This window comes from Kitasatospora sp. NPDC098663 (assembly GCF_044760075.1).
Taxonomy (GTDB): domain Bacteria; phylum Actinomycetota; class Actinomycetes; order Streptomycetales; family Streptomycetaceae; genus Kitasatospora.
Genome location: NZ_JBIWAP010000002.1, coordinates 1 through 114,306 on the forward strand (window position 1 = coordinate 1; position 114,306 = coordinate 114,306).

The 114,306-nt window shown below is 73.0% G+C and carries 96 protein-coding genes, 6 tRNA genes, 1 other RNA gene, 1 pseudogene and 1 riboswitch (1 of these 105 only partly in view); of the genes and pseudogenes, 47 read left to right on the plus strand and 57 right to left on the minus strand.

All coding sequences use genetic code 11. The features are described from left to right. The first annotated feature begins 205 nt into the window (after window positions 1-205). Together ACIQVZ_RS02075 and ACIQVZ_RS02080 are read left to right on the plus strand one after the other, a co-directional pair. On the plus strand, window positions 206-2,131 hold the full coding sequence (locus ACIQVZ_RS02075) for a S9 family peptidase (protein ID WP_402446395.1): 1,926 nt from the start codon (window positions 206-208) through the stop codon (window positions 2,129-2,131). Further along, a complete protein-coding gene (locus ACIQVZ_RS02080) occupies window positions 2,128-2,700 on the plus strand; it encodes a hypothetical protein (protein ID WP_402446398.1) in 573 nt (190 codons plus the stop codon). The genes ACIQVZ_RS02075 and ACIQVZ_RS02080 overlap by 4 nt, the downstream gene beginning before the upstream one ends. 71 nt (window positions 2,701-2,771) lie before the next feature. Here the strand turns inward: ACIQVZ_RS02080 and ACIQVZ_RS02085 are convergent, their stop codons facing one another. From ACIQVZ_RS02085 to ffs, 10 genes are all read right to left on the minus strand, one after another. Further along, entirely contained in the window at window positions 2,772-3,563 is a 792-nt protein-coding gene (locus ACIQVZ_RS02085; RefSeq protein WP_350876354.1) for an SURF1 family protein, read from the minus strand. A gap of 175 nt (window positions 3,564-3,738) precedes the next feature. Further along, window positions 3,739-4,926 (minus strand): hypothetical protein, encoded by a 1,188-nt coding sequence (locus ACIQVZ_RS02090; protein WP_402446402.1) that lies wholly within the window; start codon window positions 4,924-4,926, stop codon window positions 3,739-3,741. Then, window positions 4,919-5,557, minus strand: a complete 639-nt coding sequence (locus ACIQVZ_RS02095; RefSeq protein ID WP_371518046.1) for a SigE family RNA polymerase sigma factor — start codon at window positions 5,555-5,557, stop codon at window positions 4,919-4,921. Before ACIQVZ_RS02095 ends, ACIQVZ_RS02090 begins: the two co-directional genes overlap by 8 nt. Window positions 5,558-5,846: 289 nt before the next feature. Beyond that, complete coding sequence (locus tag ACIQVZ_RS02100; RefSeq protein ID WP_402446405.1) at window positions 5,847-6,926, minus strand: aspartate-semialdehyde dehydrogenase; 1,080 nt, start codon at window positions 6,924-6,926, stop codon at window positions 5,847-5,849. Continuing rightward, complete coding sequence (locus ACIQVZ_RS02105; protein ID WP_063348651.1) at window positions 6,923-8,203, minus strand: aspartate kinase; 1,281 nt, start codon at window positions 8,201-8,203, stop codon at window positions 6,923-6,925. Before ACIQVZ_RS02105 ends, ACIQVZ_RS02100 begins: the two co-directional genes overlap by 4 nt. A 453-nt stretch (window positions 8,204-8,656) precedes the next feature. Next, complete coding sequence (locus ACIQVZ_RS02110; RefSeq protein WP_350876363.1) at window positions 8,657-9,406, minus strand: DUF5063 domain-containing protein; 750 nt, start codon at window positions 9,404-9,406, stop codon at window positions 8,657-8,659. Further along, a complete protein-coding gene (gene recR / locus ACIQVZ_RS02115; protein ID WP_350876365.1) occupies window positions 9,399-9,998 on the minus strand; it encodes a recombination mediator RecR in 600 nt (199 codons plus the stop codon). The genes ACIQVZ_RS02110 and recR overlap by 8 nt, the downstream gene beginning before the upstream one ends. Window positions 9,999-10,179: 181 nt before the next feature. Further along, window positions 10,180-10,518 (minus strand): YbaB/EbfC family nucleoid-associated protein, encoded by a 339-nt coding sequence (locus tag ACIQVZ_RS02120; protein ID WP_063348649.1) that lies wholly within the window; start codon window positions 10,516-10,518, stop codon window positions 10,180-10,182. A 121-nt stretch (window positions 10,519-10,639) separates the two neighbouring features. Next, window positions 10,640-12,832, minus strand: a complete 2,193-nt coding sequence (locus ACIQVZ_RS02125; RefSeq protein WP_402446410.1) for a DNA polymerase III subunit gamma and tau — start codon at window positions 12,830-12,832, stop codon at window positions 10,640-10,642. A 90-nt stretch (window positions 12,833-12,922) separates the two neighbouring features. Continuing rightward, window positions 12,923-13,013: signal recognition particle sRNA small type (gene ffs / locus ACIQVZ_RS02130), an RNA gene on the minus strand. 110 nt (window positions 13,014-13,123) lie between these two features. On the opposite strand from ffs, the gene ACIQVZ_RS02135 reads away from it, so the two are divergent. The 3 genes from ACIQVZ_RS02135 to ACIQVZ_RS02145 all read left to right on the plus strand — a co-directional run bounded on the left by ACIQVZ_RS02135 (window position 13,124) and on the right by ACIQVZ_RS02145 (window position 14,445). Further along, window positions 13,124-13,208 (plus strand) — tRNA-Ser (locus ACIQVZ_RS02135). A gap of 110 nt (window positions 13,209-13,318) precedes the next feature. After that, window positions 13,319-13,786: a hypothetical protein gene (locus ACIQVZ_RS02140; RefSeq protein WP_402446413.1), complete on the plus strand. Its 468-nt coding sequence runs from the start codon at window positions 13,319-13,321 to the stop codon at window positions 13,784-13,786. Beyond that, entirely contained in the window at window positions 13,783-14,445 is a 663-nt protein-coding gene (locus tag ACIQVZ_RS02145; RefSeq protein ID WP_402446416.1) for a hypothetical protein, read from the plus strand. The genes ACIQVZ_RS02140 and ACIQVZ_RS02145 overlap by 4 nt, the downstream gene beginning before the upstream one ends. Window positions 14,446-14,946: 501 nt before the next feature. Here the strand turns inward: ACIQVZ_RS02145 and ACIQVZ_RS02150 are convergent. Beyond that, on the minus strand, window positions 14,947-15,843 hold the full coding sequence (locus ACIQVZ_RS02150; protein ID WP_402446419.1) for a hypothetical protein: 897 nt from the start codon (window positions 15,841-15,843) through the stop codon (window positions 14,947-14,949). 784 nt (window positions 15,844-16,627) lie between these two features. Further along, on the minus strand, window positions 16,628-16,786 hold the full coding sequence (locus ACIQVZ_RS02155; RefSeq protein WP_402446421.1) for a hypothetical protein: 159 nt from the start codon (window positions 16,784-16,786) through the stop codon (window positions 16,628-16,630). Between the two features lie 118 nt (window positions 16,787-16,904). Between ACIQVZ_RS02155 and ACIQVZ_RS02160 the strand changes: the two genes are divergently transcribed. Next, complete coding sequence (locus ACIQVZ_RS02160; RefSeq protein WP_402446424.1) at window positions 16,905-18,569, plus strand: IS1182 family transposase; 1,665 nt, start codon at window positions 16,905-16,907, stop codon at window positions 18,567-18,569. Here the strand turns inward: ACIQVZ_RS02160 and ACIQVZ_RS02165 are convergent. From ACIQVZ_RS02165 to ACIQVZ_RS02185, 5 genes are all read right to left on the minus strand, one after another. Then, window positions 18,537-18,929 (minus strand): transposase, encoded by a 393-nt coding sequence (locus ACIQVZ_RS02165; protein ID WP_402446866.1) that lies wholly within the window; start codon window positions 18,927-18,929, stop codon window positions 18,537-18,539. The two genes, ACIQVZ_RS02160 and ACIQVZ_RS02165, sit on opposite strands and share 33 nt — an antisense overlap. Window positions 18,930-18,941: 12 nt before the next feature. Further along, window positions 18,942-19,253, minus strand: a complete 312-nt coding sequence (locus ACIQVZ_RS02170; RefSeq protein WP_402446869.1) for an IS3 family transposase — start codon at window positions 19,251-19,253, stop codon at window positions 18,942-18,944. Next, entirely contained in the window at window positions 19,237-19,554 is a 318-nt protein-coding gene (locus ACIQVZ_RS02175; RefSeq protein ID WP_402446426.1) for a hypothetical protein, read from the minus strand. The genes ACIQVZ_RS02170 and ACIQVZ_RS02175 overlap by 17 nt, the downstream gene beginning before the upstream one ends. Next, window positions 19,551-20,756: a Shedu anti-phage system protein SduA domain-containing protein gene (locus tag ACIQVZ_RS02180; RefSeq protein ID WP_402446429.1), complete on the minus strand. Its 1,206-nt coding sequence runs from the start codon at window positions 20,754-20,756 to the stop codon at window positions 19,551-19,553. The genes ACIQVZ_RS02175 and ACIQVZ_RS02180 overlap by 4 nt, the downstream gene beginning before the upstream one ends. Window positions 20,757-21,502: 746 nt before the next feature. Next, entirely contained in the window at window positions 21,503-22,495 is a 993-nt protein-coding gene (locus ACIQVZ_RS02185; RefSeq protein ID WP_402446432.1) for an Lrp/AsnC family transcriptional regulator, read from the minus strand. 207 nt (window positions 22,496-22,702) lie between these two features. Here ACIQVZ_RS02185 and ACIQVZ_RS02190 point away from each other — a divergent pair, with 207 nt between their 5' ends. Further along, complete coding sequence (locus ACIQVZ_RS02190; protein WP_402446872.1) at window positions 22,703-24,247, plus strand: MFS transporter; 1,545 nt, start codon at window positions 22,703-22,705, stop codon at window positions 24,245-24,247. A gap of 404 nt (window positions 24,248-24,651) precedes the next feature. Continuing rightward, on the plus strand, window positions 24,652-25,068 hold the full coding sequence (locus tag ACIQVZ_RS02195) for a VOC family protein (RefSeq protein ID WP_350876385.1): 417 nt from the start codon (window positions 24,652-24,654) through the stop codon (window positions 25,066-25,068). Between the two features lie 14 nt (window positions 25,069-25,082). Here the strand turns inward: ACIQVZ_RS02195 and ACIQVZ_RS02200 are convergent, their stop codons facing one another. Together ACIQVZ_RS02200 and ACIQVZ_RS02205 are read right to left on the minus strand one after the other, a co-directional pair. Further along, complete coding sequence (locus tag ACIQVZ_RS02200; protein ID WP_402446435.1) at window positions 25,083-25,790, minus strand: helix-turn-helix domain-containing protein; 708 nt, start codon at window positions 25,788-25,790, stop codon at window positions 25,083-25,085. 160 nt (window positions 25,791-25,950) lie between these two features. After that, window positions 25,951-27,477, minus strand: a complete 1,527-nt coding sequence (locus ACIQVZ_RS02205) for an MFS transporter (protein ID WP_402446438.1) — start codon at window positions 27,475-27,477, stop codon at window positions 25,951-25,953. Between the two features lie 232 nt (window positions 27,478-27,709). On the opposite strand from ACIQVZ_RS02205, the gene ACIQVZ_RS02210 reads away from it, so the two are divergent. Then, window positions 27,710-28,462, plus strand: a complete 753-nt coding sequence (locus ACIQVZ_RS02210) for a TetR/AcrR family transcriptional regulator (RefSeq protein WP_402446440.1) — start codon at window positions 27,710-27,712, stop codon at window positions 28,460-28,462. Window positions 28,463-28,602: 140 nt separating this feature from the next. Then, a complete protein-coding gene (locus ACIQVZ_RS02215) occupies window positions 28,603-29,289 on the plus strand; it encodes an ArsR/SmtB family transcription factor (protein ID WP_402446443.1) in 687 nt (228 codons plus the stop codon). A gap of 64 nt (window positions 29,290-29,353) precedes the next feature. On the opposite strand, the gene ACIQVZ_RS02220 is transcribed toward ACIQVZ_RS02215, so the two are convergent. Then, on the minus strand, window positions 29,354-31,759 hold the full coding sequence (locus ACIQVZ_RS02220; protein WP_402446446.1) for a germacradienol/geosmin synthase: 2,406 nt from the start codon (window positions 31,757-31,759) through the stop codon (window positions 29,354-29,356). A gap of 345 nt (window positions 31,760-32,104) precedes the next feature. Here ACIQVZ_RS02220 and ACIQVZ_RS02225 point away from each other — a divergent pair, with 345 nt between their 5' ends. Continuing rightward, entirely contained in the window at window positions 32,105-32,740 is a 636-nt protein-coding gene (locus tag ACIQVZ_RS02225; protein ID WP_350876398.1) for an HhH-GPD-type base excision DNA repair protein, read from the plus strand. 161 nt (window positions 32,741-32,901) lie between these two features. Here ACIQVZ_RS02225 and ACIQVZ_RS02230 read toward each other — a convergent pair whose 3' ends face one another. Beyond that, complete coding sequence (locus ACIQVZ_RS02230) at window positions 32,902-34,422, minus strand: MFS transporter (RefSeq protein WP_402446449.1); 1,521 nt, start codon at window positions 34,420-34,422, stop codon at window positions 32,902-32,904. A gap of 141 nt (window positions 34,423-34,563) precedes the next feature. Here ACIQVZ_RS02230 and ACIQVZ_RS02235 point away from each other — a divergent pair, with 141 nt between their 5' ends. Beyond that, complete coding sequence (locus ACIQVZ_RS02235; protein ID WP_350876927.1) at window positions 34,564-35,529, plus strand: YafY family protein; 966 nt, start codon at window positions 34,564-34,566, stop codon at window positions 35,527-35,529. Here the strand turns inward: ACIQVZ_RS02235 and ACIQVZ_RS02240 are convergent. Both ACIQVZ_RS02240 and ACIQVZ_RS02245 read right to left on the minus strand, forming a co-directional pair. Further along, entirely contained in the window at window positions 35,526-36,407 is an 882-nt protein-coding gene (locus tag ACIQVZ_RS02240; protein WP_402446452.1) for a hypothetical protein, read from the minus strand. The two genes, ACIQVZ_RS02235 and ACIQVZ_RS02240, sit on opposite strands and share 4 nt — an antisense overlap. Window positions 36,408-36,412: 5 nt before the next feature. After that, the gene (locus ACIQVZ_RS02245) at window positions 36,413-36,931 is read right to left on the minus strand and encodes a YbhB/YbcL family Raf kinase inhibitor-like protein (RefSeq protein ID WP_402446455.1); all 519 of its coding nucleotides are present in this window, start codon (window positions 36,929-36,931) and stop codon (window positions 36,413-36,415) included. Window positions 36,932-37,130: 199 nt separating this feature from the next. Here ACIQVZ_RS02245 and ACIQVZ_RS02250 point away from each other — a divergent pair, with 199 nt between their 5' ends. Then, window positions 37,131-38,297: a hypothetical protein gene (locus tag ACIQVZ_RS02250; RefSeq protein ID WP_402446457.1), complete on the plus strand. Its 1,167-nt coding sequence runs from the start codon at window positions 37,131-37,133 to the stop codon at window positions 38,295-38,297. Between the two features lie 24 nt (window positions 38,298-38,321). Here ACIQVZ_RS02250 and ACIQVZ_RS02255 read toward each other — a convergent pair whose 3' ends face one another. Then, window positions 38,322-39,896, minus strand: coding sequence for a helicase HerA-like domain-containing protein (locus ACIQVZ_RS02255; protein ID WP_402446460.1), 1,575 nt, complete (start codon window positions 39,894-39,896; stop codon window positions 38,322-38,324). A 202-nt stretch (window positions 39,897-40,098) separates the two neighbouring features. On the opposite strand from ACIQVZ_RS02255, the gene ACIQVZ_RS02260 reads away from it, so the two are divergent. Together ACIQVZ_RS02260 and ACIQVZ_RS02265 are read left to right on the plus strand one after the other, a co-directional pair. Further along, window positions 40,099-40,395, plus strand: a complete 297-nt coding sequence (locus ACIQVZ_RS02260; protein WP_063348635.1) for a type II toxin-antitoxin system VapB family antitoxin — start codon at window positions 40,099-40,101, stop codon at window positions 40,393-40,395. A gap of 253 nt (window positions 40,396-40,648) precedes the next feature. Next, window positions 40,649-41,329: a LytR C-terminal domain-containing protein gene (locus ACIQVZ_RS02265; protein ID WP_402446874.1), complete on the plus strand. Its 681-nt coding sequence runs from the start codon at window positions 40,649-40,651 to the stop codon at window positions 41,327-41,329. 74 nt (window positions 41,330-41,403) lie between these two features. Here ACIQVZ_RS02265 and upp read toward each other — a convergent pair whose 3' ends face one another. Further along, a complete protein-coding gene (gene upp / locus ACIQVZ_RS02270; protein ID WP_350876411.1) occupies window positions 41,404-42,039 on the minus strand; it encodes a uracil phosphoribosyltransferase in 636 nt (211 codons plus the stop codon). A 154-nt stretch (window positions 42,040-42,193) separates the two neighbouring features. On the opposite strand from upp, the gene ACIQVZ_RS02275 reads away from it, so the two are divergent. From ACIQVZ_RS02275 to ACIQVZ_RS02350, 16 genes and pseudogenes are all read left to right on the plus strand, one after another. Further along, the gene (locus ACIQVZ_RS02275; RefSeq protein ID WP_063348632.1) at window positions 42,194-42,430 is read left to right on the plus strand and encodes a hypothetical protein; all 237 of its coding nucleotides are present in this window, start codon (window positions 42,194-42,196) and stop codon (window positions 42,428-42,430) included. A 303-nt stretch (window positions 42,431-42,733) separates the two neighbouring features. Further along, window positions 42,734-43,270 (plus strand): tRNA adenosine deaminase-associated protein, encoded by a 537-nt coding sequence (locus ACIQVZ_RS02280; protein WP_350876414.1) that lies wholly within the window; start codon window positions 42,734-42,736, stop codon window positions 43,268-43,270. 51 nt (window positions 43,271-43,321) lie between these two features. Beyond that, entirely contained in the window at window positions 43,322-43,849 is a 528-nt protein-coding gene (gene tadA, locus ACIQVZ_RS02285) for a tRNA adenosine(34) deaminase TadA (RefSeq protein WP_350876416.1), read from the plus strand. A gap of 93 nt (window positions 43,850-43,942) precedes the next feature. Beyond that, a tRNA-Ser gene (locus tag ACIQVZ_RS02290) sits at window positions 43,943-44,029 on the plus strand. A gap of 452 nt (window positions 44,030-44,481) precedes the next feature. After that, the gene (locus ACIQVZ_RS02295) at window positions 44,482-44,646 is read left to right on the plus strand and encodes a hypothetical protein (RefSeq protein ID WP_167745863.1); all 165 of its coding nucleotides are present in this window, start codon (window positions 44,482-44,484) and stop codon (window positions 44,644-44,646) included. 91 nt (window positions 44,647-44,737) lie between these two features. After that, entirely contained in the window at window positions 44,738-45,031 is a 294-nt protein-coding gene (locus tag ACIQVZ_RS02300; protein WP_350876419.1) for a Dabb family protein, read from the plus strand. A gap of 338 nt (window positions 45,032-45,369) precedes the next feature. Further along, on the plus strand, window positions 45,370-46,152 hold the full coding sequence (locus tag ACIQVZ_RS02305; protein ID WP_244293642.1) for an RNA polymerase sigma factor SigF: 783 nt from the start codon (window positions 45,370-45,372) through the stop codon (window positions 46,150-46,152). 144 nt (window positions 46,153-46,296) lie between these two features. Then, window positions 46,297-47,190 (plus strand): RNA polymerase sigma factor SigF, encoded by an 894-nt coding sequence (locus tag ACIQVZ_RS02310; RefSeq protein WP_350876421.1) that lies wholly within the window; start codon window positions 46,297-46,299, stop codon window positions 47,188-47,190. Between the two features lie 738 nt (window positions 47,191-47,928). Continuing rightward, window positions 47,929-50,280, plus strand: a complete 2,352-nt coding sequence (locus ACIQVZ_RS02315; RefSeq protein ID WP_402446467.1) for a hypothetical protein — start codon at window positions 47,929-47,931, stop codon at window positions 50,278-50,280. Between the two features lie 114 nt (window positions 50,281-50,394). Continuing rightward, on the plus strand, window positions 50,395-51,909 hold the full coding sequence (gene pelF, locus ACIQVZ_RS02320) for a GT4 family glycosyltransferase PelF (RefSeq protein ID WP_350876425.1): 1,515 nt from the start codon (window positions 50,395-50,397) through the stop codon (window positions 51,907-51,909). 73 nt (window positions 51,910-51,982) lie between these two features. After that, window positions 51,983-53,500: a hypothetical protein gene (locus tag ACIQVZ_RS02325; protein ID WP_350876427.1), complete on the plus strand. Its 1,518-nt coding sequence runs from the start codon at window positions 51,983-51,985 to the stop codon at window positions 53,498-53,500. A gap of 181 nt (window positions 53,501-53,681) precedes the next feature. Next, window positions 53,682-54,674, plus strand: a complete 993-nt coding sequence (locus ACIQVZ_RS02330) for a GDP-mannose 4,6-dehydratase (protein ID WP_350876429.1) — start codon at window positions 53,682-53,684, stop codon at window positions 54,672-54,674. 74 nt (window positions 54,675-54,748) lie between these two features. Next, window positions 54,749-55,450, plus strand: a pseudogene (locus tag ACIQVZ_RS02335) (NDP-sugar synthase); the annotation flags it as partial. 125 nt (window positions 55,451-55,575) lie between these two features. Beyond that, window positions 55,576-56,493 (plus strand): NAD-dependent epimerase/dehydratase family protein, encoded by a 918-nt coding sequence (locus ACIQVZ_RS02340; RefSeq protein WP_402446471.1) that lies wholly within the window; start codon window positions 55,576-55,578, stop codon window positions 56,491-56,493. Then, window positions 56,490-57,185, plus strand: a complete 696-nt coding sequence (locus ACIQVZ_RS02345; RefSeq protein WP_350876433.1) for a spherulation-specific family 4 protein — start codon at window positions 56,490-56,492, stop codon at window positions 57,183-57,185. Before ACIQVZ_RS02340 ends, ACIQVZ_RS02345 begins: the two co-directional genes overlap by 4 nt. Before the next feature lie 22 nt (window positions 57,186-57,207). After that, on the plus strand, window positions 57,208-58,248 hold the full coding sequence (locus ACIQVZ_RS02350) for an endo alpha-1,4 polygalactosaminidase (protein WP_402446475.1): 1,041 nt from the start codon (window positions 57,208-57,210) through the stop codon (window positions 58,246-58,248). Window positions 58,249-58,323: 75 nt separating this feature from the next. Here ACIQVZ_RS02350 and ACIQVZ_RS02355 read toward each other — a convergent pair whose 3' ends face one another. After that, window positions 58,324-58,533, minus strand: coding sequence for a hypothetical protein (locus tag ACIQVZ_RS02355; protein WP_350876437.1), 210 nt, complete (start codon window positions 58,531-58,533; stop codon window positions 58,324-58,326). A gap of 154 nt (window positions 58,534-58,687) precedes the next feature. Here ACIQVZ_RS02355 and ACIQVZ_RS02360 point away from each other — a divergent pair, with 154 nt between their 5' ends. Next, window positions 58,688-59,653, plus strand: coding sequence for an aldo/keto reductase (locus ACIQVZ_RS02360; RefSeq protein WP_402446478.1), 966 nt, complete (start codon window positions 58,688-58,690; stop codon window positions 59,651-59,653). 526 nt (window positions 59,654-60,179) lie between these two features. Here ACIQVZ_RS02360 and ACIQVZ_RS02365 read toward each other — a convergent pair. The 6 genes from ACIQVZ_RS02365 to ACIQVZ_RS02390 all read right to left on the minus strand — a co-directional run bounded on the left by ACIQVZ_RS02365 (window position 60,180) and on the right by ACIQVZ_RS02390 (window position 66,636). Beyond that, window positions 60,180-61,196, minus strand: a complete 1,017-nt coding sequence (locus ACIQVZ_RS02365; RefSeq protein WP_402446481.1) for a C40 family peptidase — start codon at window positions 61,194-61,196, stop codon at window positions 60,180-60,182. Then, entirely contained in the window at window positions 61,193-62,467 is a 1,275-nt protein-coding gene (locus ACIQVZ_RS02370; protein ID WP_402446484.1) for an SPFH domain-containing protein, read from the minus strand. Before ACIQVZ_RS02370 ends, ACIQVZ_RS02365 begins: the two co-directional genes overlap by 4 nt. 194 nt (window positions 62,468-62,661) lie before the next feature. Then, the gene (locus tag ACIQVZ_RS02375) at window positions 62,662-65,823 is read right to left on the minus strand and encodes an Ig-like domain-containing protein (protein ID WP_402446487.1); all 3,162 of its coding nucleotides are present in this window, start codon (window positions 65,821-65,823) and stop codon (window positions 62,662-62,664) included. Window positions 65,824-66,102: 279 nt separating this feature from the next. After that, window positions 66,103-66,178: transfer RNA gene (locus ACIQVZ_RS02380), tRNA-Arg, on the minus strand. A gap of 31 nt (window positions 66,179-66,209) precedes the next feature. Then, window positions 66,210-66,285, minus strand: a tRNA-Arg gene (locus tag ACIQVZ_RS02385). A 260-nt stretch (window positions 66,286-66,545) separates the two neighbouring features. Further along, window positions 66,546-66,636 (minus strand) — tRNA-Ser (locus ACIQVZ_RS02390). A gap of 178 nt (window positions 66,637-66,814) precedes the next feature. On the opposite strand from ACIQVZ_RS02390, the gene ACIQVZ_RS02395 reads away from it, so the two are divergent. Next, window positions 66,815-70,324 carry a PAS domain-containing protein gene (locus ACIQVZ_RS02395; RefSeq protein WP_402446489.1) on the plus strand — a complete coding sequence of 1,170 codons (3,510 nt, stop codon included), beginning with the start codon at window positions 66,815-66,817 and terminating at the stop codon, window positions 70,322-70,324. 103 nt (window positions 70,325-70,427) lie between these two features. Here ACIQVZ_RS02395 and ACIQVZ_RS02400 read toward each other — a convergent pair whose 3' ends face one another. Both ACIQVZ_RS02400 and ACIQVZ_RS02405 read right to left on the minus strand, forming a co-directional pair. Further along, window positions 70,428-72,089: a long-chain fatty acid--CoA ligase gene (locus ACIQVZ_RS02400; RefSeq protein ID WP_350876450.1), complete on the minus strand. Its 1,662-nt coding sequence runs from the start codon at window positions 72,087-72,089 to the stop codon at window positions 70,428-70,430. Between the two features lie 147 nt (window positions 72,090-72,236). Then, entirely contained in the window at window positions 72,237-73,094 is an 858-nt protein-coding gene (locus ACIQVZ_RS02405) for a DUF1906 domain-containing protein (protein WP_402446492.1), read from the minus strand. A 152-nt stretch (window positions 73,095-73,246) separates the two neighbouring features. Here ACIQVZ_RS02405 and ACIQVZ_RS02410 point away from each other — a divergent pair, with 152 nt between their 5' ends. Next, a complete protein-coding gene (locus ACIQVZ_RS02410; protein WP_350876454.1) occupies window positions 73,247-74,311 on the plus strand; it encodes an EamA family transporter in 1,065 nt (354 codons plus the stop codon). Between the two features lie 63 nt (window positions 74,312-74,374). Here ACIQVZ_RS02410 and ACIQVZ_RS02415 read toward each other — a convergent pair whose 3' ends face one another. The 6 genes from ACIQVZ_RS02415 to ACIQVZ_RS02440 all read right to left on the minus strand — a co-directional run bounded on the left by ACIQVZ_RS02415 (window position 74,375) and on the right by ACIQVZ_RS02440 (window position 80,813). After that, on the minus strand, window positions 74,375-75,160 hold the full coding sequence (locus ACIQVZ_RS02415) for a pyridoxal 5'-phosphate synthase (protein WP_350876456.1): 786 nt from the start codon (window positions 75,158-75,160) through the stop codon (window positions 74,375-74,377). Between the two features lie 448 nt (window positions 75,161-75,608). After that, on the minus strand, window positions 75,609-75,938 hold the full coding sequence (locus tag ACIQVZ_RS02420; protein WP_363579777.1) for a hypothetical protein: 330 nt from the start codon (window positions 75,936-75,938) through the stop codon (window positions 75,609-75,611). A 427-nt stretch (window positions 75,939-76,365) separates the two neighbouring features. Beyond that, window positions 76,366-77,730, minus strand: a complete 1,365-nt coding sequence (locus ACIQVZ_RS02425) for an FAD-binding oxidoreductase (protein ID WP_402446496.1) — start codon at window positions 77,728-77,730, stop codon at window positions 76,366-76,368. A 111-nt stretch (window positions 77,731-77,841) separates the two neighbouring features. Next, entirely contained in the window at window positions 77,842-78,669 is an 828-nt protein-coding gene (locus ACIQVZ_RS02430; protein WP_402446499.1) for a MerR family transcriptional regulator, read from the minus strand. A 118-nt stretch (window positions 78,670-78,787) separates the two neighbouring features. Beyond that, window positions 78,788-78,875, minus strand: a tRNA-Ser gene (locus tag ACIQVZ_RS02435). Between the two features lie 63 nt (window positions 78,876-78,938). Then, a complete protein-coding gene (locus ACIQVZ_RS02440) occupies window positions 78,939-80,813 on the minus strand; it encodes a S1C family serine protease (protein WP_402446502.1) in 1,875 nt (624 codons plus the stop codon). 243 nt (window positions 80,814-81,056) lie between these two features. After that, window positions 81,057-81,204: riboswitch (TPP riboswitch) on the plus strand. Here ACIQVZ_RS02440 and ACIQVZ_RS02445 point away from each other — a divergent pair. From ACIQVZ_RS02445 to ACIQVZ_RS02460, 4 genes are all read left to right on the plus strand, one after another. Beyond that, the gene (locus ACIQVZ_RS02445; protein WP_402446505.1) at window positions 81,197-82,654 is read left to right on the plus strand and encodes a purine-cytosine permease family protein; all 1,458 of its coding nucleotides are present in this window, start codon (window positions 81,197-81,199) and stop codon (window positions 82,652-82,654) included. Its footprint overlaps the riboswitch before it by 8 nt. A 79-nt stretch (window positions 82,655-82,733) precedes the next feature. Then, window positions 82,734-83,558: a glycerophosphodiester phosphodiesterase family protein gene (locus ACIQVZ_RS02450; RefSeq protein WP_350876514.1), complete on the plus strand. Its 825-nt coding sequence runs from the start codon at window positions 82,734-82,736 to the stop codon at window positions 83,556-83,558. A 305-nt stretch (window positions 83,559-83,863) separates the two neighbouring features. Further along, complete coding sequence (locus ACIQVZ_RS02455) at window positions 83,864-84,406, plus strand: ATP-binding protein (protein ID WP_350876516.1); 543 nt, start codon at window positions 83,864-83,866, stop codon at window positions 84,404-84,406. 106 nt (window positions 84,407-84,512) lie between these two features. Continuing rightward, window positions 84,513-85,496: a DUF5926 family protein gene (locus ACIQVZ_RS02460; protein ID WP_350876519.1), complete on the plus strand. Its 984-nt coding sequence runs from the start codon at window positions 84,513-84,515 to the stop codon at window positions 85,494-85,496. Window positions 85,497-85,702: 206 nt separating this feature from the next. Here ACIQVZ_RS02460 and ACIQVZ_RS02465 read toward each other — a convergent pair whose 3' ends face one another. After that, complete coding sequence (locus tag ACIQVZ_RS02465; protein WP_350876521.1) at window positions 85,703-86,380, minus strand: bifunctional DNA primase/polymerase; 678 nt, start codon at window positions 86,378-86,380, stop codon at window positions 85,703-85,705. Between the two features lie 613 nt (window positions 86,381-86,993). Between ACIQVZ_RS02465 and ACIQVZ_RS02470 the strand changes: the two genes are divergently transcribed. Together ACIQVZ_RS02470 and ACIQVZ_RS02475 are read left to right on the plus strand one after the other, a co-directional pair. Next, the gene (locus ACIQVZ_RS02470; RefSeq protein WP_350876524.1) at window positions 86,994-88,430 is read left to right on the plus strand and encodes a PP2C family protein-serine/threonine phosphatase; all 1,437 of its coding nucleotides are present in this window, start codon (window positions 86,994-86,996) and stop codon (window positions 88,428-88,430) included. A gap of 136 nt (window positions 88,431-88,566) precedes the next feature. Next, complete coding sequence (locus tag ACIQVZ_RS02475; protein ID WP_402446511.1) at window positions 88,567-90,066, plus strand: aminopeptidase P family protein; 1,500 nt, start codon at window positions 88,567-88,569, stop codon at window positions 90,064-90,066. Window positions 90,067-90,118: 52 nt separating this feature from the next. Here ACIQVZ_RS02475 and ACIQVZ_RS02480 read toward each other — a convergent pair whose 3' ends face one another. After that, on the minus strand, window positions 90,119-91,573 hold the full coding sequence (locus ACIQVZ_RS02480; protein ID WP_402446514.1) for a hypothetical protein: 1,455 nt from the start codon (window positions 91,571-91,573) through the stop codon (window positions 90,119-90,121). Further along, window positions 91,570-92,244 carry an RNA polymerase sigma factor gene (locus tag ACIQVZ_RS02485; RefSeq protein WP_402446516.1) on the minus strand — a complete coding sequence of 225 codons (675 nt, stop codon included), beginning with the start codon at window positions 92,242-92,244 and terminating at the stop codon, window positions 91,570-91,572. Before ACIQVZ_RS02485 ends, ACIQVZ_RS02480 begins: the two co-directional genes overlap by 4 nt. A gap of 234 nt (window positions 92,245-92,478) precedes the next feature. On the opposite strand from ACIQVZ_RS02485, the gene ACIQVZ_RS02490 reads away from it, so the two are divergent. Further along, a complete protein-coding gene (locus tag ACIQVZ_RS02490; RefSeq protein ID WP_402446518.1) occupies window positions 92,479-93,537 on the plus strand; it encodes a helix-turn-helix domain-containing protein in 1,059 nt (352 codons plus the stop codon). Window positions 93,538-93,572: 35 nt separating this feature from the next. Here ACIQVZ_RS02490 and ACIQVZ_RS02495 read toward each other — a convergent pair whose 3' ends face one another. From ACIQVZ_RS02495 to ACIQVZ_RS02530, 8 genes are all read right to left on the minus strand, one after another. Then, window positions 93,573-94,346 (minus strand): MerR family transcriptional regulator, encoded by a 774-nt coding sequence (locus tag ACIQVZ_RS02495; protein WP_402446520.1) that lies wholly within the window; start codon window positions 94,344-94,346, stop codon window positions 93,573-93,575. A gap of 192 nt (window positions 94,347-94,538) precedes the next feature. After that, window positions 94,539-95,765: a hypothetical protein gene (locus ACIQVZ_RS02500; RefSeq protein WP_402446522.1), complete on the minus strand. Its 1,227-nt coding sequence runs from the start codon at window positions 95,763-95,765 to the stop codon at window positions 94,539-94,541. 170 nt (window positions 95,766-95,935) lie between these two features. Further along, window positions 95,936-97,135 (minus strand): LPXTG cell wall anchor domain-containing protein, encoded by a 1,200-nt coding sequence (locus ACIQVZ_RS02505; RefSeq protein ID WP_402446524.1) that lies wholly within the window; start codon window positions 97,133-97,135, stop codon window positions 95,936-95,938. A gap of 430 nt (window positions 97,136-97,565) precedes the next feature. Further along, window positions 97,566-98,144, minus strand: a complete 579-nt coding sequence (locus ACIQVZ_RS02510; protein ID WP_402446527.1) for a flavodoxin family protein — start codon at window positions 98,142-98,144, stop codon at window positions 97,566-97,568. An 82-nt stretch (window positions 98,145-98,226) separates the two neighbouring features. Beyond that, the gene (locus tag ACIQVZ_RS02515) at window positions 98,227-99,111 is read right to left on the minus strand and encodes an NAD(P)-dependent oxidoreductase (protein WP_402446529.1); all 885 of its coding nucleotides are present in this window, start codon (window positions 99,109-99,111) and stop codon (window positions 98,227-98,229) included. An 84-nt stretch (window positions 99,112-99,195) separates the two neighbouring features. Further along, window positions 99,196-99,609: a hypothetical protein gene (locus ACIQVZ_RS02520; protein WP_063348559.1), complete on the minus strand. Its 414-nt coding sequence runs from the start codon at window positions 99,607-99,609 to the stop codon at window positions 99,196-99,198. A 43-nt stretch (window positions 99,610-99,652) separates the two neighbouring features. Continuing rightward, window positions 99,653-100,069 carry a PPOX class F420-dependent oxidoreductase gene (locus tag ACIQVZ_RS02525; RefSeq protein ID WP_350876934.1) on the minus strand — a complete coding sequence of 139 codons (417 nt, stop codon included), beginning with the start codon at window positions 100,067-100,069 and terminating at the stop codon, window positions 99,653-99,655. Between the two features lie 70 nt (window positions 100,070-100,139). Further along, the gene (locus tag ACIQVZ_RS02530; RefSeq protein ID WP_350876542.1) at window positions 100,140-100,697 is read right to left on the minus strand and encodes a heme-binding protein; all 558 of its coding nucleotides are present in this window, start codon (window positions 100,695-100,697) and stop codon (window positions 100,140-100,142) included. Between the two features lie 352 nt (window positions 100,698-101,049). On the opposite strand from ACIQVZ_RS02530, the gene ACIQVZ_RS02535 reads away from it, so the two are divergent. Together ACIQVZ_RS02535 and ACIQVZ_RS02540 are read left to right on the plus strand one after the other, a co-directional pair. Next, on the plus strand, window positions 101,050-102,321 hold the full coding sequence (locus tag ACIQVZ_RS02535) for a sensor histidine kinase (protein WP_402446533.1): 1,272 nt from the start codon (window positions 101,050-101,052) through the stop codon (window positions 102,319-102,321). Further along, entirely contained in the window at window positions 102,318-102,962 is a 645-nt protein-coding gene (locus ACIQVZ_RS02540; protein ID WP_402446535.1) for a response regulator, read from the plus strand. Before ACIQVZ_RS02535 ends, ACIQVZ_RS02540 begins: the two co-directional genes overlap by 4 nt. 593 nt (window positions 102,963-103,555) lie before the next feature. On the opposite strand, the gene ACIQVZ_RS02545 is transcribed toward ACIQVZ_RS02540, so the two are convergent. After that, window positions 103,556-104,074 (minus strand): hypothetical protein, encoded by a 519-nt coding sequence (locus ACIQVZ_RS02545; protein ID WP_402446538.1) that lies wholly within the window; start codon window positions 104,072-104,074, stop codon window positions 103,556-103,558. Window positions 104,075-104,656: 582 nt separating this feature from the next. On the opposite strand from ACIQVZ_RS02545, the gene ACIQVZ_RS02550 reads away from it, so the two are divergent. After that, entirely contained in the window at window positions 104,657-105,742 is a 1,086-nt protein-coding gene (locus ACIQVZ_RS02550) for a sensor histidine kinase (RefSeq protein WP_402446878.1), read from the plus strand. Window positions 105,743-105,800: 58 nt separating this feature from the next. Here ACIQVZ_RS02550 and ACIQVZ_RS02555 read toward each other — a convergent pair whose 3' ends face one another. The 4 genes from ACIQVZ_RS02555 to ACIQVZ_RS02570 all read right to left on the minus strand — a co-directional run bounded on the left by ACIQVZ_RS02555 (window position 105,801) and on the right by ACIQVZ_RS02570 (window position 111,196). Beyond that, entirely contained in the window at window positions 105,801-108,338 is a 2,538-nt protein-coding gene (locus ACIQVZ_RS02555) for an ABC transporter permease (RefSeq protein ID WP_402446541.1), read from the minus strand. Window positions 108,339-108,343: 5 nt separating this feature from the next. Next, window positions 108,344-109,066, minus strand: coding sequence for an ABC transporter ATP-binding protein (locus tag ACIQVZ_RS02560; RefSeq protein ID WP_350876936.1), 723 nt, complete (start codon window positions 109,064-109,066; stop codon window positions 108,344-108,346). 470 nt (window positions 109,067-109,536) lie between these two features. Continuing rightward, window positions 109,537-110,160, minus strand: coding sequence for a response regulator (locus ACIQVZ_RS02565; protein WP_402446544.1), 624 nt, complete (start codon window positions 110,158-110,160; stop codon window positions 109,537-109,539). Window positions 110,161-110,320: 160 nt separating this feature from the next. Beyond that, the gene (locus ACIQVZ_RS02570; protein ID WP_402446546.1) at window positions 110,321-111,196 is read right to left on the minus strand and encodes a polysaccharide deacetylase family protein; all 876 of its coding nucleotides are present in this window, start codon (window positions 111,194-111,196) and stop codon (window positions 110,321-110,323) included. 174 nt (window positions 111,197-111,370) lie between these two features. On the opposite strand from ACIQVZ_RS02570, the gene ACIQVZ_RS02575 reads away from it, so the two are divergent. The 3 genes from ACIQVZ_RS02575 to ACIQVZ_RS02585 are packed head-to-tail and all read left to right on the plus strand — an operon-like array spanning window position 111,371 to window position 113,987. Beyond that, a complete protein-coding gene (locus ACIQVZ_RS02575; RefSeq protein ID WP_402446549.1) occupies window positions 111,371-112,051 on the plus strand; it encodes a response regulator in 681 nt (226 codons plus the stop codon). Then, on the plus strand, window positions 112,048-113,505 hold the full coding sequence (locus tag ACIQVZ_RS02580; RefSeq protein ID WP_402446550.1) for an ATP-binding protein: 1,458 nt from the start codon (window positions 112,048-112,050) through the stop codon (window positions 113,503-113,505). Before ACIQVZ_RS02575 ends, ACIQVZ_RS02580 begins: the two co-directional genes overlap by 4 nt. Beyond that, window positions 113,502-113,987, plus strand: coding sequence for a GerMN domain-containing protein (locus ACIQVZ_RS02585; protein ID WP_402446553.1), 486 nt, complete (start codon window positions 113,502-113,504; stop codon window positions 113,985-113,987). Before ACIQVZ_RS02580 ends, ACIQVZ_RS02585 begins: the two co-directional genes overlap by 4 nt. 64 nt (window positions 113,988-114,051) lie before the next feature. On the opposite strand, the gene ACIQVZ_RS02590 is transcribed toward ACIQVZ_RS02585, so the two are convergent. After that, window positions 114,052-114,306 carry the final stretch of a DUF418 domain-containing protein gene (locus ACIQVZ_RS02590; protein ID WP_402446554.1) on the minus strand. It continues 1,008 nt past the right edge of the window, so the window shows 255 of its 1,263 coding nt (coding positions 1,009-1,263); the start codon falls outside the window, past its right edge; its stop codon occupies window positions 114,052-114,054.

Sequence of the window (114,306 nt, forward strand, 5' to 3'; positions counted from 1 at the left end):
GCCGGGCCCCCTTGGGGCGGGGGGGGGGGGGGCGGGGGGGGGGGCCCCCCCCCCCGCCCCCCCGCCCCCCCCCCCCCCCCCGGCGGGGGGGGGGGGGGGGGGGGGGGGGGGGGGGGGGGGGGGGGGGTGAGCTGCGGCCACCCGCCCGCCCCGTTCCGTCCCCCGCCCGTTCCGTTCTGTCCCTCCGATCGGGTTGGATGGTCGGATGAGCGAGGAGAAGAGCGCCGTACCGGCGTGGGAGCAGCGGTTCAGGGCAGCACGGGTGTCACTCCCCGACTGGGCCGAGGACGCCCCCGACCGGGCGCTGTACGTGTCCAACGCGACCGGCACCTACGAGGTCTACGCCTGGGACCGGGTCACCGGCACCCACCGGCAGGTCACCGACCGCCCGAACGGCACCACCGACGCCGAGCTGTCCCCCGACGGTGCCTGGGTGTGGTGGTTCGACGACCACGACGGCGACGAGTTCGGCGTCTGGCGCCGCCAGCCCTTCGCAGGCATGCCCGCGGACCGCAGCGCCGGCACCCCCGACGAGGAGGCCGTGCCCGGCCTCGCCCCCTCCTACTCGGCCGGCCTGGCGCTCGGCCGCGACGGCACGGTGGTCGTCGGACGTTCCACCGACGAGGACGGCACCACCCTGCACCTGCGCCGCCCCGGAGCGGCCGAGGCCGTCGAGATCTACCGGCACGCGGAGTACGGCGGCGTCGGCGACCTCAGCTACGACGGCACGCTGCTCGCCATCGACCACACCGAGCACGGCGACGCGATGCACTCCGCGATCCGGATCGTCCGCCTCTCGGACGGCACGAGCGGCGCGAACGGCACGACGGGCGAACCCGTAGAGCCCACCGAGACCGTCGTAACCGTCGCCGAACTCGACGAGGTGACCGGCCGGGACGAGCCGCGCGGCGTCGCCTGCCTCGGCTTCGCCCCGGTCGACGGCGACACCCGGCTGCTGGTGGCCCACCAGCGCACCGGCCGCTGGGAGCCGATGATCTGGGACGTCGCCACCGGTGCCGAGACCGCGCTGCCACTGCGCGACGAGCAGGGGCGCGAGCTGCCCGGCGACGTCTCCGCGCAGTGGTGCCCCGGCGCCGAGGCGCTGCTCGTGGAGCACGAGTACGAGGCGCGCAGCGAACTGTTCTCGTACACGCTGGCCGACGGTCGGCTGACCCGGCTGGACACCCCGCGCGGCACCGTCGGCGGCGCCACCGCCCGCCCGGACGGCACCGTCGAGTACCTGTGGTCCTCCGCCGCCGAGCCCTCCGCCGTCCGCTCCACCGCCGGGACGGTCGTGCTGCGGGCGCCCGGCGCGGTGCCGCCCGGCTCCGTCCCGGTCGAGGACGTCTGGGTGGACGGGCCCGGCGGGCGGGTGCACGCCCTGGTGCAGCGCCCGGCCGGGGCGGGCGAGGGCCCCTTCCCGACCGTGTTCGAGATCCACGGCGGCCCCACCCACCACGACAGCGACTCCTTCGCGGCCGGCCCGGCCGCCTGGCTGGACCACGGCTTCGCGGTGGTCCGGGTCAACTACCGCGGCTCCACCGGCTACGGCCAGGCCTGGACCGACGCCCTGCACGAGCGGGTCGGCCTGATCGAGCTGGAGGACATCGCGGCCGTCCGGGAGTGGGCGGTCGCCGGCGGCCTCGCCGACCCGCGCCGGCTGGTGCTCACCGGCGGCAGCTGGGGCGGCTACCTGACCCTGCTGGGCATCGGCGTCCAGCCGGACAGCTGGACGCTGGGCGTCGCCGCCGTGCCCGTCGCGGACTACCACACCGCGTACGCCGACGAGATGGAGGCGCTCAAGTCGCTGGACCGCACCCTCTTCGGGGGCACCCCGGAGGAGGTCCCGGAGCGCTTCACCGCCTCCTCGCCGCTCAGCTACGTCGAGCAGGTGCGGGTGCCGGTCTACATCAGCGCCGGGGTCAACGACCCGCGCTGCCCGATCCGGCAGATCGAGAACTACGTCGGGCGGCTGGAGCAGCTGGGCAAGCCGCACGAGGTCTACCGGTACGACGCCGGGCACGGGTCGCTGGTGGTGGAGGAGCGGATCAAGCAGCTGCGGCTGGAGATCGACTTCGTCCGACGGCACCTCCCCGCAGCGTCGCAGGCCGGCGACGGGGAGACGGTGTGAGGCGTCTGCTGACGCTCGCGGGGGTCGCGGTGGCCGGAGCCCTGGTGCTCACCGGCTGCTCGGGCGGGCACGGCGCCGAGGCCGCCTGCCCGCCCCCGGTCGGCCCCACGCCGACCACGGCCGCGCCAACCGCACCGGCCGCCACCGCGACCCGCGCGAGCGCGCCGGGACCGAACGCGGTGGGGCCGAACGCGGTGGGGCCGAACGCGGCAGGGCCGGGGCCCGCCGTCGCCCGGGCGGCGTACGCGCCTGCGGCGGGCGAGGACGCGGTCCGGCTCGCCAAGGGATCCAGCGGGTCGAAGGGCTCGTCCGGCTCGAAGGGCTCCGGGTCCAAGGGCTCCGGCTCCAAGGGAACGAAGACCGGGCGCACCGTGCACCACCACATCGACCGCTACGACTCGAACGACGACGTGAGCGGCGGCCACGGCCGGTGCCACGACGAGCCGGCGTTCACCGGGTCGCCGACGCCGGTGCCGTCCTCCCCGACGGCGCCCGGGAAGCCGACGACCGCACCGGTCGTCCCGGCCCTGCCGTCCGCTCCGCCCGCCCCCGGCAGGCCAACCCGCTGAGGCAGGCCGACCGAGCAAGGGCCGGCCGGGCAAGGGCGGGCCGAGCAGGGGCCGGCGCCGAACCGCGGAGGTCAGTCCAGGACCGGGTCCAGTCCGAGGGCCCGGTCCTGCTCCGCCTCCCCCTCGCGGCGCACCAGGCGGAACCACATGAAGATGACGAAGCCCCCGAAGACGAACCACTCCAGGGTGTAGCCGAGGTTCTGGAACGCCCGCAGGGTGAGCCCGTCGCCGCCCTGCGGCTGGACCGTCGGCACCGGGGTCAGCCCGGCCGGCACCGTGTCGGCGGCCACCCAGCCGTCGTACCAGCCGTCGTAAGCGAGCGCGTTGAGCAGCGCCGCCCGGTTGACCGTGCCGAGCTGACCGGCCGGCAGACCGCCCGCCACGGCGCCGTTGCTGCCACTGGACTCACCGGCCTGCAGCCGCCCGGTGACGGTCACCTGGCCGGGGGGCGGCGGCGCGGCCGCGGACGCGCCCTCGGCGGGCGCACCGGGCGCCCAGCCGCGGACCACGGCGGCGAACCGGCCGTCGGCGGTGCGCAGCGGGGTGAGCACGTAGTAGCCCTGCTTGCCGTCGACCACCCGGTTCGGGACGAGGAGCTGATGCTCCGCGTCGTAGCTGCCGGTCAGGGTGACGGGCTTGCCGACGGTCTCGGTGGTCACCTGCGGGGTCGCCTGGTTGAGCAGGTCGTCGATCGGCCGCACATCACTCGAAACGGTGACGTTCTGCTTGGTCTCCTGGTGCGACGAGAACCGGTCCTCGAACCGGCCGAGCTGCCAGGAGCCCAGCCAGACGCACACCGCCACGGCCGCGACGGCCAGCGCGGTGCCGCCGAGCCAGCGCGGAGTCAGGAGGAACCGGTACACACCCCCACGGTAACCACTCCTCACACCCGTCCCGGCCGCAGGGGTCCGCCATCGGCCACGTCAGACCGGCTGGTCGCCCGTCCGACCCTGCCCACCCGACCCCGACGGCCCGCCGACCGCCCGCCCGGGCCGCCGCCGGACCGCCGCCGGACCGCCGCCGGGGCCGCGAAGCCCGTCAGCCCGCCGCGGGCACGTCCGACGGCTGCGGCGCCGGTGCGCCCACCGCCTGGACGCCACCGCGGTAGAGGGTGCCGGCGCAGGTCACGGGGAAGGTGGCGGTGGCAACGGCAGGGCTGCCGGGGGCGGGGGTGTGGGCGATGGTGGCGGTGGCCGGCGCGGTGGTGGGGTTGCCGGTCGGGGTGGTGGTGGGGCTGGGCGCGTTGGTCGGCCCGGCGCTGGGGGACGAGCTGGCCTGGGGGTTGGTGCTGGGGGCCGCCGAGGCGTCCGAGGCCGCCGGGGCGGCATCGGTGGCGGCGGTGGGTGCCTGGGAGACCGCGAGGGCCTGGTTGGCGCCGCCCTGGCTGGTGGGCCCGGTGGTGGCGGTGCTGCCGCCGGAGGTGGGGCAGGTCCGGTCGGGGATCCAGTCGAACGGCACCTGGTAGCCGGCCTGCGGGGCGAGGACGGGGGGCTCCGCGTCCATCGCGGGCAGGTCGCCGGCCGGGTCGCCGGCGGCGTGGTCGGCGGTGCGCACGCGGCTGCGGTCGGTCCCGCTCACCGCCGTGACGGCGACGGCGCCCGGGCCGCCGAGCCGGCAGCTGTGGCCGGAGACGTTGTACACGGTGAACGAGCCGTGGATCCGGCCGTCGGCGCCGGCCGGGCCGACCTGTGCGCCGCCCTGGCCGAGGTCGGCCCGGGTGCAGAGCGGGGTGATCGGGCTGTCGCCGGTGCTGGCGGCGGGGGCGGGCGGGGCGGTGGTGCCGTCGGTGCGGGTGGTGCTGGCGCCGGGGCTGGGTGAGGCGGTGGGGGTGCCGGAGGGCGATGCGGTGTCGCCGGTGCCGCTGGGGCCGGGCCGCGGGGGTGTGCCGGTGCCGGGGGCGCCGCCGGTCCTGGTGCCGGTCGGGGCGGCGGGGGCCGGGCTGCTGGCGTCGGCCGAGCCGGGGCCGCCGGACAGGCCGAGGTGCTCCCCGTCGTGCAGGGCGGGCAGGGCCACGGCGACGGCGAGGGCGAGGGCGGCGGCGCCGGTCCAGGCTCCGCGCCGGGCGGCCCGTCGGCGGGGTACGGCGTACCGTATCCGCGGCAGGCCGCCGGGTTCGGGCTGGATGCCGGCGACGGCGCTGCGCATCAGGTCGCGGACGCTTCGTTCCTCGGCGGAGAGCCCGTCGCCCTCACCGTCCGAGGGCCACCGCCCGGCGCCGTCAGCCATGCCCGGCCGCCATCTGGGTGCGCAGGGCGGCGAGTCCGCGCGAGCCGTAGGCCTTCACCGATCCGAGCGAGATGCCGAGGGTCTCGGCGACCTGCGCCTCCGTCATGTCCACGAAGTAACGCAGCACCAGAACCTCCCGCTGACGGCGTTGCAGACCACGCAGCGCGGCCTTCAACTGGTCGCGCTCCAGCGCATCGTAAGCGCCTTCTTCTGCACTGGCCATGTCAGGCATGGGCTTGGGCAGCAGGCGCAGGCCGAGGATCCGTCGGCGCAGGGTCGAGCGGGACAGGTTGACGACGGTCTGCCGCAGGTAGGCCAGGGTCTTCTCGGGCTCGCGGACCCGGCGCCGGGCGGCGTGCACCCGGATGAACGCCTCCTGGACGACGTCCTCGCAGGTCGAGAGGTCGTCCAGGAGCAGCGCGGCGAGCCGCAGCAGGGAGCCGTAGTGTGCCTGGTAGGTCTCGGTGAGCAGGTCCTCGCTGGTACCCGCGTCGGTACCGGCACCGGAGCCCGCCGCACCGGGTGCGACCGCGGTCATCTGGTCGTCTTCCGGCCTACTCGCCGGCCACGGGGCGCGCGAGGGGAAGGCCACCACGGCTCTCGCCGGGATGCCCGCCCCTGCTCCCACCATCACGTTCGCCACGCCCGTTGGACACTCGATCCCCTGTCATGGTTGCCCAGCCCGGGGGCCATTCTTCCGCATCGGCGGAAGAGGCCTCCAGGGGATTCCATCGGGATTCCGGACAGATTGTGTCGAGGAGCGGACACGCCCTCCCCGGATCGGGGGCCGGGCGGGCCCGGGACCGGGCGGCTCCAGGCCTTGCCGGGGCATCTTCCGGGCCCTCGCCCGGGCCTCCTGCCAGGCCTCTTTTCCTACGCCTCGCCCGGGCCCCCTGCCAGGCCCCGCCCTACGCCTTCTCCTACGCCGCTTCCGGCGTGCCTTCCTGCGTCACCGTCAGCTCACCCGCCACCAGCTCCGCGATCTGCAGCAGGTTGAGCGCCGCACCCTTGCGCAGGTTGTCGCCGCAGAGGAAGAGGTCGAGCGCGGCCGGCTCGTCGAGGGCCCGGCGCACCCGCCCGACCCAGACCGGGTCCGTCCCGACCACGTCGTTCGGCGTGGGGAACTCGCCGGCCGCCGGGTCGTCGTACAACACGACTCCGGGGGCGTCGCGGAGGATCTGCTGCGCGTGCTCCTGGGTGACCTCGCGTTCGAAGAGCGCGTGCACGGCCAGCGCGTGGGTGCGGACGACCGGGATCCGGACGCAGGTCGCGGAGACCTTGAGGGCGGGCAGGCCGAGGATCTTGCGGGCCTCGGCGCGGATGCCGACCTCCTCGGAGGACCAGCCGCCGTCCACCAGGGAGCCGGTCCAGGGCACCGCGTTGAACGCGAGCGGGGCGGCGAACGGCCCGTGGTCGGCGATCACCGCGCGCAGGTCGCCGGCCTGCCGGCCGACCTCGGTGCCGGCCACCAGGGCGGTCTGCTCACGCAGCGCCGCCTCGCCGATCCGGCCCTCGCCGGAGGCGGCCTGGTAGGAGGCGACGACGAGTTGGGCGAGCCCGTACTCGGCGTGCAGGGCGCCGACGGCCGCGATCATCGCGAGGGTGGTGCTGGCGGGGCTGGCGACGATGCCGCGAGCGCGCAGCCGCAGCGCGGCCGCGTTGACCTCGGGGACGACCAGCGGCACGTCCTCGGCGGTGCGGAAGGCGGCCGAGTCGTCGACCACCACGACGCCCTTGGCGGCCGCGATCGGCGCCCACTGGGCGGAGACCTCGTCGGGGACGGCGAACACGGCGACGTCGATCCCCTCGAAGGCCTCCTCGGCCAGCGGGACGACCTCGACCGGCACCCCGCGCACGACCGGCTTGCGGCCGGCCGAGCGCGGGGAGGCGACGAGTCGGATCTCGCCCCAGACGTCCTGGCGCAGGGAGAGCAGGCCGAGCAGCACCTCGCCGACCGCGCCGGTGGCGCCGACGACGGCGAGGTTCGGCCGCCGGGTCATCGCCCGGTGCCTCCGTAGACGACGGCCTCGTCCGTCTCGCTGTCCAGTCCGAAGGCGCTGTGCACGGCGCGGACGGCCTCCGGCACGTCCTCGGCGCGGGTGACGACCGAGATGCGGATCTCCGAGGTGGAGATCAGCTCGATGTTGACGCCCGCGGCGGACAGCGCCTCGAAGAAGGCCGCCGTGACGCCCGGGTTGGAGCGCATGCCCGCGCCGACCAGGGAGATCTTGCCGATCGCGTCGTCGTAGCGCAGCGACTCGTAGCCGATGCCCTCCTTGACCCGGCCGAGCGCGTCGATGGCCTTCTGGCCCTCCGCCTTGGGCAGGGTGAAGGAGATGTCGGTCAGCCCGGTCGACGCGGCGGAGACGTTCTGCACCACCATGTCGATGTTGACCTCGGCGTCCGCGATGGCGCGGAAGATGCGGGCCGCCTCGCCCGGCTTGTCGGGCACGCCGACAACCGTGACCTTGGCCTCGGACGTGTCGTGGGCGACTCCGGAGATGATGGCCTGCTCCATCTCGCCCCCTTCGGGCTTGTGCGGGTTCTCGTTGCTGACGATCGTCCCGGGAAGACCCGAGAAGGACGAGCGTACGTGAATCGGGATGTTGTAGCGCCGGGCGTACTCCACGCAGCGGTCGAGCAGCACCTTGGAGCCGGACGACGCCAGCTCCAGCATGTCCTCGTACGCGATCCAGTCGATCTTGCGGGCCTTCGCCACCACGCGCGGGTCGGCGGTGAACACGCCGTCCACGTCGGTGTAGATCTCGCAGACCTCGGCCTTGAGCGCGGCGGCGAGGGCGACGGCGGTGGTGTCCGAGCCGCCGCGGCCCAGCGTGGTGATGTCCTTGCTGGTCTGTGACACGCCCTGGAAGCCGGCCACGATCGCGATGTTGCCCTCGTCCAGGGCGGTACGGATGCGACCAGGCGTCACGTCGATGATGCGCGCCTTGTTGTGAACGGAGTCGGTGATGACGCCGGCCTGGCTGCCCGTGAAGGACTGCGCCTCGTGCCCCAGCGATTTGATCGCCATGGCCAGCAGCGCCATGGAAATGCGCTCTCCAGCGGTCAGCAGCATGTCGAACTCACGGCCGGCAGGAAGCGGTGACACCTGCTCCGCGAGTTCGATGAGCTCGTCCGTCGTGTCGCCCATTGCGGACACCACGACGACGACCTCATGGCCGGCCTTCTTGGCGTCAACGATTCGGCGGGCAACGCGCTTGATGCCTTCGGCATCCGCAACGGATGAGCCGCCGTACTTCTGCACGACAAGGCCCACGTGCGCTCCTCGACTTGTGTCGTCTTCCGGGGGCACCAGGCCCCCGCACCCCCGGGGAAAAGGGGCTGTGCGGTCGGCGCCAGTCTACCGAGCAGGGGTGCCTCAACCGGCGCTTTCCATATGATGAGACGCCCGTTTCAGCAGGTGGTCGGCGAAACGGGCGGCACCACCGGCAGGTCTGCGGGCAATTCGCCACCGCCCCGAAGAATCGGCGGATCAACGGACGGTGATCCGGCGGGATTTCTTTTCCGCGCGGAATGCTGAGGCATTCGTCACAATCGGCCGAGGACCGGTCGACAACCGATCGACAACCGGCCGGTGCCCGGCCGACGACCGCCGGGGGCGCACCGAAAACCGGCGCGCGCCGGGGCGACGTCCGGGCGTGCCGGAATCACGCGGACGTGCCGGAATCGCACGGGCGTGCCGGAACGGCACGGGCGCCGGAGGGCGGCGCTACCGCCCGAGGCCCAGCTCCGCCGCCATCAGGTCGCCGGCCTGCTGCTCCAGCTGCTCGTCGGTGAGCCCGTCGTCGTCGGTGTCGGCGCCGTCCGGCACCGCGCCGATCGGACTGTCCAGCCGGACGTGCGCGATCAGCGACTGCAGCGCCCGCAGCACCGCCGTGCAGGTCGTGCCCCAGTTGGAGAGGTACGAGAACTGCCACCACCACAGCGCCTCGCTGACCCGGCCCTCGCGGTAGTGGGTCAGCCCGTGCTGCAGCTCGCCGACCACGCCGGCCAGGTCGTCCGAGATCCGGAAGGCGTTCGGCTTCTCCGGCGGGCCGTACGGGTCGAAGACCTCGTGGTAGACGTCGATCGGCGCGAGCAGCTCGGCCAGCCGCTCGCGCAGCTGCTCGCCGTCCGGCTCCGGCCCGGCGTCCGGCTCGAAGCGGTCCTCCGGGACGACGTCCTCGATGGCGCCCAGCCGGCCACCGGCCAGCAGCAGCTGCGAGACCTCCAGGAGCAGCAGCGAGACCGCGCTGCCCGGCTCGTCGCCCTTGGCGACCTCGGTGACGGCGAGCACGAAGCTCTCCACCGAGTCGGCGATCTGCACGGCGAAGTCGTCCGGCTCCGAACCGTGCGCATGGGTGTGCGGGGTGTGGCTCTGCGACTCCCCGTGCGGCTGTCCGGGGGCCGGCTGGTGGGCCTGCCCGTGGGACGGCTGGTGGGGCGTGTGGGGCTGCTGGTCGAGCGTCCGGTCAGACATCGAGAAGTCGTCTCCCTTCGAAGGCGCGACCGAGGGTGACCTCGTCCGCGTACTCCAGATCCCCGCCGACGGGCAGGCCGCTCGCCAGCCGGGTCACCTTCAGGCCCATCGGCTTGCAGAGCCGGGCCAGATAGGTGGCGGTCGCCTCCCCCTCCAGGTTGGGGTCGGTGGCCAGGATCAGCTCGGTGACCGTGCCGTCCGCGAGGCGCGCCAGCAGCTCGCGGATCCGCAGGTCGTCCGGGCCGACGCCCTCGATGGGGCTGATCGCGCCGCCCAGCACGTGATAGCGGCCGCGGAACTCGCGGGTGCGCTCGATGGCGACGACGTCCTTGGACTCCTCGACCACGCAGATGACGCCGAGGTCGCGGCGCGGGTCCAGGCAGACCCGGCACTGCTCGGCCTCCGCGACGTTGCCGCAGACCGCGCAGAACCGGACCTTGTCCTTGACCTCCAGCAGCGCGTGCGCGAGGCGGCGCACGTCGGTCGGGTCGGACTGCAGGATGTGGAAGGCGATCCGCTGGGCGCTCTTGGGCCCGACGCCGGGCAGCCTGCCCAGTTCGTCGATCAGGTCCTGAACCACGCCCTCGTACAACGTCGCGCCTTCCCTCGGATGGTCGGTGGTGCTCCGGTGCCATCATCCAACGAATCGGGCGCCGGACACACCGCCCGACGCCCGACTCCCACATAAATCACATGGGTCCGTTGTCTGAACTTCAGAACTTCAGGACCTCAGACCTACCTGGTCGGAGCCCCCGTCCGGGAACTCCCCCAGGTCAGAACGGCAGACCGGGGATACCCCCGCCCAGGCCCTGGGTCAGCGGGCCCATGCGCTCGGCCTGCATCTTCTGCGCCGACTGGTTGGCGTCGCGCACGGCCGCCAGGACCAGGTCGGCCAGGGTCTCGGTGTCCTCCGGGTCGACGGCCGCCGGGGCGATGGTCAGCGCGACCAGCTCACCCGCACCGGTCACCGTGGCCTCGACCAGGCCACCGCCCGCCGAACCGCTCACCTTCGTCTCCGCCAGCTCCTGCTGCGCCTGCGCGAGATCCTGCTGCATCTTCTGCGCCTGCTTCAGCAACTGCTGCATGTTGGGCTGGCCACCACCGGGGAACACGGCTCACTCCTCGCTTCGTGCTTGCTGTCCTGCGTCGCCGTCCTGCCTGCGGTCACGTCCGCTTGCAGTCCCGCTCGCGTCGTCACGGCCGAGCCTACGTGCTGGCGGGGCGGGCCGTCGCTCAGTTGCCGCGGTGGTGGATCTCCTCCAGAACCGTCGCGCCCAGCTCCCGGATGATCAGCTCCTGACCGGAGAACGCCTCCTCGTTGAGGTCCGGGTCGTCCTCCTCCGGGATGTCGTCCTCCGGCGCCACCGCGCGCACCGGACGGGCCGGCGGCGCGGCCACCGGCGGCGGGGCCTGGACCGGCGCGGGCGCCGGGGCGGCCTGCACCTGCGGGGAGGGCTGCGACCGGACCGGCGCGGGCCCCGGAGCCGGAGCCGACACCGGCGGCGCGGCGGCCGCCGGACGGGCCGGGGCCCCCCAGCCACCACCGCTCGGGGCGGCACCGCCCAGGCCACCGCCACCGACGGCCGTACCGCCGCCGAGGGAACCGCCCCCGGACGGGTCGACGATGCACTCGATCCGCCAGTCCACACCCAGCGCGTCGGTCAGCGCCTGGCGCAGCACGTCGTCGCTGTTGCTGCCGACGAAGCTGTCCCGGGCGCCCGCGTTGATGAAGGACACCTGGAGCACGCTGCCGTCGAACCCGGCCACCTGGCCGTTCTGGCTGAGCAGGATCCAGGTGAAGCGGCGGCGGTTCTTCACCGCCTCCAGAATCTGCGGCCACAGCTGCCGGACCTGCGCCGCGCCCTGCTGCGCGGCGGCCGACGCCGGCTCGGCGGGCTGCCCGGCCGGGGCGGGCGCGGGCGCCGCAGGAGTGGGGGCGGGGGCGGACACCGGGGCCGGGGTGGCCTCGGCGGCCTCGGCGGCCTGGGCCGGCGGCTGCGGCGCGGGGGCCGCGGCCGGGGCCCCGCCCGCCGGCGGGAAGCTGCGCGGGATCGGCCAGGCACCCGGCGCGGGCCCGGCGGGCGCCGCGGGGGCTGCCGGTGCAGTCGGTGCAGTCGGTGCAGGGGCCGGCGCAGCGTGTACCGGCGCAGGCTGCACCGGGGCAGCCTCCGCCACCGGCGCCGGCGCCGGAACGGGCGCGGCCATGGGCGCCGCCACCGGCACCCCCGCCCCCATCGGCATCGGCATCGGCGCGGCGAACCCGCCGGCCGCCGCCCGGCGCTCCAGCTTGTCCAGCCGCGCCTGCAACGACAGCTCGTCGCTGTACGCGCCCGGCAGCATCACCCGGGCGCAGATCAGCTCCAGCTGCAGCCTCGGCGCCGCGTTGCCGCGCATCTCGGTCAGCCCGGTGTTGACGATGTCCGCCGCCCGGCTCAGCTCCGCCGAGCCGAACGCGTCCGCCTGCGCCTGCATGATCGCGACCCGGTCCGCAGGGGCGTCGATCAGCCCCTTCTCCCCCGCCTCCGGCACGGTGGCCAGGATCACCAGGTCGCGCAGCCGCTCCAGCAGGTCGGCGACGAAGCGGCGCGGGTCGTGCCCGCCCTCGATCACCCGGTCGATCACCTGGAACACCGTCGCCCCGTCGTGCGCGGCGAAGGCATCCACCACCTCGTCCAGCAGCGCCGAGTCGGTGTACCCGAGCAGCGAGGTCGCCATCTGGTACGTCACGCCGCCCTCGGCGGCGCCGGCCAGCAGCTGGTCCATGACCGACATCGAGTCACGCACCGACCCGGCCCCGGCCCGGACCACCAGCGGGAACACCGAGTCCTCGACCTGGATGCCCTCCCGCCCGCAGACCTCCGCCAGGTAGTCGCGCAGCGTGCCCGGCGGAACCAGTCGGAACGGGTAGTGGTGCGTCCGGGACCGGATCGTCCCGATCACCTTCTCCGGCTCCGTGGTCGCGAAGATGAACTTGAGGTGCTCCGGAGGCTCCTCGACCACCTTGAGCAGCGCGTTGAACCCGGCCGAGGTCACCATGTGCGCCTCGTCCAGGATGAAGATCTTGTAGCGGCTGTGGACCGGCGCGAAGAACGCCCGCTCCCGCAGCTCGCGCGCGTCGTCCACACCACCGTGCGAGGCCGCGTCGATCTCGATCACGTCGATCGAGCCGGGCCCGCCGGTCGCGAGGTCGCGACAGGACTGGCACTCCCCGCAGGGCGTGGGGGTCGGCCCCTGTTCACAGTTCAGACAGCGGGCCAGGATGCGCGCACTCGTCGTCTTCCCGCAGCCGCGCGGCCCGCTGAACAGGTACGCGTGGTTGACCCTGTTGTTACGCAGGGCCTGCTGGAGCGGAGCGGTCACGTGCTCCTGCCCGATGACCTCCGCGAAGGTCTCGGGGCGGTAGCGGCGGTACAGGGCTAGGGACACACCCCCGACGATATCGGGACGCACCGACAAACGCGTCGCCCCTCGCCTCCCCACCGTCCCCCGGCGCCCCCGATGACCGCCTGGGAACGCAAAGACCCCCCGTGCACCCGCCAGAGCCCTCTTACCCTTGCTGCCTTCCGGCCCTGGGGGGGTTCAGAGAGATAACGCCACACGAGGGGCTGACACCCACACTACCGGATCCGAGCCCCGACGATCCACAGGCAACCCCACCCTCCCGCCTACGGGATCGCTGGTCGCGACCACCCCCGAACATGTACTAAGCTCTCCCACGGAGGATTCGCCTAGAGGCCTAGGGCGCACGCTTGGAAAGCGTGTTGGGGGCAACCCCTCACGAGTTCGAATCTCGTATCCTCCGCCGGCAGAAGGCCCGGACCGTTTCGACGGTCCGGGCCTTCGTCGTCTCCTGGTTGCAGTTGTCGTCTCCGTCGTCGTACAGCCCACGCACACCAAGCGAAGGGGGGAAATGTGACCGTCGTAGATCAGCAGTACGCGGACGTCATGGAACAGCTGAGGGACAAGCTGCCGAGCCTCGCCGAGCAGCTCGATCAAGAGTTCAGGCAGGGCCGCGCTATCTCGGGTGAACGGCTCCAGCAGGAAGGCATGTTCGACGAGCGCGCCAGCCGACTTGCAGACACGGACCTGCCCGCCCTTAGGAAGACGGACATCGCCGTTGTCCCCTACAGCAGCGAAGAGCGGATCGAGCTGATTCGCGAGGCCCTGCTCACCCTCGCGGAGACCATGTACGCCTCACGGTCCGCCCTGCTGAAGACTGCCCTTGAGCGGCAGACGGACACGGGCGTCGAGTTCGGCGACCCCGAACTGGAGCCGGTCGTCCACATCAACCTCCCGAGGGAGACAGAACGGGCTTCGGCAGCCCTTCAGGTGACGCGCGAGCTGCTCGCGCCGCGGATGGGGACGGGGGATATCCGATGAGTTCAGACGACCTTGTTCAGGCCATCGGACAAGCCATTGGCGCTCTGGAACCGGTCTACCTCGGGAAAGCGGCCGAATCCGATCTCTACGAGGCATCGCTGCTGGTCCTGTGCATCGAGGCAGCGCAGGCGGCCGGCGGAACCGCGCTTCTGACGCAGGACGGACTGACCCCCGCTCCCGCGTTGCGGTTCCGTACGCAGCCGGGCAACCTCTGGTCCGGGCCGTTCACCTACGTTCTGGTCAGCTTCCCGGCGCTGCAAAAGAGGCTTGAGATCCATCTGGGCGTTTACATGATGGCAGCCACCTCGAAGGTGGCCCATGAATGTGATGTCGCGATCATTGATCACCAAGAGGCGGAGCGGAGCCGCCAGGCCGGGGTGTACCCGCGCAGCCGGGGTCTCGTGGCGGCAATCGAGGCTAAGGACTACAAGGGCTCGCCTCCACTCGGAGTCGGCCGCGGTTTCCTCGGGCTCGCCCACGAACTGGGCGAGAAGAAGTGCTCTCTGGTCTTTCCAGGCCGAAGCTCCACCAACCTGGGTGCGCTGATCGCCAAACGCGCCAGCGAGGCATACGCGGAACTCTGGCCGGGCACGGAAGCAGCGGAGCGGCTGCGCTCACGGCTTGACCAGGCCATCCGCAACTGGAAGGCGAGCCTGTAGCAACACAGCAGGGCTCCGACTCCGCAGTCGGGGCCCTGCCGCCGGCCCATCTCGCGCGACGCGCTGACCCGGATCAGCTTGAGTCCGCCGTAGCCGTAGATCAGGCCGTTGACCGAATCGACGGCCTGCCAGACCCGCATCGACACCCCTTCGGCCAGTGGCTCCATCGTGGCGGTGGGGAACGCGGGGTCGATGGAGATGTCCCCGTCGGCGAGCGCGAAGGCACGGTCTTGGTTGGACGACCGCGAGACTGCCTTCACCGCTCTCCCGATAGCCGCCCCAGGTCTTGTGGCTCGTCCGCTCGTAGCTCGCGCTGCACCCCGGCCTGTCGCCCGACGTGCAGCGACTCAGCGAGGATCACACAGACTTCAGCTCGCTGTTGCGGGTCGCAGCCCTCAAGGAGTCGTTTCAGCTGTCGTAGCACCATCATGTCCCGGAAATGGCGCACCAAGGCCCCTGCAAGTACGCACGCGGGTAGTGCGAGTGCCACTACGGATGGGCTCATGACTCGTAGCCCCTCTTGATGTGCTCAGCGATGGTCTGAGCGTCGTCGCCGTACAAGCACGAGGCGTGACGGTTCAGGATGATCGTGGCATCGCCGAGACGGGCAGAATGCTGGGAGACCAACTCGACTGCGCTGGCTCGCGGTACACCGTCGATGAAGCCGTGGGCGAGGAGACTGGCGCAGAGCTCCTCCACGGTGTCACCACAGCACCACTCGATCACCAGGTCACCGGCGTGGTGGTTGTAGCAGTTAGCGAATCCATGGGGTTCCGATGTCCTGTTGACCAGTTCAGGACGTCGCAAGAGTCGACTCATCAGTAGGTCCCGGGTGTGCAGGTCATCGACGCCTTTGGCATCGACCCACCTCTCGATCTCACGCTTCTCATCGCGAGAGAGGTCGTCGGGTGCCCTGCCCCACAAGGCCACCTCGTCGTCACGCGGAAGCGGCAGACGGATGAGGCCGCTGTCAGTCCGCGCTGCAGCAACTCGCCCTAGGCCGATCGCGTGGAGTGTCCATCTCCTTCCGTCACCCATCACGCGCAGTCCGGGAACCCCACGGATGCCACCGTAGGAGTGGTCGAACCGTGGCAGGAGCTCGCAAATGACCGCCTCCGCCATGGCTGGTTCCAGAAGCAGGTCTAGGCGTTGCCCGTTCGACACAGCTTCCCGCACGCCGAGTAGCGCGCCATTAAGCTGATGGTCCTGGAATCTTGCGGCCAGGACGTGAGCCAAGTGCGCTTCGAAGCGCCGCTGGCGTGGCTCGGGGGCATCGGCGGTCGGAGGCCCGGGGCGCACGTTTACCTGCTGCGCCAATCGGAACGAGGCGGTGAGGGTGAGTGACGTGTTGTCACGGATCTTCTTCGCCAGCCGGTTCACGTTGCCCGATTTGGACATGCTTCGCCCTTTCCACGTGCCGCCCGGCGACGACAGGAAAGACAGGTGAAGTGTCCTTCTAACTACTGGCTCACAACTGCGGAGACTCTCAAGAGCCCACTGCTCGACTCCGGCGCCGGGACCGGATGTGACCGAGGCACGCTGCCGCAGCAGCGCTGCGAGCAAGATACATCAGCGTCAGGCCAGACGCTCACAAGTCGTGCTGCGGACATCGAAGGATGCCAAGCGGCCTTCGAACTGCTCTCCGCCGGCACGCGGAGGGAAATCACTCCCAGCCCTCCTCGAGCGGAGCGCAGCGGGCGCGGAACAGCCGGATCCGCGGGAGGCCGGTGGTCCGCTGGTCTCAGTTCTGGTCTCATTCATGGCCGACCGCCAGCGTTCAGTCGCCTCCGATGAGCCCCTTAAGAGGGCATCTGATCTATGTTGCGGCCGGTTTGCCCGGGGCGAGTGACCGAATCATCGGTGGCTCGTTGCAGGGCGCGTGACTTCTCGGCGCCCGTACCGCAGTGACGTATCCGATGCCCGTTGGGGCCTGATCGAGCCGGTCTTCATAGCCTGGCGGGCTCGCCGTGCCGGTCCTGGCGCGGTGGCCCGCGTCCATCGGCCAAAACGGGTATCTCAGCATAAACACTGATCAGATGCCCTCTAAGTGGGTGTTTCGTTCGCGAGTGTGCTGATTCGGATCGTTTTTCGGATCACCGGGCCGAGCCGGCTGTTGTGACTCAGGAGGCTTCTCGGGGCAGGGGTGCCGCCTGGGCTTCCCCCGGTGTGCGGGAGGTGCCGATTAGTTGGTCAGGGTGGGTGTGGGTGGTTTGACGATCACTGGTTCGGCCGTCGCCTGGTCGGCGTAGTACCTCGCCTCGTACTCGTCCGGGCTGAGCCAGCCGAGACGCTTCTGGATGCGCCGGGTGTTGTACCAGCCGTCGATGACCCTGTTGCCCAATTGGGTGAATCGGCGCGATCTTCCGAACACGTGAGGTCTGCGGGGTGGAGCCTTCGAGGGCGGCGGCCTGTTCCAGACGGTCGCCCGCCGGTCGTGGAACGGGGGCAGTGGGGTGTCGATGGCATCGAGCTCGGGCCGGGAAGTCCCCGAGTCGACACAAGTGATCGCCTGGGCGGCGTTCCCCAAGGGATGTCTGGCAATGCGGGTCCGGGACTCGCTCGGCCCGCTGTTCGACGACGAGGTCTTCAGGTCCGCGTTCGGTGTCCGCGGCCGTCCCGGCATCTCACCCGGACGGCTGGCACTGGTGTCCGTGCTGCAGTTCGCGGAGAACCTGACCGACCGCCAGGCCGCGCACGCCGTGCGGGCCAGGATCGACTGGAAGTACTTGCTGGGCCTCGAACTCGCCGATCCAGGCTTCGACTTCACCGTGCTGACCGGGTTCCGGGACCGGCTCGTGGCCCACGGCTTGGAGGAGAAGGTTCTGGATCTCCTGCTGGAACGGCTGGCCGAGCTGAAACTGGTCGCGTCCGGAGGCCGGCAGCGCACCGATTCCACCCACGTCCTCGCCGCGGTCAGGAACCTGAACCGTCTCGAGTTCGTGGGCGAGACACTGCGTGCGGCGCTGGAGGCGATCGCCGTCGCGGCGCCCGGGTGGCTCGCCTCGTGGATGGATCCTTCGTGGCAGGAACGCTACGGAGCCAGAATCGACTCCTACCGCCTGCCCAGCGAGGAGGACAAACGGGTCCAGCTCACCCAGCGCATCGCGGCGGACGGATACCTCCTGCACGAGGCCATCACCTCTCCCACAGCCCCGGGATGGCTGCGGGAGATCCCCGCCGTCACAACCCTGCGCGTGGTGTGGTTGCAGCAGTTCAAGCGCACGGTCATCGACGGAGTGCAGGAGGTGGCCTGGCGGGGGAAGGACGATCTCCCGCCCAGCAGAGCCAGGATCACCTCGCCGTACGAGCCGGACTCCCGCAATGCAGTGAAACGCGGATCGGTCTGGGACGGCTACAAAGTCCACTTCAGCGAGACCTGTGATGCCCAGGACTCCGGCCGTCCGCACGTGATCACCCACGTGGTCACCACGGACGCCACCGCCGGCGACTCGGCGGTCGTCGAGGAGATCCACGACCGTCTCGACAACAAGGGCCTGCTGCCTTCCGAGCACCTGATGGACGCCGGCTACATCTCCGCGGAGCTCCTGTTGACCGCCCCCATCGACCACCGCGTCCGTGTCATCGGCCCGGTCAGACCCAACACCACGCGCCAGACGGCCCAAGCCACCGGCTTCGGGAAGACGGCCTTCGCAATCAACTGGGCTTCCAGGAAAGCAACTTGTCCGAACGGCGCCACCAGTCGCTACTGGACCGAAGGCAGCGACCACAACCAGCGGCCAGCCATCCGCATCCGCTTCGCGACCGAGACCTGCGCGCCATGCCCGGTCCGGGACCAGTGCACCAGTTCCACCCGCTACGGACGCCAACTCACCGTTCGCCCGCAGGAACAGGACGCCATCCTCGAACGTGTCCGGGCCGAGCAGACCACCGACGAGTGGAAGACCCTCTACGCGGTCCGCGCAGGCGTTGAAGGCACGATCCACCAGGCCATCGCGGCCACCGGCGCACGCCGCACCCGCTACATCGGCCTACCGAAGACGCACCTCGCCCACGTCTTGACGGCCACCGCCATCAACCTCATCCGGCTCGATGCCTGGTGGAACGAAGAGCCCCTCGCCCGAACCCGGACATCACACCTTGCGGCCCTCGATCTCGCCGCATAGACCAATTGGGCAACAGGGTCCGTCGATGTAGGCGAACAGCGCCAGGTCGGCATCGGTGCGGGTCGCGAAGGTCGTGCGGCGCACGCACTCGGTCTTCAGCACGCTCCAGAAGTTCTCCGCCAGGGCGTTGTCGAACGAGTCGCCGACGGTGCCCATGATCGCCTCGATTCCGGCTTTGAGAAGGCGTGTTGTGAGTTTGATGGACGTGTACTGACAGCCGTGGTCGCTGTGGTGGATCAGCTTGCCCGGCTCCACCGGGCGGCCGTGGAGGGCGTACTCCAGCGTGGTGAGGACGAGGTCGGCGTCCGCTCGCTCCGAGGTGTGCCATCCCGCGATCCGGCGGGAGAAGGCGTCGCGGATCGTGGCCGGCCATCACGGTCCCTCGCCGGTGGGGATCAGCGAGATGTCCGCGACCCACAACCGGTTGGGTGCGTTCGCGGTGAAGTCGCGCTGGACCAGGTCCGGGGCGAGGTCGGCTGCCGGGTCGCGGCGGGTGAAGGAGCGGGGCCGGCGCGGGCTGACGCCTTGCAGTCCGGCCTCGCGCATCAGGCGCTCGACCCGCTTTCGGCCGACGCGGGTGCCCTCGCGTCGCAGGACGGCGTGGACGCGCGGGGAGCCGTAGGTGGCGTCCGAGTCCGAGTGGACGCGGCGGATGTGCTCATCATGGCTACCGTCGGCGCAGATGGCGAGAAGCCGCCAGGCAGGAGGACAGCCAGGTTGCCTCTGGTTGGTTGATGATCAGGCCGCTGACAGTGATCATCCCGTCCATGACCTCGCCGACCCGGATCGAGTGGTCGCCGACGCGGAACAGCTGCCAATCCGCATCGCTGTGCCAGAGGCACGCCGCCTTCTCCCCTCGACGCTGGGCGAAGACGAGTTCCTCGCCGTGCTCGTTCAGGAAGTAGCCCACGTAGTCCTTCGCGGTGATCGAGTCACCGCACAGGCGAGCCAGGAGCTGCTCGATCGAAGGTTGGGCGTCAGTCACGCGTCGGGCTCCTCAGCCGCTTCCGAATCCTGTTGCTCGGCTGACAGCGCAAGCATCCGGCCAGCCGAATCGAGCAGGGTCTCGTAGGTGATCACTTCTATCCGGGTGGCGTGCGTGTTGTAGGTACGCAGGGTCTCCGCGACTTCTGTCGGCGCGATGCCCCCTCCCACATAGCGCGAGTGACCGATCACAATGGTGGCCGAGGCCCTGCGACTGTCGACACCGAAGTCGGCCAGGATGGTCCGCCGGTTCTCGTCCAGTGTCCGCAGGTAGTTCTGCGCCTGGGAGACCGCTTGGTGAGGTGGCGCGCCCAGCATCAGATGGCCGCTGCGGCGAATGACCAAGCTCTCGATGTTGGCGCGCTTGAGTTCGACGACGTGCAGGGAACCATCGGCACGCAGGAGCGGGATGTCCAGGATGGTATCCGGGGTGTACTGACGGCGCGCCAGCTCACCCACATAGGCCCCGCCGAAGATCCACGCCTGGTTCTTCAGGCAGGCGTGAAGCGCGCTCTCGGAACTGGCCGGATCGTCCACTGCAGCCCTCAGGGCCGCGAGGCCGGCCCGCCTGGCCTTGAGCTCAAGGAACTGGGCCAACAGCCCCGCGTCGGCATCCGCCAGGACATCACCCAGCAACCGGGCAGACTCCGCAGAGACCGTACGCGGCAGACTTCGTAGGACCAACTCAAGGTGGCCGTACTGCTGGAGTCGCCTCACCTCCCGCGTGGACAGCCGGATCCCACCCTCGCCAGCCTCGACTCCCAGGTGGTCGGCGGACTGGGCAATGCCACGGAAGAGGTCACGGGCATCCGCGGCTGTCGCGTCCGGATCGTCACGGCAGAGCACGTCAAGCGCGGCGACCGCCCGGTCGGCACCAAGGGCGGCCATCCTCCGATGGAACTCCTCACCACGCCGCTGAGCGTTCTCGTCGTAGTACCCCTCCACAACTTCGAGGAACAGCTCTCCGTCAGCGTATCCGGCGAATCGCTGGAAGCGCTGGGCAAGCCCGAAGTCACCACAGAGGATGGCCTCTTGGGCCACATCGTTCAGGGCGTCCACCAACGGCCGGCCCTTGCCGTACATGCGGTCCGTCCCCATGATGCGCAACACCGTGTCGATTCGCTGCTTGACGACCGTGTGCTCGGTGAGCCCCTTCGCTGCTTTCACCATGCGCTGGAGCGAGAAACTGGATCTGAATCCCATCCGGCCAGACTAAGACCGGGCACTGACAACACAGTCTTGCCAGCTGGTTGGCCAGGGGCGCCGACCAACAGACTGCCAGGCGCCTCTGAACCAGGGGGCGTCGCATTGACGGGCATTGCTCCGGCAATGGAAGACGATGTTGCCGTCGGGCTGCATCACCGCGCTAGCCACGGGGCCACTCAGACAGTGACCAGCGTGAGCTCCTCCCACGCCGGCAATGACGTAGTCAGACGACGGGTTGCGCGGCTTCGGCGTCCGGTCGGCACCGACCAACGGAACGCCGAAGGCGAGCGCGGCCACGGCGAGCAACACAGCGGCCGAACCCTTCGTGAAGCGACTAGGCACACGGATGTTCACCTTCTGTCGGTCTGCTGCGCAGCCGTAGCGGCCCCTGTACATCTCGAGATCACGACCAGCGAGAACAGGCCCGGCCCTGGCGGTGCCGTGACGGCAGGTGTACGACGCCTAGAAGATCGGCTCATGGTCTCAGTTCTGGTCTCATTCGCCGTGGTCCAGCAACGTTCAAAGCCCCGGGCATCACCCCGCTTCACCCCAGCTCAGAACAGGTGTGAACCCCGGCGGACGGGGTTCGGAAGAATTGGAAAGCGTGTTGGGGGCAACCCCTCACGAGTTCGAATCTCGTATCCTCCGCCTTCACGAAGGCCCCGACCGGTTCGCCGGTCGGGGCCTTCGTCGTTCCGGCCTCGGCGTCGGCGGCGCGCCCGGCCGACGGCGGCCCGCTCGTGTCAGCCGAGTGCGGGGTGGACGAGCCGTCCGTGGTGGATGAGGGAGACGGACTGCTTGAGGCGGCGGGCGCGGATGCTGATCTCGTAGCCCCGGATGCCCTCGGTGCGGGCCAGGCGGCTGCTGAGGTAGCGGTAGAAGGCGGGGGTGTCCTCGCAGATGACGACGGCCATGAGGTTGTGCCTGCCGCTGGTGGCGGCGACGAAGGCGCATTCGTCGTGCCGGGCGAGCTCCTCCCCGATCCGGTGGAGGTCGGGCAGGTCGACCTGGAGCCAGAGGATGGCGTTGAGGTCGTAGCCGAGCCGTTCGGCCAGGATGTCGATGCCGTAGGTGAGGGAGCCGGTGGCTTCCAGCGCCTCCAGTCGGCGGGCGACGCGGGTCGCGGACCAGCCGGTGGCCTGCGCCAGGCGGGTGTGGGAGGCGCGGCCGTCCTCGGCCAGGGCCTCGAAGAGGGGGCGGTCCCCGTCGGTCGGGGCGGGCGGGGGCCCGGCGGGTGCGGGGCGCTGCGCTGTCAGCTGTCGCACCTGCTCGTCGGTGAGTGAGCGCTTGCCGCCGGCCCAGCCTGCCGTGCCTGGGCGACTGAACGGGTGGAGGAGAAGGTCCACGCTCATGTCCAGGATCGAAGCGGCTTTCGGGAGTTGCCGCAGCAGGACGTCGTCGCGCCCGGTGTCGGGGGTCGAGCGGATGGTGCAGATGATCTCCGATCCGCCGGAGGCGACGCTGGCGTAGCCGACTTCGGGTCTCCGGGCGAGTGAGTCGGCGACGGGCCCCGCAGCATCCGGGCGGCACCGCAGCCGCGCGATCCACTCCGCCAGTCCGTGGGCGACCGGGTTGCTCAGCCCGACGACACGCATCACCCCGTCGCGGCGCAGCGCGTTGTAGCGGCGGGCCACGGTCTGTTCGGACACGCCGACGACCTCGCCGAGGCGACGGAAGGAAGCACGCGGGGCGCAGTAGAGACCATGGATGATCCTGCGGTCGAGGTCGTCGTACATGGAGGAATAGTCACATGCCCAGAGGACGTGATGGATGTTGCTCCGCACCTTCCGGGATCGCTTGGGGATTTCTCGTCCGCCTGGGTGAAGCTGGTCTGCGCCCCCGCAGCAGCCGGTGCCCGCGCGGCACCCCGCAATCGAAGGAACCACTTCGTGAACTCCGCAACGGTGCAGCGCCCCGGGGCCGGACGAGGCGTCACGCTCGTCATGGCCTGCCTGGGCGTCTTCGTCGCCTACCTTCCCGTGACCACCGTGTCGGCGAGCCTGCCCGCGATCCAGCGCGCGATGGGCGCCTCGACCTCCCAGCTGTCCTGGGTGTCGGACGCGTTCGTGCTGCCGATGGCCGCACTGATCCTGACCACCGGGGTGTGGGGAGACGTCCACGGCCGCAAGCGGGTGTTCCAGACGGGCATGGCGTTCTGCGCACTGGGCGCGGCCGTCTCGCTGGCCTCGGACTCGGTGCAGTCGCTCTGGATCGGGCAGGCGGCCTCCGGCCTCGGGGCGGCAGCGCTGCTGCCCACCACGCTGGCCCTGATCAGCCACGCCGTCCCCGACCATCGGGAGCGGGGCAGGTTCATCGCCCTGTGGGCGATGTCCATGCTGGCCTCGCTGGCCGTGGGACCGCTGATCGCCGGGGTGCTGCAGGAGCACGTCGGGGTGCGCTGGATCTTCCTCCTGCCCATCCCGGTGTCCCTGGTCGTGCTGGTCGTCGCGGCCTTCCTGCTGCCCGACTCGCGGGCGCCACACGGCCGCAGGCTCGACTGGCCCGGGCAGATCAGCGCGGCCGTCGCGGTCACCGCGGTCGTCTACGGCGTGATCGAGGGCGGCGCCGAAGGCTTCGGTACGCCCCAGGTGGTGGCGGCGCTGGTGCTCGGCGCCGTGAGCGCGGTCGTGTTCGTCGTGGTGGAGCGCCGCAGCAGCAGCCCGATGCTCGACCTGGCGCTGTTCCGCAGCCCTGCCTTCGCCGCCACCTCCCTGGTCGCCATGATCAGCTTCCTGGGGCTGATCGGCTTCTTCTTCGTGCTGAGCCTGTACTTCGGCCTCGTGCAGCACCTGACCACGCTGGAGGCCGGACTGCGGCTGGTCCTGGTGTCCGGGACGTCCCTCGCCGTCGGTGTCCCCGTCGGGCGGCTGATGCACCGGGTCTCCGCCCGGGTCATGATCACCACCGGCCTGGTGGTGATAGCGGGCTCGCTGCTGTCGCTGACCAGCATCGACGCCGACACCTCCTACGGGTCGCTCGCCTGGCGGCTGATCCTGCTCGGGCTGGGCATGGGCACCGTCCTCACCCCGATGACGGCCTCCGCCGTCTCCGCCGTCCCCCACCATCTGGCCGGCATGGCCGCCGCGGGGAACAACGCCTTCCGCCAGGTCGGCGCCGCCCTCGGCCCCGCCGTGCTCGGCGCCCTGCTCACCACCCGCGCCCTCGACGCGCTGCCCGGGCGCCTCTCCGACTCCGCAGTGCCGACGGAGACCGGCGGCCACGTCCTCGCCGTCGCCCGGGAGCAGGGGCTCGGTGCCGTGGCCGGACTCGACCTGGGCACCGCCACCGGACCGGCCCTCTCGGCGCTGGGCGGCTCCTTCCTCGACGGCCTCCGGCTCTGCCTGATCGTGTCCGCCTCACTCACCCTGCTGGCCGCCCTCGCCTGTGCCTTCCTCCTGCGCCCGGCCGCGGCGGGCGGTCGCCCGTCCCCCGCCACGCCCGCCCCCGCCTGGGACGCGCCCGCCCGAGAACTCCAGCGCACCCCGTGACGGCCGAGGCGCCCGGCGTTCTGCGTGGCCGTCCGTCGAGTGGACCGTGCAGGATCTGCGCCGGCTGACGGCCGACCCGCTGGACTCGGTGCAGGCGGTGACCGGGGTGCTCGACATCCTGGCGAAGCAGCCCGGCGAGCGAGTGAGTTACACGTCCCTGGTCGAGCTGCTCGACTTCGAGGCGGGCGCCGGCCCTCGTCGAGCAGCTCGACCAGGGCCGCCAGGCTCTCGTCCAGCCGGGCGACGGAGCTGGCGCCCACGACCGGGATCGTCGGCACCGGGTGGCCCAGCAGCCAGGCGAGCACGGCCGGTGTGCGGACCAGCCGGGAGAGGCCGGGGCGGGCCGCACCGGGCGTCCGATTCGTTCAAGACGGGGTGTCCGGGCGCCGCCTACCGTGACGGGCATGAACAGCACACCAGCACCGCAGTTCGCCGTCGTGGGCCTGGCCGTCTCGGACCTGGCCGCCTCGATCGCCTTCTACCGGCGGCTCGGACTCGCGTTCCCCGACGGGGCCGAGCAGGAGCCGCACGTCGAGGCCGTGCTGCCGGGCGGGCTGCGCCTGGCCCTCGACCCCGAGTCCACCATCCGCTCGTTCCACCCGGACTGGCGGCCGCCGACGGGCGGCGGCCGGACGGCACTGGCGTTCCGGTGCGCCGACCCCGCCCAGGTGGACGCGGTCTACGAGGACCTGGTCGGCGCCGGGCACCACGGCGAGTTGAAGCCGTGGGACGCCTTCTGGGGCCAGCGGTACGCCGTGGTGCACGACCCGGACGGCAACGGCGTCGACCTGTTCGCACCGCTGCCGGGCGCCGCGGACTGAGTCAGCGGACCGAGTCAGCGGGGCAGCAGGGCGGTCGCCGGCATTCCCGCCAACTCCCGCACGTCACGCGCCAGATGGGCCTGGTCGGCGTAGCCCGTCCGGGCCGCCGTCTCGGCGAGGGGGACGCCGGAGCGGGCCAGCGCGAGGGCGCGCTGCAAGCGGAGGATCCGGGCCAGGGTCTTGGGGCCGTAACCGAAGGCGGTCAGTGAGCGGCGGTGCAGTTGCCGCGCGCCGAGGCCGACCGACTCGGCGGTCGCCGCGACCGAACGGCCGGCCGCCAGGGCGTCGGCGACCGCCCGGACGAGCGGGTCCACCGGCCGCGCGTCGGCCGCCAGACGCAGCGCCAACTCCTCCAGGGCCACGGCCGGGTCGGGCGCCGCGTCGATGCGCCCGGTACGGCGGCGCACCTCGGCGGCGGGCCGGAGGTCGGCCAGGTCGACCCGCCGGTCGCGCAGTTCGTACGCGGGCACGCCCAGCAGGGCGGGGGCGGCACCGGGCGGGAGGCGGACGCCCGCCCACGGGCCGCGCAGCCCCGGTCCGAGCTGGAAGGCCCGGCTGTCCGGCCCGGCGACGAGGAGCCGGCCCTCGGTCCAGAGCAGGTCCATGCAGCCGTCGGGCAGGACGAGCCCGGCCGCGCCGCCGCCCGTGCTCCCGGCGGCCCGGCGCCTCCACACGACCGCTCCCGGCAGCTTCGACGCCCGCTCCGCGTACTCGGGGGACATGGGGCCCAGGCTACGCGCCGCCGCCAGGGGTCGCCGAGGGTCGCCGGGCGTCGGCGACACGCCAGCGACACGCCGGCGGCCCCGGCCGCGCGAGGCGGGCGAGGCTGGGGCGAGGCCGGGGCGAGCAAAGCCGGAACGAGCAGGGCCCGAGCGAGCAGGCTCAGCCCACCCGCTGGACGACCTCCGCCGCCGCCGCGCCCTCGACCGGGCCCGCCTCCACCGGAGCGGTCTTCCGGCCGTCCCGCATCAGCACCAGGGTCAGCCCCGCGGCCGCCAGGACGGAGATCCCGCCCGCCGTGAAGGTGACGGAGGCCGCGGTGTTGAACGCGTCGCGCGCGGCGGCGGCCAGTCCGCCGTCCCCGGTGCTCGCGGCGAGGGCGAGCGCGTCCGTGATCGCGTGCTTCCCGGCGGCGGGCGTGTCGGCGGGCATCGAGCCGGTGAAGGTGCTGGACAGGACGGCGCCGAGGATGGCCACGCCCAGCGCGGAACCGGACTGCTGGATGGTGTCGTTGAGCGCGGAGCCGACGCCGGCGTGCTCGCCGGGGATCGCGCCCATCAGCGCGTTGGACGCGGCCGGCATCGCGAGGCCGGAGCCCGCGCCCAGCACCAGCATGGCCAGGGCGACCTTGCCGAAGCCGTCGCCGACCGAGAGCGTGGCCAGCAGCCCGAACCCGGCCGCGATGACCAGCATGCCGGCCGAGGTCGTCACCCGCGGGGCGGCCTTCTTGCTGAGCACGGCGCCGAGGGCGTTGAACACCAGCGAGGCGACGGCCAGCGGGAGGAACGCCAGGCCGGTGTCGGTGGCCGAGAACTTCAGCACGAACTGCAGGTACTGGGTGAGGACCAGCATCAGGCCGCCGGTGGCGAAGGTCAGCAGGACGAGCGAGAAGCTGGCCCCGGTGAACACCCGGTTGCGGAACAGCTTGAGCGGGACCATCGGCGAGTCGGTCCGGATCTGGCGGACGACGAACCCGGTCAGCGCGAGCACCCCGACGCCGAGCGTGCCGAGCGTGCCGGGGCTGGTGAGGCCGTCCCGGGGCAGCACGGTGATCGACCAGACCAGCGCGGTCATCCCGGTCATCGAGAGCACCATGCCGGGCAGGTCGGGTCGGCGCCACGGCCCCTTCGACTCCGGCATCAGCACGACCGCCGCGATGACGGCGACCACCGTGACCGGCACGTTGATCAGGAAGACCGCGCCCCACCAGAAGTGCGCGATCAGCGCACCGCCGAGTACCGGCCCGCCGACCATGCCGATCATGGCCACCGCGCTCCACACGGCGATCGCCTTGGGCCGTTCCTCGGCGTCGAAGACGGTGATCAGGATGGAGAGCGTGCTCGGCATGACCAGGGCCCCGCCCACGCCCATCAGCACGCGTCCGGCGATGAGCTGGCCGGGGCTGTCGGCGACGGCCGCGACCAGGGAGGCGGCGCCGAACAGCACCAGCCCGATGATCATGACCTTCCGCCGGCCGAACCGGTCGGAGAGGCTGCCCGAGGTGAGCAGCAGCCCGGCGAAGACCAGGATGTACGAGTCGATGATCCACTGGATGTCCTGGGCCCCGGCCCCGAGGTCCGCCGCGATCTGCGGGATGGACACCGTGAGCACCATGTTGTCGACCACCAGCACCAGGCTGCTGAGACAGAGCACGACCAGGATGAGCCAGCGGCGCGGCTGACGGTCCACCGCGGTCCCCCTTCGAAGTGAGCGCGCCGGCCGCAGCCGGACGGAAGTCGTCGCGGGCGCACCGCGGTCCGTCCCCACGGCCGCGACGCGCCTCGCTCCGCACGCCGTGCGGACAGCGCACACTGTACGGATTCCGCACAGCGTTCGTAAAGCCGTACGGTGTGCGGCGCGGCTTATGCTGAACGGAGCAGCCGAGCCGAGCCAGGCGGGCGAAGACCGAGAGGAGGGCCGGATGCCGGCCAGGTCGAAGGACGCGCCCGGGACACCGTGGAGCCGCCCCGAGCGCCCCCGGCGCGAGCAGCCGGCCCTCAGCCGGGCCCAGATCGTCGCGGAGGCCCTCGCCATCCTGGACAGCGACGGCATCGAAGCCCTGAGCATGCGCAAGCTCGGCGCCCGCCTCAACGCCGGCGCCACCTCGATGTACACCCACGTCGCCAACAAGGACGAGCTGCTCGCCCTGGCCGTCGACGAGGTGTTCGGCAAGATCTGGATCCCGGCGGTCACCGACGCGGACCCGGCGGACTGGCGCACCAGCCTCGCCGAGTGCGCGGCCAGCGTGCGTCAGGTCGTCCTGCGCCACCCGTGGATGGTGTCGGTGCTCGGCGACCTGGGGCTCGTCTACTTCGGGCCCAACTGGATGCGCCTGTCCGAGGCCCTGCTCACCTTCCTGGAGGCGGCCGGCTTCACCCCGACGGAGGCCAATGACGCGATGGGGGCCCTGCTCGGCTACGTCATCGGAACGGCCAGCGTGGAGGCCGCCTGGCTGAGCGCGCTGGCCCGGCAGGGCCGGGACGAGCAGGGCTGGATGGACGAGCTCGTGCCCGCCGTCATCGAGGCCACCCGGGACTTCCCGCGCCTGCACCGCCTGTACAGCACCGAGGTCGGCTCGGCGACCGACGGCGGCCGCGACAGCGGCTTCACCAACGGCGTCCGACTGATCCTGGCCGGAATCGAGGCCACCCGTCAGGCCCGGCACGCCAGTTGACAGGGCGTCACTTCCAACTCGACGCCCGGACCCAGGCGTAACCCGACCCCGGACCGACCGTGCCGCCGCCGCCGACCGCGCCGCCTCACGCCGCCGACGGTTCGGCCCGCGCCGAACCGTGCAGGCGCGACCATGGAGGCATGTCGCTCGCCGCCTTCGCCGCCCTGCTCGCCGACCCCACGCGCGCCGCGTTCTGCACCGCGCTGCTCGACGGCCGCGCCTGGACGGCCGGCGAGCTGGCCCGGCACGCGGGCGTCGCGCCGTCCACGGCCAGCGAGCACCTGTCGCGGCTGGTCGCGGGCGGGCTGCTGGCCGAGGAGCGGCAGGGGCGGCACCGGTACGTCCGGCTGGCCACCCCGGAGGCCGCCGCCCTGATCGAGGACCTCGCCGCCTTCGCCGGCCAGGGCGACCGGCCCACCCCGCACGGCCTGCGCGAGGCCACCCGGCAGAGCGCCGAGGCCCGCGCCCGCACCTGCTACGACCACCTGGCGGGCCGCCTCGGCGTGGCCGTCGCGGACGCGCTGCTCGCCCGCGGCCTGCTCACCGACGACGCCGGGCTCGCCGTCACCGGGCGCGGCCGGGCCTGGCTGGCCGCGCAGGCGATCGAGCTGCCCGAGCGGGCGGGCCGCCGGGGCGGGCGACCGGTGGTGCGCAGCTGCCTGGACTGGACGGAGCGCCGCAGCCACCTCGGTGGGGCGTTGGGCGCGGCGCTCTGCCGGACGGCGCTGGACCGCTCCTGGGTGGAGCGGATCGGCTCCGGCCGGGCCCTGCGGATCACCCCGGACGGCGGCCGCGCACTGCGCGAGCTGCTCGGCGTCGAGCTCTGAGCGGTCCGCCCACCGGACCGCCCACCGAACCACCCACCGAACCACCCACCGAACCACCCACCGGTCAGCCCAGAGCCGCCACCCCGGCGGCCGGAGCCGCGCCGGCCAGCGGCGGGCGCAGCGAGGCCGTGCCCAGGCCGGTCGGGCCGACCGGCACGGCGGCGGGCACGGCGGCGGGCCCGGGCAGTGCCTCGGCCGCCGTCCCCGCCCTGAGCTCCCGCTCCGCGCCGAAGTGCCGCAGCAGGTCCTCCTCGCGGTACCGGCGGCAGTCCCGGTGCCAGACCAGGATGCCCGCGAGCCAGTTCTCCAGCTCCTTCACGTACCCGTCCAGCAGCTCCCGCACGTCCGACTCCAGCGCGAAGTCGTCGTACAGGACGGGGAGTTCCTTCGCCGCGACGTGCTGGAACTGGTCCAGCCGGGAGTGCATCAGGTCGTCGACGATCCGGACCGCCGACGGGTAGTCGCAGGTGAAGAAGTTCTGCACCACCAGGACGGCGTTGTGCACCTCGCCCTCGTACTCGACCTCCTTCTGGTACGAGAACAGGTCGTTCATCATGCACGCGTAGTCCGCGGCCGAGTTCTCCAGCGAGCGCATCGAGCCGTGCTCGTACACCCCGGGCGGCACGACCTGGCCGTGGGCGAGCCGGCACAGGCTCATGGTGAGGTCGGAGCCGAAGGTGGCGCGGCGCATCTCCAGGTAGTCCACCGGGTCCGGGATCCGGTTCTGCACCTGGTTGTTGAGCTCCCAGATCCAGCTCGCGGTCATGTCCTCGACGGTCCGGCGGAACTTCCGCCGGGCGTCCGCCGTCATCGGGCCGGCGGTGCGCTCCCAGATGTCGGCGAGGCCGCGTTCCAGGGCGTTGGCGGGCTCGGGCGCGGGGCTGCCGTCCACCGGCATGAACAGCGGGAGCCGCTCGTTGGCGAGCTTGGCGCCGGCCAGGTCACGGGTGCGTCCGAAGACCACCGGGTAGTAGTCGTCGGCCCAGGTTCCCCAGGCCAACCAGGCGGAGGAGATGTCGAGTTGGTCGGCGGTGGCGTCCGGGTGGATACCGGCCGCGCAGAGCGGGAGGTCGTAGTCCCGCATGGACTCGGCGTCCCAGATGCCGGATCCGGGGACGCCGGGCTGCTCCTCCAGCAGGCCCATCCGCGCGGCCCACTCGATCACCCGGTCCCGCGCGCCGTCCAGGTGCGGGCTCAGCGTGGCCTCGAACGGCAGTTTGAACTCCGGCAGTTGGGACGGCCCGACGGCCTGGTACGGCACGTGGCCGTGCGACCGGGCCCGCCGGACGGCCGGTCCGACGCCGCCCGGGCCGCCCGGGCCGGCCGCAGGTGCACCGCCGCCCATCGCCCCGCTGCGCAGGATGTCCAGCGCCGAGGTGCCCACCCCGCCGATCGCGAACGGGTCCCACCAGTTGCCCGTGCCGGGCAGCGCGCCGCCCGTCCCCGCCGCGACACGGCCACCCGAACCGGCCGCCGCACCACCGCCGTTCATGTACCGGCTGGAGCGCATGTGCCACTCGTGGCCGCCGGACTGCCAGTCCTGGAGGCCCTTGACGTACGCCAGCACCCGGGCACGGCCCTCGGGGGCGAGCCCGGTCTCGGCGAACAGCACGGGAAGTTCGGTGAACACGGTGTTCTCGAACTGCTGGAGCCGCGAGGTGAGCAGGTCGTTGACCGCCTCGGCGGCCTCCTGGGTGGAGCACTCCAGGAACTTCTCCAGCACCAGGATGCCGTTGCTCAGCTCTCCCTCGTCCTCCACCTCCCGCTGGTAGGAGAAGATGTCGTTGCGCAGGTGCACGCCGTCCGAGAAGGCGTCCATCAGCACCCGCAGCGCGCGCGAGCCGGAGACCTCCTTCGGGACCTCGGCACCGGCCGCGTACTCCACCAGTTGGGCGGACCAGGGCGCACCGCCCACCTTGCGGCGCATCTCGATGTACTCGACCGGGTTGGAGACCCGGCCGGCGTTGATGTTGGCGAGCTCCCAGAGCGACTCGTTGAGCAGGTTGCGGGTGCTCTCGGCGAAGCGGATCCGCCAGTCCTCGCCCATCACCGGCACGGTGCGCCGCCACAGGTCGGCCAGGCCCGCCTCGACCGGGTTCTCCGGCTCCGGCATCGGGGTGGCCGGGTCGGCCGGCATGAACAGCGGCAGCCGGTCGAGGTGCGCCTTGCCGGCCTCGCGGTCGTTGGTGCGCTTGAACATGTCGAGGAAGTGGTCGTCGAAGAAGAAGACCCAGACGTACCAGTCGGTGACCAGCGAGAGCGCCTCGGCGGAGGCGTCGGGGTGGGTGTAGGCGCAGAGCAGACCGTAGTCGTGGGCGTCCAGGTCGGCCTGGTCCCAGATGCCGGAGCCCTCCAGCATGCCCATCTCCCGTGCCCAGACGGAGGAATGGGCCCGGGCCTCGTCCAGGTGGGGGTTGAGGCGTGCCGGGTGCGGCACGTAGAAGGACGGCAGTTCGAACGGCTGGGTCACGGCGGGCGGGCCTTTCTGGACGCGTCGATTGCACCAAGAATGGCCCGCCGGCAGGTGGCCGCACCGACGCAACAGAAACAGTCATACAAGATGACCTACCTCCCTCCAGCCCGTCCGCGCCGCCCTCCTCCTCGCCACCCGACGCGGGCAAAAAGTATTCCGCCGGCTCTCCTAACCGCCGGATCCGGTATCCCAGGCGGTCGCTCCGCCAACGAACAAGCCAGCTACGCCAAGGCCCTGGAACTCCAAGACTTCCCCTGCTACGGGCGTGTTGACCGCCTCCGCCCCCACCCCGTCCACCAGACTGGGCGCCGACCCGACGTCAACTCCGAGGAGGGCAAGCCCATGAACGTCACCGTCCGGCTCGCACAGCAGCCCGAGGCCGACGAACTGCTCGGACGGAGTGCGCTGGCCGCGCTCGTCGGCATGCTGCTCGACCAACAGGTGCCGATGGAATGGGCGTTCACCGGTCCGCTGACCATCGCCCAGCGGCTCGGACGCAACGACCTGGACGCCCGGGAGATCGCCGTGTACAACCCGGAGGAGTTCGTCGCCCTGCTGTCCGCGAAGCCCGCCGTGCACCGCTACCCGGCCGCGATGGCCAAACGGGTCCAGCAGCTCTGCCAGTTCCTGGTGGCGCAGTACGACGCCGACGCCGCCGCGCTCTGGAAGGACACCCGCACCGGCAAGGAACTGCTCAGCCGCCTCAACGCCCTGCCCGGTTTCGGCAAACAGAAGTCGCAGATCTTCCTGGCCCTGCTCGGCAAGCAGTACGGCGTGCGGCCGGAGGGCTGGCGCGAGGCGGCCGGCGTGTACGGCGAGGAGGGCGCGCACCGCTCGGTCGCCGACATCACCGGGCCCGAATCCCTCGACCTGGTCCGGGAGTTCAAGCAGGAGATGAAGCGCGCCGCGAAGGAGGCCAAGTCCGCGGCGAAGACCACGCCCCGGACGACGGCGGTGAGCACGGCCGGGGCGCGCTGAAAGCCGATCACCCGGCCGACCCCCGCCGGGAGCCGTTGCCAGGAGCCGTTGCCGGGCCGCCGAGGAGTCCACCGCCGTACGCGCCGTACGGTCCATGGCCCTTCCCGGATGTGCCGAGGGCCCCGGTCGCACCGCGCGACCGGGGCCCTCACCCGTGCCCGTCAGGCCAGGACGGGCTCCCGCTCGTCCGTCGGATCCGCCGCACCCGCCGACGCCTGCGCGTCCACCGCGCCCGCCGCATCCGCGCCGGCCGGCGCGACCGCCTTGCGCCGCGGCAGCGCGAACATCAGCAGGAACACCACCAGCAGCGCCCCCGCCACCCACCACATCGCGTGGACGAACGCCCCGCCGAACTCGGTGCCCATCGCCTCCGGCGCGACCACGTCGTCCATCGCCCCGAAGAAGGCCACCGACACCAGCGCGAGCCCCAGCGCGTTCCCCATCTGCTGGACGGTGTTGATCAGCCCCGACGCCGAACCGGCGTGCGCCCGCGGCACCTCCGCCAGGATCGCGTCGGTGATCGGCGCGACGATCAGGCCCATCCCCAGGCCCATCACCACCAGCGGAAGCGCCATCTGCCAGGGCGCGATCGCCGTCCCGTACCGGTCCGCCTCCCAGATGTACGTCAGCACGCCCGCCGCCATCACCAACGCGCCGGTCTGGAGCACCCGGCGTCCGAACCGGGGCACCAGCTTCTGCACGGACAGCCCGGCCGCGGCCGAGACGGCGAGCGAGAACGGGATGCCGGTGGAACCGGCCTTGAGCGGGCTCCAGCCGAGGCCCAGCTGCATGTACAGCGTCCAGACCAGGAAGAAGATCCCGCACACCACGCCGAAGGCCAGCTGCACGCCGATGCCGGCCGCGAAGCTCTTCACCCGGAACAGCGACAGCTCGACCAGCGGCGAGCCGTCCCGCCGCGTCTTGGCCTTCTCGTACGCCACGAACAGCGCGAACACCACCAGGCTGCCGGCCATCGACAGGTAGCCCCAGAGCGGCCAGCCGGCCTCCCGCCCGTGCGTCAGCGGGTAGATCAGCATCAGCAGGCCGACGCTCGCCAGCGCCACCCCGACCAGGTCCAGTTTGAGCGCCCGCTCGGCCTTCGACTCGTCGATGAAGCGGCGCCCGAGCAGCAGCCCGGCGATGCCGACCGGCAGGTTGATCAGGAAGATCGGGCGCCAGGCCAGGCCGAACAGGTCCCACTCGGTGAGCAGCGCGCCGATCAGCGGCCCGGAGACGGCGCCCAGGCCGACCACCGCGCCGAACATGCCGAACACCTTTCCGCGCTCCTCCGCCGGGAAGGTCGCGTGGATGATCGACAGCACCTGCGGCACCATCATGGCCGCCGTGCCGCCCTGGAGCACCCGCATCCCGACCAGCATCTCGGGGCCGGAGGCCAGGCCGCACAGCGCGGACGCCACGGTGAACCCGCCGATGCCGATCAGGAACAGCCGCTTGCGGCCGTAGATGTCACCCAGCCGGCCACCGGTGATCAGCCCGATCGCGAAGGCCAGCGCGTAGCCGCCGGTGACCCACTGGATGGCGCTGAAGGAGGCGCCGGTGTCCTCCTGGATGCTGGGGATGGCGATGTTGACGATGGTGACGTCCACCAGGTCCATGAAGGAGGCGACCATCACGATCGCCAGCGCGATCCACCTCCGTCGGTCCGCGTCCGCGGTCTTCATTCGGTACTCCTCATTCGTCCTGCTCGTCCTGCTCGTCCTGCTCGTCCTGCTCGCGCTGCTCGCACTGCTCGTCGGCACGTCCACGAGGGTACGGGGCATGTAGGTCAGATCCTGTCCCAGTTGTCCGGCATCCTGGACGGCATGACGGACACCCCGGCACGGCTGCTGAACCTGCTGTCCCTGCTGCAGACCCCGCGCGAGTGGCCCGGCAGCGAACTCGCCGAACGGCTCGGCGTCAGCCCCCGGACGATCCGGCGCGACATCGACCGGCTGCGCGACCTCGGCTATCCGGTGCAGGCCACCATGGGCGCGGTCGGCGGCTACCGGCTGGTCGCGGGGACGGCGATGCCGCCGCTGCTGCTGGACGACGAGGAGGCCGTCGCCATCGCGGTCGGGCTGCGGGCGGCCGCCGGGCACGCGGTGGTCGGCATAGAGGAGGCCTCGGTCCGCGCCCTCGCCAAGCTGCTCCAGGTGCTGCCGGGCCGGCTGCGGCACCGGGTGGGCGCGCTCAACACCGCCACCATGCCGCTGCTCACCGGCGACGGCCCGACCGTCGACCCGGACGACCTCACCGTGCTCGCCGGCGCCGTCACCAACCGGGAACGACTGCGCTTCGCCTACCGGGCCGGCGACGGCGCCGAGACCAGGCGCAACGTCGAACCCGAGCGGCTGGTCTCGGCCGGCCGCCGCTGGTACCTGGTCGGCTACGACCTGGACCGCGACGACTGGCGGCTCTTCCGCGTCGACCGGCTCAGCGAGCCCCGTGCCACCGGCGCCCACTTCACCCCGCGCCCGCTCCCGGCCGAGGACGCCGCCGCGTACGTGGCGGGCAAGCTGCGCCGCCAGTCACCGGCCCGCGCCGTGGTCGCCACCGTGCACGCCCCGGCCGCGAACGTCCGGCGGCACTTCGACCGGGGCGACTCCGAGATCGAGCCGATCGACGAGCACCGCTGCCGGCTGCGCTCCCGCACGGACTCCCTGGAGTGGACGGCGGTCCGGCTACTGACGCTGGACTGCGAGTTCGAGGTGCACGAGCCGCCGGAGCTGATCACCCACCTGCGCACCCTGGCCGCCCGCGCCGACCGGGCCACCCGCGCAGACGGTTAGGCCTCGATCCGGTACCAGCAGTCCCCCGCGCGGAACCACAGCGCGCCGTCCCGGCCGTGCGCCCGCACCCGGTCGAGCGCGCCGGGCACGCTCAGCTGCCGACGCCGGGTCTGCTTCCACTCCTTGCCGATCAGCTGGTACCAGGTCAACTCGCCGCCGGTGGACAGGAAGACGCCCTGCCCGCGGTGGATCGCGAAACCGACCGGCAGCCGGACCGGGCACGGCACGGTGGTAGACGGCCGGTCGACCTCGTCGATCCGGGTGAGGTGGCTGACCGACGGGCTCGGATACCAGGCCAGCCAGGCGCTCCGGCCGTCGGTCGCGCCGGCCAGGCCCTCCAGCGGGTAGGACGGCAGCTTGTCCGGGCTCCACACCACCCGGCCGTGGGTGTCCGCGGCCCGCAGCCCGGCGGCCGCCATCGGGTGGTCGCCGTAGATGCCCTCGTCCCCGTAGGCCATCCAGATCCGGCCGTCCCGGTCGGTCACCAGCACCTGGACGTCGTCACCGAGGGCGAGCTCCCGTTCGAGCGCCCCGTCCGCGCCGTACACGGCCGCGTTGGGCAGCCATTCCTCCCTGTCCTGCTCGGCCCGGTACCCGGCCAGCAGCACCCGGCCGCCCGGCAGCAGCCCGAGGTGGTCGGGCGAGCAGGAGACGCCGGACAGCGGCACCCGCCGCTCCCCCTGCGGGGAAACCACGACCACCTCACCGTCGAACGGCAGCCGGACCGGCGGCCAGGATCCGGCCGGCGCCAGGCGCTGCTCCGGCACCACCAGGACGGCCGGTTCCCCGGCCGGCCCGACCGTCCAGGCCACGGCCCTGCGACCGGCCGACCGGTCCTCCTCGGGCAGCCGCCAGACCTCGACCGGATCGTGGCCCATCGTGCTCAGACCCCGTACTCGGCGGTGAGCAGCGCCCGCCCGAGCGTGTGGAAGGTCAGGTGGAAGCCGATCTGGGCCGCCGGGGTGTCGGCGGAGACGTCCAGCTTCTCGACGTCCAGGGCGTGCACCGCGAAGACGTACCGGTGCGGGGCGCCGGGCGGCGGGGCGGCGCCGTCGTACCGGTGGCCGGGGAAGTCGTTGCGGCCGTGGAAGGAGGCCGCGCCGGGCAGGTCGTCGTCCGAGGAGCCGGCGCCGCGCGGCAGTCCGACCGTGTCGGCGGGCAGGTCGAGGGCGAGCCAGTGCCACCAGCCGGAGCCGGTGGGCGCGTCCGGGTCGTAGCAGGTGACGGCGATGCCGCGGGTGCCCTCGGGCAGGCCCGACCAGGCCAGCTGCGGCGAGAGGTTGCCTCCGGCGTGGCTGAACTTCCCGGCCAGTGTGCCGCCGTCGGTGATGTCCTGGCTGGTCAGCGGGAAGGACGGCACCTGCGGCAGGAAGTCGTACGGCAGCGGCGGGCGAACGCTCATGGGTGGTCACCTCTCAACGGGCCGTGGACGGCCTCGGGCTGAAGGACGCTGAAGGACACGGCTCACTGTAATAGGGGTGCCCGTCCGGTCCGGCCGCCCCTCGTTCGGGCCCGGGCCGCTCGAATTGCCAGGTATAGACCAATCCGGCGCCTGCGGCTAGCGTGGACAGCGCCCCCGCCCCCAGCTCCGGAGCCGCACCGTGGAGTCGTCCGTCCTCGCCTTCGCCACCGACCTGCTCGACGAGGGCGCCGACACCTTCTTCGGCAACCTCACCGACCGCGCCGGAGTCGGCGGCGTCACCCTCGCCTCGGTCTACCACGAGGCCCGGGACGTCTTCCCGCACAACCCCCGCCGGGTGATCCGCTACCTGGAGCCGGGCGCGGCCTACTTCCGCCCCGATCCGGCCCGCTGGCAGGGCCGGCGGCTGGCGCCCGCCCCGTCCACCGCGATCGGCGACCGCGACCCCTTCGCCGAGGCCGCCGCCGAGACCCGCCGCCGGGGGCTGAAGCTGCACGCCTGGACGGTGTTCTGCCACAACGACCGGCTCGGCTTCGCCCACCCGGACTGCGCCCCGGCCAACGCCTTCGGCGACCGCCACCTCACCGAGCTCTGCCCGGCCCACCCTGAGGTCCGGGAGTACGCACGGACCCTGGTCGCCGAGCTGGCCCGGTACGGCGTGGACGCGATCCGGGCCGAGTCCCTGCACTTCCACGGGCTGCGCCACGGCTACCACCACGAGCGCTACTTCGAGGAGCTGGGCGCGGGCGCCGAGGCACTGCTCGGCATCTGCTTCTGCCCGCACTGCCGCGCCGCCGCCACCCGCGCGGGCGTCCCGGCGGAGGAGGTCGCGGAGGCCGTCCGCACCGAGCTGCGCCGCCGGCTGGCCGACGAGGCGGCCGCCGCCGAACCCGCCGACCTGAGCGCGCTCGCGGACGGCGCCCTGGCCGCCTACCTGGACGCCGCCACCACCACCGTCACCACGCTGGCCGCCGAACTGACCGAGGAGGCCCGGCGCCACGGCATGCGGCTGAGCTTCATGGACGGCGCCGGCCCGGGCAAGGGCTGGCTGTCCGGCATCGACCTGCCCGCGCTCGCCAAGGCGACCGACCAGATCGAGACGCTCGGCTACGCGAAGACCCCGGAGGCCGTCCGGGAGAAGATCGCCGCGTTCGCCCTGCACGGCGTCCGCCCGCAGGACATGGCGGTGATCCTGCGCCCGATGGCCTCGGACTGCGACGGCCCGGCGAACCTCGCCGCCAAGATCGCCACCCTGCGCGAACTGGGCGTCCCCGAGGTCGAGTTCTACAACTACGGCCTGATGCGGCTGTCCTCGCTCGACCGGATCGGCGCCGCCCTGGCCGGCTAGGCCCAATGCCGCGGGGCCCGACCGCTACCGGCGCCGCTTGGACGTCCCGAACAGGCTGCGCGAGATCTCCTGCCCGAGCTGCTTCCCGGCCGAACGCGCCAGGGACTTCACCGTCGGGTTGCTGAACAGCGAATCGAGCAGCCCGCCCGCCCCCTTCGGCTCCTCCCGCCGCGGGGCAGGCTCCCGCTCCTTCGGCGCCCTGGCCGGTGCGGCGGCCTCCGGCCTGGGCGCCCGCGCCGCCCGCGCCGCCCGCGCCGCCAGCTTCTCGTACGCCGACTCCCGGTCGATCGCGTCCCGGTAGCGCGCCGTCAGCGGCGAGGCGTCGACGACGGCCCGCAGCGCGCCCGCCTCGATCGGCCCCATCAGGGACTGCGGCGCCCGCAGCCGGGTGGCCGCGACCGGCGTCGGCGCGCCCTTCTCGGAGAGCACGGTCACCACGGCCTCGCCGGTGCCGAGCGAGGTGAGCACCGCGCCGAGGTCGTAGGAGGAGCGCGGGAAGGTCGAGACGGTGGCCTTGAGCGCCTTGGCGTCGTCCGGGGTGAAGGCGCGCAGCGCGTGCTGCACCCGGTTGCCCAACTGCGCGAGCACGTCGGAGGGGACGTCGCGCGGGGACTGGGTGACGAAGAAGATGCCCACGGCCTTCGAGCGGATCAGCCGGACGGTCTGGGTGATGGCCTCCAGGAAGGCCTTGGAGGCGCCCTTGAACAGCAGGTGCGCCTCGTCGAAGAAGAACACCAGCTTGGGCTTGTCCAGGTCGCCGACCTCGGGCAGTTCCTGGTAGAGGTCGGCGAGCAGCCACATCAGGAAGGTGGAGAACAGCCGCGGCCGGTCCTGGACTGCGGGCAGTTCCAGCACCGAGACGACGCCCCGGCCGTCCGGGGCGGTCCGCAGCAGTTCGGCGGTGTCGAACTCGGGCTCGCCGAAGAACGCCCCGGCGCCCTCGTTCTCCAGAAGGGTGAGCGCGCGCAGGATCACCCCGGCGGTGGCCGACGAGAGGCCGCCGATGGTCCTCAGCTCCTCCTTGCCCTCGGCCGAGGCGAGGAAGGCGATGACGGCGGTGAGGTCCTTGAGGTCGTACAGCTCCAGGCCCTTGGTGTCGGCGTAGTGGAACACCAGGCTGAGCGAGGACTCCTGGGTCTCGTTCAGGTCGAGCACCTTGGCGAGCAGCAGCGGCCCGAAGCTGGTGACGGTGGCGCGGATCGGGATCCCGGCGCCCTGGCCGCCGAGCGAGTAGAACTCGACCGGGCAGCCCTGCGGGGTCCACTGCTGCCCGACCTCGGCCGCCCGGGCGGTGGTGCGCTCGCTCGGCGCGCCGGGCGCGGCGATGCCGGAGACGTCCCCCTTGACGTCGGCCAGGAACACCGGCACGCCCTGGGCGGAGAGCTGTTCGGCGATCAGCTGGAGGGTCTTGGTCTTGCCGGTGCCGGTGGCGCCGGCGACCAGCCCGTGCCGGTTGAGCACCCCGAGCGGGATGCGCACCTGGGCGTCCGGGTAGGCGGTGCCGTCCAGCAGCACCGCGCCGAGGTCGAGGGCGGGCCCGGTGAAGGCGTACCCGTCGGCGATCTCCCGGACGGCCGGCGGGGTGGGGGCGGAGGACATCGGGGCACTCTCCTGGGCGGTGCGGGGAGGCGGGGCGGGCCCGGAACCCGGTCCCGGGCGGGCCGTGTCCCGATCGGAACCGGGCGATGTTCGCGACATTTCCCATCAAACAGCCGCAATCGCCCTCCCGCAGCTCACACCCGAGCGCGTGGCGGCGTCGCGGCGGCTGCGCCATCCGCCGCCCAAACGGTAGGCTTTCCGTGTGATCTTCAAGCGCATCGGCAATGGGCGGCCGTACCCGGATCACGGCCGGACGAGCACCCGACAGTGGGCTGACGTCGCCCCACGCCCGGTGCGGCTCGACCAGCTGGTGACCACCAAGGGGCAACTCGACCTCGAAACCCTGCTCGCCGAGGACTCGACCTTCTACGGGGACCTCTTCGCGCACGTGGTGAAGTGGCGCGGCGACCTGTACCTGGAGGACGGACTGCACCGGGCGGTGCGGGCCGCGCTGCAGCAGCGCCAGGTGCTGCACGCCCGAGTCCTCGAAATGGAATGACGGACCCTCTGCACGGGCTCCTGGACCGCCCCCTCGCCATCCGGCGGAGGGCGGTCCGCGCGTACCCGGGTACCTCCTTTCGGGTACCGGCGTACTCCAGATGATGATCATTTAGTACCTTCACAGCCTGACAGCACTACGCTGCTGACTACGGCCGCGACCAGGGGATCCGCCCGCACCACGGGATCCACCCGCACCAGCCGATCCGTCATCCCGACCCCGCCCTGGCACGAGGGGGAGACAAACCGTGAGCATGTTGACTCCCCAAGGCCTCAAGGGGAAGCAGTACCGCGTCACCGGCAACGCCTATCCACGACTCGGCCGGCCCCCGAGGAAGAGCCGCAAGGTGATCTCCGGGCTCGCGACCCTGCTCGCCCTGGCCCTGATCGGCCTCGGCGGCGTCCAGCTCTACGACATCTTCAGCGGGAAGAACAAGAACTCCTCCGCCCAGGCCTGCGTGACCCCGTCGGGCAAGCCGCTGGCCGCCCCCTCTCCGGGCGCCACGCCCGGTGCGACCGGCGACTCCGGCGCCCCCGCCGCCCCGGGCGACCCGCACGCCATCCCGCAGCCGGCCGGCGTCACGGTGAACGTCTACAACGCCACCACCAAGGGCGGCCTGGCCGGCCGGACCGCCGAGGAGCTCAAGAAGCGCGGCTTCACCATCGGCAAGGTCGGCAACGCCCCCGCCGAACTGGACAAGAAGGTGCCCGGCACCGCCCAGGTGATCGCCGGCCCGGCCGGCGCCGGCGCCGCCACCCTGCTCGGCTCGCAGATCGCCGGGGCCACCACCACCGCCGACGCCCGCACCGACGGCACCGTGGACTTCGTGGTCGGCGACAGCTACAACGCCCTGCTGGACGAGACCCAGGCGGCCGCCGCCCTCGCCCTCGCGACCAAGCCGTCCCCCACCCCGACCGCCACCGGCAGCTGCTGAGGCCGGTCGTCCCGCGCAACAGGAGAGCCCCCCGGCACCGCGCCGGGGGGCTCTCGTCCGTTCGGGGGATTCGCTCAGCCGGCGGTGCCGTACAGGCGGTCGCCCGCGTCGCCGAGGCCGGGCACGATGTAGCCGTTCTCGTTGAGCCGCTCGTCCAGGGCGGCGGTGACCACGGTGACCGGCAGGCCGGCCAGCTCGCGCTTCATCACCTCGACGCCCTCGGGGGCGGCCAGCAGCACCACGGCGGTGACGTCGGTGGCGCCGCGCTCGATCAGCATCTTGATCGCCGCGACGAGGGTGCCGCCGGTGGCCAGCATCGGGTCGAGCACGTAGACCTGGCGGCCGGAGAGGTCGTCCGGCATCCGGGTGGCGTAGGTGGAGGCCTCCAGGGTCTCCTCGTTGCGCACCATGCCGAGGAAGCCGACCTCGGCGGTCGGCAGCAGTCGGGTCATCCCGTCCAGCATGCCGAGACCGGCACGCAGGATCGGCACGACCAGGGGGCGGGGGTAGCTGAGGCGGGTGCCGAGCGTGACCGCCACGGGGGTGGTGATCTCCACCTCGTCGGTGCGGACGTCCCGGGTGGCCTCGTAGGCGAGGAGGGTCACCAGCTCGTCGGTCAGGCGACGGAAGGTCGGCGAGTCGGTGCGCTCGTCGCGCAGGGTGGAGAGCTTGTGGGCCACCAGGGGGTGGTCGACGACGTGGAGACGCATGTATCGAGGTTAGCCCGGGTCTGCACGCCTGTACGACTCGCCGCGTGCCGACCGCCCCGTCGCCGGGGTGCACCCGGCCGTGGTGCCCCGCTGATGTCCGGACGGAAGCGCCTCCTGTGGTATCAACCGGGCTGATCTGGGAATGTCACGTCTTATGACGAGCAACCCGAACGCCGGGGACGGCTCGGCGGACGAGCCCGCAGGCCGGTCGGGCAATCGCCCCGGCCCGCCACAGGACCCCCCGGAGACCGAGGCGGACCGCCGCAGACGACGGGCCGTCTTCCTGCGCGAGCTCACCGAGGCCCGCGAACTCCGGGAGCGGGTCCAGCCCCGGCGGACCAAGGAACGGCGGATGCGTGAGGCCATGCGGATGCGAACCTTCCGGATCTGACCAGGATCCGAAGCGGTTCCGGCGCGGCTCCCTCCGCGGCTCCCCCTGCGGCTCCGCCGACCGGCCGGTCCGGATCCGGCGGGCCCCGGGCGGTGGCGCCGGCGCCGCACCGGCCGCCGGCCGGCCCTTCCGACACGACCTGCAAAGACGCGCTGCCGAACACCCCCCGCAAGGGCGGGCTTTCTGTCACGATTCCGATGGGACGGTCCGAACGAGCGGACCGCCTCTGGCGCGGGGGCGGCCAGATTTTCGCGTTGCCCGAGCGCGCCGACAGCCGAGACCGAGATCTTGGGAGTGTCCCTGGTGGCGTACTTCGCTGCAGTGCTTGCTCGCACCGAGGACGGGTGGGATGTGAGCGAGACGGAGCTCGACGACGTCGAAACCCTCGCCGACCTGACCGAACTGGCCCGCGACTCCACGCAGGACGACGACAGCGTCCTGATCTTCATCGAACAGGAGGACGCCTGGTTCGCCATCGTCCGGGTGGACGGCGAGGAGGACCCACGGATCTTCGTGTCCGACGGCGCCGCCGCCGCCCGCAGCTCCTACGGCTCCGTCCTCACCGACGAACTGGTCGACCAGGCCGGTGAGAGCGAGTTCGGCGACCTGGACCACCTGGTCGTCGAGCTGGAGGAGGACGAGGAGGCGCAGGAGCAGGACGAGGACGCCCGCGGCGGCGTCCCGGTCGGCCCGCTCGGCGACGCCCACCTGCTCACCGAGTTCGGCCTGGCCGCCGAGGAGCTGCTCGCCCTCAGCGGCGAGGGCGCCGTCCCGGGCGACGCCCTGGAGGAGATCGCCGAGGCCCTCGGCTGCGGCGAGGTCCTGGAGGCGGTCCGGTAGCGGGCGGTGACCAGGCCGGTGCCCGCCGCCGGATACCCGACACTGGATGCCATGCAGTCCGCATCCGCCCCGCAGGCCGTCCCCCGCATCGCCCCCCTGCCCGCCCCCGTCCGCCCCGACCCGGTCCGTGACCGCTGGGCGGCGCCGATGCGCCTCGCCATCGCCGAGGCCGCCCTGGCGCCGGCCACCGGCGACGTCCCGGTCGGGGCGCTCGTCCTGGGCCCGGACGGCGAGGTGATCGGGCGCGGCCACAACGAGCGCGAGGCGGTCGGCGACCCGACCGCGCACGCCGAGGTGGTCGCGATCCGGCAGGCGGCCGAACGGATCGGGGAGTGGCGGCTCGGCGGCTGCACCCTGGTCGTCACCCTGGAGCCCTGCACGATGTGCGCCGGCGCCATCGTGCTGTCCCGGATCGACCGGGTGGTCTACGGCGCCCTCGACGAGAAGGCCGGCGCGGCCGGCTCGCTCTTCGACGTGATGCGCGACCGCCGGCTCAACCACCGCCCCGAGGTGGTCTGGGGCGTCCTCGCCGACGAGTGCGGCGAGCAGCTGCGCGAGTTCTTCGAGTCCCACCGCTGACCCCCGGCGCCGACTTCCGCCGCCGGCTCTCCCGCCGGCCGCCCGGCCATACGGATTTCGTGACCGCGCCACCCGTCCGGTAGAGTTCCCCTCGGTAGCGTGTCCGAGCGGCCAAAGGAGCACGCCTCGAAAGCGTGTGTGGGGGCAACTCCACCGTGGGTTCGAATCCCACCGCTACCGCCGTAAAGCCCGAGGGCCCGTCCGATCCGGACGGGCCCTCGGCGTTTCCGCGCCCCCTCGAACGCGAAAAGGGCTCCGTACTCCGGGCTGATGACCACCAACGCCCGGAGAGTACGGAGCCTGGAAAGGGGGAGCGGCTCGGGGGGACGACCGCTCCCCCGGCGGAGTCCCACAACCGGCGCCGCGTCGGGGGGAAGCCGCGGCGCCCGGTCCCACAGCGGGGAGCTCCGGATCCACGCACCGGGGATTCCTGCCAGATCCTCGGCACGTCTCCCATCCTGCCGCCCGGGCCGCTTCCGGGCATCCGGAGAAAGGCCCCACTCACGGGGACCTTCGTCCCGCCGGGCGAACGCGTCGCACACTTGATAGCCCGTCCGATGGATAAGCTGCTTCCGCAGGGCCGCTCGGGGACCCGGATGGCGGCGGCCCACAGCAGGAGAGGACGACACCCGATGGCGCAGGCGAAGAAGATCGGCATGGCCCTCCTGCTCATCTTCGTCCTCTACTCGATCATCAGCTCGCCGGCCCGCTCCGCCCAGCTCGTCCAGCTCGGCTTCGAGGGCATCTCGAACGCGGCCAAGGCGGTCGGCACCTTCATGACCGGACTGATCAAGTAGCCGTCCGGTCGCGTAGGGCCCGTCGTCCCACCCCGGCGTACCGGCTACGGTGTGCGGGACCCTCTGTCCCCGTCCGCGAGGAGCGGCAATCGTGATCCGGCATCTGGTCCTGTTCAAGCTCAACGAAGGCGTCGGCAAGGACGACGAGCGCGCGCTCGCCGGCGCCAAGGCGTTCGCCGAGCTCGGTCCGCTGATCCCCGAGCTGCGCGAGTGGGAGTGCGGCTGGAACACCACCGAGCGGGACATCGCCCACGACTACGCGATCAACAGCCTGGTCGAGGACCGCGACGCCCTGCACGCCTACCTGACCCACCCGGCCCATCAGGCCGCGGCCGGTCAGTGGCGCGAATTCGCCACCTGGGTGATCGCCGACATCGAGGTCTGACACCCGAGGCACCCGGGTCCGTCCCTCGGACGGCCCGTCGCGCCCCGTCCGGCCACCGGACGGGGCGCCTTGCTCCGCCCCGGAACGATCCGTGCGGCGCCTGGGCGGGAAGCCCGGTGAAGCCCCGACCCCGCACCAACACACCTCCGCCGGGTGCTTGCCCGACCTGCGCCCGCCTTGTGATGCTATGACCGGTTTTGCCGGACATGGCGAGGTGGTGAAGCAGCCGCGACACCCGATCCGCAGGGCCCTTCGTTACCGACTGAGGGAGGGGTGGCGTGTCCGACGAGGTACTGGCGTCGATCATCAGCCCGGCCGGCGAGCTCCGCCCGGACGGTCTGCGCGGCCCCGGCGGCCGCCCCGCGGTGGACGTCCGGACGCTGACCCGGGTGCTGTTCGAACGACTCGCGGAGCTGCCCCCGGGCACCCCCGAGCGGGAGCGCGTCCGGGCCGCCCTGATCGAGGTGAACATCCCCCTGGTCCGCTACGCGGCCACCCGCTTCCGCAGCCGCAGCGAGCCGATGGAGGACGTCGTCCAGGTCGGCACCATCGGCCTGATCAACGCGATCGACCGCTTCGACCCCACCCGCGGCGTCCAGTTCCCCACCTACGCACTGCCGACCATCCTCGGCGAGATCAAGCGCTACTTCCGGGACAACGTCCGCACCATGCACGTCCCGCGCCGGCTCCAGGAGCTGTGGGTCCAGGTCAGCGGCGCCATGGAGGAGCTGACGGTGCTGCACGGCCGGGCCCCCAAGGTGCCCGAGATCGCCGCCAGCCTGCGGATCCCCGAGGAGGACGTCCGGGCCTGCCTGGACGCCGGGCGGGCCTACAACGCGGCCTCGCTGGAGGCGGCGCAGGAGCACGAGGGCGGGCTCGCCCTGCTGGACCGGCTCGGCTACGAGGACTCCGCGCTGGCCGAGGTCGAGCACCGGGACATGGTCCGCCACCTGCTGGTCCAGCTGCCCGAGCGGGAGCGGCGGATCGTGATGCTGCGGTTCTTCGCCAACCTGACCCAGTCGCAGATCAGCACCGAGCTGGGGATGTCCCAGATGCACGTCTCGCGGCTGCTCTCCCGCATCCTGACGAGGCTTCGGACCGGCAACTCCTGGGAAGACTGAGATTGCAGCGCGTTACCCTCGCGTGACATCTTGCGACGTTCGGGTTTGCCGTGCACCGTGTTCCGGTATGGAGGGGGAGGGCCCCCGCCGGGAACCTCCGTGCGACGGCCCCCGTTCAACTGTCAGTCACAAGGGGGTGGGCGCATGTCCGGAGAGCTGGGCACTGCGGAGATCCACGCTGGTCAGGCCAACGGTACGGCTGTCGCCGAGGACCGGATCCCGCTCCAGCGGGTCCCGGCCGCCGCGCCGCCCGGGCCCGAGACGCCGCCCGGCTCCGGGCTGGACACCCGGACGCTGTCGCGCTCGCTGTTCCTGCGGCTGGCCGCCCTGGAACCGGGCAGCGCGGAGCACACGTACGTCCGCGACACCCTGATCGAGCTCAACCTGCCGCTGGTCCGGTACGCCTCGGCGCGCTTCCGCAGCCGCAACGAGCCGATGGAGGACATCGTCCAGGTCGGCACCATCGGCCTGATCAAGGCGATCGACCGGTTCGACCCCGAGCGCGGGGTGGAGTTCCCCACCTTCGCGATGCCCACCGTGGTGGGCGAGATCAAGCGCTTCTTCCGGGACACCAGCTGGTCGGTCCGGGTGCCCCGGCGGCTCCAGGAGCTGCGGCTGGCGCTCACCAAGGCCGGTGACGACCTGTCCCAGCGGCTGGACCGCTCCCCCACCGTCGCCGAGCTGGCCACCTGCCTGGGGGTCAGCGAGGAGGACGTGGTCGAGGGCCTCGCGGTGGGCAACGCGTACACCGCCAGCTCGCTCGACTCCAGCCCCAGCGAGGAGGACGGCGACGGACCGCTGGCCGAGCGGCTCGGCTACGAGGACCTCGCGCTGGAAGGCGTCGAGTACCGGGAGTCGCTGAAGCCGCTGCTGGCCAAGCTGCCGCCGCGCGAGCGCCGGATCATCATGCTGCGGTTCTTCGGCAACCTCACCCAGTCGCAGATCGGCGAGGAGATCGGCATCTCCCAGATGCACGTCTCCCGGCTGCTCACCAGGACGCTGACCCAGCTCCGTGAGGGCCTGATCAGCGAGGGCTGACAGGCCCGGGGAAGCCACCCGTCGCCGTCCCGGCAGACTGCGCGTCAGCCTGCCGGGACGGCGTCGTCCATCGCCCGGCCGGCCACTGCGGCGGCGCGCTCCCAGCGGGCCGAACTCGTCGGTAATGACATGGTTCAGGCCATCACTGCACAGGGCCACGGCGCACCGCGGCGCCCGCCCGTCGACCGTCCAATAGCCGCCGGGATCGCGGTCGTTGAGCGCACCGCGTAGTCCTGGACTGCGCCCGACCAGCACCGTTCGACCGGCTCCGGCGCCGCTTTCCGCCCGGCCCCGATTGCACCGGACTCGGTCCGCCGATCGACCGTGCGAGCACCTCCATTGCATATTCGGACTGTCACATGGCACAGCGGTGCCCGATATTGCATGAACCTGCCCAAGGCGTCGGCAAGATGTGCAAGAGTGTCATGCGCGACGACGACAGTGTAGGTGTCCGGTGGTCCGCCCAAGCCGCACGGGCGGTAACCAGGTGTAGCTCTCAGCTTCCGCTTTTTCATTCTCAATTCATTATTTGCATGGCCGGTCCGGTTCCGGTCACAATCGGCGCCTTCATGGCTTCGCCATGAACGTTGGTAACAGGTTCGCTGCACTCTCGCCCAATTGGTCCCTCGCAGAGGCCCCCCTCGACCAGGATGGGCGCCGGGCAGCCTGCTGCCCGCGAACAGCTACAGGGCAGGCGAGCGCTGAGCAGCGAGGCGCCTACCCAAGGGGAGGATCACCATGGGTCGAGCGACCCGAAGAGTTGCCGCGTGCGCGGCGGCAGTTCTGCTGGCCAGCGGCCTGCAGACCACCCTGGCCCACGGCGACACGCCGCCCAGGATCGACCTCACCATCCTGGTCATCGACGACGGAGGCCCGTCGGTCGCGGCGATCACCGCCGAACTCAAGAACCAGGGCACCCCGTACAAGGTCGTCAACCTCAACGACACCAACCGTCCCATCATCAACTCGGCTTTCCTGAGCGACACGGTGAACGGCCAGCCCCGCGGGAAGTACCAGGGCATCGTCCTTCCCAACGAAAACCCCTTCCCCAACAGTGCGGCCGAGATGACGGCCATCGCGGGCTACGAAGCCGCATTCGGAATCCGGCAGATCGACGCGTACACGTTCGCCAGTCCTGCGGTGGGGCTGAACTACGCGGTGAATCCCGGTTACTACGGCACGCTGGACGGATTCCAGGGCGCCACCACCACGGCCGGCACTTCGGGCCCGTTCGGGTACCTGAAGGGCAGCGTGCCGTTCGAGGACAACGACCCGACCGTCAGCGAGAGTTACGGCTACCTGGCCACACCTCTGGCCAACCTGCCGGCCGGCGCCTCGTTCGTCCCCCTGGTCGACGCCGCGATCCCGAGCACCACCTCGCGCGGCTCGCTGGTCGGCGAGTACACGCACGACGGCCGCAAGGAACTGGTCGTCACGTTCGTCTACAACCAGTACCAGCAGCAGTACCGCCTGCTGGCCCGCGGCATGGTCGACTGGATCACCCAGGGCGTCCACCTCGGCTACGACCGCAACTACTTCGCGGCCCACGTGGACGACGTCTTCCTGGCCGACGACCGCTGGGACACCGTGCTCAAGTGCACCCCCGGCGACGTCACCTGCCCGCCCGGCACCCCGGACACGGCCAACCCGATCCGGATGACGCCGGACGACGCCCAGCACCTCAAGCAGTGGCAGACCGCCAACAACTTCACCCTGGACATGGTGTTCAACGGTGGCGGCAGCGAGGACTGGAAGGCCGACCACCAGACCACGGTGGACCCCACGGCCAACCAGATGATCGCCGACCAGAACAGCTACCGCTGGGTCAACCACACCTACACCCACCCGTACCTGGGCTGCGTCCAGGACGTCACCGTGGTGCCGTGGCGCTGCACCAAGGACTCCTCGGGCAAGACCGTCTGGACCGACCAGAACACCATCTCGGGCCAGATCAAGGACAACTTCGACTGGGCCGCCAAGAACGGCCTCAAGGTCGACCCGCAGGCCCTGGTCACCGGCGAGCACTCCGGCCTGCTGACCGCACCGCAGGAGACCAGCGACAACCCGAACCTGGCGCCGGCGCTGGCCGCCAACGGCATCAAGTTCACCGGCAGCGACGCCTCCCGCGAGCCCGCCCAGCGGACCGTCGGCTCGTCCACGCTGACCGTGCCGCGCTACCCGATGAACGTCTTCTACAACGCCGGCACGGCGAAGGAGGAGGCCGACGAGTACAACTGGATCTACACCAGCAAGGCCAACGGCGGCAGCGGCGTCTGTGAGAACAACGCCAACTCCACCTGCCTGACGCAGCCGCTGGACGTCAACACCGGATTCCAGTCGTACATCGTGCCGCTGGAGGCCCGGATTGACCTCGGGCACGTACTGAGCAACGACCCGCGGCCGCACTTCATCCACCAGTCGAACCTGTCCGAGGACCGGATCCTCTACCCGGTGCTGGAGAAGATCCTCGGCACCTACCGGTCGCTGCACGCCGACAACACCCCGATCGTGAACCTCGGCGAGCGCGAGATCGGCCAGGAGTTCCAGCGCCGCGCCGCCTGGAACTCGGCCATCGCGGCAGGTCAGGTCACCGGCTACCGGGTCGGCAACACCGTCACGGTCAACGCTCCGGCCGGTGTTCAGGTCCAGGCCACCATGCCGACCGGAACTTCTCAGAAGCTGGTCATCGGATCGACCGCCTTCGGTTCGTCCTACGCCGGTACGATCTCTGGTTGGGTGTCCCCGGGCACCCTGCAGAGCAGCGTCTCCCTGCAGCTCCCCTCGGCCGGCACCCCGGCCGCCCCGGCCGCCGTCGCCCCCGGCGTCGCGGCCAAGTCCGTCCCGGCCCCGGCCCCGGCGGACAAGAAGGTCGTCCCGCAGGGCGTCGCCACTCCCGTTCCGGTGGGCCCGAGCGACACCGGTCGTACCAGCGCCCCGACCCTGGTCCCCGGTAGCGGAAACCCGGTGCCCGGCAAGGACGTCGCCACCGACGGCAACGGCGGCACCGCCGCGGCCGCCAAGAGCGGTAAGGCCACCGGGGGGGCGGCCTCGCTCGGCACCAGTACCACCGGACGCTCCGGCAACCGGTAGCCCGCAGCACCCGATGGCGGGGCCGGGCCGGTCGCCCGGTCCGGCCCTGCCTCGGGTCCCGTTCCGGCCACCCAGACCGGACACCGAAGCAAGGAACAGGAGGGGGGACAGGAGATGCGCGTCACCCTGCTCACCGAGGGGACGTATCCGCACCAGCACGGCGGTGTGAGTGTCTGGTGCGACCAGCTCGTTCAAGGCATGCCGGACGTCGACTTCGACGTCATCGCCGTCACTGGTACCGGCCAGGAACCGCTGGCCTGGGAGCTGCCCGCCAACGTGCGGTCGGTCACGACCGCACCGCTGTGGGGCCCGGCCTCCGAGGCCGGACCGCCCCGCGGCAAGGAGATGCGGCGCTTCCTCAACGCGTACGAGCGCTTCCTCCACTCCATCCTCGATCCGGTCTACACCACCCACTTCGGCACCGAGCTGTACGGCTTCGCCGACCTCGCCCGGCGCGGGCTGCTCAGCCCGGCGCTGCGCAGCGAGCGCGCCCTGCGCACCCTCCAGCACGTCTGGACCCGTGACTACCTGCCCACCGCCGTCTCCCGGCCCACCATGCACGACGCCCTGAACGCCACCGACCTGCTGGAGCACGCCCTGCGGCCGCTCTCGGTCGAACCGCCCACCGGCGGCGTCGCGCACGCCGCCAGCGGCGGGCTGGCCACCCTGCCGGGGCTGATCGCCGCCCAGCAGTACGGCGTACCGTTTCTGCTCACCGAGCACGGCATCTACCTGCGCGAGCGCTACCTCGGCTACCGCACCGGCCCGTACCGCTGGCCGGTCAAGGCGCTGCTGCTCGGCTTCTACCGGATGCTCGCCGAGGAGAGCTACCGGCAGGCCGCGCTGGTCACCCCCGGCAACCGGTACAACCGGCGCTGGGAGGAGCGCGGCGGCACGCCGTCCGCCCACATCCGCACCGTCTACAACGGCGTGGACCCGGCGGCCTTCCCGCCCGCCGGGCCCGAACCCGAGACGCCGACCCTCAGCTGGGCCGGCCGGGTCGACCCGATCAAGGACCTGGAGACGCTGATCCGGGCCTTCGCCATCGTCCACCGTGAGATCCCCGAGGCGCGGCTGCGGCTCTTCGGCGGAACCCCCAAGGGCGGCGAGGCCTACCGGGACGGCTGCATAGCCCTGGCCGCCGAACTCGGCATCGCCGACTCGGTGGCCTTCGAGGGCCGCGTCGCCGACATCACCGACGCGTACGCGGCGGGCAACGTGGTCATGCTCTCCAGCATCAGCGAGGGCTTCCCGTTCACCCTGATCGAGGCGATGTCCTGCGGCCGCGCGACCGTCTCGACCGACGTCGGCGGCGTCCGCGAAGCCGTCGGCGACACCGGACTCGTCGTCCCGCCCCGCGAACCCGAACCGATGGCGGCCGCCGCGATCGAGCTGCTGCGCGACGCCGAACGGCGCGCCCGCCTGGGCGAACAGGCCCGGCTGCGGGTCATCGAACAGTTCACGCTCCGCCAGAACATCGACGGCTTCCGGGGCATCTACACCGAACTCCTCGGCACCGCGCGCTGGATGCCGGACGGCGTGGTGGCCGTCACCGACCAGACCCCCACCACCGACTGGGACCAGCAGCTCGCCGCCGCCCAGCCCCAGCACAGCGAGGTGGGCGCGTGAACGAGCGGAGCAAGAGAACCATCGACAGGTGCGTGTACCGCGCAGCGGCCGCCGAGCCCGGCGGGGTGGAAGCATGAGTGGGCCCCTGCGGCTCGTGGAGGACGAGGGCGGCTCCGAGCGGACGATGCAGCTGCGCACCCTGCCGCTGAAGCGCCGCCGTCCCGCCGGCCCGGCCCAGCCCGAGCCCGAGGAGCAGCTCGACCTCTCCGCGGACCCGCTGGACGAGCTCGCCGAGCGGCTGCACGACATCTGCGCCGATGCCGTCCACCCGTACGAGATCGCCGCGTTCCTGGAGTCCGACGGCCTCTCCGACGAGCAGGCCGCCCTGCTGTACGGCCGCCCCGACTCGTTCACCCTCGCCGAGGAGCTGTTCGAGAAGGTCGAGCGCCGCTATCCCGGCCCGAGCTCCGAGTTCGCCAACCCGTGGCGGGCCGACCCCTGGCGCTGCGTCGTGCGCGGCCTGGTGTTCGCCCTGCCCGGGCTCGGCTACCTGCTCGGCGCCAACCTGTTCGCGGCCACCCGGATGCGGTTCGGCCTGCCCTCCGGCATGCTCGCGCTGTCCGTCGCGACGCTGGTCAGCTGGGGTTTCAACCAGGCGCTGGCACACCGCTCGTACCGCTGGCTCGGCCGGCTGCGGCGCCGCGAGGCCGCGGTCTGCCTGGCCCTCGGGGCGCCGCTGGGCGCCCTGGTCGCGTCCGCCGCGGCGTACGTGGTCGGCGGGCCGCTGGGCGCGCTCCTCTTCGCCGCCGGGCAGTCGCTGTACCTGGGCGCGGCCACCGTCCTGCTGGTGCTGGGGCGGGAGAAGTTCCTGCTGCTGGCCCTGGTTCCGGCCTCGGTGGGCGCGGGCGTGGTGCTGGCCGCGGACGTCCCGCAGGTCGTGCGGACGGTCGTGCTGCTCGTCTCGCTGGTGCTGGCGGTCGGCCTGGCCGCCCGGGAGCTGCTGTTCTGCATCCGCGGCAGCGAGAAGGAGTCCGTCGAGCTGAAGCTGCCGATCCGCCAGGAGGTCCCGCACCTGCTGTTCGGCCTGGCCTGCGGCACCCTCACGCTGATCGCCGGTCTCGGCGAGACCATCCACCAGGCGGTGCAGACCGGTGCCGCGCACGGCGCGAAGGCCACCCCGACCGGACCGGCCATGATCGCGCTGACGCTCAGTCTCGGCCTCGCCGAGTGGCTGCTCTTCCGCTACCGGGCGATGGCCGTGGCCGCGCTGCGCACCAGTCACACCAGCGGACAGTTCACCCGCCGCACCGGCGGGATCCTGCTCGGCTGCCTGTTCATCTACCTCACCACCGTGGCCGCGCTGGACGCCGCCACGACCGTGCTGTGGCCCGGCGCCCCCGCGCTCGGTGTGCCGCAGCTCGGCGCGATGCTGCTCCTCGGCGGCTCGCTCTGGCTGGCGCTGCTGCTGAACGCCTTCGGGTTCAGCTGGAGCACCGCCCTCATCTGTCTGGCCGCCGCGGGTGCCGAGAGCGCCGGGCTGCTGACCGGTGCGGATCCGATCGTCCTGCAGCTGATCGGCTGCGGGGCGGCCGCCTTGCTCCTCACCGCCATCGCCGGGCCTGCGCTCGGCCGCACCACCCAGCACCGCTGAACACCGAAATCACGCACGCCCAATTCGCGTGCACCGCTGGACCCGCTCCACCCGAACACGCTCCACAACGCGCTTCACCGAACACGCTTCACCGAACACGCTCCACGGCACAACTGAACCACCACCGGCCGGTCGCCACCGGGAGTCCGGCCGTTCCCAAAATCGAGAGAGCGAATCACGCATGAGCAGCGTCGCGGTCACCGGAGCCGAGGGCTTCATCGGCTCCCACCTCGTCGAGTCCCTGGTTGCCGACGGGCACCAGGTCCGGGCCATGGTCCAGTACAACTCCTTCTCGTCCTTCGGCTGGCTGGAGACCCTGCCCAAGGAGGTGCTGGACTCGGTCGAGATCGTCCTCGGCGACGTCCGGGACCCGGGCTCGGTCAACGGCCTGGTCAAGGGCACCGAGGCGGTCTACCACCTGGCCGCCCTGATAGCGATCCCGTACTCCTACCTGGCCCCGCACTCGTACGTCGACACCAACGTCACCGGCACTCTGAACGTGCTGGAGGCGGTGCGCCACCAGGAGATCCCGCGCCTGGTGCACACCTCCACCAGCGAGACGTACGGCACCGCGCAGACCGTGCCGATCACCGAGGACCACCCGATCAACACCCAGTCCCCGTACGCCGCCTCCAAGGCCGGCGGGGACCGGCTGGCCGACAGCTACCACGCCAGCTTCGGGACCCCGGTCGTCACCCTGCGCCCGTTCAACACCTTCGGCCCGCGCCAGTCGATGCGCGCCGTCATCCCGACCGTGATCGCCCAGGTCGCCGCCGGCGAGACCGAGATCACCCTCGGCGACCTGCGCCCGACCCGCGACTTCATGTTCGTCAAGGACACCGCGCACGCGTTCCGCACGGTCGGCACTGCTCCCGCCGAGACCGTGGTCGGCAGGACCTTCAACGCCGGCACCGGCGGCGAGATCTCGGTCGGCGACCTGGTCTCCCTGGTCGGCAAGCTGATGGGCGTCGACCTCCTGGTGAAGGAGGACGAGCAGCGCATCCGCCCGGCCAACTCCGAGGTCATGCGCCTGGTCGCGGACGCCACCCGGCTGCGCGAGGCCACCGGCTGGGCCCCCCGGTTCACCCTGGAGCAGGGCCTGGAGCAGACCATCGAGTTCTTCCGCGACCCGGCCAACCTGGCCCGCTACAAGACCGACATCTACAACGTCTGACCGCCGCAGCGATCAGTGCCCGTCCTGGTAACCAAGGTTCGTGTCCTGCACATCCTTTCCGTGGGGGAAACACCATGCATGCAGTGATCCTGGCCGGCGGTAAGGGCGTCCGCCTCCGCCCGTACACCACCGCGCTTCCCAAGCCGCTCGTCCCGATCGGCGACCAGCACGCGATCCTGGAGATCGTGATGCGCCAGCTCGCCGCCGCGGGCTTCAAGACCGTCACCCTGGCCATCGGCCACCTCGGCCACATCATCCGCGCGTACGTCGGCAACGGCTCCCAGTGGGGGCTGCGGGTCGGCTACGCGGTCGAGGACAGCCCGCTCGGCACCATGGGCCCGCTGCTCACCATGCAGGACCGCCTGCCGGAGCACTTCCTGGTGATGAACGGCGACATCCTCACCGACCTGGACTTCGCCGGGGTGCTCCAGCACCACGAGGCGTCCGGGGCGCCGCTCACCATCGCCACCTACGCCCGTCAGGTGAAGATCGACTTCGGTGTGCTGACCGCCGAGTCCGGCAGCATCACCGGCTTCCAGGAGAAGCCGAGCATCGACTACCGCGTCTCGATGGGCGTGTACGGCGTGTCCCGTTCGGCACTCGCCACGTACACCCCCGGCCTGCCGCTGGGCTTCGACGAGCTGGTGCTGGACCTGCTCGCCGCCAAGACCCCGCCCGCCGCGTACGACTTCGGCGGCTACTGGCTGGACATCGGCCGCCCGGACGACTACGACCGGGCGAACGCCGAGTTCTCGTCCATCCGACCGGTGCTGATGCCCTTCGAGTCGGCCGGCGCCGGCCAGGGCGTGGCGGAGCTGCCGATCCCGGCCGCCCGCACCGCCCCGGACGACGCGGCCGAGGCTCCCGCCACCGCGGGCGCCCAGAGTGACGGACGGGCCGCGTGAGAATCCTGCTCCTCGGCGGCGACGGCTTCCTCGGCCGTCACGCCACCACCGTCCTGCGGTCACTGCCCGGTGCCACCGTGCTGACCGCGGGCCGGCGGCCCGCCCACGACCTCCGGCTGGACCTGGCCACCGCCCAGGCCGGCCCGCTCGGCGAGGAACTCGCCGAGCGGGCACCCGACGTGGTGGTCAACTTCGCCGGCGCGGTGGCCGGCAGCGCGGTCAAGCTCGCCGAGGTGAACGCGCGCGGCCCGGCCGTGCTCTGCGAGGCGCTGCAGCTCGGCGCCCCGAAGGCCCGGCTGGTGCACATCGGTTCGGCCGGCGAGTACGGCGTCTGTCCGGCGGGCAGCTCGCTGTCCGAGGACTCCGACGCCCGCCCGGTCGGCGTGTACGGCGCGACCAAGCTCGCCGGCTCCCTCGCGGTGGCCGGCTCGGCGCTGGACGCCGTGGTCCTGCGGGTGTTCAACCCGGTCGGCCCGGGGGCACCGGCGGGCTCGCTGCCCGGCCGGCTGGCCGCCGAGCTGCTCCGGGTCGCACCCGAGGGCACCGACGGCGTGATCACGGTCGGCGACCTCTCCGCCTACCGCGACTTCGTCGACGCCCGGGACATCGCCCGCGCGGTCGGCCTGGCCGCCGCCGCGGACCGTCCGCTCCCCCGGGTGCTCAACCTCGCCTCCGGGCAGGCCCGGCAGGTCCGGGCGATCGCGGACGGGCTGGTCGCCGCGGCCGGCTTCACCGGCCGGATCGACGAGAGCGGGGCGGGCTCCGAACGCTCGGCCGCGGTCTCCTGGCAGCAGGCCGACGTGTCGGCCGCCGCCCGGGAGCTCGACTGGCACCCGGAGACGGACCTCGCCGACACCCTGCGCGACCTGTGGCTCAGCACCGCCGAGCCCGCCTCCCCGCCGGTCGTCGCATGACCGGCGGGACCATCCCCGACGGCCGCCTGCTGGTGCCGCTGTACGTCCACCCCGCGGTGGACCCGGCGGCCTGGCAGGCGGTCGCCGCCGCCGACCCGGGCCGGATCGCCGCCGTCGTGCTCAACCTCGCCGACGGGCCGGGCGAGAACCCGGACAACGTCTTCGCCGAGGCCGCCGACCGACTCCGCGCGGCCGGAGTGCCGCTGGTCGGCTACACCGACACCGACTACGGCCGCCGACCGCACGCGGCGGTGGTCGCCGACATCCTGACCTACCGTCAACGCCACGACATCACCGGCGTCTACCTCGACCAGGTGGCCACCCACCCCGGCGCCCTCGCGCACTACCGGCGGCTGGCCACGGCCGCGCGCGCGGCCGGCTGCGGCACCGTGGTCTTCGGCCACGGCGAGCACCCCGACCCGGGGTACGCCGAAGTCGGCCTGGCCGACCTGCTGGTCACCTTCGAGGGCGACTGGGACACGTACCGCGCGATGACGCTCCCGCTGTGGACCGGCCGCCACGCGGCCTCCCGCTTCTGCCACCTGGTGTACGACGTCCCCGCCGAACACGCCGAGGACGCCACCGCGCTGATCGCCGCCCGCCGGGCCGGCGTCGGCTGCGCCGTACCGGGCGCCGGGGAGAACCCCTGGCGCACCCTTCCCTACGGCCTGACCGCTGCTGAACTGACCTGACCCGATCCGGAGTTCGACTACCGTGAACCGCCGTACCCGGCTCCTGCCGGCCGCCATCACCATCGCCGCCGCCCTGCTGGCGACCTCGTGCAGCAGCTCAGGCTCGGACGACGACAGCTCCTCGGCCGACGGCTCCCCGAGCAGCCCGCCCGCGGCCACCGCCCCGACCACCCCGGACGGCAGCACCGCCCCGGGCACCCCGTCGGACGCCGCCAGCACGCCCCCGGCCCCCGGCACGCCCAGCGCCCCCGGCTCGCCCACCGCGCCCGGCGCCACCACGCCCCCGGGCGCCACCACCGCCCCGGGCACCCCCGGGACCTCCAGCGGAACTCCCGGCGGCACCACCGCCCCGCAGCCGGCCGGCGCCCGCTGGCAGCCCACCCCCGGCCTCGCCTGGCAGTGGCAGCTCGGCGGCACCGTCGACCAGTCCGTGGACGTCCCCGTCTACGACATCGACGGCTTCGAGAACGACGCCTCGGTGGTGGCCGCGCTGCACGCCAAGGGCCGCAAGGTGATCTGCTACATCAACGCCGGTTCCTGGGAGGACTTCCGCCCCGACTCCGCGGCCTTCGCCAAGTCCTTGCAGGGCTCCGACACCGGCTGGAAGGGCGAGAAGTGGTTCGACATCCGCAAGCTCGACCAGCTCAAGCCACTGATGGCGGCCCGCTTCGACATGTGCAAGAGCAAGGGCTTCGACGCCATCGAGCCGGACACCATCGAGGCCTACAACCAGAACAGCGGTTTCCCGCTCACCCCTGACGACCAGATCAAGTACAACCGCATGCTGGCCCAGCTCGCCCACGAACGCGGCCTGGCCATCGGTCTGAAGAACGACCTCGACCAGATCCCGGCGCTGCTGCCGGACTTCGACTTCGCGGTCAACGAGGAGTGCTCGCAGTTCGACGAGTGCGACCGGGTCGCGCCGTTCGTCAAGGCGGGCAAGGCGGTCTTCCACGTCGAGTACAAGCTCGGCACGGACCAGTTCTGCGCCAAGGCCAAGTCGCTCGGCTTCAGTTCGATGCAGAAGAAGCTCGACCTGAACGCCTGGCGCAAGCCCTGCTGAGCGCCGGCGCACCGGTTCTCGGCGCACCGGTTTCCGTCGCGCGGGTGACCCTCGTCCGGGTCACCCGCGCGAGGATCACTTGACCGCCAGCCAGATGACGCCGCCCAACACGGCCAGCACGATGACGGCGACCAGCGCGATCACGCCGGTGCGGCCACCACCACCGCTGTTGCTGCGGCCGTAGGTGGAGACGGTGCCCGGCGCCTGCGGGGCCGCCGGGGTCTCGTCGACGAACGCCCGGAACATCTGGGTGCTGCCGGCGGGGTCGTAGTCGTTGTCAGCCATGGCACGGACTCTAACGAATCCGCCCACCTCACGGACACCCCGGACCCCTCCTGCGCGACCCCCACCACCCGGTCGCGCAACGGCGGCACGACATCCTCGTGAAGTCCGCCCGACACGCGGAATGCCGCCCGGTGCGATCCGGTTGAATCCGACCATGACCGGAAACCACAGCGACGCCCCGGGCCGGGTCCGCCTCGGCGCCTCCGACCTCTCCGTCTTCCCGCTCTCCCTCGGCGGCAACGTCTTCGGCTGGACGGCCGACGAGCAGCAGTCCTTCGCCGTCCTGGACGCCTACACGGCGGCCGGCGGCAACTTCGTCGACACCGCCGACGTCTACTCGGCCTGGGCGCCGGGCAACACCGGCGGCGAGTCCGAGACCGTCCTCGGCAACTGGCTGCGCAGCCGCGGCAACCGCGACGACGTCGTGATCGCCACCAAGGTCGGCATGCACCCCGAGGCCGGCGGTCTGGGCGCGGCCAACATCAAGGCCGCGGCCGAGGGTTCGCTGCGCCGCCTGGGCGTCGAGCGGATCGACCTGTACTACACCCACCGGGACGACGACACCCCGGTGGAGGAGTTCGTCACCGCACTGGACGAGCTGGTCCGCGAGGGCAAGGTCGCCGCGGTCGGCGCCTCCAACATCGGCGCCGAGCGGCTGTCCGAGGCGCTGGCCTTCGCCGACCGCGAGGGCCTGGCCAAGTACGTCGCCGTCCAGCCGCACTACAACCTGGTCTCGCGCGGCACCTTCGAGGGCCCGCTGGCCGACGTGGTCGCCGAGCACGGCCTCGCCACCGTCCCGTACTACGCGCTCGCCTCCGGCTTCCTCACCGGCAAGTACCGCCCCGGCGGCCCCGGCGTCGACAGCGCCCGCTCCGAGGGCGCCGCCCGCTACCTGGACGACCCGCGCGGCCCGAAGGTGCTGGCGGCCCTGGACACCGTCGCCGGGGAGCACGGCGTCGCCCTCGCCACGATCGCCCTCGCCTGGCTGGCCGGGCGGCCGACGGTCGCCGCCCCCATCGCCAGCGCCCGCACCGTCGAGCAGCTCCCGCCCCTGCTGGCAGCCACCACGCTCCGGCTCACCCCCGAACAGACCGCCCTCCTCGACGCCGCCTCCTCCTGACCCCGCCCCACCCGCAGGCTGCGAACCCGCCCCCCGGGCCCGTTCGCAGCCTGCGCCCGTTCCCGGTAAACCCCGTCCGGTTGGAAACGCCGGCCGCGGTGACCAGCCTTGGCCCACGAACGACCTGACGCGGAACAGGACTTCGTCGACGAAGCCACCACGGCGGCGGCATCGCCGGGAATCCCGCCCGGGACGGGATCTTCGACGACGAGGACCGGAAGAAGTACGCGCGCCCGGCCCTCGATTCCGCAAACAATCCGGGCCCGGGCGGTAACACCCGCAGGATGACCGTCGGCCCCGCCGATCCGAGGGCCCGCGCCGGCACCGTCGGCGAAATCCGGACGCCTTTCCGGGCCGTCGTCGAATCGACCCGGGAAAAGACGGCCAACGCGCTCAACGCATCGGCCCATTGGCAGATCGGACCCGAACTGCGCACCCGAGGCCCCCGCGGGGGCGACCAGGTGGCGGCGGTCACGCTTCGGGCCCCCGGCAGCGGCGTGCTGTCGGGGGCCCGATGCGCCCGACGCTACGGCCGCCCGAAGTGGGTCGGGTAGTAGCCCGAGTTGAGGGTGGAGACCCGGACCGTCTTGCCGGGCCGGGGTGCCTCGACGAACTTGCCGCCGCCCAGGTAGATCCCCACGTGGTGGATCCCGGAGGCCCGGCCGCTGTCCGACCAGAACACCAGGTCGCCGCGGCGCAGCTGCCCCGCGCTGATCGGTGTGGTGGCCGCGTACTGGTCGTCGGCCACCCGCGGCAGGCTGATCCCGCTGCGCCGGTAGGCCTGCTGGACGAGCCCCGAGCAGTCGTAGCCCGACGGGCCGTTGCCGCCCCAGACGTACGGCTTGCCCAGCTGGGCGAGCGCGTAGTCGATGGCCGCCTCCATGCTGCCGGAGGCCGGTGCCCGGTCCGCCGAGGGCCGGGCGGGGGCGGGGGCGGGATCAGCACTGCCGCCGGACTGGCCGGTGCGGCTCGCGTAGACGTCGTAGTGGCTGGTCCACCGCCACTCGCCGCTGCCGTTCTTGAACCAGTACTTCGACCCGTCCCAGCCCTGGCGCAGCCCGGAGGAGGAAGCGGAGGAGGCCGAACCGTTGGACACGGCGGCCGCCTTGCCACTGGCACCGCTGGAACCGCCCGAGCCGCCGGACTGGCCGGTGCGGCTCGCGTAGACGTCGTAGTGGCTGGTCCACCGCCACTCGCCGCTGCCGTTCTTGAACCAGTACTTCGACCCGTCCCAGCCCTGCTTCCCGGCCGCGGCGTGCGCGGACCCGGCACCGGCCGTCAGGCCGACCACGCCGGCGCCCGCCAGCACGGTGGTGGCCAGACAGGTACTTCGCACGGCGCGGTGTATTCGGCTGCCGCCGGTCGCCGTCGCGGCGCGGGCGGTGCGCGGACGGGCCGCGCAGTTCGGGCAGCCGCACCCCGCGATCGCGGGGATGCTGCCGGTGCTCTCCTCGAAGCCGATCAGGCCCCGGTCGAGGGCGGCGTCGAAATCGGCGTCGAGGTCGAGACCGGGATCGGCGTACGCGCCGGTGGCTATCCTCATGCGGGTCGTCCTTCCTTCCGCCCGGCCCGTGCGGCCGGGGGCGGTACCGAGGCGGCCACTCCGGCCGGGGCGACGAAGGCGACCAGCAGTTGCTCCATCAGCGCGCTGCGGGCGGCCTCGTCCAGTTCGTGGGCGGTGGCGCGCTCCAGCCGCCGGACGGCGAGCGCCGCCGCCTCGACCGCGTCGTCCACCAGCACCGTCCGCAGGCCCGCGTCCAGGTCCGCCAGCCGGCGGCGGCGCATCGACTCGGCGACCTCGGGCGCGTAGTCCAGCGCCAGCGGCTGCGCCGAGTAGACCTCCAGGCCCGCCGGGGCGACCTCGGCGGCCAGTGCTCTGGTCAGCTCGTCGGCGAACCACTGCCCGTCACGCAGCGCGGGCCCGGGCGCCGCGTTGCTGTCGCACGGCAGGATGGACGCGGTGCGGGTGAGCACCGCTTGGACCTGCTCGCGCAGATAGCTCTCGTGGTCCTCGATCGCCAGCAGCGCCCGCGCGGTGTCCTTGACCCGCCAGACGATCAGCAGCCGGACGACGATCGGCGTGCCGGTCCGGTCGACCGCCTTGACCGGCTCGCTGCGCCAGTGCCGCAGCCGCACGTCCACCCGGCGCCGGCGCAGCAGCGGGTTGACCCAGACCAGGCCGGTGCGGCGGACGGTGCCCCGGTAGCGGCCCCAGCGGGTCAGCACCCGGGTCTCGCCGCCCGCGTTGGCCAGCAGCCCGGCGAGCGCGAACACCACGAGCAGGCCGACCGCGCTGACCGCGGCGACCGACTTGGCGTCCACCTCGGCCTGGCCGCTCGCCTGCGCGGCGGCACTGCGCAGGTCGGGCAGCGCGTCCCAGTACGGGATGACGCCGTCGTGCAGCAGCATCAGCAGCACGCCGGCCACGCCGACCAGCACCACCAGCAGGGCGACCCAGCCGGGCAGGGCGGTGGCGCCGTGCTCGCGGACCGCCTGGTCGGCGCGCGGGGGGCGGCGGGAGGTGGCGGCCGCGGGGGCGCCCACCTGGATGGCTTCCGGGAGCTCGGCGGTCTCCGGGGCGGCCGCCTCCAGCGGGTCGCGAAGGTCGGCGGGAGCGCCGGTGGCCGGGCCGGGGACGACGACCAGCGGAGTGGTCGCGGGGCCGCCGTCGATCGGGCCGAGCAGCTTGGCCGTCTTGGCGGCCGTGGCCGTGGCCAGCGGGCTGGCGCCGGAGGCGGAACGTTCCGGCAAGGCGGGTAGGAGTGGCTTGGGCAGGTGGTCGGGTCGCTGCGAAGAATCGCGGGTGACGTCCATGCACGGATCCTCGGGGTCGGTGTGTCGCGCAACGGGCGGCCCGGATCTGACGGGCAGTGCCAAGATCAGGCTAAGTTCATACGTCATCAAATGCGACATTTATGATGAGGTGTGTCGACATTTGCTGACGAATCGTCCGAAGCCGACCTGACGCGCAGGCACATGAACGGATGGTCGGGATGGTTCAGCGCAGGTCAGCGCCGCCGGACACCGTCGCCACGGGCGAACACCCGGCGGGTGATCAGCCCGATGGCGGCGAGCACCAGCAGGCCACCGGCGACCCCACCGCGCCAACCACTCGCGGTGGACCGCGCGGCCGCCGCCTGAGAGGCCTCCGCGGCCGCCCCCACGGGCGGCGCGCCAGCCGGTGCCGGCAGCTGCCCGGCACCCTCCGCGGCGGACCCGGGCGGTTCGGCCGCCACCGGCGTCGACGACGGTGACGGTGACTGCGACGGAGGCGATGACAGGGGCGGTGGCAGTGACGGTGACGGTGCCGACGCCACGACGCCGACGGCCGCCCGGAACGGGTCGGCGCCCAGGGGCGGAACGGTACGGAGCGTCGGAGCGACGGAACCGGCGGAGGTGGTGGTGGCGGTCGGGACGGTCGGGGTGGCTGAGGCAGCGGACGGTCCGGCCGCCGCCGGAACGGCGATCGGCAGCATGCCCACCGGCGCCGGCGCGAGCACGGACGCCTCGGGCGCCGCCACCGCAGCCGGGCTCGGCGACGAGGTGACCGGGCGCGAAGGCACGGACGTGGATGTGGACGTGGATGTGGACGTGGGCGACATCGCGGGACGAGACGGTCCGGAGGAGGCCACCGGCGCGGAAGCACCGGCCGAGGGCAGCACCGGCACCGGCACGCTCGGACTCGGCCCGCTCGGCACCGAAGCCGAAGCCGACGTCGGCATCGACGTCGACGTCGACGTCGATGCCGATGCCGATGCCGATGCCGATGCCGATGCCGATGCCGACGGGCTCGGCACGGTCGCCACGGTCGACACCGAAGCCGCGGGGCTGGGCCGCACGGGAACCGACGCCCCCGAACTCGGCACCGCAGAAGCCGACGCCGACGCCGAAGCCGACGGGCTCGGCACGGTCGGCACCGAGGCCGCGGGGCTGGGCCGCGCGGGGACCGACGCCCCCGAACTCGGCACCGCAGGAACCGAAGCCGACGCCGATACCGACGCCGCCGGGCTCGGCGCCGCCGCGACGCGCACCGGCACGGCGTCCGCCACCGCCCCGTTCCCCGCCAGGTCGGTCGCCGTGACGACCAGCCACTGCTGTCCGTCCGTCAGGTCCCGGTTGGCGGTGCAGGTCCAGCTGCCGTCGAGAGCCGCCGTCGCCCCGCACAGCACCGTCCGCTCGCCCGCCGCCGAGCCCGCGCCCGAGGCCGCCGAGCCGCCCGCCCGCGCCGTGACCAGCACCTTCGAGCCCGGCTCGGCCCGCCCGGTGAACGTCGGCCGGCTGACCCGCAGGGTCGCCCCGGCGGCCGGGGAGCCGAGCACCGGCTTGTCCGGCGGGACGGTGTCGACGACCAGCGCGACCGCCTGTCCGGCCGTCCGGTTCCCGGCCGCGTCGACCGCGACGGGGGTGAGCAGGTGGCGCCCGTCCACCAGGTTCTCGACCGGCAGGCAGGACCACTGGCCGTCCGCCCGGACGGCGCTGCGGCACAGTTCGGCGGCCTGGTCGGTGACCGCGACGGTACTGCCCGCCTCGCCGGTGCCGGTGAGCTGGATCCCCGGGTCGTTGGTGTACTCCGGCAGGGTGAGGACGGGCGCTGCGGGCGGCGCCGTCTTCACGGTGACCCGGACGGCCTCGCCGCGCAGCACCACGCCACCGCTGGTGATCTCGACCGGGGTGAGGGAGTGCGGGCCTGCGGTGAGCGCTTCACCGGGCCGGCAGGACCAGTCGCCGCCGCGCTCGACCCGGGCCCGGCAGGCCGTGGCGTCGCCGTCCCGGATCTCCACCGAGGCGCCGGCGACCGCTCCGTCGCCGTGGATCCGCGGGCGGGCTTCGGCGAGGACGGCGCCGTCGACGGGTTCGGCGATCTCGGGCCGGGCGGCGCCGACGGTCAGTTTGATCCGCTGGTCGGTGACCTGCCCGGAGTCGGCGAAGCCACCGGAGGGGACGAGTTGGCTGGCGTCGCGGGCGATCCGCAGCCGGGCCCAGGTGCCGCCCGAGCCGGCGCCGGTCGGGACGGTCCATTCCAGGGTCGCGGTGTCGGCGCCGGCCGGGATCTCGGTCTGCACCCGCTCGGCGGGGTCGAAGCGCCCGCTGTGGTCGAAGTCGATCCAGCCGGCCAGGGTCGCGGGCTGGTCGCCGACCGCCACCGGGACGGTGAGCCGGTAGTAGTGGCCGATCGCGGCCTCGGTGGGGAAGCTGATCGACGGGTCGGCGCCCTGGTACTCGCCGCGGCCGGGCTGGAGCCTGGGCGGCGGCGGGCTGGCGAAGACGCTGCGCCGGCCGGCCCCGTGGTCGAGCTGGACCAGCGGCTCGCCGGTCGGCCGGTCGGCCGTGCCCCGGTCGTCGGGGGACGGGGGGCTGGTGCGGTGCGCAGCGCCGGCGGCGTCCGCGCCGAGGAACAGGTCGGAGAGCACGTGCGAGGCGTTGCCGTAGTTCTGCGGGGCGGTGCCGAGGTCCTCGTCGACGGTGACGGTGTAGGCCTGGCGCAGGACGGGTGGGGCGGTGGTGCTGCCGGCCCGGGCGGTGGAGCGCTGCTCGACCCGGAAGACCGCGGTGCGCAGGGTGCCGGCGAGTTCCAGGGTGCCTTCGGAGACGGAGCCGGCCGCGCCGTCGGAGCTGCCGTCTGCGCCGACGGGCGCGAGGGCGTTGGCGTCGACCGTCCAGCCGGGCCAGTCGGTGCGGTTGACCAGGGTGGGGGCGGCGGGTGAGCCGCCGGTGAGGGTCAGCCGGGCCGCGGTGCTGGTGGTGCCGGACTTCCCGGTGGCGAGCGCGGCCAGTCCGCTGAGGTGCAGCCGGGGATTGCGGACCGGTCGGGAGAAGGCGAGCCGGAGCGTTCCTACGGTGCGCCAGGATCCGTCCGCCTGGGGGCGGTTCTCGGTGACGCTGAAGGTCTGCGCAGGGTTTCCGGGGTGCATTCCGTCCGTGTACGGCCCGGCCGCGCGCCCGCCGCCGGGGCGGTCGGCCAGTTCGCCGGCCGCGGCGGCCACCTCGGTGCCCGGGGTGGCGGCGAATTCGAGCTGGACGGAGAGGCCGGAGGGCAGGACCGCCCGGTGATCCCCGGACCAGGCGTCAGGGGACTGCTGGGCCATCGAGAGTGGGGCGTTCCAGCCGGTCAGCAGCCCGGCCACGAGGACGGTCAGGGCGGCGGCCGTGCGGGGAAACTGTCGGCCCATCCGGCTCTCCTTCGCGGTCGGCTGCCGGGGTGCCGGGCAGCCTGGGCACAAGATCTGACAAAAAGGAATCACGATCCTGAACCGGTCATACTGCGACACCTGGGCTTATAGCCGGGTCCCACCCGTTTGGCGGTCATCCGAGCGACAGGACGGGATGTACCCGAAACAGATGCATTTCATCCATTAGGCCCGCAAATCCAGAACGGATCAGGCACCCGGCGCCCTCGTCCGGACCCGGAAACGGGAGAAGCCCCCGGCCGGTGGCCGGGGGCTTCTCGATGGTGCGCTCAGCAGGATTCGAACCTGCAACCTCTTGATCCGTAGTCAAGTGCTCTATCCGTTGAGCTATGAGCGCAAGGAACGGGCGAACCCGATCTTGCGGAGATTGGTGCGCTCAGCAGGATTCGAACCTGCAACCTCTTGATCCGTAGTCAAGTGCTCTATCCGTTGAGCTATGAGCGCTCGCCCTGATGAACGGTGCCAGCGGGGCGGTGCGGGGACAACATTACATGACCTGCGACGCGGGACGAAATCGATTGCTCCCTCCCTCCGGGCCGACCCCCTGGAGGCCACTCGGGGCCCCCGGCGGCCCCGGCCTGCGGGGCAGGTCGGGAGGCAGGCGGGGAGACAGGTCGGGAAGGTGGGCGGCGGGGTGGGTCCGAAACCTCCCCGGGGATGAGGAAAGCCCCGCCGACAAGATCGTCGACGGGGCTTTCCGGCTGCGGAGGCTGAGGGATTTGAACCCTCGATCAGGAATAACCCCGAAACCGCATTAGCAGTGCGGCGCCATAGACCGGACTAGGCGAAGCCTCCTCCACAGGGACCACGTCCGCGTGAGCGGACCCGTTCCGTGTGCCTGAGATGATGCCACAACCGTGGGGTTCGGCACCAACCACCGCCCACGTTACTAGGCGGGTCGACCCCGCCGCAAAGAAGAATGAGATACTGCCGTCTCCGGAGGAGCTGCCCTGAGCCGAGGAGACCTGTCGACGTGAGCAGCAGGCCGATCCGAGGCGCTGCTCGCCTCGCCGCCATACTCGACGCCCTGCCCGACGCGTTGTTGCTGGTGAACAGCAACGGCACCGTCGTGGACGCCAACAGCGCAGCCGTCCAGGCGCTCCAGACGCCCGGCACCTCGCTGGTCGGCATGGGCGTGCTGGACCTCCTGCCCGAGTTCGACCCCAGCCGGATCCCCGGCTCGATGCGCCCGGCCGCCCGCGACGGCGACGAGCCCGACCGCCCGGTCCGGATGACCGCCCGGCGCACCGACGGCACCAGCTTCCCGGTCGAGGTCTCCGGCAACGACTTCCCCGACGACGGCACCGGCGAGGGCCGCGGCTACGGGCTCACCTCGTACGACTCCTACCGCGAGCGCTCCCGCCCGTCCTCCGCGAGCGACCTGCTCCTGCTGCTGGTCCGCGACCTCTCCAGCCGGCTCGGCGTCGAGGCCGAGCTGCGCCGCCAGCACAAGCAGACCGAGATGATCCTGCGCGCCGCCGCCGAGGGCGTGCTCGGCGTCGACCTCGAAGGCCGCTGCGTGCTGGTCAACCCGGCAGCCGCGCACATCCTGGAGTACCGGGCGAGCGAGCTGGGCGGGCGCGAACTGCACCCGCTGATCCAGCACTCCCGGGCCGACGGCACCCCGCTGGCGCTGGAGGAGTCCGCGCTGCTGGACACCCTGACCTCCGGGCGCAAGCACCGGGTGCGCGGCACCGTGCTGTGGCGCAAGGACGGCCGCCCGGTCACCGTCGACCTCACCACCGCGCCGGTACGGGACGGCGACCAGCTGGTCGGCGCGGTGATGACCTTCACCGACCGCAGCCGCGAACTCGCCCTGGTCGCCCGCAACGAACACCTCACCGCCGTCCTGGAGAGCGAACTCGGCGGCGCGCTGACCGCGCTGAACCAGCGACTGGACGCGCTCGCCGCCGACCCGGCCGGGCAGCTGTGGCCGGAGGCCAACTGGACGCTGCGCCGGCTCGCCGACGAGTGCCGCCGGTTCAGCCGGCTGATCGACGGCGTGCTCGCGCACCAGCGCTCCGAGGCCGGTGAGACCGACGAGACCGCCCCGGCGGACGGCCCGGACGCGAAGGGCGGCAAGGACGGCAAGGACCGCCGCAAGCCGACCGAACGACGGGTGCCCGTCGCCCTGGACAAGGTCGTCCGACGGGCCGTCGAGGCGGCCGGCGAGCTGGTCGGCCCGGGCCGGGTGCGGTTCTCGGTGCACGCCGCCGCCGTCGAGGTGATCGCCGACGAACGCCGGCTCGCCCAGGCGCTGGCCCACCTGGTCGCCGACGTCAGCGGCATCGGCCTCGCCCTGGACGCCCCGGCCGCCCCCTCCCCCGGCCTGGCCGCCCCCGGCGCACCCGCCGCGCTGCCCTCCGGTGGCGAGCCGCCGACCGTCGTCCTGGCCGCCGCCCAGCGCGGCGAGGTCGCCCGGGTCGAGATCCGCGGGCCCGGCCTCGGCGGCAGCCCCGTCCACCTGCCGATAGCCCGCGCGGTGGTCGAGCGCCACGGTGGCGTGCTCCAGCCGCACGAGCTGCCCGGCAAGGCCGGCACCACGTACGTCGTCGAGCTGCCGTTGGACCCGGCCGCCGCGAAGGCCGCCGCCGAGCGCGCGGCCGCCGAGGGCCGCTCCGACCGGCCCAAGGAGGGCGACAGCGCCGTCCTGCCCGATCTGCCGGGCATCCCGCAGCTGCCCAGCAGCGACGAGGCCGCCGAGCCGGTCGCCGACGGCGCCGAGCAGCCCGAGCGCGAGACCCCGGCCCCGGCCGCGGAGGCGAAGCAGCCCGCCGAGGAACCCGCCGCCGAGCGGCGCGGCCGCCGGGGCCGCCCCGCCGCCGAGGAACCCGCGCCCCCGGCCCGGACCGCCCCCAGCGCCCCCGCCGACCAGTGGCCGAACGCCCCCGCCCGGATCGAGCGGGCCGTCCCCGAACAGTGGAACGGCACCGGCAACGACCCCGCGTACGGCCGCCAGGGCGTGGCCGGTCCGGACGGCGCGCAGCGCGACCCCTGGGGCAAGGACGACGGCCGCTCCGGCCCCGCCTACGCCGTCCCCGTCGAGGGCGAGCGCCCGCAGCAGCACCGGACCGGCGGGCGCGAACCGCTCGCGCTCGGCCCCGGCACCGGTGCCGCCCCCGCCCCCGCCCCCGCCCCCGCCCCCGCCGACGGCACCCCGGCCGGCGGCACGCCCGCCGCGGAAGGCGCCCCGGCCGCCGACGGCGCCGAGACCAAGCCCCGCCGGCGCCGCGCCCTGCCCTCCACCGAGGACTCCTCCGGCGGCTTCGCCCTCCCCGGCGCCACCGACACCCCGGTGTACCCCGGACTGGAGCACGCCCTGCCGGCCGGCCCGGCGCCCGCGCAGCCCGAGCCCGCCGCCGCACCGACCGGCCGCCGCCGCCGGCTGGCCGTGCCGCCCGGCCCCGGCCAGGAGACCCCGGCCGGACCGTCCGACCAGACCCCGCAGGAGGACCGGCCCGCGCCCGGCGGCCCCGCCGCGCTGCCGCCCGCCCGCCCGGCACTGCCCGCCGCCGAGGACCCGTCCGGCCCGCGCCCGGTCGGCACCGGCCTCGCCGAACTCGCGCCGCCGCGCCCGCTGGGCGGTTCGCCGACGCCCGCCGCCGGACCGCAGCCGCCCGTCCCGGCCGAGACCAGGACCGCCCCGCGCCCGATGGCCGAACTGCCCGCCGCCGCCGGCGACCGGACCGACGAGCAGCCGCCGGCCATGGCCGGCCCGAACGGATCGAACGGCTCGAACGGCGAGGGCGGCAGCGCCCGTCGGCTGCTGGTCTGGCCCGAGCCCGATCCGGCCACCCGGCAGGCGCTCCAGGAACGCGGCTACCGCCCGGTGATCGTCCGCTCCCGCGAGGAGGTGGACGCCCAGGTCGCCGGCTTCCCCGCGGCGCTCTTCGTCGACCCGCTGACCAGCCCGATCACCCGCACCGCGCTGCAGTCGCTGCGCACCGCCGCGCTCAACAGCCGGGTCCCGGTGCTGGTCACCGCCGGTCTCGGCCAGGCGACCCGGGACGCCGCGTACGGCGCCGACCCGGCCGTGCTGCTGCGCGCCCTCGCGCCGCGCGACGGCGAGCACCACGCCCCGCGCGTCCTGCTGGTCGAGGGCGACCCGGACATCGCCGCCGCCATGATCAGCAGCCTGGAGCGGCGCGGCATGCACGTCGAGCACGCGGTGGACGAGAACGACGCCGTCGCCCGGGCCAGCAGCGTGCAGCCCAACCTGGTGGTGATGGACCTGCTCCAGATCCGCCGCCGCCGGGTCGGCCTGCTGGACTGGCTGCGCGCCAACGACCGGCTGCACCGCACCCCGCTGGTGGTCTACACCTCGGTGGACCTCGACCCGCGCGAACTGCCCCGGCTGCGCACCGGCGAGACGGTGCTGTTCCTCGCCGAGCGCTCGACCAGCGCCGACGTCCAGTCCCGGATCGTCGACCTGCTCGGGCGGATCGGCGCGATGGGCGAGGCGGGCGTCGCCGCGGCGGGCTGACCGCACCCTGACGCCGAGGACCGGCGAGACCCACCCGGCACGGCCGAGGGCCGGCCACCCCGCTGGAACGGGGGTGGCCGGCCCTCGGCGGTCGGGCGGGCGGCTACTCCTTGCCGAGCACCGTCACGTCCAGTTCGTCCGCCGCGTAGCTGGCGCGGATCACCTTCTTGTCGAACTTGCCGACCGAGGTCTTCGGCACCGACTCGACGATCGACCAGCGCTCCGGCAGCTGCCAGGAGGCGATGCGTCCGGCCAGGAAGGCCCGCAGCTCGCTCAGCCCGGCCGTGGCGCCCGGGCGCAGCACGACCGTGGCCAGCGGGCGCTCGCCCCACCTCTCGTCCGGGACGGCGACCACGGCGGCCTCGGCCACCTCGGGGTGGGCCATCAACTGGTTCTCCAGTTCGACCGAGGAGATCCACTCGCCGCCGGACTTGATCACGTCCTTGGCCCGGTCGGTGAGGGTCAGGTAGCCGTCGGCGGTGATGGTGCCGACGTCGCCGGTACGCAGCCAGCCGTCCTCGGAGAACTTGTCGTCCGGGCGGACCGGGTCCTGGCCGGCACCGCCGTAGTAGGCCCCGGCGATCCACGGGCCGCGCACCTCCAGCTCGCCCGCCGCGACGCCGTCGTGCGGCATCCGCTCACCGGACGGGCCGACCAGCCGGGCCTCGACGGAGGCCGGGAAGATGCCCTGGGTGACGCGGTAGGGCCACTCCTCCTCCGGGGTGAGGCCGCCGGGCGGCTGGGCGAAGGAGCCGAGCGGCGAGGTCTCGGTCATGCCCCAGGCGTGCAGCACGCGGATGCCGTGGCGCTCCTCGAAGCCCTTCATCAGCGAGGGCGGGCAGGCGCTGCCGCCGATGACCACCATCCGCAGGCTGGAGGTGTCGTAGTCGCCCGCGTCGAGCTCGTCCAGCAGGCCGCTCCAGATGGTCGGGACGGCGGCGCCGACGGTGGGCCGGACGGCGGCGATCATCTCGGCCATCGGCTTGGGCTGGAGGAAACGATCCGGCATGAGCAGGTTGGCACCGGACATGAAGGCGGCGTGCGGGATGCCCCAGGCGTTCACGTGGAACATCGGGACCACCGGCAGCGCGGTGTCGCGCGGGGTGAAGGCGAAGTTGTCGCCGGCGTTGACCTGGAGGCAGTGCAGGTACACCGAGCGGTGGCTGTAGAGCACGCCCTTCGGGTCCCCGGTGGTGCCGGAGGTGTAGCAGAGCACGGCGGCCTCGCGCTCGTCGAGGTCGCCGCGCCACGGGTAGGCGGTGGGCCGGCCCGCGATCAGCTCCTCGTAGTCGTGCACGGTGCCCGGGAAGCCGGCCAGCAGCGAGCGGTCGCCGGGGCCGTTCACCACGATGTGCCGCAGCGTCGGGGCGAGGTCCGGCAGGACGGCGGCGAGCAGCGGGAGCACGCTGCCGTCCACGATCACCGCGTGGTCGGCGGCGTGGTTGACGATGAACGACAGCTGGTGGGCGGGCAGCCGCAGGTTGAGCGTGTGCAGCACGGACCCCATCGCGGGGACGGCGAGGTACGCCTCCAGGTGGACGGAGTTGTTCCACATCAGGGTCGCGACCCGGTCGTCGCCGGTCACCCCCAGTTCGTCGCGGAGCGCGTGGGCGAGCTGCGCGGCCCGCGCCCCCACCTCGGCGTACGTCCGCACGACCGGCCCGGTGCCGGCCCAGGTGGTGACGGTGGACCGGCCGTGGATGGTGGACCCGTGCTCCAGAATCCGGGCGACGGTGAGCGGGACGTCCTGCATCGTGCTGAACACGGGTCCTCCTTGACCTGGCGGCACTGGCGGCTGCGCCTGCGGCGCCTACCGGGCGGTAATGCGCGCGGACCTGCCCGATTGTGCCGCCCCGCCCCGCCCGCTGTCAGTATCCCGGCGCCGTTGCCCAGATCACGGATCGGCGACGTCTCAGCCCGCGGTCGGGCCGTCGACGTGGTCGCGGTCGATCGTGAGGGTGGCGCCGCCGTAGGTCTCCTCGACGTTGCCGCGGTACTGGTGGACGCGCTGGTGGTCGCCCCAGAGGTCGGAGCCGAGGGCGCCGGAGCCGGTGGTGTCGGCCCGGTCGTCCCAGCGGGCGTACCAGAGGGCGTCGGGTAGCGGGAAGCTGCCGGCCCGGGCGGCGGCGGCCAGGTCGGCGATGCCGGAGTCGAGGCTGGAGTAGAAGCCGGAGCGGTAGCCGGCGGCGTGCAGGGCCTGGGTCCAGCCGACGGCGAAGTCGACCACGGCCTGGCCGCAGGCGGGGTCGCGCATCGGGTAGGCCTCGATGTCGAGGTAGACCGGGCCGCCCTTGCCGAATCCGAGCGAGCCCATCGCGTGGACGGCTTCGGTGGCCTCGTCCCGGCCCTGCTCGACCGCGTGGGCGGGGTCGATCTTGCGCGGCTTGTTGCCGACTTCGCTGCACGGTGCCTGGAGCCCGACGTGGGCCGGCAGGAAGCGCCAGCCCAGCGCGCGGGCCTGGCGCACCCACTCGGCGGTGAGCCGGGGCTGGCCGCAGCCGCGCTGGGCGCCGCTGACGTAGATGCCGAGCGCGCCGTACGGGGAGGCCCCGTGCCAGGCCCGCAGGGTGTCGAGGGGCGGCGCGGCGCAGACGTCGAAGGCGGGGCCGGTGAAGTCGTCGTGGATCCTGGGCGGGCCGAACCGGTCGGACAGGGTGAGGGCCCGGATGCGGGGGAGGGCGGCGGCCCCGGCGCTCACGCCCGTCCCGTCGGTGGCCAGCAGGAGCACGAGGGAGGCGGCGAACAGGGCCACGGGGCGGAGATAGCGCACCCGCCCTTGCTACTGACGGACCATCGGACGAATGCGGCAACCACGCCGGGCGCACCGGGAGAGCTCACCCTTTCGGCCGTACCCATCCGCATCCGTCCCGATAGTTGTAACGAGCTTGCCCGTTTGTCACTCCTTACGGCAAACTCGCCCATATGCCCAGCTCCCATCCCAGCGAAACCACCGCCCCGATGCCGGCTGCCGCCGTCGCCGAGGCGCTTGCCATGCCGCCCGCCCCCCAGGGCGAGCCCGCCGGCGAGCGGGGCAGCTGGCGACGAGGCGGGGCACCCGGCTCCACGGCACCGCCCGACGCTCCCCTCGGCCGACCCACCGGCCGACTCCCGAAGGTCCTGCGGCGCCCGGAGAGGATCCCGGCGCCGCTTCTCTGTCTGACCGCGATGTTCCTGGTGCAGACCGGGATCGCGCTGTCCAAGCCGCTGTTCGGCCCGCTCGGGGTCAGCGGCACCACCTTCCTGCGGCTGGGCTTCGCGGCGGTCATCCTGCTCGCCGTCACCCGGCCCCGGCTGCGCGACAAGCGCCCGCGCGACCTCGCCGCCGCGGCCCTGCTGGGCGTGGCCTCGGCCGGGATGACCTTCCTGTTCGCCGGGGCGATCGACCGGCTGCCGATGGGCACCGCCGCGACCATCGAGTTCCTCGGCCCGCTCGCGGTCGCCCTGGTCTTCGCCCGGCGCGCCAGCCACCTGCTCTGGGCGCTGCTCGCCGCCGGCGGCGTCGTCCTGCTGACCCTGCTCGGCGAGGGCGGCGACGGGGGCGGGCTCGACCCGGTCGGCCTGCTCTACGCCTTCGGGGCGGCCGCCTGCTACGCCGCGTACATCCTGTTCACCGACAAGGTCGGCGCCGCCTTCCAGGGCTTCCAGGGACTGGCGGTGTCGATGACGGTCGGCGCGCTCGCCCTGGCGCCGTTCGGACTCGGCCAGGCCTGGGACGGGCTGACCGCGCCCGGCGCCTCGCCGCTGGGGCTGCTGGCCGCGGTGGCCGGGGTGTCGCTGCTGCTGCCGGTGATCCCGTACGCGCTGGAGATGACCGCGCTGCGACGGATGCCGCAGCGGGTGTTCAGCGTGCTGGTCAGTCTGGAGCCGGCGGTCAGCGCGCTGGTCGGCCTGGTGGTGCTCGGCCAGCTGCTGGGCGTGCCGCAGCTGGCCGGGATCGGCTGTGTGGTGGCGGCCAGCGTGGGAGCCACGCTGACCGGGCGGCGGTAGGGGCGGCGCGGTCGGTCCGAGGGCCGGGCCCTCGGACCGTCAGAGCGTCAGAGCGTCAGAGCGTCACGGCCACAGCAGGGTGCGCGACCACTCCGGGGTCCGGACCGGGCCGGTGCGGGTGTACCGCAGCCGGACGTGCCGGCGCTGCGCGTCGCCCTGCCAGTACTCCACCTCGTGCGCCCACAGCGTGTAGACCGCGTGCCCGGCCGCGACGGCGTCCGGGGTGGCCTCCAGCCGGCGGCGGGCGACGGCGACGGCCTCGTCGTACTCGGCGAGCGAGGCCATCGGCTCGCTCTGCCGCCCGACCAGCGCGCCGACCCGGGCGTCCGGGGAGCGGGTGGCGAACTCGGCGGCGGCGACCAGGTCGGCGGCCCGCTCGACGGTGCCGCGGACCCGCACCTGGCGGCCCAGCTGGGGCCAGTAGACGGTCAGCGCGGCGGCCGGGTGGTCCGCCAGCTGGCGGCCCTTGGGGCTGTCGGCGGCGGCGGAGAAGACCCAGCCGGTGCCGGCCGCGTCGACGTCGCGCAGCACCAGCACCCGGGCGTCCGGCAGGCCGTCCGCGTCGACCGTGGAGAGGGTGACCACCTGCGGGTCCGGCACGCCGGCGGCCAGCGCGGTGGCGAGCCAGTCCACGAACAGCGGGCCGGGCTCGGCGGGCGCGGCCTCGGCGTCGAAGGTCGGCAGCGGGCGGGCCATCGGCGGGCGGCCGAGCAGCAGCTCGGGCACGGACTTCGGCTCGGGCCGGTGCTCGGCCGGCTCCCGGCGGGCGTCCGGCCCGGATCGCGGATCCGGCTCCGGTGCAGGCCAGGCCTCGCCCGGGCCGGTCAGGCCCTCCTCCTCCGCCGCCATCGCGCGCCCTCTCCTCCGGTTGCCGCGGTCGCCGCCCCGGCCGGGCCGTCCTTCCCGGGCCCGGGCACGTGGTGCGCTGTCGGAGCGCAACCGTACCGCCGAACACCGACGGCTCCGGGCGCGGGCCCTCGCTGGACGCGTTCGCGCAGTCCGGGCGGGCCTCGACGGGCGGTCCCGAGCGGTGTCGGCGGCGACGGGCGGCCGGCGGCGAGCGGGCCCGGGGCGGTTCGCGCCCGGCTCCGGACGCACTCGTGGGCGGTGCCGATGGCGGCACCGCCCACGAGGCCGGCTTCGCGGTGACCCTTTCCGCTGGCCGGTCATGCGCTGTTCTGATCCGCGCCCGGGCGGGAGTTCCGCCCGGAGACTGGTTCGAGCCCCTCCGCGAGTGCTCAGCTCACCCGCGGCCGCCCACCTCCGGCGCCCCCGCCGTCGGTGGTGCCCGATCGGATCAGTGGAAGATCGGGGCGAACACGACGTTGATGTTCTTGTTGGACTGCCCGGCCAGGATGGTGCCCGCGTTGTCCTTCACCGCGAGGGTGTTGTTCTGGTTCGAGGCACCCGTCCCGGTGGCGGTCTGCTGGGTGGAGATGTAGTTGCCGTCGACCCCGCCGAACACGTTGCCCGTGCCGACGTTGGACACCACGCCGGCGTTGGAGCCGGCACCGGCGCCCGCACCGTTGTCGGCGGCCGCAGCACCGGCGCCGGCCAGCAGCAGGCCGGCCGCGAGCGGGGCGGCGAGCAGGAGTCCGGCCACCCGGCGGGTGTGGATGCGAGCCATGAGAGCCTCCAAGAAGCTGTAAATCGTGCAATTGTCGAGCAGGGGGTGCGGGAGTTCGCCGGCCAGACGAACACCTGCGGGCTGCGACGCCGAGAGACAGACTTCCGCAACAAATCGACAAAGCACTAGTCGACGGAGCAGTTTTCGCCCGTTAGCGTGATATCCACCCGGGCTGCGCATAACGGACCGAAAATCGGACAGTGCGCCGACACACCCCTACTGAGCTGGGGCTTTGCCCGGATGACGACCTCCCGGAAGGCCCTCCAGACAGGGCGCTCCGCCATCACACGAACCACCGGGCGCACCACCCCGGCGCAGGGAAATCAGGGAACGCGCCCCCGAAAAGTTCGACCACCCTCCCATGTCGACTTTTCCAGCCATTCCCAGACCATCGGAAAGTCGTACTGGAATATGGGGGGAAATGCCATCACACCATCTTGCCCGGGTTCATGATTCCCAGCGGATCGAAGACCGCCTTCAGCTGTCGCTGGAGGTCCAGCGCGACCGGCCCCAGCTCGCGCGCCAGCCAGTCCCGCTTGAGCAGCCCCACCCCGTGCTCCCCGGTGATCGTGCCGCCCAGCTCCAGCCCCAGCGCCATGATCTCGTCGAAGGAGCGCTGCGCCCGCGCCGCCTGCTCCTCGTCCGAGCCGTCGAAGATCACGATCGGGTGGGTGTTGCCGTCCCCGGCGTGGCTGACCACCCCGATGGTCAGCGCGTGCCGCTCGGCGATCACCGCCACACCGTTCAGCATCTCGGCCAGCCGGGAGCGCGGCACCGCCACGTCGTCGATCATCGTGGTGCCCAACCGGTCCAGCGCGGGCAGCGCCAGCCGCCGCGCCTCCAGCAGCAGCTGCGACTCCGCCTCGTCCTCGGCCGGCACCACCTCGGTCGCCCCGGCGGCCCGGCAGAGCTCCGCCACTCGCGCCAGCCCGGCCTCCCGGTCCGGCCCGTCGAAGGCCACCAGCAGCAGCGCCCGGGTCGTCTCCGGCAGCCCCATCCGCCCCAGGTCGTTGACCGCCCGCACGCTGACCGCGTCCATCAGCTCCATCAGCGACGGGGTCAGGCCGCACGCCATCACCTCGCAGACGGCCGCGCCCGCCGCGTCCGCGCTCGGGAACTCCGCCGCCAGCGCCAGCTGCGGCGCCGGCGCGGGGCGCAGCGCGAGCACCGCCCGGACCACCACGCCCAGCGTGCCCTCCGAGCCGACCAGCAGCCGGGTCAGGTCGTACCCGGCCACGCCCTTGGCCGTCCGACGCCCGGTGGACAGCAGCCGCCCGTCCGCCAGCACCACGTCCAGGCCGAGCACGTACTCGCTGGTGACGCCGTACTTCACGCAGCAGAGCCCGCCCGCGCCGGTGCCGATGTTGCCGCCGATCGTGCAGGACTCCCAACTGGACGGGTCCGGCGGGTATGACAGGCCCAACTCCTCGACTGCTCGCGACAGTTCGGCGTTCACCACGCCGGGCTCGACCACCGCGATCCGGTTCACCGGGTCGAGCTCCAGGATCCGGTTCAACTTCACCATCGACAGCACGATGCAGCCGTCCACGGCGTTCGCCGCCCCCGACAGCCCGGTCCGCGCCCCCTGCGGCACCACCGGCACCCGCAGCGCGGTGGCGGTGCGCAGCACGTGCTGCACCTGCTCGACCGTCTCCGGGAACACCACCACGGCGGGCGCACCGGCGGCGCAGAAGCCGGCCATGTCGTGGCGGTAGGCGGCGGTCACGTCCGGATCCACCACCACCGCCCCGGCCGGAAGGCCCTGCGCCAGTCGGTCCGTCAGGTCACCCATCGCCGCCTCCGCTCGCCGCCCGCCACCTCCACCGCACTCTGCCCGCCCGCCGGGGGCCGGGCAAGTGGGCCCCCGGCGGATCCGCGGGCGTGAGCCCCGGCCGGACCGGGCCTACCGGCGGACCACCGGCTCCTGGAACTCCGTGACCCATCGCGCCGGGTCGTCCGGGCACTCCAGGTAGAGCTCCCGGGCGTAGCCGGCCGAGCGGTAGCCGTTCGCGTCGATGAAGCGGGCCAGCTCCTGGAAGCTCCCCATCGCCTCGTCCATCGAGCCGCGGTGCACGACCGTCGCCGCCTCCTCGATCGGCGGCAGGTCGAGCACCGCGAAGCCGTACCGGCCCGGCTCCACCGCCGGCCCGACCGGGACGGCCACCCGGATCAGCACCGTGCCCTCGCCCTCCGGCACGTCCTCGTACCGGGCGACGGACGGGCCCGCCTCGGCGATCCCGGCCTCGACCAGCCGCCGGCACAGCTCCGCGAACAGCGGGCCGATCACCGGTCCGATGTCCTCCGGCTGGTAACTCGCGGCCACCGCGGTCAGTTCGGCCACCCGGACGGACGGCACCCGCTTCAGTACGACGTCGTGTGCGGACATGGTCCCCTCGCTCTCGATCGTCCGGAGCCTCGCCTCCACCCGGGTCAGCCGCTGCTCGTCCGCGGCGATCGCCTCGGCGAGTTGGGCCCGGCGCAGCCGCAGCATCCCGCGCAGTTCGGCCGCGTCCACCTGCTCGTCCAGGACGGCCCGCACCTGCTGCAGCGTGAAGCCGAGCTCCTTGAGCGCGATCACCCGGTTGAGCCGGGCGAGTTGGGACGCCTCGTAGGACCGGTACCCGCTGACCGGGTCCACCCTGGCGGGCCGCAGCAGCCCGATCGCGTCGTAGTGGCGCAGCATCCGCACCGACACCCGGCCGTGGCTGGCGAAGTCTCCGATGTTCAACATGGTGCCCCCACTCCACCCCCTGCCACCGTGTCAGGGTCAACCCCCGCCCGCCGAAAACGCGGAAGGCGGGTGCCGAGTGATCTCGGCACCCGCCCTGAGCAGGTGGTTCTCCAACCAGCGGAGAGCGTGGGATTCGAACCCACGGTACGGGGTCACCGCACGACAGTTTTCAAGACTGTTCCCTTAGGCCGCTCGGGCAGCTCTCCAGGCGGAGGTCAGCCTAACGGGTCCGGCGGGGTTCGGTGCACACCGTTTCGTGCGGGTGGGGGTCAGCTGTCGCCGTCCCGCTGGCCGAGGGTGACCTTGGTGTTGAACTGCTGGCCGTTGCGGGTGTACTCGACGTCGACGGTCTCGCCGGGCTTGTGCGTCCAGATCCGGCTGACCAGGGCGGGGCCGTTGTCGATCGGCACTCCGCCGAGCTTGGTGATGACGTCGCCCGGCTTGAGACCGGCCTTGTCGGCGGCGCCGCCGGGGGTGACGGCGGGCTGGCCCTGGATGTCGCGGGACTGGATCTGCGCGCCGTCGCCCTTGTAGTCGTCGTTGCGCAGCACGTCGAGCTTGGCGTAGACCGGCTTGCCGGTCTTGATCAGGGTGTCGGCGACCCACTTGGCCTGGTTGATCGGGATGGCGAAGCCGAGGCCGATGCTGCCGGCCCGGCCGTTGGCGGAGGCGTTGGACTGGATCGCCGAGTTGATGCCGATCACCGAGCCGCTGGAGTCGAGCAGCGGGCCGCCGGAGTTGCCGGGGTTGATGGAGGCGTCGGTCTGCAGCGCGTTCATGTAGGAGGACTGGCCGCCGGTCTCGTCGCCGGAGGCGACCGGGCGGTCCTTGGCGCTGACGATGCCGCTGGTGACGGTCGACTCCAGGCCGTACGGCGCACCGATCGCGACGGTGGCGTCACCGACGTTGACCTTGTCGGAGTCGGCCAGCGGAAGCGGGGCCAGCTTGCTCTTCGGCGGGTTGTCGATCTTGACCACGGCGACGTCGTAGCCCTCGGCGTGGCCCAGCACGGACGCGTTGTAGGACGTGCCGTCGGCGAACTTGACGGTCAGTTTGCCGCCGTTGAGGGTCGGCGCGACCACGTGGTTGTTGGTGAGGATGTGGCCCTCGGTGTCGAAGACGAAGCCGGTGCCGGTGCCGGACTCGCCGTTGCCCTGCGCCTTGATGGTGACGACGCTGGGCAGCGCCTTCTGCGCGATGCCGGCGATCGAACCGGGGGCGGGCTCGTTCTTCTGGGTGTTGCTGGCCTGGACGGTGGTGCTGCGGTGGTCGTCGGCGCTGTTGGTGCTGTCGTTGCGGTCCGCGACGGTCACGCCGAGCGCACCGCCGGCCACGCCGGCGACCAGCGCGACGGCGGCGATCAGGGCGACCAGGCCGCCGCCGCGCTTCTTGCGCGGGCCGCCGGGGCCGCCGGGGTAGTCGGCCGGGTAGCCGAGCGGTCCGGCCGGGCCGCCCGGGTAGCCCGCGCCGCCGCCGGCGTCGTGGGCGGCACCCCAGCCGCCGAGCGGCTGGCCGGCGCCGAACGGGTGGTGGCCGGGCGCGGGGTGCGCGGCGGGCGCGCCGGGGGCGGCCGGGGTGCCGTACGGGTCGTGCGGGCCGGCGGCGGGGACGCCGTGGGCCGGGGTGGCGTACGGGTTGGCGCCCGACGGCAGGGCCGGGCTCTCGGCGACGGGTGCGGCGGGTGCGGTGGGTGCCGCCGGCGCGGCCGGGACCGGCGGGGCGGGCGGCAGGACCGGCGGCGGCGCGTCGATGTAGCCGGCGGCGGCGTCGACCGGGGCGGCCGGCGCGTCGGCGACCGGCGCGGCCGGCGCGTCGGCGACCGGCGCGGCCGGCGCGTCGGCGACCGGCGCGGCCGGGGCCTGCGGGGCCGCCTCCGGCGCGGGGACCTTGGTGAAGGCCACGGTGGGCTGGTACCCCCCCTCGGCCGGAACACCATCGGCCGCGACGCCCTCCGTCGGCGCGGCCTCAGCCGGTGCGGCCTCGGCGGCCGGAGCGGCCCCGGGCTCGGGGACCCGGCCGAAGGCCAGTGTCGGCTGGTGCCCGCCCGAGGCGTGGCCGTCGGAAGCGGGAACAGCCGCCGCCTGGCCGCCCGAGGGCTGCTCCCCCTGCGGCCCGGTGGGCCCAACCTCGCGCTCGGTGCTCACGAACGACCTCCATAGCTGACAGAACCAAGGACCATAGTTTTTCGTACTGCCGATTCGATTGCCGTAAGGACCCCTCTGAATAACTCATAAGAATCCTTAGCCGCCGCCGACAGCCGGGCCGCCGACCAGGCTGTCCTGCGCCGACGACCGGAGGCTCCCCCACCTCCGCCGGGCGTCCCGCGATGCGGGCCGCACACCCCGTGGCCTTGGCGTTCACCCCCGGGCCGGTTAGCCTGTCGCTCACAACTGACACGCGGGAGCTTGGACCAACCAGGCTGAGAGTGCGCTGGTCGACCGTACGCCACGGGATCGTGGGCGGACCGTCGAGGGGGCGCAGACCGCCGGAACCTGTCCGGGTAATGCCGGCGTAGGGAGTATCGGCCATGTCGCCTGCTTCGCCATCCTCTTCTTCGGGCGCGCCCGCGTCCAAGGGTTTCCCGGAACCGTCCCCGGCCGCTGACGGCGGTGACAGCGGGCGCACCGGCCCCACCGGCACGGCGACCGCCGTCCTGGACCGCCCGGAGCGTACCGAGGCGCCGCTCGTGCTGGACACCGAGCCGCCGCGCACGCTGCGCTTCCGGGACCACTTCGCGCTCTGGATGAACCTGGGCGTCAGCCTGATCGGCTTCTCCACCGCCGCGACCGTGCTCGGCGCCAAGGGCAGCGAGCTGTCGCTGGCCGCCGCGGTGACCGCGATCGTGGCCGGCACCGTGGTCGGCACCGCGATGCTCGGCGTGGCCGCGCTGATCGGGGCCCGTACCGGCGCGCCCGCGATGGCGAACCTGCGCGGGCTGTTCGGCACCCGGCTGTCGTACGTCCCGACGGTGCTGAACATCGTCCAGTGCGTCGGCTGGGGCGTGTTCGAGCTGCTGACGATCGCGGCGGGCGCGCAGACCGTCGCCCACACCGACGGCTACCGCTGGCTGTTCGTGCTCCTGGCGGGAGCGCTGACCACCGCGCTGACCATCTGGCCGCTGGGCTCGATCGCGGTGCTGCGCCGCTTCGTGGCCGGTGCGGTCGCCGTCGCGATGGTGTACTTCACCGTCCAACTGGGCCGCCAGGGGGTGCCCGACCCGGGCGCCGGCAACTGGCACGGCTTCCTGGGCGCCACCGACGCGATGATCGCGGTGTCGATCTCCTTCGTCCCGCTGGCCGCCGACTACACCCGGCACTCGCGCACCGCGCGCTCGGCGTTCTGGGGCAGCTTCTCCGGCTACACGATCGCCCAGGTCTGGTGCTACGTGCTCGGCCTGATGGCGCTGCTGCAGTCCGGCGGCGACCCGAACAGGATCTTCGACTCCTTCCTCGGCGTCTGGGCCGGCTGGCTGTTCCTGCTGGTGCTGGTGCTGCGCGAGACGGACCAGTCCTTCGCCAACGTGTACTCGACCGCGATGTCGGTGCAGAACCTGCTGCCGAAGGTGGACCGCCGGGTGCTGACCGGCGGGATCGGCCTGCTGATCACCGTGCTGGCGCTGCAGATCGACAAGTTCACCGACACCTACACCAACTTCCTCGGCCTGATCGGCTCGGTCTTCGTGCCGCTGCTGGCGGTGCTGGCGGTCGACTACTTCTTCGGCGCCGGCCGGTACGGCTGGAACCTCTCCGCCGACGCGCCCTCGCGCCGCCTGATGCTGCTGCCGTGGGTGCTGGGCTTCGCGGTCTACCAGTTCATCGCGCCGACCGCGGTGGCCGGCTGGTGGACGGACTTCTGGACCTCCGCCCAGGACGCCCTGCACTTCACCCCGCAGGAGTGGACGTCCGCCTCGCTGTTCGCCTTCCTGGTGCCGGCCCTGGTCACCTGGGCTCTCACCCCGCTGACCCGCAGGGCGGCGCAGAGCTGACCGACCGGCACCGAAGACGGCCCCGCGGATTGGGGCCGTCTTCGCCTGCGCGTCACTTCCGCCGCCTATCGTGGGGCCCGTGACCAGCACAGACCCGTCCTCGACGGCGGCGCGCACCACGCCGCCCGTCCAGGTGATCGCCCACCGCGGTTCCTCGCACGCCCTGCCCGAGCACACCCTGGCGGCGTACCGGCGCGCGCTCGACGAGGGCGCGGACGCGGTCGAGTGCGACGTCCGGCTGACCGCCGACGGCGAGCTGGTCTGCGTGCACGACCGCCGGATCGGCCGGGTCTCCAACGGCCAGGGCACCGTCTCGGCGATGACGCTGGCCGAGCTGGAGGCGTACGACTTCGGCGCCTGGAAGACCGGCCGCCCCAGCACCGACCCCGAGCTGCGCGGCGTGCTGCGGCTGGAGCGGCTGCTGGAGCTGGTGGTGGACTGCGGCCGCCCGGTGGACCTGGCGATCGAGACCAAGCACCCGGTGCGCTACCGCGGCCGGGTGGAGACCGAGCTGCTGCGGACGCTCGAACGCTTCAAGATCGGCGCGAGCCGGGAGGGCGAGCGCCCCTCGGCCCGGATCATGAGCTTCTCCTCGGTGGGGCTGAACCGGGTGGCGGCCTCGGCGCCGGAGTACCGGCGGGTGTTCCTGTTCGAACGGACCCTGCCGCTGCTCGGCCGGCTGCGCCCGGGCTCCCCGCTGCCGGGCGGGGCGCGGATCGCCGGGCCCGGCATCGACCTGGTGCGGGCCCGCCCGCAGTTGGTGACGCGGCTGCGCGAGCTGGGGCACGAGGTGCACGTGTGGACCGTGGACGAACCGGCCGACGTGGAACTGTGCCTGGAGCTCGGGGTGTCCGCGATCATCACCAACCGGCCCGCCGAGGTCCTGGCGCAGCTCGGTCGGTGATCCGGCGTCGGTCCGCGGGGCCGCCGCAAATCCACCCGCAAAGCCCGGACACAACCTGATCGTTCTGGTCGGCAGTCAAACCTTCCGGGCGCGTTATTGCCGGAATTCATGCGCCGGTGCGACGCAGGGTGAGCACGGAATGACCTCAGGTCCACCCTCGGTCGCAATCGCTTGAAATGTCCTCGCGGGATCGTCCGGCGGTCGTTTCCGACGCATTACCAAGGGGCATCTCTCCCTCGGCATACGCTGAAGGAGGTCCGGGGGTGGCGTTGATGGTGGCGCGTGAAGTGCCGACTTCATCGACCATGGCAGTGCCGCACGGCCCGGCGAGTGTCGGGGTCGCACGGCGCCGACTGCGTCGAGATCTCGGCGACCGGCAGATACCGGAGCCGGTCATCGATGATGCCGTACTGATCCTTTCCGAACTGCTGAGCAACGCCTGTCGGTACGCCCGTCCGCTCGGCCCGCTGCGGGCCCTGGGGCGCGGCGCCCGGGCCGAGGTGGTGGACCAACTACTGGTCGGCGTCCCCTCCGGGACGCACTGCGCCCCGGGCGGCCGGGAGCACGAGGAGCACGGGAGCGGAACGGACGGCGGCGTGCTGGTCCGCTGGCAGCTGCACGCCGACGGCGTGCTCACCCTGGAGGTCACCGACGGCGGCGCGACCACCCGGCCGCTGCCCGCAGGACCCTCGTTGACCTCGCGCGGCGGTCGCGGCCTGAACATCGTCGACCAGCTGGCCAGCGACTGGGGCGTGCGCGACGCGCCCGGCGAGGTGACGGTCTGGGCGGCGCTGCCCGCCCGGGCCCGGCACGCCCGGCGCACCGGTGGTGACGCCCGCAGCGCCTGAACCGACGCGCGCTCCTCACCCGTCCGCCCGGCGCGTGCCCGCGCGCCGGGGGAACGTCAGTAGGCTGCCCGGAGCAAAGGACCACCGTTCCCGGGAGAGCCGCACCATGGGCAAGAAGGCCGCCAAGAAGGCGCCGCAGCGTCAGTCCACCACCGCCGTCGCGGGCGAGGTCCCCGTGGTGGGGGCCCGCGAGAACTGCCCCTGCGGTTCGGGCCGCCGGTACAAGGCCTGCCACGGCCGGGAGGCCTCGCACGCGGTGCAGGAGCTGGTGCACCGCCCGTTCGAGGGCCTGTCGGGCGAGGCCGACTGGGTCGCGCTGCGCGAGCTGGTGCCCGCCGCCACGGTGCCGCTGACGCTGGCCGCCGGGGTGGCCGAGGGCGCCGTCGGCGAGGTCCCGTCGGTGACCCTGGCCACCGTGCTGCCGCTGGCCTGGCCGGCCCTGCGCCGCCAGGACGGCTCCATCCTGCTCGGCCTGCAGACCCAGTCCTCCTCCGGCGACCTCAGCCGCGACCTCGCGGACGCCCTGGAGCTGGCGCTGGCCACCGAGCCGGGCAACCCGGTGCCGTCCCGCCGGACCGAGGCGGGCGGACGCCGGCTGCAGGACCTGCTGGACGTCACCGCCGCGTTCACGCCGGCCGTGCACACCGGCTTCGAGTTCTGGCTGGAGGACGCCGAGACCGCGACCGGCGAGGTCGCCGCCTCCCTGGAGCGCGCCAACGCCTCGGCCATCCCGACCGAGAAGCTGGCGAGCGCCGACGCCGCCTACTGGTGCGGCACCCCCGACAAGAACCACCTGCGCTGGGTGATGACCGTGCCCGAGGAGCGGCTGCTGGACGCGCTGGCCCGGCTGAGCGCCGCCGACCAGTCCTCGCTCGGCCCGGACACCCGCCTGGTCGGCTCGTTCCGCGCGCACGGCCTGACCGTCCCGGTCTGGGACCTCCCGCTCGCCATGACCGCCGCCGACTGCGAGAAGCCGGCCGCCGAGTTCGCCGAGCGGCTGGCCTCGGTGCTCGCCGACGAGACCCCGCTGACCGCCGAGGAGCGGCGCGCCCGCGCGAACCTGGTGAACCGTCAGGTCACCTTGAACTAAAGCGCCCGGGATCCGGGTGATACGCGTCACATTGTCGCCATGAAGCCGCAATTTCCGGGCGGGCAGGGCGTCTTGGAAATTGGCGCGGGCGCGGATCCTTGTTACTGTCTAAAGAGTCCGGCCGCTGGTGCATCCCCCGTCGCCAGCGGCCGGATCTTTTGTTTTCCGCAGGGCCCCGACGAGCGGCCCGGGAACGGACCGGCGGATCAGTACGCCGAGCGACCGCTGTCCAACCGGACCGTCGCCTCCACCAACTCGCCCAGCAGCGGCCCGACCTGCGGCAGCCACACCCCGCCGTCGGCGTCCGGGCGCGGGGCCAGCACCCAGCGCACCCGGCCGGCCGCTCCGCCGGGCGGCAGCGGCAGGAAGCCGTCCACCCCGTGGTAGCGCAACGAGCCTGGCACCCAAGGGAGTTGAGCGAGCATCTCGCCGAGTGCGTCCAGCGAGTACGGGGCCACCAGCAACGCGTACCGGCCCGGCATCGCCAGCACCGGACCGAGCGGCAGCCGCAGCGCGCCCAGGTAGACCAGCGCCCGGGCGCCGGCCGCCGCCGGCAGGCTGACCGCCGAGACCACCGAACCGGTGGCGGCCAGCACCGGAGCGTCCGGGCTCTGCCGCTCCCACCACCAGCGCACCATCCGGGCGTCCGTGGTGGCGGCCAGCAGCGACGGGTCGTGCGGGTGCGCGCCCGGCACGACGCAGTCCTGGTCGCCGCAGGAGCACTGACCGCCGCGCAGGACGGCCCCCGGCACCACGGGCCAGCGGTGGTCGACGGCGGCCGTCAGGGCCGCGGCGAGCCGGGCAGGGCGCTGACGTGCGACGTCGTCCTGGACGGGGTGGTGGGGGGTGGCGGGCGGACACGGATCTTTCGGGTTCTCACGCATGGCGCTCGTTCCTTTCCCTGACCGCTCGGTTCGCTCCGGCCCGTCGGCACCGCCGGGACTCGTCACGCGGACCCGCGGTGGCACGGCCCCGAAGGCGCGAAGGGGGGCGGGCGGCATGGCGGGCGGCGCGGCGACGACGTGGATCACGGTGTGGAGCACGACATGAGAAGGGCCACGCACTGAAACAGCCCCTGGAACGAGAATCCCGTATGCGACCGGATGGACGCCGCCCGGGCGCGCTTGGTTCCACCGTACGAGTGAGAGACTTCCGGCCAGCCCGGACCCCGGGCGGCGCGGGCATACGATCCGGACGGCCGCCGGGTCCGTCCCCTCCCTTCTGCCCGCTCCCGGTCCCCTCCATGCCTCCCGACCGGACCGGCGCGCGGCCAGGCCGTACGCGCCCCCCGACCGGGTCTCGCGGATGTGGAACAGGCCACCGCGTCGTCCTGGATCTGGACATGCCCCAAATGGCCTGTGTAGAAGTGGTGGCATTGCTGTCGATCAATGACGAGTAGTAGCGAATCGAGGCGAAACGCGCCCTTTGGCCGTCATCGCTCCACACCGGCCGTACCTGGGGGTTCCGCATGGCACGTAGCACGTCAGGAGTGGCGGCATGACCGAGTCCCACCCGTCGTCGTCGACACCCTCCGAGCCGGGCGAGCCCGGCAGCGCCGGCGGGCTGACCGTCCTCGAGCCACCGGGCTTCCCCGGCCCCGCCGACGCGCAGGACGGCGCGGCGGACGTCCGCACGGCACCGGCCGCCGGGGTGCAGGACCGTTTGGCCGGACGGCTGTCCGATTTCACCAGCCTGCACCGGCACACCGAACAGCTCGCCCGCGCCCGCGGCCTCGCCGACACCCTGGACACCGTCCTCGCCTCCGGCGCCGCCCTGCTCGGCGCCCGCCGCGGCGTCCTGGTCACCCGGATGCCCGGCGGCCGGCCCGGCCAGCCCGTCGGCCTCGGCCTCGACCGCGCCAGCCTCGGCGCGCTGGAGACCGTCCCGCCCGAGCAGAGCCTGCTCGCCAGGCTGCTGCGCGAACAGGACCGGCCCGAACGGCTGCACTCCCCCGACCTCGCCGAGGACCCGGCCACCGGCGCCCGGCTGCGCGAACTCGCCACCCAGCTCGGCCTCGGCGGCTGCTACGGCCTGCCGCTCGCCACCGAGGAGGACGGCCCGCTCGCCGCCGCCCTCTGGTTCTACGACGAGCCCGCCGAACCCACCGAGCGCCAGCGCGAGCTCGCCCACCGCTACGCCGGGATCGCCGCCCCGCTGCTCGCCAAACAGCTGGAGGCGGACAAGGTCCGGCGCACCACCGAGGCGCTGCGCCGCGGCCTGCTGCCCGACCGGCTCCCCCAGCCCGCCGGCCTGCGGCTGGCCGCCCGGATCCTCCCGGCCGGCCTGGACCGCTCCTGCGGCAGCGACTGGTACGACGCCATCCCGCTGCCGGACGGCACCGTCGGCCTCACCGTCGGCTCCGTCTCCGGCGACGGCCCCGGCGCGGGCCCCGGCTCCGCCCCCGGCGCGGCCGCCGCGATGGGCAGGATCCGGGCCGCGCTGCGCGCCTACGCCGTCCTGGAGGGCGAGGACCCGGTGTCCGTCCTCGGCGACCTGGAACTGCTGCTCAAGACCACCGAGCCGGCCCGCACCGCCACCGCCGTCTACGCCTGGGTGGAACCCGAGGAGCGCCGGATCACCCTGGCCGGCGCCGGCCACTGCCCGCCCGTCCTGGTCGGCCGGCACGGCGCCGAGTTCGTGGAGACCTCGCTCTCCGCCCCGCTCGGCATGCTGGCCTGCTGGGAGGCCCCCGGCGTCGAGCTCACCGCCGACCGCGGCGACACCCTGCTGCTCTACACCGAGGGGCTGGCCCGCCGCTGCGGCCCGACCCTGCACGCCGGCCAGGCCAACCTGCGCCGGGCCGCCGCCGACGCCCCGCGCGACGTGCGGATCGACCCGGACCGGCTCTGCGCCCACCTGCTGGCCGTCTGCCCCGACCCCGGCCCCGGACCGGCCACCGACGACCTGCTGCTGCTCGCGGCCCGCTTCGCATAGCCGCCCCGAACAGTCGTCCCGACCCCGAACGGGCGAGCGGCCGGGCGTCCGTACCATGGACGCACGGCCGCCCGCGCGTGTCGCGATCCGACACTCCCCCGAGGGGCGGCGGTACCACCCCAAGGAGGCGTTACACGTGACCGAGGACCGCACGCCCGCAGTGGCCGAGAACCCCGAAGCCGACGGCGGCGACGAGCCGCAGCAGTTCAAGGGCCGCAAGAACGGCCTGTACGGCGAGGTCTCCGACGAGCTGGCCGCCTCGATGAAGACCGGCTGGGCCGACACCGACCTGCACGGCCTCGTCCCGGTCGCCCAGGCCGCCTACGCGGCCGAGCGCCGCGCCCGGCTCTCCGCCGCCTACCCCGGCGAGCGGCTGGTCGTCCCGGCCGGCAACCTGCGGGTGCGCTCCAACGACACCGACTACAGCTTCCGCGCCTCCAGCGAGTACGTGCACCTCACCGGCGACCAGACCGAGGACGCCGTGCTCGTCGCCGAGCCCACCGGCGACGCCGGCCACGAGTTCGCCCTCTACCTGCTGCCCCGCTCCGACCGCGAGAACGGCGAGTTCTGGCTGGACGGCTACGGCGAGCTGTGGGTCGGCCGCCGCAACAGCCTGGGCGAGCAGGAGCAGCTGCTCGGCCTGCCGGCGCGCGACGTGCGCAAGGCCGCCGAGGAACTGGCCGGGCGCACCAAGGACTCCGCGGTGCCCACCCGGATCGTCCGCGGCTACGACGCCGGCCTGGAGGACACCCTGGCCGACGTGCTGGACGCCGACCGGGACGCCGAGTTCAAGGAGTTCCTGAGCGGCCTGCGGCTGGTCAAGGACGAGTGGGAGGTCGGCGAGCTGCGCGCCGCCTGCGACGCCACCGTCAAGGGCTTCACCGACGTGGTCCGCGAGCTCGGCCAGGCCGTCGCCACCTCCGAGCGCTGGATCGAGGGCACCTTCTGGCGCCGCGCCCGGGTCGAGGGCAACGACGTCGGCTACGGCACCATCGCCGCCGCCGGCCCGCACGCCACCACGCTGCACTGGGTCCGCAACGACGGCGACGTCCGCCCCGGCGAGCTGCTGCTGCTGGACGCCGGCGTGGAGACCCACACCCTCTACACCGCCGACGTCACCCGCACCCTGCCGATCGACGGCCGCTTCAACGACCTCCAGCGCAAGATCTACGACGCCGTGTACGACGCCCAGGAGGCCGGCATCGCCGCGGTGAAGCCCGGCGCCCGCTTCCGCGACTTCCACGACGCCTCGCAGCGCGTGCTCGCCGAGCGCCTGCTCGCCTGGGGCCTGCTGGACGCCTCGGCGTACGACGTCGAGAAGGTCCTGGAGCTGGGCCTCCAGCGCCGCTGGACCCTGCACGGCACCGGCCACATGCTCGGCCTCGACGTCCACGACTGCGCCCACTCGCGCCGCGAGGAGCACGCCGACGCGCTGCTGGTGCCCGGCATGGTCCTCACCGTCGAGCCCGGCCTGTACTTCCAGCAGGACGACCTGACCGTGCCGCAGGAGTACCGCGGCATCGGCGTCCGGATCGAGGACGACATCCTGGTCACCGCCGACGGCAACGAGAACCTCTCGGCCGGACTGCCGCGCCGCGCCGACGAGGTCGAGGCCTGGATGGCCTCGCTGGCCTGAGCCACGCACCGAGGGCCCGGCCTCCCCGTGGTGGGGAGGCCGGGCCCCCGTGTCACTTGGTGACCTTGACGGAGATCTTCTTGTCGCCGAGCACGGTCAGCTTGCTTCCGTTGTACGGAAGCGTCACCTGCGCCGAGACCGGCATGTCCCCCGGGCCGTTCCCGGCGCCCAGGGTCAGCCGGTAGGTGACCTTCCTGGTCTGCCCCGGGGCCAGGGAGAAGAACGACGCCTGGTCCGCCACCGCGTAGCCCATGTCGCTGCCCGGCCCCATCGGCACCGGCCTCCAGGTGTCGCCGTCCTGACGCTCCAGCTTGCCGTCGTTGGGCGCCTGCACGACCTGCACCGGCGGCGAACCCGGGTAGGGCTCCGTGACGACCAGTGGCTGCACCTGGCCGTAGGTGTTCTGGCTGGTGTTCCGGAAGGTCACCGAGAAGGTGACGACCGAGCTCCCCGCCGTCAGCTGCTGACCGGCCGCCAGGCCGTCGAAAGCGACCGTGATGTCGTTCCGGTTGGCCTCCGTGGGCGGCGTCTGGCGGCCGCTCAGGTCGAGGGTGTTGACGATCGTCATCAGTCCGGGCTGGTAGTCGGCCTTGAGGCCGATCGCCGAGACGGACACGAAGTCCTTCGGCAGGGCCCACATCTGGGCCGTGAAGGCGTCGCCGCCGCAGTTGATCTGCCACTGCGACTTGCGTGCCGCACGGCCTGCAACCGTGGGTGTGCTCTTGGTCGGGCCGACACTGTCGATCTGTCCGTTCCTGGTGAGCGTGGGGGAGTAGGCCCACGCCGGGCACCAGGGCTGCGGGGACCATCCGGTGTCGGAATCCAGGTAGGACGGCCCCGGCCAGACCTGCGGCTCCTGGTCCGTGACCGTCAGAAGCACGCCGTGCGGCAGGCAGTCCCCGGCCGAGGCGTCCTGCGGAGCACTCGGGCTCAGGATGCAGAGGCTGTTCGCGGACGGATCGGGATTGACGGCCCGCCAGCCTGGCGGGATCTTGAACCTGGCGCCCCGGAAGGGGTACGTCGTCCCGGCCGGCGCGGTGGTGGCCGGGGTGGTGGCGGGGGTGGTGGGCGGCGCCGTCGTCCGGGTGCCGGCCGACGTCGGGTCGGAGAGGGGGGCGACGGTCCCCGGGTCGGCGGCGGGGCTGCCGGTGTCCGGCGAGGTGGCCGTGGGGGTCGGGGCGGCGGTCGGCTCGGGGGACGGGCTCGGCGAGGTCGTCATGGTGGCGGCCGGTGGGGGGACGTCCTGCTTGGCCAGCGGGTCGCCGTGGAAGGTGAGCAGGCCGATCGCCAGGGAGGCGGCCAGCGCGAAGACCGGCACGGCGGTCAGGTAGACCGGGCGCAACCGCCGCACCCGGCCGCGCGGCGGTTGCGCCGGGCGCAGGGTGCGCGCGGTGATCAGCGAGGCGCGGGCGTCCATCGCCTCGCGCAGCAGCCGTTCGGTCGCCGTCTCGGCCGGCCCGTCACCGTCTCGGCCTCCGCTCTCGCGGCCGGGGAGCTTGTCGGTCATCGAACCTTCTCCAGATGCTTTTCCAAGGCGTCCAGGGCCCGGCTGGCGGTGGACTTCACGGCACCCCGGGACAGCCCCAGGGCCTCGGCGATCTGCGCCTCCGACAGGTCGGACCAGTAGCGCAGCACCAGCACCTCGCGCTGGCGGGGGGTCAGCTCCTGCATGGCCGCGAGCACCCTTCGGTGCTCGTCGTTGAGCACCGCGTGGTCCTCCGCGGAGGCGGCGTCGGGCTCGTGCGGCGGGACGTACTCGCGGGCGGTCTTCCGGCGGCGCAGCATCGACCGGGCGCCGTTGACCACCGCGGTGCGCAGGTAGCCGAGCGCGTTGTCCAGGTCGTCCAGGTGCTCGCCGTACCGCTGGTAGAGCTGGGTGAAGGCCTCCTGGACGACGTCCTCGGCCAGGTCCTGGTGGTCGACCAGGAGGACGGCCATCCGCACCAGGCCCAGCCGGTGGGCGTGGTACAGGTCGGTCAGGGTCGGCCGGTCCTCCGCGGGCCTGCGCCCGCCGCGCAGCAGCCGGAAGCCGGAGCGGCGCTGCACCGACTGCTCGTCGCCCGGGCCGGCGGACACCTCGCCGGCCTCCTGCGCGCCGAACAGCACGGCGACCACTGCGCGAACGGAGAAACCGCGCCCCCTCGTCGGCCCGGCGATCGGCCCGATGGCCATGGACATGCGCGTTTCCGCTTTCCCCCGGGACGGTGGCGGCTCTCGCCGGACCGTCAGGACTCCTGATCAAGATCGTGATCGGGGAGATCCTGACAGCCACCCTCGGCCCGCCTCTCTCCGCCCCCGTACCAATGGACGTGTGACCGGGGTGGAGGTTGCAGGTGGATCCGAGGAAGATTCCCGGGCGGCCGAAACGGCTACACTCACCGCCATCCCGCCACCCGTCAGCAGGGGGTCCGCATGACCGAGCAGCACGTCGAGGGCCCGGTCGACACCGGGCCGGGCCCGGTGCCCGTCGTCATCGGCCCCCGCCCGGAACCGGTGCACCACGTCGCGGTGTACGCCTTCGCGGGCATGGCGCCCTTCGAGCTCGGCGTGGTGGTGGAGGTGTTCGGCCTGGCCCGGCCCGAACTGGGCGGCCTGCTGGCAGCGCCCTGGTACGGGCTGAAGGTGTGCGCCGACCGGCCCGGGACGGCGCTGGACGCGGTGGGCGGGTTCGCGCTGACCGCCCGGCACGGGCTGGACGACCTGGCCGCGGCCGACACGGTGGTGGTCCCCGGGGTGCCGAACGCGTTCGGCGGCGCGGTCTCCCCCGGGCTGGTCGCCGCGCTGCGGACGGCGCACGAGCGCGGCGCCCGGATCGTCTCGATCTGCTCGGGCGCCTTCGCGCTGGCCGCCGCCGGACTGCTGGACGGGCGGGAGGCGACCACCCACTGGCGGTACGCCGACCTGCTCCAGCAGCGCCACCCGGACGTGCGGGTCAACCCGGACGTGCTGTACGTCGACAACGGGAACGTGCTCACCAGCGCGGGCAGCGCCGCCGGGATCGACCTCTGCCTGCACCTGGTCCGCCGCGACCACGGCGCCAAGGTGGCCAACAGCGTGGCCCGCCGCTTCGTGGTGGCGCCGCACCGGGACGGCGGGCAGGCCCAGTTCATCGAGGCCGCCGTCCGCCCGGTCGACGAGGAGGACGACGGGGTCGCCCGCAGCATGCAGTGGGCGATGGGCCACCTGGCGTCCCCGCTGACCATCTCGCTGCTGGCCCGCGCCGCCCGGATGTCGGACCGCTCGTACCTGCGGCACTTCACGGCGCGCAACGGCACCAGCCCGATGCGCTGGGTCGTCACCCAGCGCATCGCGGCCAGCCTGCCGTTGCTGGAGTCACCGGAGGGGACGGTGGAGGAGATCGCGGCGGCGGTCGGCTTCGAGAGCGCCGCGACCTTCCGCCACCACTTCGGCCGGGTGATGCGCACCTCCCCGACCGCCTACCGGCGCTCCTTCGGGCGCGGGGTCGCGTAGCCCGCTCGGCCACGCGGCCCGGCATCAGGCTGTTGTCATGCCTTCTCGTGCCGGTCCGCGTTGGCGAGGATGGCGTCGTGCAGCCACTGCGCCAGGCCCGGGGCGAGGTTCTCGTAGGTGGTGGTCCACCTCGGGTCCGAGACGTACAGCCCGGCCAGGCCGCGGTGGACGGTGAACGTGCAGTCGTAGAAGTTCTGGCGGATGTGCTGCCGGTGCGCCTCGGCGAGGTCCGTGGCGGCGGCGCCGTCGGCGGGTTCGCCGGCGGTGAGCGCCTCGACCAAGCGGGTGTTGAGGTCGGCCATCTCCGCCTGGATCCGCTGCCAGTCGGCCTTGTCGTAGCCGCCGGTGCGGCGCTGCGACTCGGCCCAGGCCGCGGTGTCGCCCCAGCGCTGCTCGGCCTCCTGCTCCCACTCCTCCTGGTAGCCCTCGCCGAAGATCTCGAACTTCTCCTCCGGGCTCAGCTGAATGCCCATTCTTCGTGCCTCCATGGCGTGTTCGACGGCTGTGGCGAGGTCCTGGAGGTGCCTGATCCGGTCGGTCAGAAGCCGGTGCTGCCGCCGGAGGTGCTCGCTCGGGCTGACCGAGTCGTCGTCCAGGATCGCCGCGATCTCTTCCAGGGGGAACCCGAGTTCGCGGTAGAAGAGGATCTGCTGCAATCGGTCGAGGTCGGCGTCCTGGTAGCGGCGGTAGCCGGTCCGGGTGCGGCCCGCGGGGGACAACAGGCCGATCTCGTCGTAGTGGTGCAGGGTGCGGACGGTCACCTTGGCGATCTTGGCCACGGATCCGACCGAGTAGCCCTCGCTGCTCATCCGGGTTCTCCCTTCGTGCTGACCACCAGCCTCCGCTCTCACGCCGCGTGAGGGTCAAGCCGTTCTCGGGAGGGAGGGCCCGGCGCTGTGCCCGCGCCCGCGCCTGCGCCTGCGCCTGCGCCGGTCAGGCTCCGGTGCCGGTCAGGCTCCGGTGCCGGTCAGGCTCCGGTGCCGGTCAGGCTCCGGTGCCGGTCAGGCTCCGGTGCCGGTCAGGACGCGTTCGCGCCGCCGGGAGGAACGGCGCCGCCCCTCGCCGTCCGCCGGGGTCCGCGGGCGGCGTGTCTGCTGGGTGGGCCAGAACAGCACGTACGCGGCGGAGACCACCACGAAGGCCAGCCGGACGAAGCCGCGGCCCGCGTCGGACGGGATGAACAGCGTCCCGCCGTACAGCGCGGCCAGCGCTATCCAGCTCCACCACGGGACGAGCCGCTTCTGCCCGACCGCGTCCCAGAGCAGGGTGCCGAGCAGGATCGAGGCCGTGTAGTAGGTGTACACGCTCGGGTCGAGCAGGATCCGCGCGTCCGCGCCGAGCAGCACCACGGCCGGCCAGCGGCCGCGCCAGACCGCGATGGTGCCGAGGCCGAGGCCGAGGGCGAACTGGGTCGGGCGGTCCCACCAGGGGGTGGCCGGGTCGGTCACCCCGAACCAGCGCAGTGCGGAAGCCGGCTGGTTGGGGATGGTGAACTTGGCCGCGGCCAGGGTGTCCAGATTGCCCAGGTAGAACGGCAGCCAGGCGATCGCCACCAGTGCGACGAACCAGATCGCGCTGCGCAGCCAGGCGGGCCTGGGCAGCGCCAGGATCAGCGGGGCGAAGGCGATCGCCCAGGGCTTGGAGTCCACCGCCAGCGCCAGGTAGACGCCGACCATGGTGGGTTTGCCGCGGGCCAGGGCGTGCACGGCGAGGGTGGTGAAGAACAGCGCCAGGACGTCGTCCAGGTGCGCGAAGCGGACCGAGACCTCGACCCACATCGGGATGAACGCCAGTCCGGCGATCAGCAGGCGCTGCTGGAGCCGGCGGTGGTTGGTACCGGTGCCCAGGTAGTACAGGGCGGCGGTGCGACCGATCAGGACCAGCATCACCAGGCCGAGCCCGGACATCGCCGCCTCGGCGATCAGCTGGCCGGTGTGGGCCGAGAACGGGGCCGTGAGCCGGGCCACGGCCAGGCTGACCGGGCCGATCTGCAGTTCCGGGTGGTGGGCGTAGAGCGCCAGCCCGCCGTCCGGGTGGTCGCTGAAGAGCAGCTGCTCGCCCTGGCGCAGGTAGTGCCAGGAGAAGCCGCCGCTGGGCTCGACCAGGAAGAACCAGAGCACCGTCCAGGCCACCAGCAGAACGTGGTGTCTGCGCAGCGGCAGCCCCGCGATCCGCCCGGTCGCCGACTCGTAGTCGGTGGCCGCCCGTGCCGTGCGTGATCCCCGCACCTGTCCCTCTCCCCGCCGGTTCCGCCCCCCTCCGGCCGGACATCCTATGTGACGGAGGTGTCCCGCCCGCGCCGCCCGGAGGTCCGTCGAACGGACGGCCGGGCGGCGCGGGCGGTTGTCGGGCGGGTACCGCCTCGGTGTAGCGGCTGGAGCGTGCCTTGCGGCCGCGGTCAGCCCTGCTGGGCCGACTTGCGGCGGCGCAGCACCACGAGGGTGCCGACACCGGCGAGCAGCACGGCGCCGCCGGCCACGGCGATGGCGGTGGTGTCGTCACCGCCACCGGTCTGGGCCAGGGCCTTGTCGCCGTTGTCGGCGGCGGCCTTGGCCTTGGTGACGGCGGCCGGGGTGAGCGGCGGCGGGGTGAGGGTCGGGACGGCCACCGGGAAGTCGATCGGGCCGGCGGTGTCGCCGTTGCCGTCAGCCGGGGCCGGGGCCGAGGTCGAGGTCGACGCGGAGGCGGAGGCGGAGGCGGACGGCTCGCCCGTCGTCGGGGTGGTCGGGGTGGTCGGCGGGACCGAGGTCGGCGGCGTGGTCGGCTCGGCGCTCGGGGTGGCCGAGGTGGAGGGGGTGGCCGAGGTGGAGGCGGAGGCCGTCGGCGACGTGCTCGCGCTCGCGCTCGCCGAGTGGGAGGCCGTCGGCGAGGTGGAGGCGGTCGGCGAGGTGCTCGCGGTCGGGCTGGGCTTGCCGGTGTGGCTCGGGCTGATGGTCGGGCTCGGCTTGCCGCCGCCGCCCGCCTTGATCACGAAGCCCGCGCCGCGGACGCCGTCGCAGCTGAGGTGGCCCCCGTCGACCGGCTCGTGGCTCTCGTCGTCGAGCTCGGCGGAGAACACCACCGGGACGACGCCGGCCCGGCCGAGCGGCGCCTCCGAGGTGAAGGAGACCCGGACCTTGATCGAGAAGCTCTTGCCGCGGTTCACGACGAGCAGGTCGTCGTCGGTGGGGTTGCCGTCCGGGCCGAGGGCACCGAGCAGGGTGAGGACGGACTTGTCCTTGTCCTCGCCGCCGTCGGCGGCGACCGCACCGGTCTGCCACTGGCCACCGGGCAGCTGGTACTGGACCTTGAGGTCCTTCGCCTTGAGCGAGCCCGCCTTGTTCTTGAACTTGAGCAGCGGGAGGAAGAGGAAGTCGTGCTTCGTCGAGTTGTCGATCTTGAAGGTGAAGTCGCGGGCGTCGCCGCCGGCGATGAAGGTGCCGGGCACGCCGTTCACTGAGAGGTCGAGGCTCTGGTGGGAGGCCTTGCCGGCCGCCTGCGCGGCGGCGGACGGGGAACCGGTGGTGCCGACGGCCATGGCGCCCTGGGCGCCGGACAGCACGAGCGAGGACGCGAGCGCGGCGACGCCGGCAAGGGCAAGACTGCGACGTATGGACAAGGGAGACCTCACGGAAGAGTCCGGGCGAGGCCCGGGGCGCGGCGGGGCGGGCGGCCGTGGACGCCTCTGACCCCTCGCGAAGCTTGAAAGTCCGACGGAGATTACCGAAGGATCCGGCCACTCCGGAAGGCGGGTGTCACGCTGGGGACCGCTCACGGGACGGGGGTGCCCGAATCGCCCAATTCCGTCCTGCGGTAAGGCTTTTGCTCTTTACCGAAAGATGACCGGAGAGTGACGGGTACACGCCCGGGGGACCGTATCGCACCGCCTCGCGTGGCGTGAAGCGATCGGTCGTGTGAACGTCCGGCGAATGACCGGGTGAATGTCCTGTGAGGGTCGGTGCGAACGCCTTGTGCGCGCCGGTGCGAACGTCCGCGTGAAGGTCCGGGTGAGCGCCTGCGCGAGCGCCCGCCGGAACGGGTGCGCGGGCTCAGCCCGCGAAGAAGGACTTGGCCGCGATCAGCGCCCGCTCGTCGCGCAGCACGTCCCCGGGGCGGGTGCCGTTGCCGAGCAGCGCGCCGCCCCAGCGCATCCCCATGTACTCGGCCGTCAGCCGGAGCGTGCCGATCAGCGGTTCGGCCTTGTCGTCCTCGGTGGCGAGGGCCGTGACGCCCCAGATGGTGCCGCCGCGCATCCGGGCCCGGAAGTCCGCCCCGGGCTGCCGGAGCCAGGACGACCAGTGGTCGAGGTAGAGCTTCGCGCTGGTCGGCAGCGAGTACCAGTACAGCGGTGCGACGAAGACCAGGTCGGTGGCCGCCAACGTGGCGTCCAGCAACGTCCGTTCGTGACCGACCGGCTCGGGGTAGCGGCCGCCCTCGACGTGCCGCAGGTCCTCGAAGGGCGGCAGCGGGTGCTCGCTCAGCCGCAGCCAGCGCTGCTCCGACCCGGCCGGCAGGCTCGCCTCGACGGCCAGCCGGGCGAGTTGCTCGGAGTTGCCGCCGGCGCGCGAACTGGCGTCGAGGAACAGGAAGGTGCGCGGCGTCTCGGCGCCCGTCGGCTGGTCGGCCATCGGAACTCCCCCGGTCGGTGGTGCGGATGGAGGTGCGAGCACCCCCCGCGCCCTGGTTATTCCGCCTCCGGCGCCCGGGAGTTCACTCGGGCAGGCCGGCCCGGCGCCGGGCGACGGCCGCGACCGCCGCCCAGTCCTTGTCCGCGTCGCCGTGGGCCAGCGCGTCCAGGAAGGCGTCCCGCAGGATGCCGGCGAACGGGAGCGGGACGTTCCGCGCGGCCCCGGCCTCCAGGGCCAGGCCGACATCCTTGAGGCCCAGCGGCAGCCTGAACCCGGCCGGCTCGTAGCGGCGTTCGGCGACCATCGCGCCGTAGCCGGAGTACACCGGCCCCGGAAACAGCGTGCCGGCGAACATCTCGACCAGGTCGGTCGGCCGGACGCCGTGGGCCTCGGCCAGGCTGCATGCCTCGGCCATCGACTCGATCGCGCAGGCCAGCAGGAAGTTGGTGCTGATCTTGGCGGTGTTGGCCTGTCGCGGGCTCGCACCGAAGTGCCAGGTGCGCTCCCCCATCGCGGCGAACAGCGGCTCCGCGCGGGCCAGCAGCTCCGGCGCGCCGGCGGTCAGGATGTTCAACCGGCCGGCCGCCGCGACCGGCGGACGGCCGAGGACCGGGGCGGCGAGGTAGCCGATGCCGTGCTCGGCGTGCAGTGCCTCGGCGCGCTCGGCCAGCCCGACGGAGATGCTGGCCATGTTGACGTGCAGGGTCGTCGCGGCGCCCGCGAGCAGGGCGGGGTCGAGCAGCAGCCGTTCGACCGCCTCGTCGTTGGCGAGCATGGAGACCACGGTGTCGGCGGCGTACACCTCGGCGAGCGTGCCGGCCGCCTCGGCGCCTTCGGCCACCAGAGCGGCCACCGGCTCGGGCGAGCGGTTCCAGACCCGGACGGCGTGGCCGGCCCGCAGCAGGCTGCCGGCCATGCCCCGCCCCATCGAACCCAGCCCCACGAACCCGATCGTCGCCCCGGCCATCGCGCACTCCCGTCGCCGTCACCGTCACCGCACTGCGGATGACTGTACGTCAGGAAGGGCTGCCCTCCCGCGTACCGGACGGACTCACGCGCAGGCGCGCTCCGGCAACCGGACGCGGCCGCGTTCCAGTTCGGTGACCACCCGGTGGCTCAGCAGCTCGTACTGGGCCTGGAGCCGACCGGGGCGGGCCGGGCGGGCGACCGGGCGGCCGGGGCTCACCAGTTCGTCCGGCCCGAACTGCTCGCGGGTGAGGTCGATCTCGATGCCGGTGGCGAAGCGGTTCCACCAGTGCAGATCCGTCCGGATCCCGCCGACGTGCACCTCGCCCATCATCAGCTCGCCGCCGAGCAGGTCGTGCACCACCATCGCCGTCACCCCGCACTGGCCGCGGGCGGGATTGTCGGGACGCCAGTGGGCCAGATCCTCGGGCGCACAGGTGTCGACACCCCAGGAGGAGCGGATCGCACGTTCGATGTCGTTGAGGGTCCACGCCGTCATACCGGGAAGCCTGCCATGCACCACTGACAGCGGCACCGGCTTTTCAGAGGGCCACCCCGTGTTCTGCGGAGACCTTCTCGATCTTCACCCGAACGAGCAGTTCCCCCGGCACGCCGTTCCGGGCCCCGTACTGCTCCGCGACGTCCTCCCCCATGTACCGGGCGGCGATCCGGGTCGCCCAGGCGCGCACCTCGGACAGGTCCTCGCTCAGCCGGGCGGTGCCCTGCACGAGGACGTACGCGAAGGGCGGCCGGTCGTCGTCCACGCAGATCATCACCCGACCGTCGCGGGCCAGGGTCCGGCCCTTGACGGTGCCCGCACCGGTGTTGAAGACGAGCTCGTCGCCGTCCAGCAGGAACCAGACCGGCGCGACGTGCGGGCGGCCGTCGGCCCGGGTGGTGGCGAGCTTGGCGGTGCGGGTGCCCTCGGAGAGGAACGCCCGCCACTGGTCATCGGTCATCGTCGGCATACCGCCCATCCTGGCCGGTCGGCCCGCCCCACGCATCAGGGGACGGGCAACCGGCCAGGGGTCACTTCGCCAGTGCGGCGACACCCGCCTGCGCGAACTGCTCGTCCAGGTCGCCGCTCGGCGCACCCGCGACACCGATCGCCGCGACCGGGGCGCCCTTGGACTGCACCGGGGCGCCGCCCGCCAGGAACAGCGTGCCCGGGATGTCCTTGAGGGTCGGGGCCTGGGCCAGTCGCCTGGTCAGCTCCGAGGTCGGCGCGTTCCAGGAGACCGCCGTGAACGCCTTGCGCTGCGCCGACTCCGGGGACTGCGGGCCGGCGCCGTCGCCCTTGAGCAGCACCCGGGTGACGCCGTCCCGGTCGACGACCGCGACCGAGACGCGCTGGCCGGCCTTGGCCGCCGCGTCCAGGGTGGCCTGGGCGGCGCGGGTCGCGGCGTCGATGGTCAGGCCGGTGCTCTGGGCGAGGTTCCTGTTCTGGGCGTCGACCTTCACCGCGGCCGGCGCGGCCGGGGTCTCGGAGGTCTCGGCGCTGGCCGAGACGGCGCCCACGGTGGCGGCGAGCGCGGCGGCGGCGAGGGTGCCGGTCAGCACCCGGGTGCGCACGGAGATCTTCTTCATGGTCCAGCTCCTCAGCGGATCGGCGAACGGGATCGGGGCCGCCGGGCGGCAGGGGGTCCGCCCGGCTCCACCTCGATCCTCCGGCCGGGGCGGGGCCCGCCACATCGGCGCTCCGGCGCGACCGCGCGGGCATGATGGAGGACAGCCCCGTCAACCGATCGGCTGATGCGGGACCGGGCCGACCGGGCCACCATCGAGGGATCGGTGCAGATCGGTGCAGGTCGGTGCGCCGGGGCGGACCGGGAACGGCGAGCGCACCGGGAACGCCGTCGAGGCGGCCGGTGCCCGTCCGGGTGCCGATCTCCCGCCGAGGCGCCCAGGCGCCGATCGCCCGTCCACCCAGGAGCCACCCGTGCAGCAGCCCCGCCCCGCCGCCGGTCACGACGCCGGCGACCCGGACGCGGGCCGCCTGGCGGTGCTGCTCGACTCCGCCTTCCTGCTGCTGCTCGCCGCCTCGCTCAGCCGCTACCTCACCCACCACCCCGGCAACCCCCGGATCCCCTGGGTGATCGGGCTGAGCACCGCTCTCGCCCTCGCCCAGCCGGCCGGCTCCTGGCTCGCGCACCGCCGCCCGTCACCGTCACCGTCACCGTCACCAGCGACCGCAACCGCGCCCGGGGCTGAAGCCGCGCCCGGCAACCGGGTTCCGCGGCGGCGCCGGTGGCCGCTGGCGCTGGTGGTCGCGCTCTGGGTGGTGCTGGTGCTGCTCGCGCCGAGCTTCGCCTGGTGCGCCGTCCCGCTGGTCTACACCGCGCTGCGCACGCTCACCGCGCGGGCGGCGATCCCGCTCGTGGCGGCCCTGACACTGCTGGTGGTGATCGCCGAGCTCCGGCTGGCCGGCGGGGCGGACGCCACCCTCGTCCTGCTGCCGTTCGCGGTGGCCGCGCTCGCCACCGGCGTGTTCCTGTTCATGGACCGGCAGGATGCCCGGCAGCGCGCCCTGATCACCGACCTGGTCCGCACCCGGCGCGAACTCGCCGCCACCGAACGGCGGGAGGGCACCCACGCGGAGCGCGAGCGGCTGGCCATGGAGATCCACGACACCCTGGCCCAGGGGCTGTCCAGCCAGCAGATGCTGTTGCAGGCCGCCGAGCGCACCTGGGACACCGAGCCGACGACCGCCCGCACCCACGTCCGGACCGCCGCCGAGGTGGCGGCCCGCAACCTCGCCGAGGCCCGCCGCTTCGTCCACGACCTCGCGCCGGCCGAACTCGCCGACGGCCGTCCGCTCGACCAGGCGCTGCGCGCGCTCGCCGGACGGGAGGCCGCCGAGAGCGGTCTGCCGGTCCGCTTCCACCTGGACGGCACGCCCGTCCCGCTGCCCGCCGCCGCGCAGTCCGCGCTGCTGCGGATCGCCCAGGGCGCGCTGGCCAACGTCCGGGAGCACGCCGGTGCGTCGGCCGCGGCGATCACCCTGTCCTACCTCGGCGACCAGGCCGTCCTGGACGTCGCCGACGACGGGCGGGGCTTCGACCCGGGCGCGGTCGGGGCGGCCGGCGGCCGCGGGTACGGGCTGCCCGCGATGCGCGCCCGGCTGCGGCAGTTCGGTGGCACCCTGACCGTGGAGAGCACCCCCGGCGAGGGCACCGTCGTCTCCGCCGCGATCCCCCTGGAGCACCGATGAGCGAACGAACCGGACCCGCCCCTGTCCGGCTGCTGGTCTGCGACGACCACGCGGTGGTCCGGGCCGGCCTGCTGGCGCTGCTCGCCAGCGCGGGCGACATCGAGGTGGTCGGCGAGGCGAGCACCGGGGAGGAGGCGGTCGCGCTGGCCGCCGGGCTGGCACCGCAGGTGGTGCTGATGGACCTCCAACTCGGCGACGGCATCGACGGGGTGGAGGCCACCCGGCGGATCACCGCCGCCCCGGGCGGCCCGCACGTGCTCGTGCTCACCACCTACGACACCGACGCCGACATCACCCGGGCGATCGCCGCGGGCGCCACCGGCTACCTGCTGAAGGCCGAGCGGCCGGAGGAACTGTTCGCCGCCGTGCACGCCGCCGCGCGGGGCCGCACGGTGCTCTCGCCGCCGGTCGCCTCCCGGGTGATGGCGCAGATGCGGGCGCCCGCGCCGCAGCTCACCGAGCGCGAGCAGGACATCCTCGCGCAGCTGGGGCAGGGGCTGGGCAATCGGCAGATCGCCCGGGCGCTGTTCATCAGCGAGGCCACCGTGAAGACCCATCTCGGCCGGATCTACGACAAGTTGGGGGTGGACACCCGGGCCGGCGCGGTGGCCGTGGCCAAGGAGCGCCGGCTGCTGCGCTGACGGGCCCTCACGTACGACCGGCCCGGCCCGCCGGTGGACTCACTCCGTGTCAGTCTGCCGGAGCACCGCCGGACGCACCCGCTGCGCTCAGCGCTCGCGCGGTGTCACTGCGTGCTGCCATGATGCTCGGAATGTCGGATTCCAGCACGGCCCACACCCGGCCCGCCGCCCGTACCGGAGTCCGTCGCGCGCCCGCCGAACGGCCGCCGGGCGTCCTGCCGGGCCTCAATCCGCTGGTCCAACGCTTGGCGGGACCTTACGGACCGACCATCACGTTTGTGGATTTTTCGTGGATCTCACTATTGACAAACCAACCACGCGGTTTGTTAGCGTGATACCACGACGTCCCCGGGGGTGGGGGCTCGCCGGGGCCTGTGCGGACCGCTCTCGCCGGAGGGTGCTGCCAGGGGGGAACGGCGGGGCTGCCGGGGAGTCGGGGGGAGCGGCAACGCGAAGCCGCGCAACGAGGCGGTGCGGAGCGAGTCCGGGGGGACTCGCTCCGCGCCTCCCCTGCGTCCGCGCCCCTCAGCCGCCCCAGCACCTTCCGGCTCTTCCGACTCTTACGGTTTCTTCCGCAGCCGGACAGGGCCCGGCTAGACCATCGCGCTCCAGTACGGGCAGCACACGTTCGGCAGCGGCGCCGGGCCACGACCACCGGCGCCCTGCAGTGCCGGCAGCCGCTCCGAGCGGGCCACCCCGGGCGAGCTCGCGGTCAGCCCGGCCTCTCCCAACTCGCCGAACATCAGAGCCAGTTGATAACCGTCCAGGGTGGCGGCGGCGACTCCGGGGCGGCTCCGGCCGGCGTTCAGCGAAGTGATCGTCCAGCCGCGCTGCCGCCAGTGCCGCTCGACCGCCTCCACCAGTGCCGGCCGCCGGACCGCCGAGACGATGGTGAGGATGTCCCGCCCCCGGGTGACGTACCAGCGCAGGTCCGGGTCCCGCCCCGGCAACGGCAGCCGCGCGCCCGCTCTGGGCGCCGCCCCCTGCCAGACCGGCGCCGGCCGGACGGCGTCCAGGGTGTCCTGCAGCAGTGTCTCGCAGCGCTCGGCGGCGTCGAGCTGATCGACCGCCGGCGTCGGGCCGGGCCACCGGGCGGGCGGCACAGCCGGCACACCGCCTCGGCTTCCGCCCGGGAATCCGACGTTCAGTTCGGCACCACCTGGCTGCACTGGTCCCCTCCGCGCTCCTCCCGGCGTTCAGACCGGGCCGGGATTCCGTCACTGCTTGGACGGTGGACGTGGACGGACAGTTCCGCCTCTTACCGTTCCCACACCCTCCTCCGCACCCCTCCCGCGCCCTCGCATCCTCCGCACCCCCGCATCCCCCGCATCCCGCAGTTCGCTCAGGCGCCGGACCTCGGCGGTGAGTTCGTCGATGCGCCGGTTCAGGGCCTGGACGCAGACCAGGGCGGTGCCGTTGGCAGGAGCAACTGGCGGTGGGCCTCGGATTCGTAGGCCGGGGCCGGATGTTAACGGCGGGTTTCCGACGGGAACTATGCTCACGGTCGGAAGTACGGGGGATCTTGAGGTAAACGACGGGCCTCCCATGCGCCCATGGCGGGTCAAGTCGCTTTTCAGGAGCTCTCATTGGATCACGGTGCGTACCGACGGGGCGGCGATCGCTACTCGGAGTCGTCGGGCGAACGGCCCACCCCGAGGGATCCCCTGTCCCGCCTCACCAAGGCCATCGTGATCATGGTGACCCTCGGGTTCTTCACCGCCTCGGTCGTGGCCACCATCCGCAACCACGACGGCCTCTCGTACCAACTGGCCGCCATCACGGTCCTCTTGGTTCTGCTCGGCTTCCAGATCCTGCACGCCGGCCCGTGGCGCCGCAGGCGGCCATGGTGGCCGTGGAGCCTGCTCGCTCACGGAGTGATCAGCTACCTGCCGTTCCTGGTCTTCGGCGGAGCGTGGGTCGGCATCCCCGGGTCGTTCGCCGGATCGATGCTGCTGACCGTCGCCGCGCCCAGGTCCTGGATCCTCTTCACCCTGCTGGTGGCGGGCCAGTACCCGATCTACGCGGCGCTGGGCGACAACGTCGGGCAGTGCCTCAACGCGAGCGTCTCCACGGCAGCGGGCGGAATCGTCGTCTACGGCGTGGCCCGACTGGCCGACATGACCGCGGAGTTGCGGGCGGCCCGCACCGAGTTGGCGGAGCGCGCCGTGGACCAGGAGCGGCTGCGCTTCTCGCGGGACCTGCACGACCTGCTCGGCTACAGCCTCTCCGTGGCGGCACTGAAGTGCCAGCTCGCCGAACGGACCGTACTGGAGGACCCTCAGCGCGCCCGGGCGGAGATCTCCGAGGTGCTGACGATGGTGAGGCAGGCGATGTCCGACACCCGTTGGATCTCCAACGGCGATCTCCAGATGTCATTGGCGCGGGAAACCCGCTTCGCCGCCTCGGCGTTGCGGGCGGCCGGCATCAGCGTGGAGGTCGACCTGGCCTACGGCGCCCTGCCGCCCGAGCACGACGCCGTCCTGGCGACGGTGGCGCGGGAGGCCGTCACCAACATGCTGCGGCACAGCGTGGCACGGCGCTGCGAGATCCGGGCCGTCAGGGGCGAACTCGGCGATGTGCGCCTGGTGGTGTCCAACGACGGCGTCCTGGCGGAGGGCGTCTCGGCGGAGCCGGGCGGCGGCCAGGGCATCGACAACCTCACGGAGCGGTTGCTCGCCGTCGGGGGACGGCTGACCGCGGAGGAGGGCGAGACCGGCTGGTTCCACCTCTCGGCGGTCATCGCGGCCCCGCAGACCAGGACGACGTCCAGGGCCGGCTGACCGTGCGGTCGTGGCCGCGCGGCGCCCGGCGGCGACGGCCACGACCGCACGGCGCCCGCTACTCCCGGAGTCCCATGGCCTCGACCGGTTCCCTGCGCAGCGCCAGCCGCGTGGTCAGCAGTACGGTGCCCAGACCCAGCAGAGCCGCCCCGCCCGGCACCGCGGCCGCCCAGGCCGCGGATACGGACGGCCAGGCCGAGCCGGTGAGCGCGAGACTGACGGGCACCAGGACGGCGGCGGTGACCGCGGCGCCGAGGGCGAGGGCCACTCCGACCGTGATGCCCCCCTCCCAGGCCATCATGCGCAGGATCTGACGGCGGGTGGTGCCCACCAGGCGCAGCAGGGCGAACTCGCGCAACCGCTCGGTCGTGGCCATCACCAGGGTGTTGACGACGGCGATGGCGGTGAAGAGGCTGATCATGCCGAGGAGCAGCCGGCCGACGGCCGTGGCCGACTCCTGCCGGTGCCTGCGGGCGTCGTCGTACGCGGCCCGGTCGCTCGTACGGGCCATGGGGTAGGCGGCGGTGAGGCTCTGGAGCTCCCGGCCGACCTGCTGGGGGTCGGCGTCGGGGGCGGAGCGGACCAGGACCGTCGGCGCGAGGGGGTTCGGTGTGTGCGCGGCGGCGAACTCGGTGGGGATGAGGGCGTCGGCGAACCCCAGGTCGCGGTCGTAGACGGCGACCACCGTGGCGGTGCTCTCGCCGCCGTCCGTCCAGCCGATCCGGAGCTTGGCGCCGACGCCCGCGCCGAGTCCGGAGGCGGAGCGCTGCCCCAGCGCGACGGCGTCCCCGCGCAGTTGGTCCAGCGAGCCCGCGGTGACCCCGGGATCGAGCAGCTCGGACAGGTCGGTGGAATCGACCACCCGGGCGCTGACGCCCCGCGAGCCGGTGGTGCCGGGCGATGCGTTGGACACCATGGTCATGGCGGGTACGACCCCGCTGACCGCTTTGACGCCGGGCAGTCGGCGGGCCGCGGCGGCGAAGTCCGGCGGGAGCCCGACACCGTCGGCCTGGACCACGTGGTCGGCCCGCAGCCTTCGGCCGTCCTCGACTCCGGCGGCCTGGGCCTTGACGCCGGGGACGAACAGCACCGTGCTGGTGAAGGCCACCGCCAGCACCAGCGGGGTGACGGCGGCGGCGAAGCGGCGGGGCTGGGCGCGCAGGGCCGCGGACGCGAGGAACCCCGCCACGGGGAAGAGCCTGCCCACTGGTCCACCAATCACCACACTGGCGACCCGCCCGATCACCGGTCCGAGCAGCGCCACCCCCAGGAGCAGCAGCAGGACCATGCTCTCGGCCATGCCCGCCCCGCTCCGGCTGCCCGTGGAGGACACCAGCACCACGGCGCACGCGGCGAGCGTCCCGGCCCCGAGCACCGTCCGCACCCAGCCGATCCGCGGCGCGGGCGCAGCGGACTCGCGCAGGGCCTGGGTCGGTTCGACCCGGGACGCCCGGCGCGCCGAGGCCCACACGGCGAGTTGCGCGGTGACGACGACCCCGCCGACGACGGTCAGCAGTGCGGTGGGCCCGACGTGGAGCGGGACGTCGGAGCGGACCACACCGCGGTCGACGAGTACGCCGCGGAGCAGCGAGGCGACGCCGACCCCGACCGGGCATCCGACCAGCGCGGCGCCGAGGGTCAGGACCAGCGTCTCCATCGCGATCATCCGCCGCACCTGTCCCGGCGTGGCGCCCACCGCTCGCAGCAGGGCCATCTCCCGCAGGCGTTGCTGGACGGTGAACGCGAGCGCTCCCGCCACCACGAACACCGAGATGAACAGGGACAGGATGCCGACGGTCCCGGCGAGCGAGGCCAGGCCGTCCCCGGGCCCGGGTGTGCCCGAGAACTCCCGTTCGCCCCGCTGGTCGCCGGTGCTCACCTCGGGCCCGGACCAGAGCTCCGTCCCGGTGGCCGGGAAAGCCGTGGCGAGGACCTGTTCGACCTGCGCGGCCAGCGCCTGCGGATCGGCTCCGTCCCGTGCCGTGATGCCGATCGCGTCCGCGCCCTTGGTGGTGCCCGCGAGCCGGGCCGCCTGGTCGGGGCTGAAGAAGAGGGCGGCCTGGCGGGTCAACTCCCGTGGGGGTGCGGCCAGTCCGGACACCGTGTAGGCACGGGGGGCGGTGGTGGTGGCCAGCCGCACGGTGTCGCCGGGCCGGAGCCCGCCGCGCGCGGCCGTCGCCTCGTCGAGGACCACCTCGTCGGGGCCGGTCGGCGGGTGGCCGGAGGCCAGACGGAAGGGGGCGAGGACGGCGCTGGCCCAGGAGTGCCCGAGGGACGCGCCGCCCTGCGGGCCGGAGAGGACCTGCCCCGATCCGGTGATCACGGCGGCGGGGAAGGAGACCTCCGGGGCGACGGTCCCGGCGCCGGGCAGTGCGGCCAGCTTTCCGATCAGCGGGTCGACGTCGGCCATCCGGGTCGAGCCACTGATCACGACCGGGGCCGCCGCGTAGCGTTCGGTGGGGGTGCCCGCACGCAGGGCGGACTCCAGCAGGACACCGCACGCGGCGGTCAGGACGAGGGCGAACGACAGCGCGGTGAAAGCACCCGCGAAGCCCGCCTTGCGGGCGCGCACCGTCTGCCAGGCCAGTAGGAGCATGCCGTTCAGCGCCTTCCCAGGTGGGTCATCCGGTCCGCGACCTGCTCGGGCGAGGGGCTGGCGAGTGCCTCGGCGAAGGAGCCGTCCGCCAGGAAGAACACCTGGTCCGCGTAGGAGGCGGCGACCGGGTCGTGCGTCACCATGATCACGGTCTGCCCCAGTCCGTCGACGACGTGCCGCAGCAGCCGCAGGACCTCCGTACCGGTGGTGCTGTCCAGGGCGCCCGTGGGCTCGTCCGCGAAGACGACCTCGGGTCGCGTCACCAGGGCCCGGGCGATCGCCACCCGCTGCTGCTGACCGCCCGACAGCTGGGTGGGCAGGTGCCGCACCCGGTCAGCGAGGCCGGTGCGGTCGAGGATCTCCCCCAGCCAGGCCCGGTCCGCCCGGCGCCGGGCCAGTCGCAGCGGCAGCGTGACGTTCTGCTCGACCGTCAGGGAGGGCAGGAGGTTGAAGGACTGGAAGACGAAGCCGATCCGCTGCCGGCGCAGGACGGTCAGCTCGGTGTCGCCGAGCGACCCCAGCTCCACGCCGGCCAGCCGGACCTGACCGGAGGTCGGACGGTCGAGCCCGGCGGCGCAGTGCAGGAACGTGCTCTTCCCGGACCCCGAGGGCCCCATCACCGCGGTGAACCCGCCCCGCCGGAATTCCATCGACACCTCGCGCAGGGCGTGCACGGCCCCCGCCCCGCGCCCGTACACCTTGCTCACCCCGTCGAGCCGCACCGCCAGGTCCGGCTCCGAAGCGGAATGGGCCTGTTCCGGATCACCGGAATCCGCAGTCCGAGAGAAAACGGGAATCCCCTCCTCGATGTGGCGCCCTGCCCTCGTTTACCGCGAGCCTAGCCAGATCCACATCGCCCGCCCGGACCGCCGGCGGCGCCCGAACAGCGCTCGGGGCGGCGGCCCCGGAGGCTTCTCCCCAGGTCAACAGGCCGCCAAGCCTGCTGGGCGGCCCGTCCGGGAGGGTCTGGACGTGGACAACCCATGGACACATCCATGCGAATCGCATGGGTCATCTCATGAATTACCCAGCAACCGAAAGGCCACCCGAATGTCGAGATCGCAACTGTGCGAAACAATCGGACGCCGACCTTCGGAATTCAACCGACAAAGCTTCCGGTCCGGCTTTCCGGACTTCCGGTGGTTCGCCCGCTACGTCCGGACCACCAGCAGCGACCCGCGCCGGTGCCAGGGCCCCATCAGGGGCGAGGGCCCACGGAGAGCCAGCCCATCTCCCCGGCGATCCGAATGGCGTCCACCCGGCTGCGTCCCCCGGCCTTGGTCACCGCGGCGGCCAGGTGGTTGCGGGCGGTTCCCGCCGAAATGAACAGCCGGGCGGCGATCTCCGTGACGGAGGCACCTTCCGCGGCCAGCCGCAGGGTGTCCGACTCCCTCGGCGTCAGCGGGTTCTCGCGCGCCCCGAGGGCGGCGAGCGCCAGCTCCGGGTCGATGGCGCGCTCGCCGGCGGCCACCTTTCTGATCGCCGCGGCCAGTTCCTGGGCCGGGGCGTCCTTGCCGAGGAACCCGAGCACGTGAACGGACATCGCACTGCGCAGATGCGCGGGTCTCGCCAGCCCGGTCAGGATGAGCGTCCCGCACGTCGGGAGCTTGTCGTGCAACTCGGCCGCGGCCCGGAGCCCGTCCAGACCGGGCATGTCGATGTCGAGCACCGCCACGTCCGGCCGGACCCGCAGCGCCGTCGGCACCACCAGGTCGCCGCGTTCGACGTCCGCGACGACCTCCAGATCGTCCTCGTACGCGAGGAGCGCCATCAGCGCGCTGCGCACCATGGTCATGTCCTCGGCCAACAGAACCCTGATCATCCGCGTCCTCCCCTGGCAGGCAACCGCCGCCCGCGCGGCTCCATGAGACAACAGGGCCGCGGGCAGCCCGTATCCGATTGATCCACCATGCGTTACCGCGAGCAACGGAAACAACAGTGCGAACCCGATCGAACTACGGCCGAGCACCGTCGACGGGCCGTCACCGCTTGGGAAAGCTGAAGGTGTAGCCGTTGTCCTTGAACCACGGCAGGAGCTGTTCCAGGGCGGCGAGGGTCTGGGCGCGGTTGCCGCCGCCGTCGTGGAGGAGGATGGTGGGGCCGATGCGCAGCTGGGCCTTGGCGGTCTCGACGATCTTGTCGACGCCGGGGCGTTCGAAGTCGCGGGTGTCGGCGTTCCAGCCCAGGGGGCGCATGCCGTGAGCGGCGGCGATCTGGCGGCTCTCGGGGGTGAAGGCGCCGCCCGGGGCCCGGTAGTAGGGGACGGGGGCGCCGCCGGTGGCGTCCTGGATCATCGTCAGGCCGTCGACGATCTCCCTCTCCTGGTACGCGGCGTCCTTGTGGTCCATGGCGGTGTCGTGGCTGACGCTGTGGTCGCACAGGCGGTGGCCGGCGGCGACGACCTGCTTGGCGAGGTCGGGGTGGGCCTGGGCGTTGGGGCCGAGCATGCAGAAGACGGCCTTGGCGTCGTTGCGGGCGAGGACGTCGAGGATGCGTGGGGTCCACTGCGGGTCGGGGCCGTCGTCGATGGTGAGGTTGACGGTCTTGCCCGGGTCCTCGGACTGGCGGGAGATGCTCATGTCGGCCACAGGCGCGGGCAGTGTCGGGTCCGGGGCCGTGGCGGCGGAGGCGGAGGCGGGGGAAGCGGCGGCGGCCGGGGAGCCGGCGGGCTGAGCGAGCCGCTCGGGTGCCTTCATCAGCGCCCCGGCGGCGCCCACCAGCGTCAGCGCCGCCGCGCCCAGCACCGCGGTCCGCAGCGCAGCGGTGCGCCGGCGGGAGGGCTGGGGCGTCCGGCCGACCCCGGGATACCAGCTCGGCGGGGTGGGGTCGGACGGCTTCGGTTCGCGGTGCTGGCGCACGGTGCTCCTCCTGCGGTGGCTCGGTGGGCCCGGCGGCATCCCGGGACGGTGTGTCCCCACCGTCCGCCACGCGGTTGCGGGGCCTGTGAGCCGCGTATGAGCGTTTCGCAACAACCCGTGGCGACGCCGCGCCACGGCCGTGTTTCCGCAGGTGGAGGGCCGATACTGGCTGGCATGTCACGGGTACTGCTGATCGAGGACGACGACTCGGTGCGGGAGGCGCTCACGCTGGGCCTGCGCCGCCAGGGCCACGAGGTGCGCGCCGCCGCCTCCGGCGAGGAGGGGCTGGAGCGTGCCCACGCCGAACCGCCGGAGATCGTGGTGCTGGACCTGATGCTGCCCGGCATCAACGGCTTCGAGGTCTGCCGGCGGCTGCGCCGGGCCGGATCCACCCCGGTGATCATGCTGACCGCACTCGGCGACGACGTCGACACCGTCCTCGGCCTGGAGGCCGGGGCCGATGACTACGTGGTCAAGCCCGCCCAGTCCCGGGTGCTGGACGCCCGCATCCGGGCCGTGCTGCGCCGCGCGGGCGGCCCCGGCCCCGAAGCGGAGCGCGAGATCCACGGCGACCTGGTCATCGACCGGGCGGCGCTGACCGTCACCAAGCGCGGTGCCCCACTGCTGCTGGCACCCGGCGACCTGCGGCTGCTGCTGGAACTGGCCGCCGCTCCCGGGCGGGTCTTCAGCCGCGAGCACCTACTCGAATCCGTCTGGGGGCTCGGCCGCCAGGACGACATCCGGCTGGTCGACGCCGGAGTGAACCGACTGCGCGCCAAGATCGAGGACAGCCCGTCCGCACCGCGCTACATCCAGACCGCACGCGGCTTCGGCTACCGCTTCGGACCGCTGTGACCACCGACCCCCTGCCCCGCCGGACCCGGCTGCGGCGCGCCGCCGCGGGCCTGCGGCCCCGGATGCTCGCCGCGTTCGTCGCCGTCGCCGCCCTGAGCGCGCTCGCCACCGCCACCCTCACCTACCGAGCCGCCACCAACTCCACCCTGGAACTCACCCAGGACACCACCCTGGACGAACTGCGCCGACGCGTCGACACCCTCGCCCCGGACCTTCCCTTCCCGCCGACCCAGAGCGAACTCGACAGGCTGGCCGGCCAGTTGTCCGGCACCGGCGGATTCCGCGACTGGCGCGTCCTGGCCGTCCACGGCACCGACCACTCCGAGTGGACCCAGCCCGTCACCGTCCCGCCCGCCCTGGAACGGACCGTGAACGCCGGCCACTCCGCCTTCCAGCGCTTCACCGCCGACGGACACCCCTGGCTCGCCACCGGCGTCCCCGTCACCGGGGCCGCCGCCGCACCCAACGCCCCCTCCGGCCTCACCGTCTACGCCCTGCTCCCCCTGGACCGCGAGCAGAGCGCCAGCAACGCCCTGCTCGCCGCCGCCACCGGAGCCGGCGCCTTCGCCGCCGTCCTCGCCGCCGCGCTCGCGCTGCTCGCCGCCCGCCAGGTCCTGCGCCCGGTCAGGGCGCTCGGCGACGTCGCCCACGCCCTCGCCCAGGGGAAGCTCGACACCCGCCTCACCGTCACCGGGCATGACGAACTCGCCCAGCTGTCCAAGACGTTCAACCACACCGCCCGCACCCTCCAGGGCACCATCGAGGAGCTGCGGGCCATCGAATCCCAGGGCCGGCGGTTCGCCGCCGACGTCTCCCACGAACTGCGCACCCCGCTGGCCGCGATGCTCGCCGTCACCGACATCCTCGACGAGGACGCCGAACAGCTCCCCGAGGACACCGCCACCGCCCTGCGCATGATCAGCAACGAGACCGTACGCCTGACCCGGCTGGTCAACGACCTCATCGAGATCTCCCGCCTCGACGCCGGCGCCGCACCCCTGCACACCGAGACCGTCGACGCCCCCACCGCCGTCCGCGAGACCCTGGACCTGCGCGGCTGGAACGACCGGGTCGAACTCGACCTGCCCGCCACCCTGCCCGTGCGGCTCGACCCGCGCCGCTTCGACGTCATCGTCGCCAACCTCGCCGGCAACGCCCTGCGCCACGGCCGCCCACCAGTACGGCTCACCCTGCGCGGCACGGAGGACGACCTCGTGCTCACCGTCACCGACCAGGGCACCGGCATCCCGCCCGCCGAACTCCCGCACCTGTTCGACCGCTTCTACAAGGCCGACAAGGCCCGCAGGCGCTCCGAGGGCAGCGGGCTCGGGCTGGCCATCGCCCAGGAGAACGCCCGACTGCACGGCGGCGTCATCGAGGCCGCCAACTCCCCCACGGGCGGCGCGGTGTTCACCCTCGTCCTGCCCCGCGGCCTCACCACGGAGGACCAGTGACCGCCCGCCACCGCCTCGCCGCCGCCACCGCCCTGCTCCTGCTCCTGCTCACCACCGGCTGCTCGATCCCCAGCACCGGCCCGGTGAAGAGCGGGCGACCGGCCACCGGTATCCAGCCCGGCACCCGGCTCTACTTCCTCGACCAGCACGGCACCCGGTTGGCCATCCGGTCGGGCACCCAGCGCGAGGACCTCCAGCAGACCCTGAACACCCTCGTCGCCGGCCCCGACCAGGCCGAGCAACGCTCCGGCCTCTACACCGGCCTGCCGCCCTCCGGCACCGTCCAGGCCACCGCCACCCCCGGCACCGTCACCCTGCGCCTGAGCTGGTCCACCGCCTCGCTCACCACCACCGCCGTCCAACAACTCGTCTGCACCACCGAAGACGCCCCGACCACCGGACCGCCGCCCAAGGTCTCCATCATCAGCAGCGATGCTCCCTCCGCCATCCAGCAGCAGTGCGACCTCCATCGCAACGCCTGACCCGCAGCATGCCGACGGGCCCGGCGCGCCACCCGTGGCGTGCCGGGCCCGTCCGACGTACGGCTCAGCCCTCGCGGCGCGGTACCGAGGCCGTCGTCACGCGGTGCACCAGGGCCTCCAGCGGGCCTCGGCGGAAGAAGCGCCGCCACAGCACCGAGAGAACGAGCGCCGCCACGGCGAACAGCGCGTACGGGACGAAGGACTGTGGCGCGTGGCCGAAGCCGCCAGGGTCGTGGCCGAGGAAGCGGCTGCTGATCACGTCCTGGACGAAGTACCAGGTCATCGCCATCCCGCCCATCGCGGCCAGCGGCCACAACAC

Excerpts from the sequence above, each read along its gene's own strand:
- ACIQVZ_RS02345 (WP_350876433.1), top strand. The coding sequence starts at position 56,490 with ATGACCGGCGGGACCATCCCCGACGGCCGCCTGCTGGTGCCGCTGTAC.
- ACIQVZ_RS02275 (WP_063348632.1), top strand. The coding sequence starts at position 42,194 with ATGACGAGCAACCCGAACGCCGGGGACGGCTCGGCGGACGAGCCCGCA.
- ACIQVZ_RS02310 (WP_350876421.1), top strand. The coding sequence starts at position 46,297 with ATGTCCGGAGAGCTGGGCACTGCGGAGATCCACGCTGGTCAGGCCAAC.
- ACIQVZ_RS02445 (WP_402446505.1), top strand. The coding sequence starts at position 81,197 with ATGTCGCCTGCTTCGCCATCCTCTTCTTCGGGCGCGCCCGCGTCCAAG.
- ACIQVZ_RS02480 (WP_402446514.1), bottom strand. The coding sequence starts at position 91,573 with ATGACCGACAAGCTCCCCGGCCGCGAGAGCGGAGGCCGAGACGGTGAC.
- ACIQVZ_RS02540 (WP_402446535.1), top strand. The coding sequence starts at position 102,318 with ATGAGCGAACGAACCGGACCCGCCCCTGTCCGGCTGCTGGTCTGCGAC.
- pelF (WP_350876425.1), top strand. The coding sequence starts at position 50,395 with ATGCGCGTCACCCTGCTCACCGAGGGGACGTATCCGCACCAGCACGGC.
- ACIQVZ_RS02510 (WP_402446527.1), bottom strand. The coding sequence starts at position 98,144 with ATGGCCGACCAGCCGACGGGCGCCGAGACGCCGCGCACCTTCCTGTTC.
- ACIQVZ_RS02425 (WP_402446496.1), bottom strand. The coding sequence starts at position 77,730 with ATGGGTGACCTGACGGACCGACTGGCGCAGGGCCTTCCGGCCGGGGCG.
- ACIQVZ_RS02160 (WP_402446424.1), top strand. The coding sequence starts at position 16,905 with ATGGCATCGAGCTCGGGCCGGGAAGTCCCCGAGTCGACACAAGTGATC.
- ACIQVZ_RS02210 (WP_402446440.1), top strand. The coding sequence starts at position 27,710 with ATGCCGGCCAGGTCGAAGGACGCGCCCGGGACACCGTGGAGCCGCCCC.
- ACIQVZ_RS02325 (WP_350876427.1), top strand. The coding sequence starts at position 51,983 with ATGAGTGGGCCCCTGCGGCTCGTGGAGGACGAGGGCGGCTCCGAGCGG.
- ACIQVZ_RS02180 (WP_402446429.1), bottom strand. The coding sequence starts at position 20,756 with ATGGGATTCAGATCCAGTTTCTCGCTCCAGCGCATGGTGAAAGCAGCG.
- ACIQVZ_RS02520 (WP_063348559.1), bottom strand. The coding sequence starts at position 99,609 with ATGACGGCGTGGACCCTCAACGACATCGAACGTGCGATCCGCTCCTCC.
- ACIQVZ_RS02190 (WP_402446872.1), top strand. The coding sequence starts at position 22,703 with ATGGCCTGCCTGGGCGTCTTCGTCGCCTACCTTCCCGTGACCACCGTG.
- ACIQVZ_RS02355 (WP_350876437.1), bottom strand. The coding sequence starts at position 58,533 with ATGGCTGACAACGACTACGACCCCGCCGGCAGCACCCAGATGTTCCGG.
- ACIQVZ_RS02185 (WP_402446432.1), bottom strand. The coding sequence starts at position 22,495 with ATGTACGACGACCTCGACCGCAGGATCATCCATGGTCTCTACTGCGCC.
- ACIQVZ_RS02235 (WP_350876927.1), top strand. The coding sequence starts at position 34,564 with ATGACGGACACCCCGGCACGGCTGCTGAACCTGCTGTCCCTGCTGCAG.
- ACIQVZ_RS02410 (WP_350876454.1), top strand. The coding sequence starts at position 73,247 with ATGCCCAGCTCCCATCCCAGCGAAACCACCGCCCCGATGCCGGCTGCC.
- tadA (WP_350876416.1), top strand. The coding sequence starts at position 43,322 with ATGCAGTCCGCATCCGCCCCGCAGGCCGTCCCCCGCATCGCCCCCCTG.
- ACIQVZ_RS02575 (WP_402446549.1), top strand. The coding sequence starts at position 111,371 with ATGTCACGGGTACTGCTGATCGAGGACGACGACTCGGTGCGGGAGGCG.
- ACIQVZ_RS02565 (WP_402446544.1), bottom strand. The coding sequence starts at position 110,160 with ATGATCAGGGTTCTGTTGGCCGAGGACATGACCATGGTGCGCAGCGCG.
- ACIQVZ_RS02365 (WP_402446481.1), bottom strand. The coding sequence starts at position 61,196 with ATGAGGATAGCCACCGGCGCGTACGCCGATCCCGGTCTCGACCTCGAC.
- ACIQVZ_RS02530 (WP_350876542.1), bottom strand. The coding sequence starts at position 100,697 with ATGAAGAAGATCTCCGTGCGCACCCGGGTGCTGACCGGCACCCTCGCC.
- ACIQVZ_RS02230 (WP_402446449.1), bottom strand. The coding sequence starts at position 34,422 with ATGAAGACCGCGGACGCGGACCGACGGAGGTGGATCGCGCTGGCGATC.
- ACIQVZ_RS02555 (WP_402446541.1), bottom strand. The coding sequence starts at position 108,338 with ATGCTCCTACTGGCCTGGCAGACGGTGCGCGCCCGCAAGGCGGGCTTC.
- ACIQVZ_RS02330 (WP_350876429.1), top strand. The coding sequence starts at position 53,682 with ATGAGCAGCGTCGCGGTCACCGGAGCCGAGGGCTTCATCGGCTCCCAC.
- ACIQVZ_RS02490 (WP_402446518.1), top strand. The coding sequence starts at position 92,479 with ATGACCGAGCAGCACGTCGAGGGCCCGGTCGACACCGGGCCGGGCCCG.
- ACIQVZ_RS02195 (WP_350876385.1), top strand. The coding sequence starts at position 24,652 with ATGAACAGCACACCAGCACCGCAGTTCGCCGTCGTGGGCCTGGCCGTC.
- ACIQVZ_RS02200 (WP_402446435.1), bottom strand. The coding sequence starts at position 25,790 with ATGTCCCCCGAGTACGCGGAGCGGGCGTCGAAGCTGCCGGGAGCGGTC.
- ACIQVZ_RS02415 (WP_350876456.1), bottom strand. The coding sequence starts at position 75,160 with ATGGCGGCGGAGGAGGAGGGCCTGACCGGCCCGGGCGAGGCCTGGCCT.
- ACIQVZ_RS02090 (WP_402446402.1), bottom strand. The coding sequence starts at position 4,926 with ATGGCTGACGGCGCCGGGCGGTGGCCCTCGGACGGTGAGGGCGACGGG.
- ACIQVZ_RS02525 (WP_350876934.1), bottom strand. The coding sequence starts at position 100,069 with ATGACCGATGACCAGTGGCGGGCGTTCCTCTCCGAGGGCACCCGCACC.
- ACIQVZ_RS02150 (WP_402446419.1), bottom strand. The coding sequence starts at position 15,843 with ATGTCCAAATCGGGCAACGTGAACCGGCTGGCGAAGAAGATCCGTGAC.
- ACIQVZ_RS02110 (WP_350876363.1), bottom strand. The coding sequence starts at position 9,406 with ATGTCTGACCGGACGCTCGACCAGCAGCCCCACACGCCCCACCAGCCG.
- ACIQVZ_RS02370 (WP_402446484.1), bottom strand. The coding sequence starts at position 62,467 with ATGGACGTCACCCGCGATTCTTCGCAGCGACCCGACCACCTGCCCAAG.
- ACIQVZ_RS02215 (WP_402446443.1), top strand. The coding sequence starts at position 28,603 with ATGTCGCTCGCCGCCTTCGCCGCCCTGCTCGCCGACCCCACGCGCGCC.
- ACIQVZ_RS02095 (WP_371518046.1), bottom strand. The coding sequence starts at position 5,557 with ATGGTGGGAGCAGGGGCGGGCATCCCGGCGAGAGCCGTGGTGGCCTTC.
- ACIQVZ_RS02550 (WP_402446878.1), top strand. The coding sequence starts at position 104,657 with ATGGTGACCCTCGGGTTCTTCACCGCCTCGGTCGTGGCCACCATCCGC.
- ACIQVZ_RS02420 (WP_363579777.1), bottom strand. The coding sequence starts at position 75,938 with ATGGCTCGCATCCACACCCGCCGGGTGGCCGGACTCCTGCTCGCCGCC.
- ACIQVZ_RS02245 (WP_402446455.1), bottom strand. The coding sequence starts at position 36,931 with ATGAGCGTTCGCCCGCCGCTGCCGTACGACTTCCTGCCGCAGGTGCCG.
- ACIQVZ_RS02225 (WP_350876398.1), top strand. The coding sequence starts at position 32,105 with ATGAACGTCACCGTCCGGCTCGCACAGCAGCCCGAGGCCGACGAACTG.
- ACIQVZ_RS02465 (WP_350876521.1), bottom strand. The coding sequence starts at position 86,380 with ATGCGTGAGAACCCGAAAGATCCGTGTCCGCCCGCCACCCCCCACCAC.
- ACIQVZ_RS02265 (WP_402446874.1), top strand. The coding sequence starts at position 40,649 with ATGTTGACTCCCCAAGGCCTCAAGGGGAAGCAGTACCGCGTCACCGGC.
- ACIQVZ_RS02295 (WP_167745863.1), top strand. The coding sequence starts at position 44,482 with ATGGCGCAGGCGAAGAAGATCGGCATGGCCCTCCTGCTCATCTTCGTC.
- ACIQVZ_RS02375 (WP_402446487.1), bottom strand. The coding sequence starts at position 65,823 with ATGGGCCGACAGTTTCCCCGCACGGCCGCCGCCCTGACCGTCCTCGTG.
- ACIQVZ_RS02470 (WP_350876524.1), top strand. The coding sequence starts at position 86,994 with ATGACCGAGTCCCACCCGTCGTCGTCGACACCCTCCGAGCCGGGCGAG.
- ACIQVZ_RS02100 (WP_402446405.1), bottom strand. The coding sequence starts at position 6,926 with ATGACCCGGCGGCCGAACCTCGCCGTCGTCGGCGCCACCGGCGCGGTC.
- ACIQVZ_RS02430 (WP_402446499.1), bottom strand. The coding sequence starts at position 78,669 with ATGTTGAACATCGGAGACTTCGCCAGCCACGGCCGGGTGTCGGTGCGG.
- ACIQVZ_RS02485 (WP_402446516.1), bottom strand. The coding sequence starts at position 92,244 with ATGTCCATGGCCATCGGGCCGATCGCCGGGCCGACGAGGGGGCGCGGT.
- upp (WP_350876411.1), bottom strand. The coding sequence starts at position 42,039 with ATGCGTCTCCACGTCGTCGACCACCCCCTGGTGGCCCACAAGCTCTCC.
- ACIQVZ_RS02495 (WP_402446520.1), bottom strand. The coding sequence starts at position 94,346 with ATGAGCAGCGAGGGCTACTCGGTCGGATCCGTGGCCAAGATCGCCAAG.
- ACIQVZ_RS02255 (WP_402446460.1), bottom strand. The coding sequence starts at position 39,896 with ATGTCCTCCGCCCCCACCCCGCCGGCCGTCCGGGAGATCGCCGACGGG.
- ACIQVZ_RS02240 (WP_402446452.1), bottom strand. The coding sequence starts at position 36,407 with ATGGGCCACGATCCGGTCGAGGTCTGGCGGCTGCCCGAGGAGGACCGG.
- ACIQVZ_RS02075 (WP_402446395.1), top strand. The coding sequence starts at position 206 with ATGAGCGAGGAGAAGAGCGCCGTACCGGCGTGGGAGCAGCGGTTCAGG.
- ACIQVZ_RS02315 (WP_402446467.1), top strand. The coding sequence starts at position 47,929 with ATGGGTCGAGCGACCCGAAGAGTTGCCGCGTGCGCGGCGGCAGTTCTG.
- ACIQVZ_RS02515 (WP_402446529.1), bottom strand. The coding sequence starts at position 99,111 with ATGGCCGGGGCGACGATCGGGTTCGTGGGGCTGGGTTCGATGGGGCGG.
- ACIQVZ_RS02145 (WP_402446416.1), top strand. The coding sequence starts at position 13,783 with ATGAGTTCAGACGACCTTGTTCAGGCCATCGGACAAGCCATTGGCGCT.
- ACIQVZ_RS02460 (WP_350876519.1), top strand. The coding sequence starts at position 84,513 with ATGGGCAAGAAGGCCGCCAAGAAGGCGCCGCAGCGTCAGTCCACCACC.
- ACIQVZ_RS02455 (WP_350876516.1), top strand. The coding sequence starts at position 83,864 with ATGGCAGTGCCGCACGGCCCGGCGAGTGTCGGGGTCGCACGGCGCCGA.
- ACIQVZ_RS02360 (WP_402446478.1), top strand. The coding sequence starts at position 58,688 with ATGACCGGAAACCACAGCGACGCCCCGGGCCGGGTCCGCCTCGGCGCC.